The sequence below is a fragment of the Acetobacter indonesiensis genome (genome assembly GCF_000963945.1).
GTDB lineage: Bacteria > Pseudomonadota > Alphaproteobacteria > Acetobacterales > Acetobacteraceae > Acetobacter > Acetobacter indonesiensis.
Genome location: NZ_BAMW01000057.1, coordinates 114399 through 204155, shown reverse-complemented (window position 1 = coordinate 204155; position 89757 = coordinate 114399). Strand labels below are relative to the sequence as shown.

At 53.4% G+C, this 89757-nt stretch carries 75 protein-coding genes, 3 tRNA genes and 1 other RNA gene (1 of these 79 cut by a window edge); 37 read left to right on the top strand and 42 right to left on the bottom strand.

Annotation, left to right across the window (positions count from 1 at the left end):
* Both Abin_RS13295 and ffs read right to left on the bottom strand, forming a co-directional pair.
* The coding region (locus Abin_RS13295) for a DNA polymerase III subunit gamma/tau (RefSeq protein ID WP_048847738.1) at positions 1-1363 on the bottom strand (1363 nt) is incomplete at its 3' end.
* A gap of 59 nt (positions 1364-1422) precedes the next feature.
* An RNA gene (gene ffs, locus Abin_RS13290) (signal recognition particle sRNA small type) lies at positions 1423-1520 on the bottom strand.
* Positions 1521-1680: 160 nt separating this feature from the next.
* Between ffs and Abin_RS13285 the strand changes: the two genes are divergently transcribed.
* The 5 genes from Abin_RS13285 to Abin_RS13265 all read left to right on the top strand — a co-directional run bounded on the left by Abin_RS13285 (position 1681) and on the right by Abin_RS13265 (position 6957).
* Complete coding sequence (locus Abin_RS13285) at positions 1681-2112, top strand: hypothetical protein (RefSeq protein WP_052948231.1); 432 nt, start codon at positions 1681-1683, stop codon at positions 2110-2112.
* Positions 2113-2233: 121 nt separating this feature from the next.
* Positions 2234-3319 (top strand): BadF/BadG/BcrA/BcrD ATPase family protein, encoded by a 1086-nt coding sequence (locus Abin_RS13280; RefSeq protein WP_255319299.1) that lies wholly within the window; start codon positions 2234-2236, stop codon positions 3317-3319.
* Complete coding sequence (gene gluP / locus Abin_RS13275; protein WP_048847734.1) at positions 3309-4607, top strand: glucose/galactose MFS transporter; 1299 nt, start codon at positions 3309-3311, stop codon at positions 4605-4607. The genes Abin_RS13280 and gluP overlap by 11 nt, the downstream gene beginning before the upstream one ends.
* Before the next feature lie 40 nt (positions 4608-4647).
* Positions 4648-5751, top strand: coding sequence for an N-acetylglucosamine-6-phosphate deacetylase (gene nagA, locus Abin_RS13270; RefSeq protein WP_048847655.1), 1104 nt, complete (start codon positions 4648-4650; stop codon positions 5749-5751).
* A 249-nt stretch (positions 5752-6000) separates the two neighbouring features.
* Positions 6001-6957: an aldo/keto reductase gene (locus Abin_RS13265; protein ID WP_048847653.1), complete on the top strand. Its 957-nt coding sequence runs from the start codon at positions 6001-6003 to the stop codon at positions 6955-6957.
* A 123-nt stretch (positions 6958-7080) separates the two neighbouring features.
* Here the strand turns inward: Abin_RS13265 and ypfJ are convergent, their stop codons facing one another.
* The 4 genes from ypfJ to Abin_RS13245 form a co-directional block, all read right to left on the bottom strand.
* Complete coding sequence (ypfJ, locus tag Abin_RS13260; protein ID WP_048847651.1) at positions 7081-7962, bottom strand: KPN_02809 family neutral zinc metallopeptidase; 882 nt, start codon at positions 7960-7962, stop codon at positions 7081-7083.
* 260 nt (positions 7963-8222) lie between these two features.
* Positions 8223-10361, bottom strand: coding sequence for a glucans biosynthesis glucosyltransferase MdoH (gene mdoH / locus Abin_RS13255; RefSeq protein ID WP_255319298.1), 2139 nt, complete (start codon positions 10359-10361; stop codon positions 8223-8225).
* A gap of 2 nt (positions 10362-10363) precedes the next feature.
* Entirely contained in the window at positions 10364-11908 is a 1545-nt protein-coding gene (locus Abin_RS13250; RefSeq protein ID WP_086612308.1) for a glucan biosynthesis protein, read from the bottom strand.
* A gap of 78 nt (positions 11909-11986) precedes the next feature.
* Positions 11987-12346 (bottom strand): winged helix-turn-helix domain-containing protein, encoded by a 360-nt coding sequence (locus Abin_RS13245; protein ID WP_048847647.1) that lies wholly within the window; start codon positions 12344-12346, stop codon positions 11987-11989.
* Between the two features lie 94 nt (positions 12347-12440).
* On the opposite strand from Abin_RS13245, the gene Abin_RS13240 reads away from it, so the two are divergent.
* Positions 12441-12962, top strand: coding sequence for a GNAT family N-acetyltransferase (locus Abin_RS13240; RefSeq protein WP_048847645.1), 522 nt, complete (start codon positions 12441-12443; stop codon positions 12960-12962).
* 12 nt (positions 12963-12974) lie between these two features.
* On the opposite strand, the gene recA is transcribed toward Abin_RS13240, so the two are convergent.
* Both recA and Abin_RS13230 read right to left on the bottom strand, forming a co-directional pair.
* A complete protein-coding gene (gene recA, locus Abin_RS13235) occupies positions 12975-14003 on the bottom strand; it encodes a recombinase RecA (RefSeq protein ID WP_048847643.1) in 1029 nt (342 codons plus the stop codon).
* 270 nt (positions 14004-14273) lie between these two features.
* Complete coding sequence (locus Abin_RS13230) at positions 14274-15650, bottom strand: gamma-glutamyltransferase (RefSeq protein WP_174766841.1); 1377 nt, start codon at positions 15648-15650, stop codon at positions 14274-14276.
* Positions 15651-15896: 246 nt separating this feature from the next.
* Between Abin_RS13230 and Abin_RS13225 the strand changes: the two genes are divergently transcribed.
* Positions 15897-16673 carry a DsbA family protein gene (locus Abin_RS13225; RefSeq protein WP_048847641.1) on the top strand — a complete coding sequence of 259 codons (777 nt, stop codon included), beginning with the start codon at positions 15897-15899 and terminating at the stop codon, positions 16671-16673.
* Positions 16674-16770: 97 nt separating this feature from the next.
* Here Abin_RS13225 and hemA read toward each other — a convergent pair whose 3' ends face one another.
* Complete coding sequence (gene hemA / locus Abin_RS13220) at positions 16771-18045, bottom strand: 5-aminolevulinate synthase (protein WP_048847639.1); 1275 nt, start codon at positions 18043-18045, stop codon at positions 16771-16773.
* Between the two features lie 106 nt (positions 18046-18151).
* Entirely contained in the window at positions 18152-18628 is a 477-nt protein-coding gene (locus tag Abin_RS13215) for a hypothetical protein (protein WP_048847637.1), read from the bottom strand.
* 277 nt (positions 18629-18905) lie between these two features.
* Here Abin_RS13215 and Abin_RS13210 point away from each other — a divergent pair, with 277 nt between their 5' ends.
* The 3 genes from Abin_RS13210 to Abin_RS13200 are packed head-to-tail and all read left to right on the top strand — an operon-like array spanning position 18906 to position 23148.
* The gene (locus Abin_RS13210; RefSeq protein ID WP_048847635.1) at positions 18906-20876 is read left to right on the top strand and encodes a transketolase-like TK C-terminal-containing protein; all 1971 of its coding nucleotides are present in this window, start codon (positions 18906-18908) and stop codon (positions 20874-20876) included.
* A 26-nt stretch (positions 20877-20902) separates the two neighbouring features.
* Positions 20903-21925 (top strand): type I glyceraldehyde-3-phosphate dehydrogenase, encoded by a 1023-nt coding sequence (gap, locus tag Abin_RS13205; RefSeq protein WP_048847632.1) that lies wholly within the window; start codon positions 20903-20905, stop codon positions 21923-21925.
* Positions 21925-23148 (top strand): phosphoglycerate kinase, encoded by a 1224-nt coding sequence (locus tag Abin_RS13200; protein WP_048847630.1) that lies wholly within the window; start codon positions 21925-21927, stop codon positions 23146-23148. The genes gap and Abin_RS13200 overlap by 1 nt, the downstream gene beginning before the upstream one ends.
* A gap of 102 nt (positions 23149-23250) precedes the next feature.
* On the opposite strand, the gene Abin_RS13195 is transcribed toward Abin_RS13200, so the two are convergent.
* The 9 genes from Abin_RS13195 to Abin_RS13155 form a co-directional block, all read right to left on the bottom strand.
* A complete protein-coding gene (locus tag Abin_RS13195; RefSeq protein WP_048847626.1) occupies positions 23251-24165 on the bottom strand; it encodes a DMT family transporter in 915 nt (304 codons plus the stop codon).
* Positions 24166-24198: 33 nt separating this feature from the next.
* The gene (locus Abin_RS13190; RefSeq protein ID WP_048847728.1) at positions 24199-24861 is read right to left on the bottom strand and encodes a fused DSP-PTPase phosphatase/NAD kinase-like protein; all 663 of its coding nucleotides are present in this window, start codon (positions 24859-24861) and stop codon (positions 24199-24201) included.
* 94 nt (positions 24862-24955) lie between these two features.
* Positions 24956-25465, bottom strand: coding sequence for a GNAT family N-acetyltransferase (locus Abin_RS13185; protein WP_048847624.1), 510 nt, complete (start codon positions 25463-25465; stop codon positions 24956-24958).
* A gap of 115 nt (positions 25466-25580) precedes the next feature.
* On the bottom strand, positions 25581-27005 hold the full coding sequence (locus Abin_RS13180) for a hypothetical protein (protein WP_146867635.1): 1425 nt from the start codon (positions 27003-27005) through the stop codon (positions 25581-25583).
* Between the two features lie 260 nt (positions 27006-27265).
* The gene (locus Abin_RS13175; protein WP_048847618.1) at positions 27266-28048 is read right to left on the bottom strand and encodes a succinate dehydrogenase iron-sulfur subunit; all 783 of its coding nucleotides are present in this window, start codon (positions 28046-28048) and stop codon (positions 27266-27268) included.
* 36 nt (positions 28049-28084) lie between these two features.
* Complete coding sequence (gene sdhA, locus Abin_RS13170) at positions 28085-29896, bottom strand: succinate dehydrogenase flavoprotein subunit (protein ID WP_048847617.1); 1812 nt, start codon at positions 29894-29896, stop codon at positions 28085-28087.
* A 98-nt stretch (positions 29897-29994) separates the two neighbouring features.
* Positions 29995-30411, bottom strand: coding sequence for a succinate dehydrogenase, hydrophobic membrane anchor protein (gene sdhD / locus Abin_RS13165; RefSeq protein WP_048847615.1), 417 nt, complete (start codon positions 30409-30411; stop codon positions 29995-29997).
* Between the two features lies 1 nt (position 30412).
* The gene (gene sdhC, locus Abin_RS13160; RefSeq protein ID WP_048847613.1) at positions 30413-30886 is read right to left on the bottom strand and encodes a succinate dehydrogenase, cytochrome b556 subunit; all 474 of its coding nucleotides are present in this window, start codon (positions 30884-30886) and stop codon (positions 30413-30415) included.
* 138 nt (positions 30887-31024) lie between these two features.
* Positions 31025-32047 carry an aspartate-semialdehyde dehydrogenase gene (locus tag Abin_RS13155; RefSeq protein WP_048847611.1) on the bottom strand — a complete coding sequence of 341 codons (1023 nt, stop codon included), beginning with the start codon at positions 32045-32047 and terminating at the stop codon, positions 31025-31027.
* Between the two features lie 180 nt (positions 32048-32227).
* Here Abin_RS13155 and zwf point away from each other — a divergent pair, with 180 nt between their 5' ends.
* From zwf to adhP, 5 genes are all read left to right on the top strand, one after another.
* Positions 32228-33769, top strand: a complete 1542-nt coding sequence (gene zwf, locus Abin_RS13150; RefSeq protein WP_048847725.1) for a glucose-6-phosphate dehydrogenase — start codon at positions 32228-32230, stop codon at positions 33767-33769.
* Between the two features lie 299 nt (positions 33770-34068).
* Positions 34069-35211, top strand: coding sequence for an NAD(P) transhydrogenase subunit alpha (locus Abin_RS13145; protein WP_048847723.1), 1143 nt, complete (start codon positions 34069-34071; stop codon positions 35209-35211).
* Positions 35211-35534, top strand: a complete 324-nt coding sequence (locus Abin_RS13140) for an NAD(P) transhydrogenase subunit alpha (RefSeq protein ID WP_048847608.1) — start codon at positions 35211-35213, stop codon at positions 35532-35534. The genes Abin_RS13145 and Abin_RS13140 overlap by 1 nt, the downstream gene beginning before the upstream one ends.
* Positions 35534-36952, top strand: a complete 1419-nt coding sequence (locus Abin_RS13135; RefSeq protein WP_048847606.1) for an NAD(P)(+) transhydrogenase (Re/Si-specific) subunit beta — start codon at positions 35534-35536, stop codon at positions 36950-36952. The genes Abin_RS13140 and Abin_RS13135 overlap by 1 nt, the downstream gene beginning before the upstream one ends.
* Positions 36953-37024: 72 nt before the next feature.
* Positions 37025-38053 carry an alcohol dehydrogenase AdhP gene (adhP, locus tag Abin_RS13130; protein WP_048847605.1) on the top strand — a complete coding sequence of 343 codons (1029 nt, stop codon included), beginning with the start codon at positions 37025-37027 and terminating at the stop codon, positions 38051-38053.
* Positions 38054-38230: 177 nt separating this feature from the next.
* On the opposite strand, the gene Abin_RS13125 is transcribed toward adhP, so the two are convergent.
* The 6 genes from Abin_RS13125 to xseA all read right to left on the bottom strand — a co-directional run bounded on the left by Abin_RS13125 (position 38231) and on the right by xseA (position 44668).
* The gene (locus tag Abin_RS13125) at positions 38231-39037 is read right to left on the bottom strand and encodes a creatininase family protein (protein WP_048847604.1); all 807 of its coding nucleotides are present in this window, start codon (positions 39035-39037) and stop codon (positions 38231-38233) included.
* A gap of 123 nt (positions 39038-39160) precedes the next feature.
* Positions 39161-41161 (bottom strand): CocE/NonD family hydrolase, encoded by a 2001-nt coding sequence (locus Abin_RS13120; RefSeq protein WP_255319296.1) that lies wholly within the window; start codon positions 41159-41161, stop codon positions 39161-39163.
* 212 nt (positions 41162-41373) lie between these two features.
* Positions 41374-42549: a phosphoserine transaminase gene (locus Abin_RS13115; protein WP_048847603.1), complete on the bottom strand. Its 1176-nt coding sequence runs from the start codon at positions 42547-42549 to the stop codon at positions 41374-41376.
* A 36-nt stretch (positions 42550-42585) separates the two neighbouring features.
* Positions 42586-42669: transfer RNA gene (locus Abin_RS13110), tRNA-Leu, on the bottom strand.
* A gap of 96 nt (positions 42670-42765) precedes the next feature.
* Positions 42766-43110 carry a BA14K family protein gene (locus tag Abin_RS13105; RefSeq protein WP_048847601.1) on the bottom strand — a complete coding sequence of 115 codons (345 nt, stop codon included), beginning with the start codon at positions 43108-43110 and terminating at the stop codon, positions 42766-42768.
* A 97-nt stretch (positions 43111-43207) separates the two neighbouring features.
* On the bottom strand, positions 43208-44668 hold the full coding sequence (gene xseA / locus Abin_RS13100; RefSeq protein ID WP_048847600.1) for an exodeoxyribonuclease VII large subunit: 1461 nt from the start codon (positions 44666-44668) through the stop codon (positions 43208-43210).
* Positions 44669-44719: 51 nt separating this feature from the next.
* Here xseA and purD point away from each other — a divergent pair, with 51 nt between their 5' ends.
* On the top strand, positions 44720-46003 hold the full coding sequence (gene purD, locus Abin_RS13095) for a phosphoribosylamine--glycine ligase (protein WP_174766839.1): 1284 nt from the start codon (positions 44720-44722) through the stop codon (positions 46001-46003).
* A 135-nt stretch (positions 46004-46138) separates the two neighbouring features.
* Here purD and Abin_RS13090 read toward each other — a convergent pair whose 3' ends face one another.
* The 5 genes from Abin_RS13090 to Abin_RS13070 all read right to left on the bottom strand — a co-directional run bounded on the left by Abin_RS13090 (position 46139) and on the right by Abin_RS13070 (position 49468).
* Entirely contained in the window at positions 46139-46966 is an 828-nt protein-coding gene (locus tag Abin_RS13090) for a DNA/RNA non-specific endonuclease (RefSeq protein ID WP_255319295.1), read from the bottom strand.
* Positions 46967-47039: 73 nt separating this feature from the next.
* The gene (rimI, locus tag Abin_RS13085; RefSeq protein ID WP_048847597.1) at positions 47040-47483 is read right to left on the bottom strand and encodes a ribosomal protein S18-alanine N-acetyltransferase; all 444 of its coding nucleotides are present in this window, start codon (positions 47481-47483) and stop codon (positions 47040-47042) included.
* A 48-nt stretch (positions 47484-47531) separates the two neighbouring features.
* A complete protein-coding gene (tsaB, locus tag Abin_RS13080) occupies positions 47532-48224 on the bottom strand; it encodes a tRNA (adenosine(37)-N6)-threonylcarbamoyltransferase complex dimerization subunit type 1 TsaB (RefSeq protein WP_048847595.1) in 693 nt (230 codons plus the stop codon).
* 5 nt (positions 48225-48229) lie between these two features.
* Positions 48230-48811, bottom strand: coding sequence for a malonic semialdehyde reductase (locus Abin_RS13075; protein ID WP_048847594.1), 582 nt, complete (start codon positions 48809-48811; stop codon positions 48230-48232).
* A 93-nt stretch (positions 48812-48904) separates the two neighbouring features.
* A complete protein-coding gene (locus Abin_RS13070) occupies positions 48905-49468 on the bottom strand; it encodes a NifU family protein (protein ID WP_048847593.1) in 564 nt (187 codons plus the stop codon).
* A 495-nt stretch (positions 49469-49963) separates the two neighbouring features.
* Here Abin_RS13070 and Abin_RS13065 point away from each other — a divergent pair, with 495 nt between their 5' ends.
* The 6 genes from Abin_RS13065 to Abin_RS13040 are packed head-to-tail and all read left to right on the top strand — an operon-like array spanning position 49964 to position 61429.
* Positions 49964-51181 carry an MFS transporter gene (locus tag Abin_RS13065; RefSeq protein ID WP_048847717.1) on the top strand — a complete coding sequence of 406 codons (1218 nt, stop codon included), beginning with the start codon at positions 49964-49966 and terminating at the stop codon, positions 51179-51181.
* Positions 51182-51240: 59 nt separating this feature from the next.
* On the top strand, positions 51241-52941 hold the full coding sequence (locus tag Abin_RS13060; RefSeq protein WP_084593645.1) for an alginate export family protein: 1701 nt from the start codon (positions 51241-51243) through the stop codon (positions 52939-52941).
* Positions 52942-52981: 40 nt separating this feature from the next.
* Positions 52982-55897 (top strand): nitrite reductase large subunit NirB, encoded by a 2916-nt coding sequence (gene nirB / locus Abin_RS13055; protein WP_048847591.1) that lies wholly within the window; start codon positions 52982-52984, stop codon positions 55895-55897.
* Positions 55898-55900: 3 nt separating this feature from the next.
* Positions 55901-59875: a bifunctional nitrate reductase/sulfite reductase flavoprotein subunit alpha gene (locus Abin_RS13050; protein WP_048847589.1), complete on the top strand. Its 3975-nt coding sequence runs from the start codon at positions 55901-55903 to the stop codon at positions 59873-59875.
* A gap of 10 nt (positions 59876-59885) precedes the next feature.
* Complete coding sequence (locus Abin_RS13045) at positions 59886-60476, top strand: ANTAR domain-containing response regulator (protein WP_048847587.1); 591 nt, start codon at positions 59886-59888, stop codon at positions 60474-60476.
* Positions 60477-60478: 2 nt separating this feature from the next.
* The gene (locus tag Abin_RS13040; RefSeq protein ID WP_048847585.1) at positions 60479-61429 is read left to right on the top strand and encodes an ABC transporter substrate-binding protein; all 951 of its coding nucleotides are present in this window, start codon (positions 60479-60481) and stop codon (positions 61427-61429) included.
* Between the two features lie 10 nt (positions 61430-61439).
* Here the strand turns inward: Abin_RS13040 and Abin_RS13035 are convergent, their stop codons facing one another.
* Both Abin_RS13035 and Abin_RS13030 read right to left on the bottom strand, forming a co-directional pair.
* A complete protein-coding gene (locus Abin_RS13035; protein ID WP_048847583.1) occupies positions 61440-62666 on the bottom strand; it encodes a DUF2075 domain-containing protein in 1227 nt (408 codons plus the stop codon).
* Positions 62667-62725: 59 nt separating this feature from the next.
* A complete protein-coding gene (locus tag Abin_RS13030) occupies positions 62726-64732 on the bottom strand; it encodes a M61 family metallopeptidase (RefSeq protein ID WP_084593644.1) in 2007 nt (668 codons plus the stop codon).
* Positions 64733-64980: 248 nt separating this feature from the next.
* Here Abin_RS13030 and Abin_RS13025 point away from each other — a divergent pair, with 248 nt between their 5' ends.
* The gene (locus tag Abin_RS13025; protein WP_048847581.1) at positions 64981-65676 is read left to right on the top strand and encodes a fumarylacetoacetate hydrolase family protein; all 696 of its coding nucleotides are present in this window, start codon (positions 64981-64983) and stop codon (positions 65674-65676) included.
* A 61-nt stretch (positions 65677-65737) separates the two neighbouring features.
* On the opposite strand, the gene Abin_RS13020 is transcribed toward Abin_RS13025, so the two are convergent.
* Positions 65738-66622 (bottom strand): LysR family transcriptional regulator, encoded by an 885-nt coding sequence (locus tag Abin_RS13020; protein WP_084593643.1) that lies wholly within the window; start codon positions 66620-66622, stop codon positions 65738-65740.
* 152 nt (positions 66623-66774) lie between these two features.
* Between Abin_RS13020 and aldA the strand changes: the two genes are divergently transcribed.
* The gene (aldA, locus tag Abin_RS13015) at positions 66775-68232 is read left to right on the top strand and encodes an aldehyde dehydrogenase (RefSeq protein ID WP_048847580.1); all 1458 of its coding nucleotides are present in this window, start codon (positions 66775-66777) and stop codon (positions 68230-68232) included.
* Between the two features lie 116 nt (positions 68233-68348).
* Here aldA and Abin_RS13010 read toward each other — a convergent pair whose 3' ends face one another.
* The 3 genes from Abin_RS13010 to uvrA form a co-directional block, all read right to left on the bottom strand.
* Positions 68349-69659 (bottom strand): YVTN family beta-propeller repeat protein, encoded by a 1311-nt coding sequence (locus Abin_RS13010; RefSeq protein WP_048847578.1) that lies wholly within the window; start codon positions 69657-69659, stop codon positions 68349-68351.
* 120 nt (positions 69660-69779) lie between these two features.
* Positions 69780-70565, bottom strand: coding sequence for a creatininase family protein (locus Abin_RS13005; RefSeq protein ID WP_146867641.1), 786 nt, complete (start codon positions 70563-70565; stop codon positions 69780-69782).
* 47 nt (positions 70566-70612) lie between these two features.
* Positions 70613-73507, bottom strand: coding sequence for an excinuclease ABC subunit UvrA (gene uvrA, locus Abin_RS13000; protein ID WP_048847574.1), 2895 nt, complete (start codon positions 73505-73507; stop codon positions 70613-70615).
* A 232-nt stretch (positions 73508-73739) separates the two neighbouring features.
* Here uvrA and Abin_RS12995 point away from each other — a divergent pair, with 232 nt between their 5' ends.
* The 4 genes from Abin_RS12995 to Abin_RS12980 are packed head-to-tail and all read left to right on the top strand — an operon-like array spanning position 73740 to position 76079.
* Complete coding sequence (locus tag Abin_RS12995) at positions 73740-74699, top strand: tetratricopeptide repeat protein (RefSeq protein ID WP_048847572.1); 960 nt, start codon at positions 73740-73742, stop codon at positions 74697-74699.
* An 11-nt stretch (positions 74700-74710) separates the two neighbouring features.
* On the top strand, positions 74711-75412 hold the full coding sequence (locus tag Abin_RS12990; RefSeq protein ID WP_048847570.1) for an LON peptidase substrate-binding domain-containing protein: 702 nt from the start codon (positions 74711-74713) through the stop codon (positions 75410-75412).
* Between the two features lie 23 nt (positions 75413-75435).
* Positions 75436-75630, top strand: coding sequence for a Trm112 family protein (locus tag Abin_RS12985; RefSeq protein WP_048847568.1), 195 nt, complete (start codon positions 75436-75438; stop codon positions 75628-75630).
* A gap of 26 nt (positions 75631-75656) precedes the next feature.
* Complete coding sequence (locus tag Abin_RS12980) at positions 75657-76079, top strand: hypothetical protein (protein WP_255319294.1); 423 nt, start codon at positions 75657-75659, stop codon at positions 76077-76079.
* A 61-nt stretch (positions 76080-76140) separates the two neighbouring features.
* Here the strand turns inward: Abin_RS12980 and Abin_RS12975 are convergent, their stop codons facing one another.
* The 4 genes from Abin_RS12975 to Abin_RS12960 form a co-directional block, all read right to left on the bottom strand.
* The gene (locus tag Abin_RS12975) at positions 76141-77589 is read right to left on the bottom strand and encodes an amidohydrolase family protein (protein ID WP_052948230.1); all 1449 of its coding nucleotides are present in this window, start codon (positions 77587-77589) and stop codon (positions 76141-76143) included.
* Between the two features lie 31 nt (positions 77590-77620).
* Positions 77621-78862, bottom strand: coding sequence for a multidrug effflux MFS transporter (locus Abin_RS12970; protein ID WP_048847566.1), 1242 nt, complete (start codon positions 78860-78862; stop codon positions 77621-77623).
* A gap of 238 nt (positions 78863-79100) precedes the next feature.
* Positions 79101-79176, bottom strand: a tRNA-Ala gene (locus Abin_RS12965).
* Between the two features lie 82 nt (positions 79177-79258).
* On the bottom strand, positions 79259-79891 hold the full coding sequence (locus Abin_RS12960) for a Maf family protein (protein WP_048847564.1): 633 nt from the start codon (positions 79889-79891) through the stop codon (positions 79259-79261).
* Positions 79892-80269: 378 nt separating this feature from the next.
* Between Abin_RS12960 and hemE the strand changes: the two genes are divergently transcribed.
* Genes hemE through hemJ form a run of 3 tightly spaced genes read left to right on the top strand, consistent with a single transcriptional unit; the run spans position 80270 to position 82484 of the window.
* On the top strand, positions 80270-81340 hold the full coding sequence (gene hemE / locus Abin_RS12955; RefSeq protein WP_048847706.1) for a uroporphyrinogen decarboxylase: 1071 nt from the start codon (positions 80270-80272) through the stop codon (positions 81338-81340).
* Positions 81340-82035, top strand: coding sequence for an HAD family hydrolase (locus Abin_RS12950; protein WP_048847563.1), 696 nt, complete (start codon positions 81340-81342; stop codon positions 82033-82035). Before hemE ends, Abin_RS12950 begins: the two co-directional genes overlap by 1 nt.
* Positions 82032-82484 carry a protoporphyrinogen oxidase HemJ gene (gene hemJ, locus Abin_RS12945; RefSeq protein ID WP_048847561.1) on the top strand — a complete coding sequence of 151 codons (453 nt, stop codon included), beginning with the start codon at positions 82032-82034 and terminating at the stop codon, positions 82482-82484. Before Abin_RS12950 ends, hemJ begins: the two co-directional genes overlap by 4 nt.
* 83 nt (positions 82485-82567) lie before the next feature.
* Here hemJ and Abin_RS12940 read toward each other — a convergent pair whose 3' ends face one another.
* Complete coding sequence (locus tag Abin_RS12940) at positions 82568-83143, bottom strand: NUDIX domain-containing protein (RefSeq protein ID WP_048847704.1); 576 nt, start codon at positions 83141-83143, stop codon at positions 82568-82570.
* 141 nt (positions 83144-83284) lie between these two features.
* On the opposite strand from Abin_RS12940, the gene Abin_RS12935 reads away from it, so the two are divergent.
* The 5 genes from Abin_RS12935 (at position 83285) to Abin_RS12915 (ending at position 88855) form a co-directional block, all read left to right on the top strand.
* Entirely contained in the window at positions 83285-84502 is a 1218-nt protein-coding gene (locus Abin_RS12935; protein ID WP_048847702.1) for an MFS transporter, read from the top strand.
* Between the two features lie 50 nt (positions 84503-84552).
* Positions 84553-85137, top strand: a complete 585-nt coding sequence (locus Abin_RS12930; protein WP_052948229.1) for an LOG family protein — start codon at positions 84553-84555, stop codon at positions 85135-85137.
* A 92-nt stretch (positions 85138-85229) separates the two neighbouring features.
* Positions 85230-85306: transfer RNA gene (locus Abin_RS12925), tRNA-Pro, on the top strand.
* Positions 85307-85814: 508 nt separating this feature from the next.
* Positions 85815-86624 carry a hypothetical protein gene (locus tag Abin_RS12920; RefSeq protein ID WP_084593640.1) on the top strand — a complete coding sequence of 270 codons (810 nt, stop codon included), beginning with the start codon at positions 85815-85817 and terminating at the stop codon, positions 86622-86624.
* A gap of 221 nt (positions 86625-86845) precedes the next feature.
* Positions 86846-88855 (top strand): M1 family metallopeptidase, encoded by a 2010-nt coding sequence (locus Abin_RS12915; protein ID WP_048847698.1) that lies wholly within the window; start codon positions 86846-86848, stop codon positions 88853-88855.
* A gap of 54 nt (positions 88856-88909) precedes the next feature.
* On the opposite strand, the gene Abin_RS12910 is transcribed toward Abin_RS12915, so the two are convergent.
* A complete protein-coding gene (locus Abin_RS12910) occupies positions 88910-89368 on the bottom strand; it encodes a methylated-DNA--[protein]-cysteine S-methyltransferase (RefSeq protein WP_048847557.1) in 459 nt (152 codons plus the stop codon).
* A gap of 241 nt (positions 89369-89609) precedes the next feature.
* Here Abin_RS12910 and mnmE point away from each other — a divergent pair, with 241 nt between their 5' ends.
* Positions 89610-89757, top strand: partial view of a tRNA uridine-5-carboxymethylaminomethyl(34) synthesis GTPase MnmE gene (gene mnmE, locus Abin_RS12905; protein ID WP_048847554.1) — the 5' end (the start) only. 1175 nt of this gene lie beyond the right edge of the window; 148 of the gene's 1323 nt are visible here — the first part of the coding sequence; the start codon lies at positions 89610-89612; its stop codon lies off the right edge, out of view.

Here is an 89757-nt window from a genome sequence, read left to right as displayed (position 1 = left end):
CACCAGCACCAGCACCAGCACCAGCACCAGCACCAGCACCAGCACCAGAAGGAGCAGGCAAGGTGGCGGTTTGTCCAGAAAGCCGTTTAACCAGATCTTCCGGGGACGGCAGGTCGGCCACGTAGCAAAGGCGGATCAACACCATATCTGCCGCTGCGCGCCGGTCTGGGGCAGACTCGACTTCCTGCACACCTTTGACCAACATCTGCCACGCCCGCATCAGAACCGGGACGGGCAGTTTTTCAGCCATATCCATGCCGCGCACGCGTTCCGCCTCCGGCAGATCAGCCGAGTCCCTCAAGCTAGGGACTGCCCGAAGACGAGAGATCGTGTGCACCAGTTCCAGCATATCACCCAGCATCAGGCCGGGGTCAGCCCCACGTGCATGGGCAGCATCAGCCAAGGCAAGGGCCTGATCGGGTCTACCAGTAAACGTGGCATCAAGCAGGTCAAACACCACCTGCCGGTCAGCCAGCCCCAGCATATCACTGACCAGAGCCGCGCCGATTTCCTCATCCGTGCCATCAGGGCCGGTGCCCTGGGCTATGGCCTGATCAAGCAAGGACAGACCATCACGCACGGACCCATCGGCCGCGCGGGCAATCAACGCCAGAGCCTCAGCCGACAAGCGAACGTGTTCTTTTTCCGCAATCCGCGCGAACAAAGCTGACAGATCAGCCTGCGGCACGCGGCGCAAGTCAAACCGCTGACAGCGGGAAAGCACCGTTACGGGCACTTTGCGCAATTCAGTCGTGGCGAAAATGAACGTGACCTGTGCCGGGGGTTCTTCAAGTGTTTTCAACAACGCATTGAATGCGTTGCGAGAGAGCATATGCACTTCGTCAATAATGAAGACCTTCATCCGCCCCTGCATGGGGCGGAAGCGCGTGGCCTCAATAATTTCACGCACATCATCCACACCCGTGCGGGACGCTGCGTCCATTTCCAGCACGTCGGGGTGGCGGTCATTCAGAATGGCAACGCAGTTGGCGCACACGCCGCACGGGTCAGGCGTGGGGCCGCCGTTCCCATCTGGGCCAATACAGTTCAGGGCACGGGCAATAATACGGGCCGTGGTCGTTTTCCCCACCCCGCGCACACCCGTCAGCATAAAGGCATGGGCCACGCGCCCCAACGCAAAGGCGTTGCGCAACGTCCGCACCATGGCTTCCTGACCAATCAGGTCATCAAACGTAGTGGGGCGATATTTACGGGCAAGCACCCGATAAGGCGAACCTGATGTTGGGGGAGCCGAGGGGGCTGGTGCTGGGGGAGCGGCGTCTCCGAACAGACCGGGGCCTTCCATTACAGGATCGGGGAGCCCCTCATCCTGAGAAAGCTGCGCATCGGTCTCATCGGTCATGACTGTTCCGAAAAGTAAGAGTCACGCCCGCAGGATACGGTAATAACCGGGCGGAAAACGGTGGAAAGCCGGACAATGACCCGGACGAAACTTACTGTGGCTGCTTCCTTCCGGACCTGACCTGGTCAACAAGGTGCCCGTCCACCGCCGACTTTCCGCTGACAGGGATAGCACCAAACCCCTGCCCCTGCCAACCCTGCTACTGATATGAGCTTTGACCGCCCTTTCTCTCTTTGCCACAACGCCCTCTGCACGCTAGGACAGAACAACCGGTGCATCCGGCCCGGTAGGTTCCCTGTTGCACAGAGAGTTTGAGCGTGCCCCGATTCAGCCATCCCCTCCTTGTTGCGGCCCTGCTGCTGGCAGCGCTTTCGGCCCCTCTAGTCGCGCAGGCCGATGAGTCGGGCGGGGACTCTGGTGGTGAAGTTCGGAGCAAGGTGCCAAACGCGCAGCTTCAGAAAGAACTGGCCGTGCTGCAATTCAAACCCGAAGCCGCCAGTGAAGCCTGCATCAATTCCCTGAAAGATCTGCACAAAACGCAGGATCAACTGGAAGAAGAGCAGAAACACACCAATGATCAGGATCTGGCCATCGCGCAGGATGTGCTTGAATCCGATTTTGAAAATTCGATTGAAATGTGCGCGCCTGACGTCCGGGCTTTGTGTGAAACACCAAACCCCGACATCAAACTGGCGCAGGCCTGCGAACGTCTGGGCAGCCTGCCTGATGGGCCGTCACCAGAAAACTGATAACCGGTTCTCCTTATCCTCCGGTTAAGTGCTGACAGTCATACGACAACTGGCCGCCTTATTGAAAAAGTTATAGGCTTTCCGAAACGATACCTGCTTTTTTCGTGGTGGTGTTTTTTCTGTGACTGACAGCCCAGCCTCTCTTTCGCCTGCTTTCGTACCGGCCGCATGGTCGGTGCCTGCCGTTCTGGCCGTTGATGGCGGGGGCACCAAAACCGCCGCAGTCCGCGTAGCGCAGGACGGGCAGATTCAGGGCTATTATACAACCAGCGGTAGTAATCCGTTTGATCAGCCAGACTGGCAGCAGATACTGTCTGACCTTGTCCTTCCCCTCAGCACAGGTGTGCAGGCCGCGGCTTTCGGTTTGGCTGGCTATGGTGAAAACCGCGCGCTAGGCCAGACAATCCGCACCCATCTGCACACACTCTGCCCTGATGGCACCCTGAGCCTGAGCCTGAGCAACGATGTTGATATGGCCTGCACCGGCGCTTTTGCCGGTAACGCAGGGGTGCTGCTGCTGTCCGGCACAGGGTCAATGGCATGGGCACATGACGGAAACGGAAACACGGCCCGCGTTGGGGGATGGGGCGGCACCTTCGGGGATGAAGGAAGTGCTTACTGGATAGGTCGCACGGCGCTGCAATTTATCTGTCAGGCACTGGATGGGCGCAAACCGGAGGCTGTCGGGTTTGCACAGGCCGTTTGCACCCATATGGGGTGGCCCACGACAGCCCCCGCCGCCATGGATGCCTTACTGGGCTGGCACGCAGAACAGCCACGGCCACGCTCGGCTGTGGCGCAATGCGCCCGACTTGTTGATGAACTAGCCGAAGCAGGCTGCGTGCAGGCAACAGCCTTGCTGAAAGATGCCGCCGCCCAACTGGCAGCCCATATTCATACAGCCCGCGCCCGTCTGGGCGGAGACACCCTGCCGTGGAGCTACGCTGGCAGCGTGTTCAATAGCCCCCGTATCCGGGCCGAACTTACTGCGTTATGTGGCGCACCCCAGCTTCCCATCCTTGCACCGCTAGGAGGCGGCGTGCTGCGCGCTGCCAGACAGGCGGGCTGGAGCATAGACAGCCAATGGATTGCCACTTTGGCACAAAGCCTGAAAAATCTCCCTTCCAGCCATCCGGTTCACCCGCCGCCGGTCGGGCGGAACAACGCTGCCCTTTCATCAAATGGGGCTGCCTCTGATGTCGGTTGAGAACCAGCCCGCCGCCCTGCAAGACACACACCGTTGCCCTGCTGGCGCTTACGGGTGGACACCCCTGATGCTGACAGCCGGTCTTTTTTTTCTGATCGGGTTTGTCACATGGCTGAACGGACCGTTGATCTCATTCGTCCGGGTGTCCTTTTCTCTTGATGATATAAGCGCTTTTTTTATTCCTCTGGTTTTCTATTTTTCCTATTTCTTCTTTGCTATTCCAGCTTCATGGGTCATTACCCGCACGGGTCTGAAACGCGGCCTTTCCCTTTCTCTTATGGTAATGGCTCTGGGTATGGCTGGCACAGGGCAATTTATTGCCGCCGGGGTGTATGGTGCAGCGTTGGCAGGCTTACTTGTTCTTGGTTGTGGGCTTGCCCTGCTTCAGGTTGCTGTAAACCCTTACGTCAGCTTTCTGGGGCCGGCACAGAAAGCCGCGCAGCGCATTGCCATTATGGGCATCTGCAACAAATTTGCGGGCATACTGGCCCCTATCGTGCTTGCAACCCTTGTCATGGGCGATATTGAGGGCGTTGCACATCAGGCCGCTACCATGACTGACCCGGCCGCCCGCGCCGCATTGTTAGGGCAATTTGTGCAGGCCATTTACTGGCCTTACCTTGGTATGGCTGTGCTGATGCTCCTGACCGCGGGGGCGGTTGCGCTTTCCAGTCTGCCGGATATTCAGCCACCTGACACAGCGTCTCCTCTTTCAACAGACCCTTCATCGCCCCCAACACGGCAGATGCTGCTTTCCCCGCATGTGCTCTGCGGTATTGGGGCAATGTTTCTGTATGTCGGGGTTGAGGTTATGGCAGGCGATGCCATTGGCACATATGCACAGGGTTTTGGTCTTCCCCTGAACCAGACACGCTTTTTTACGGCCCTAACCCTGACAGGTATGCTCGCTGGATATTGTTTGGGTATGGTCTGCACGCCCCGCTTCTGCTCGCAGGAACGCTACACCTTCTATTCCTGCATGGCAGGAGCGGTGCTGAGCCTGCTGGCCTTTATGGCGCATGGCTATAGTGCTGTGTTATGCGTAGCCCTGCTGGGTGTTGCAAATGCCATGATTTTTCCGGGTCTTTTTCCAACAGTTTTGAAAAATACGGGCAAAGCCGCTCCTTTGGTCGCGGCCTGTCTGGTCATGGCATATTGTGGCGGCGGTATTGTTCCCCAGCTTTTTGTCTGGCTGAAAACCCTGTTCGGGTTTCAGGGTGTGTTTACAAGCCTGACCGTAACTGGCTACGCCCTGATTGCCCTGTATATGCGCCGGTCAGCGGTCTAACCCTTAAAGCCCTTACGTCTTAAAATCATAGAGCGTCCTTATGCCCAACCTTAGCGGACACCTTGTTCTCCCGGACCGGATTATTGCCGGCACATTAGAGTTTTCTGAAACCATCACAGCAGTTTCAGAAACAGCGTCGGTGCCTGACCGCTATATTCTGCCGGGATTTATTGACGGGCATGTCCATGGCGGCAATGGGGCAGATACAATGGATGGTGTCAGCGCTATTCATACCCTGTCACGCTTTCATGCCACTCATGGCACGACCACCATTCTGCCAACAACCATTACACGCCCATGGGCCGACGTGATGGATGCGCTTCATGCCGTAGCTGAAGTTGTACGCACGCAAATTCCAAACGGCCCCGTGGTTCATGGCGCGCATCTTGAAGGGCCGTTTGTCAGCCCGCACAAATTGGGCGCGCAGCCACCCTATGCCATTCCCCCCTCAGCAGAACGCGTCAACGAGGCTTTAGCGACAGGATGCGTCAAGGTTGTAACGCTGGCCCCGGAACTTGACCACGCCGAGCAGGCAATGGAGCGCTTCGTGGCTGCGAGTGTGCGTGTCAGCATGGGTCATACCGTTGCAAGCTATGAGCAGACCGAGCACGCAATCTGTCGTGTCTGCGCTGCCGGAGGCATTGCCGGGGCCACACATTTGTTCAACGCCATGGCCCCAATTACAAGCCGCAAACCCGGCCCAGTAACTGCCCTGATGTGTAGCGATGCTTACGCAGAACTGATTTTTGATACGCACCATGTTCACACGGCTACATTCAAACTGGCCCATAAAGTCATGGGAGACAGGCTTCTATTTGTCACCGATGCCATGCGCGCCACAGGGTTGCCAGAAGGCCCAAGTCAGCTTGGTGGGCAGGATGTCATTGTGAAAGATGGTGCTGTCCGCCTGCCAGATGGCAGTCTGGCCGGAAGCGTACTGACGCTGGATGTTGCCCTACGCAATGCCCTGCAAACCGGCACCCCTTTGGTCAAGGCGGCGGCACTCCTCAGCACAAATCCTGCTGCCTATCTGGGGTTGACTGATCGCGGCACGCTGGAGGCCGGAAAACGCGCCGATTATGTCGTGATGGACAGCACGTTCATGGTGCAGGAAGTCTGGGTTGGTGGCCAGCGCATTCACTGATGTCCCACCACACTAATCATAAGACGGGCCGCCTAAACTGAGTTATCGCAGTCTTGTGAAACAGTTTATCAAAATTTGCGTTATTTTAACCTTACAGGGTCTGGATTTTTCCCATCCAGGCCTCTTCATCCGTATCGCTCTTGCCCATTACAACAAACAGCGTGTGCGGGGTATACTCCCACTTAACCGCACAGGATCCCCTACAAAATCGCAAAGAGTGGTCGCGCATTTTAGAGAAGGAGAAAAGCCATGGACTTTCGTCGTCTGGGTAAAACCGACCTGAAGATTGCCCCTATCGTTTTCGGTGGGAATGTTTTTGGCTGGACCATTGATGAAAAAACCAGCTTTTCCATTCTGGACGCCTTTGTGGATTACGGTTTTAACGCCATTGATACGGCCGATGTGTATTCGCTCTGGAGTCCGGGCAATACAGGCGGTGAATCAGAAACCATTATTGGCAACTGGCTGAAAGAGAACCCCAACAAGCGCGATCAGGTGCTTATTTTTACCAAGGTCGGGGCAGACCTCGGCAAGCCGGGAGAAAAAGGTCTTTCCGCACGCTGGATCTTGGAAGCCGTTGAACGCTCACTCAAACGGTTGGGTATTGAGCGCATTGATTTATATTTCTCCCATTGGCCAGATGCCGAAACGCCTTACGAAGAAACATTGGGTGCTTATGAAAAACTCCTAAAGGCCGGGAAAATCCGCGCTATCGGAGCCTCCAATCTGGACGCCCAGCAACTTGGCACAGCGCTGGATGTCGCTAAAACCCATTCTCTGCCACGTTATGATGTCTTGCAGCCCGAATATAACCTCTACGATCGCGCCAGCTATGATGGCCCACTGCGTGATCTCTGCCTGCAAAATGATATTGGTGTTGTCACCTACTACAGCCTTGCTTCGGGCTTTCTGAGTGGAAAATACCGATCAGAAGCTGATCTGACGCAAAGCACACGCGGAAAAGGGATTGTAAAATATCTTGATGCCCGTGGCGTAAGCATTTTGTCAGCCCTTGACCACGTTGCCCAGCGTCATGACGCGACACAGGCTGAAATTGCCCTTGCGTGGTTAATTGCCCGCAAAGGGGTTACGGCCCCCATTGCCAGCGCCACACGCCGTGAGCATGTGGCCAGCTTTGCAAAAGCCGCAACACTTGTGTTGAATCCTGAAGATATCACAGAACTTGATACAGCCAGCGCGGTGTAACGCACATGGGGGGAGAGGGGGAGGCGTATAACACCCCCGATTCCCTCCGCTGGATTTCAAGCTTTTACACCCGTAAAATATTCTAAAAAGGGGGCGCTATAACCCCCTTTCGCGTTCTCTTTCTTAAAGTGAGGAACTGCTGAACGTATTGCACTGGTTAACGTCACCGGTTTGAAGACCGCGGCGGAACCATTGCACACGTTGCGCGGATGACCCGTGGGTAAAGCTGTCAGGCACCACATAGCCCTGCGCCTGTTTCTGTAACCGGTCATCTCCAACGGCGGCAGCGGCGTTCATTCCTTCCTCAATATCACCATTCTGAAGAATACTTTTGGCGTCATTGGCGCGTTTTGCCCAGACACCGGCAAAGCAGTCTGCCTGCAATTCTATTCTTACAGACGTGCCGCCTTCCCCAGTTTGGGACAGGCCGGATTTCTGATTTTCAACTTGCTGCATGATGCCCAGTTCGTTTTGAACATGATGCCCAATTTCATGTGCGACGACGTATGCCTTGGCAAAGTCACCTCCGGCCCCAAGACGGCCCTGCAATTCCTGAAAAAAGGCCAGATCGAGATAAACTTTATGGTCCGCAGGGCAATAGAACGGACCAACGGCTGTCTGGGCGTACCCACACCCTGAATGCACACTGCCCGTAAACAGCACCAGACGCGGGTCATGATAAGTGCGGCCCATCTGCTGAAAATACGTTGTCCACACATCTTCTGTGGAGGCCAGAACACGGGAAATAAATTGTTTCTGGGCATCATTTCCCGCAGGTGCCCCCTGTTGCTGTGCAACCGTTGGGCCTGAACTGGTGGTCATTGACCCACCACCCTCCAGCAGGTTCATGACCAGACGCGGGTCCACCCCAAAATACAACGCACCGAGAACAAGAACCAAGCCACCAATACTGCCAATACGAATAGGCGAACGCCCGCCACCCCCACCACTGGAACCCCGACGGTCTTCAATATTGGAGCTTTCCCGTTCATCATCCAGACGCATGGTTCTTATCCTGTTCTGTGCGCAGTAAAACGCTGCATATCATGTCTTTAAGGGCGTCTGTTACTGCTTTTGTGCGGCAGGAATAAGTAGAAAACAGCTCAGATGGTTCCTGCACCCAGCACTCCTGCTTTTTATTTCAGAAAAACGTCAGGGCAGAGCTTTCCTCCATCACAGTCCATTCAAGCCCCCAAACCCGATACAATAAAAAAAGCGCAGGGTCGTAAACCCTGCGCTTTGTCATTCTTTATAGAAACCGTCTTTTAGTCTGGCAGACGCAAAATGGCCTCAAGCCCTTCATGGCACCCCAGAACGGCAGCTTTCTCTTTAGGGGTTAACTGCCGTTCCGCCGCGCCAAGTGTTGGCGCTTCCTGCACTTTGACCAGCCCAACCAGTCTGTCTGCGTTGATAGGATCACCCGCTTTCCGCGCTGGCGGCAGCATAGCGGCATGGGCCGCCAGTAAACCACCATCAGCCCGCAAAGCCCGCAAGGCATCGTCAGGCAGTTTGGGGGACTCGTCACTTTCCAGTGCCTGTTCGGTCTTTTGCAGCACATCGGGGGGGAAGGTTTCTTCCGGCACCAGCAGCAATCCCGCCTTACGCAGGTTTTGCCCGGCTGCCCGGCTGCTTGTCAGCGCCACCAGCGGAATAGAAAACACCAAACCCAGCAGCACAGGCGTCATCCAGAAAAACAGGGATGGTGAAACAACCCATGCCCCAATACCCAGAACCAACCCGAACAGGGTAAATTTGGCATATTGCTGCACCACAACCTTCAGTGGGAATCCACCATCATCGCGACGCTGCGTGTTCCAGCCAGAGTCATGCCCCGACAGAATGGACACCACACCAGAGGTCTGGATCAGCATAGCGATAGGGGCAATCAATCCACCAATCAGGGTTTCAGCCAGCACGGAACCAGCCGCCCTGATAGCCCCCCCACACCCTTTGCAGGTAGCCCGGTCAAACAGTAACGCGATATAAGCCAACAGTTTGGGGGCCAACAGAATGACCATGGTGCCAATGAACACATATTTTGCCTGTACAGGGTCAACATGCGGCCAATGCGGATAGAGGGTTTTGGTATCACCAAAATATTCAGGCCGCTCAAAATGAGCCTGAAGCGAGATCAGAATACCGGTCAGCAGAAACACCAGCCAAAGCGGGGAGGTCACATACGCCCCAATGCCCACAATCATGTGCATGCGGCTGACCCAGTGAAGGCCTTTGGTCGGCAGCACCTTTACGTGCTGAAGATTCCCCTGACACCAGCGCCGGTCACGAATGGCAACATCCGTTAAGGACGGAGGGCTTTCCTCATATGATCCGTCAAGCGCGGGCACCATGTGAATGGCCCAGCCGCCGCGCCGCATCAGTGCGGCTTCAACAAAGTCATGACTAAGGATATGGCCACCAAAAGGGGGCCGACCCGGCACATGCGGCAGCCCAGCCTGTCCGGCAAAGGCACGGGTGCGAATAATCGCGTTATGGCCCCAATAATTGCCTTCTGACCCGTGCCACCAGGCGATACCATGCGCAATAATCGGCCCATATACGCGCCCGGCAAATTGCTGCATGCGGGCAAACAGCGTGGTGCCACCCACAATAACGGGCAATGTCTGAATCAGACCCACAGTCGGATGCCGCTCCATGGCACCGGCCATACGCACCAGCGTGTCACCAGACATAACGGAGTCCGCATCCAGCGTGACCATCTGATCATAGGCCCCACCAAAGCGGCGTACCCACTCACCCACGTTGCCAGCTTTACGCTCGACGTTGTTATGCCGGCGACGGTAGAAAATATTGTTGTGGCCACCAGTCTGCTCACGCAGTGCCAGAAAGGCGGCTTCTTCCTCAATCCAGACATCCGGGTTGGTTGTGTCTGACAGAATGAAGATATCAAAGGCGCCCATCTGCCCGGTTTCACGCAGGCTCAGGTAAATAGCCTTCAAGCCCGCCATAACCCGATGTGGCGATTCGTTATACGTTGGCAACAGGAGTGCTGTGCGGCTGCGCAGTTGGGGCAGGGGGCCGGAGCGCGTAATCCCCAACCCCAAGCCACCCCGCGTCACCAGAGACACAAACCCGGCCACAGCCGACGTAAAAGCCAGTGCAATCCACATAAACAGCAGAACAAACAGCACCAGCATGACCAAACCGAGCGTTGATACGCCGTTGGCGTCCAACACTTTATGGGTACGCCACGCCCCGTACACGGTCAGGGCAAAAGCCGACCCAAGAACTGCCAGCCGACGTAGGGCAACGGTCTGTGGCGACGTGACAGGAATACGCGGCCGCCCTTCAAAATCAGGGGCTGCGTGTAAATCCTGCACGGGCATGACCAGCGGCGCTTCTGGCGGCAAGGCCTGAAACGAAGCTGTTTCCTGAGCGGGCGTCATGCTCAGGGTGTCCAACGATACAACCATTCTTCTGAAACAGGTCCGTTATCTGAAGCCAGAACACAGCGGAGTTCTGCCAGTTTTTCATCCCCAGGCACAAATTCAAACGTAGTGCGCCACCCATTGATGTTGGGGTTGGGTTCAACAACAACATTCCGGATGGTGCCGACGGATGCCTGAGGCACCAGATGAAAGTGCGTATCCTTGGGCAGGTGATCGAACGGTGACCCCATGAAATCAATGGCAAAGAAGCGAGCGTTTTTGTCATCAACCACGGAACCCACGCGCGTCGCACCTATGCGCGCCAGAGAGGTAGGGAACGGGTTATCCCAGCCCCAGTACATGCGGTACGTGAAGCTATATTCCTTGCCCGCAGCCAACGGAGTCTTGGGCCGCCAGAAGGAAACAATATTGTCATTCACTTCATTGGGTGTCGGAATTTCGACCAGATCAACCCAGCCCTCGCCCCAGTCACCAATGGGTTCAATCCATAGGGACGGGCGTTTTTCGTAATTCAGCGCCAGATCTTCAAAATCGCGGAAGTTTCTGCGGCGCTGCATCAGCCCGAAACCGCGGGGCGAGACATCGTTGAAGGCCGAAAACTGAAGGTCAAGCGGGTTCCGCAGGGGGCGGAAAAGCTGCTGACCACTGCCGGTCCACATTTGCAGGGCTTCGCTGTCATGCGCAGCCGGACGCCAGTCATCCACATGGTTATGGTCATTGGCATCAAAATAGAACATGCCGGTCAGCGGTGCGATACCGGACTGGCTGATCTTGGTGCGCGGGAACAAGGTGGACTGAACGTCAAACACCGTTGTGTCACCCGGGCGGATGGTAAAACGGAATGCCCCCGCCACGGACGGGCTATCCAGCAGCGCGTGGATAACAATTGACTGCACATTCGGCTGCGGCTTTTCCAGCCAGAACGCACGGAAAAGCGCGAATTCCTCACCCTTCGGGTCACCCGTGCCATCAGCAAAGCCACGGGCCGACAGACCATAATTCTGGCCTTTCCCTACGGCTCGGAAGTAAGACGCGCCTAAAAAGACGCAGAATTCTTCCATAACATTCGGAGTGTTTATGGCTGTCCGCAGACGCAGGCCCGCAAACCCCAAATCATCCGTTACCTGTAGGGATGGGTCACCGTAAGAAAAGAGGTCTGGCGTGTAGGGCACAGCCGCTGCCTGACCGTCTTTAACTTCGTAAATTTCGATGCGCGGGCGATACAGAAAGCCGCGAGGAAAGAATTCCGCATCAAAGGCCAGATTTTCACCATGCCACAGGGCTTTTTCTTCCCGATAGGCAATGCTGCGGAACTGATCAAAATTCAGATTATCAATTGCTTTGGGCAGAGATTGGTCCGGGGCCTTGTAAGGCGCGCTTGCCAACTGTTTGGCAATCTGACGCACCGTACCATCATCAAACGCTCCGGTTGCACCATTCAGCCCTTCAGCCCGCGCTTTGCTGACCACACCGCTGGCCAGAGACGCAAGGGTTGCCCCTGCGCCAACCTTCATTAAATCACGTCGCTGAATAGATGATGACACACCAATCTCCCGCATTCCGTTATTGGACGGCATAATGTATTTTCTTTTTTGACATGTTTGCTTCTGTCATGCGGCTTTTTAAGGGCATTCGGCCCCCGCTGGCGCAAGAAGCGCCTCTAGCCGGTCAAGATCTGCCGCAGTCGCCTGTGCTGCTTCCTGCTCTATGTCGCGATAAAGCTTAACAAGCGCTTCACCCGTTTCGGTCAGAAATGCACCGCCCCCGCCACCCGGCCGCGTCGCAACAACCGGCGTTTTGAACAGATGGTTCAGACTATCCACCAGCAACCATGTGCGCCGGTAAGACATGCCCATGGCGCGCCCCGCCGCCGAAATAGAGCCTGTTTCCGCCAGTTTTTCGAGCAGACGAATTTTTCCGTGGCCCAAGGCAGCCTTGCCATCCGCATCCACACGCAGGGTTAAACGCATTCGGTCGGACATCAGTCAACCCGCTTCCGTTGTCGGCCGTTTTGCGTGATACGTTGAGGCTTCATACTTTACTCTTAACCCGGGTTCTGACTATGGCAATTCTGTCATGATACCAGCTTTTGCAGATACCATCTGGCGTCCCATGATGCCAGCCGATCTTGCGGCCACCATTGCGCTGGCAGCCACGGTTCACGCCGACTACCCTGAAGATGACGAAATTTTCATGGAAAGGCTGACCCTTGCCCCAGAAGGATGCTGGGTTCTTGATGGGTTATCGGGGCTAGCTGGCTATCTGATCAGCCACCCATGGAAGGGGTGCCTTACCCCCCGCCTGAACTGCCTGCTCGGCACACTGCCCAGCCCGGCAGATCGCTGGTATATTCATGATCTGGCTTTGGCTGAAAGCACGCGAGGGCAGGGGTTGGCGCAAAAAGCTATTGCGGTGGTTGACCGCGTTGCGCGAAACCACGCTGTACCCATCATCAGCCTGACATCAACCCGCTACGCCTTATCCTTCTGGCAGAAGCAGGGATTTGTGACCGAAGCCGTATCGGCTGAAGAGCAGGCCGTTCTGGCCTCTTACGATGAAGAAGCCAGTTTTCTCAGTCGCCCCGTGCGGGGCGACTGAGCTGGAAGGAGATTAGTCTTCCTCACCATCATGTTCCGGGGCCGTCATCATGGCTTCTGCCACAATCCCGGACTGTTCGCGCACTTTCCGTTCAATGTCGGCAGCCATTTCCGGGTGGTCGCGCAGAAACTGCTTGGAGTTTTCACGCCCCTGACCAATGCGCTGGCTGTCGTAAGAGAACCATGCCCCTGACTTTTCAACCACACCGGCCTTGACGCCAAGGTCAATCAGTTCACCAACCTTGCTGATCCCTTCGCCATACATGATGTCGAACTCAACCTGCCTGAACGGCGGGGCCATCTTGTTCTTTACCACTTTGACGCGGGTCTGGTTACCAACCACTTCGTCCTTGTCCTTGATGGACCCAATACGGCGAATATCCAGCCGCACGGAAGCGTAGAACTTCAGGGCATTCCCGCCGGTGGTTGTTTCCGGATTCCCGAACATCACGCCAATTTTCAGACGAATCTGGTTCAGGAAGATCATCATGGTGTTAGAGCGCGCAACAGAACCGGTCAGCTTGCGCAGGGCCTGACTCATCAGACGGGCATGCAGACCGACATGGCTGTCGCCCATATCGCCTTCAAGCTCGGCGCGGGGCACAAGAGCCGCCACACTATCCACCACCAGCACATCGATGGCGCCAGAGCGCACCAGTGTATCAGCGATTTCCAGAGCCTGTTCCCCGGCATCTGGCTGGCTGATCAGCAGGTTATCAACATCAACGCCCAGCTTTTTGGCGTAACCGGGGTCAAGGGCATGTTCAGCATCAATAAAGGCACAGGTGCCGCCGCGCTTCTGGGCTTCTGCAATGGCATGCAGGGCCAGCGTGGTTTTACCCGAACTTTCAGGGCCGTAGATTTCAATCACACGGCCACGCGGCAGACCGCCAATCCCTAACGCGATATCCAGCCCCAGAGACCCTGTCGGAATCACATCAGCCTGTTCACGCGGGCGCTGCCCCAACCGCATGACAGAGCCCTTGCCAAAGGCGCGTTCAATCTGACCGAGTGCACCTTCAAGAGCTTTTGCCTTATCCATGCTTCACCTTTCCTGTTGCCTCCGGTTCCGGCCAAAGGCGCATCTGACGCAGGGAAAGCCCCGAACTGAAGCCCTTCTCCCCACGCGCTTTTTCAAGACCTGCCATAAAAACCGTTCCCCCGGCAATGACTGGCATCACACAGGCCGAAAAGCTTTTATTCTCCCCACAACGCGGGGTTTCGTTCCTTTTTATATAGAACAAAATAAGAACATTTCAAACCAAAAACAGGCGGCCTTACGCCGCCCATTTTCCGTCTTCTCCGTAGCCGCTTATTTTGTGCCGCCGGATGAGATTGCAAGGCCAGAGCCTCGTGGGTCTGTCCAGCCAAAGCATTTACCTGCCCCACCAGGCAGACCTGCCGGGCAAGAAACGAAATTCGCCCGGCCCGGACCACTGGTAACATCAGGCCGACCGCCAGCAATGGCTGCTTGCAATGCAACTGCTGCCGTATCTGCCGCCACGTTCTGGCCAGATGCCGTAGCCGCCGCCCGGAATTGCGCTGTGCCCTGATGCGCAATAGCTGCTGTCAACAACGGCAAAGGACGACGCGCCGGTGATGCCCCCAGCACCACGCCTGTTGACCCCGCTATGCGCCCGGTGCCGAACAAATTGTTCATGCTGACCGCACAGCTTACGGTTTCACCCTGCCGGTCTGTCACCACAAACGATGTTGAGGCTGGCAGCGCAGGCAATGCAGACCCTGACGGGAAACTCCCTGTGTTAAGCAGCGCCTGAGCATCGGCCACGTTCACGCTGCCACCCTTGCCAGACTGACGGGACCGCCAGCCAGACACAACCGCTTCTCCGCGCACGGTGGCATGACCATCGCTGCCAATAAACGCTGCGGCGGTGCCCAGACCACCATCGGCTGGTGGCGGCAGGAAGCTGATATCCACCCCGCCAGACCGCAGAGTCAGGGGTGTTTCGACCGTTGCGAGACTGTTCCGCAGATCAGCCGTGCTCAGGCCACCCCCGGCAGCCTGTGCCCCCTGAACAAAAGCCTGCGCCAAAGATCCGTTATACAGATCCCCCACACCGGCAATACGAATCCGTTCAAGCGCACCCGCCAGACGCGGCTGGACCATCAGGTCACTGACCTTCAGCACGCTGCCATTTCCGTTGCTGAAAATGGTGCGGGTTTTTTCATCCGCCAAAAGTGGAGACTGCACGGCAGCCAGATCGGACGCCAGAAGACCACTAACCGGCACACCATCTGTCGCAAGATTACGGGCCGTTACGACAATGTCTGCAAAGTCCACGCTGCCGTAGCGCAACTGCATCATGTAAAGGCCACGCGCCAGCATAGGCACGGATGCCGGCCTGTCAGACTGGGCATCAGCCTCGCCAGCCTTGGGCAGAAAAACAAAGGCCTGCCCCTGCGCATCGCCCGGTTTCCATGCAAGGCAGGCACCACCAGCCCCCAGAGACGCACGAGACGGCAAGGTCACAGACAATGCCATGCCAAGTGCCGCCGCAGCATCCGCCGCGTTCCCGCCCTTGGCCAGAACATCACGCGCGACCAGCGCCGCCTGCGGTTCATCTGCCACAACTTCCCCAACAAAGCCGGTCAGGTAGGGGGTGCGCGGCGCCTTAGCTTTGTCGTCGCCTCCCAGCAGGCCGCAGGCCGAAAGAGAACAGGTCATCATCAGCGCCGCCATGCGGGCCTGACCTGAAAATAACGGCGCAAGCCGGGCTGAACGGGTCTTTTTGAAACGCTCGGGCACGCCTTGATGTCTCCACTTCTTCTGGTCTGCCCGCAAACGGGCACAGGGTTCTCTTCCGATAACCTTGATCTGCACAGGCAGCAACACGCCCACGCAATTTCCTGCACTCTGTTAGCATGCCCACGCTGCATTCCCATCGCAACAGTTCTGCTTTACAGGTGAAAAACCATGAAAAAGCTGATTTCCTCCTCTTTCAGGCAGATTGCCCTCGCTGGGGCCGCCTGCTTTCTTCTGCTGGGTAGCGGTGCCGCCCCTGCACGGGCGGCTGATACCGCTTTCACGCCCGTGCAGCGCGCTGAAATTGTTGATATTCTGCGCAATGCGCTGAAATCAGACCCCACCATCCTGTCTGATGCCATCAGCGCCTTGCAGGCCAAGGCCTCGGCCCAGAAAGCAACCTCTGCGCTTGACGCTGTGCGCCGCAACAAGGCTGATTTTGGCGAAAGCAACACAGATGTTGTGCTGGGCAACCCGCACGGCAAACTGAAAGTGGTGGAATTTTACGACCCCCGCTGCCCTTACTGCCGCAAGGTTCTGAACGATCTGGACAAACTGGTTGCGTCCGAACCGGACCTGCGTCTGGTTGAAAAGGTTATTCCCGTACTCGGCCCCAACAGCGTGATGGATACGCAGGCCATTCTGGCAGCCGGGTTACAGAATGCGTATCTGCCGTTCCAGAAAGCCCTGATGGCTGATCCTGCCAGCGCTTCTACCGACCGGATTCGCCGTATTGCACAGCATGTGGGGCTGGATGCTGACCGCCTGCTGGCAGACATGAAAAGCCCCAAGGTTGTGGCTGCTGCCAGCCATAATCTGGAACTGGCACGCTCGATTGATCTTGAAGGCACACCGACCTTCATTATTGGCGACAAGGAAATTATTCCCGGTGCCGTCTCCTATGATGAACTGAAAGCGGCCCTTGCCCGCCTGCGCAAAGCAGGTTGATAGAAAAGCCGTTACAAAAAGGGCTTCTTTTCACCCCGTGAAAGGCGGAAAGAAGCCCTGATTTCTAAACCCGATTATCTGATGACAATCTGACTAATCAAGCAGCCTTTTCTGTCTGCCGTTCTGCCGGGTGCGCGGGAATGACCCCTTCATCACGCAGCAAAACAGACAGGGCATGCACCATTTCATCCATCATCTCATCCGTGTGGAATGGCCCTGGGGTCAGGCGCAGACGCTCCGTGCCCTTCGGCACCGTCGGATAGTTGATAGGAGTCGCATACTGACCATATTCGGTCAGCAAGCGGCGGCTGATGCGTTTGCAGACTTCAGCATCCCCAACAGGCACCGGCACAATATGGCTTGGCGTCATGGTGAACGGGATACCCGCAGCCCGCAACCGGTGGCGGAAGGTATTCACGCGCTCAAACATTTTTTCACGCCGCCAGCCCTCCGCCCGTACTTTTTTCACACTGGTCAAAGCCGCACCCACAACAGCGGGGGGAAGAGCCGTGGTGAAAATGAAGCCGGATGCGGTAGAGCGCAGAAAATCAACAATTTCGGCTGATGCCGTAATGTAACCGCCGTGCACGCCAAAGCCTTTGGCCAACGTGCCTTCAATAATATCGACCTGATCGGCTACGCCATCACGCTGGGACACCCCGCCGCCTTCTTCGCCATACAGGCCAACGGCATGCACTTCGTCCAGATAAGTAATGGCATTGTATTTACGGGCCAGCGCACAGATTGCGCCAATATCCGACATGTCACCATCCATTGAATACACGCTTTCAAACGCAATCAACTTTGGTGCTTCTGCCGGTGCGGCCGCCAGTTTGGCTTCGAGATCAGTCAGATCATTATGTTCGAAAATAACCGTCTGGGAACCACGTGCCCCTTTGATACCTGCAATCATGGACGCATGGTTCATGCGGTCTGAAAAGCAGATCCAACCGGGCATGGAGGTCAGAATTGTTTGCAGGCTGGCCTGATTGGAAACATAGCCAGAAACAAAAAGCAGGCCAGCTTCCTTGCCATGCAAGGCTGCCAGTTCAGCTTCAAGCTGCGTATGCAGGGGGCTGGTGCCCGCAATATTGCGCGTCCCGCCTGAACCCGCACCATGCTCGCGAATAGCGGCAATGGCGGCTTCCTGCACTTCTGGCACAACGCCCATACCCAGATAATCGTTGGTGGACCACACCACGACTTCACGGCCTTCAGGCAGGGCTGCAATTTCTTCTTCATACAAAGGGAAACGGTCAGCCAGCCGCGCCAGTGGCGTGAACGTACGGTACCGCCCCTGCTGCCTGATGTCGTTCAACGCCGTATGGCAATGTTCATAAAACGGATGCCGGGCGTTTGTGATCGATCCCACGCTACTACTCTCCTCGCGTCGTCAGAAACGGTCGGGGCACGGCGCATGGCCCGTCGGCCGTCTGGCCGGTGTCTTTTACAGAACAACTTCACATATAGTGTGAGCGTTACTGCACATACACCCTGATGACCGGCTTCGTCACGGTCGAATCTGGCATAGCCGTTATTTCCACCTGATCAGGGGCAGCGCCAGCCTTGATAATGGCCTGCGTTACGGCCTGTCCGTCACCCTGCACCAACTGCACCAACGTCAACTGGTCAAGGTCGGAATTACCAGACGGTGGTACCAGACATTTCACCACAAACAGAATGTTGGGCTTCCGCACCAAAGCCTTGCGGACCATCTGCTCAACCGGGGCAGACCATTCGGCTGGTGGCGTACCCGAAACCAGTTCAACCAATGGCGGTACGGGCGGTGGTCCGGGCGGAGGCGGCGGAATATAGGGCTTGGGCGGCTTTCCTGCCTGCGGGTTAAACGTCTTCTGATCAACCAGCTTGCACCCGCTCAGGCACAGCACAACACCAGCCAGCAGCATAACCTGCAACGCGGGCCGCCTTTCTGCAAAACGGGTAACAGAGGGCATGGCTGGCAAAGCTCCGATAAGGACAATACGACATGGACAACATGAAAGCGCTCATTCTCTTTCGCGCTCCTTGGCTACGGACGCAAGGCGTAGGCCACACACGCCCCGAATAAAAGCACCACAGGCGCCGTTTTCTGGCCGTTTTTTATCTGTTTTATGATAACTGAAAAGGCCGCACGGATGAGCCCTTGCCCAAACGTGCCAGCGCCTTTATTGACCAAGACGCAGTGATGAGAAGACTTGTCGTCATGACAGGCCCGTCACCTGAGGCAGGCGAATGGCAACAGTCCTTTCGACAGACCAGTACTTCCCCGAGGAAGACGGAGGCCTCTCCGCCCAACAGATCAGCGTTGCGCGGATGGGCCATGCCGCGCGCCTGTTGCTGCGCGCTGAAACGCTGCTGCCTGATACCCGCACTGTTCTTGACCTGATGTGCCTGCCCGTCACCGCCTTATGGTGCCGCGTCCTCCGGTTTGACCCTGCTGCCCCCGACTGGCCTGACCGTGACCGTTTTGTCGTCCCGTCCACAACCATGCTGCCGCTGTTACGCGCCATGCTACGACTGACAGGCGGCAAGGAGCAGATGGCTCTGCCGCTGGAATATGGGCGTCACCCTGCTCTTGAAGTCGCCCCCGGCCCTGCGGGGCAGGGTGTTGCCGCAGCCGCTGGGATGGCGCTGGCAGAACAAACGCTTTCGCGACGGTTCGGGCGGTCTCTGGTTAATCACCGCACATGGGTGCTGGCGCAGGATTCCGATCTGGTAACGGGCGTGGCCATGGAAGCAGCCCAGCTTGCCGGGCGCTTCGGACTCGACCGTCTGGCAGTTCTGGTCGCTCCATCCGCCACGGCTGATCTGGCTGATTTTACCGATTCGCTTACCCGATTCAGTGGGTCAGGCTGGACCGTGCGTAAAGTGGATGCAACAAACCTGCCCGCCATCACAACCGCACTGGCCGCAACATTGCGTGCCAGAAAGCCAACCCTGATTGCCTGCCTGCCTTCGGCCACAGCCACCATTCCGGCTGACCAGAAAACAACGCCTGAAGAAGAACTGACGGGGCAGTGGAGCCCCACGGCACGCCGGGGTGCTTCGACCCGTCGCTCCTGGTTGCGGCGCTTTGCACGACACCGCCAGCGGGCCGAGTTTGAGCGTGAACATACCGCACGGCAGCCAACCCTGTTCCATGAAGACTGGCAGCGAGCATGGCAATGGCGCATGCGCACGGCGCTGGATACATCCACGCAGGAATCCGGGCTGGCCGCACTTCATGCTCTGTCTGATACCCGGCCTGAGCTTGTGTGCCTGACAGCCTCCTCCGCCTACAGCGTGCCGCCCACCGTCAGGGAGCAGGCGGGCTGGCGTGCGCCCCCCACCGTGCCGGGCGGGCAGGAGTGCAGCATTCAGGAACATGGCATGGCTGGTATGCTCAACGGTCTTGCCCTGCATGGCGGCCTGCTTCCCTGTTGCGCCGCCAGCATGATGACGGTTGACCGTATGCGGTCTGCCATGCGGATGGCAGCCTTCATGCGTCAGAAAGTGCTCTACCTTCTTACGGATGATGGGCTGGCACTGGGCGACAGCGGCGGAGCCTGGCAACCCGTTGAACAACTGGCCAGTCTGCGTGCCACACCCAATCTGGCTGTTTTCCGCCCCGGCAGCGCGGAAGAAACCTTCAAATGCTGGGAAGCCGCCCTTCAGTGGCAGAACGGCCCCGCAGTGCTGGTGCTTTGCCCACGTCAAAACACGCCCCAACGCCTGCCTGCGCCTGCCTATGGCAGCGCCGTACGGGGCGGTTACGTGTTGAAGCAGCCAGAAAAACGTCAGGTCACGCTGATTGCGTCCGGGCCGGAGGTTGCTATTGCGCTGGAAGCATCGCACCATCTGGCGCAACGCAATATTAATGCCGCTGTTGTGTCCATTCCGTGTTGGGAACTGTTTGCAGGGCAGCCTGCCAGTTACCGTCGCACCGTGCTGGGCAACGCGGGCCTACGGGTTGGTATAGAAGCCGCCTCGGGCTTTGGGTGGGAACGCTGGCTTGGCCCAGATGGATTATTTGTTGGCATGGATGATTTTGGCACTTCTGCCCCGGCCAACGCCCTGTATGAACGTTTCGGCATTACTGCTGAAGCGATCTGTGAAAAGGTGGAGCATCACCTTTTTGCCTCAGGCGCTGCACGGGGGCCTTCCCTGTACGCGCCGGACCAGCCCCGGACACGCGTTCGGGGACCGTTACTGACAAGACCATAAAGATAAAAAATACGGAGAAGAGAAAAATGGCAGTCAAAATCGCTATCAACGGCTTCGGTCGCATTGGCCGACTTGTCCTGCGCGGGCTGATTGAAAGCGGACGGACCGACGTTGTTCCTGTGGCAATCAACGATCTTGGCAGCGTTGAAGACAACGCCCACCTGCTTAGCTATGACAGTGTGCATGGTCGCCTACCGGCTGACGTGCGCGTTGACGGCAACAAGCTGATCATCACGGCACATGGCCGCACCTGGGACCCGATTACGGTTTCTGCTGAACGTGACCCGTCAAAAGTGCCGTTTGAAGGCGTTGACGTAGCCATGGAATGCACGGGCCTGTTCACATCCAAGGAAAAAGCAGGCCAGCTTCTGAAGGCTGGTGCCCGCAAAGTGCTGATTTCCGCCCCCGGAACGGATGTCGATGCCACCATTGTTTACGGTGTGAACCAAGACGTTCTGACACCGGACATGACGGTTATTTCAAACGCATCCTGCACCACCAACTGTCTGGCCCCGGTTGCCAAGGTGCTGGAAGATACGTTCGGCATTGAACGCGGCTACATGGTGACCATCCATTCCTACACCGGTGACCAGCGCACGGTTGACACCCTGCACAAAGACCTGCGCCGCGCCCGTGCCGCTGGCCTGAACATGATCCCGACATCAACCGGTGCGGCCCGCGCTGTTGGTCTGGTTTTGCCCCACCTGAAAGGCAAGCTGGATGGCACCGCCATTCGTGTGCCGACTGCCAACGTGTCTCTGGTTTCTCTCGACTTCGTGCCGAAAAAGATTCCGGGCTCTGTTGAAGAAGTAAACAACGCCATTAAGGCTGCCTCTGAATCCGGCCCGCTGAAAGGCATTCTGGCTTATTCCACCGCGCCGCTGGTCAGTTCCGATTTCAACCATGCGCTGGCGTCTTCCAGCTTTGATGCAACCCAGACCTCGCTGGTTGATGGTGGCAAGCTGGTGCGTATCTGCTCTTGGTACGATAACGAATGGGGCTTCTCCAACCGTATGGCTGATACAGCCGCTCTGTTCGGATCACTCTAATGGCCGCACTTCCTTTCAACACGCTTGATAAGCTTGACCCACGCGGCAAGCGTATCCTGCTGCGCGTTGACCTGAATGTTCCGACAAAAGATGGGGCCATTTCAGATCTGACCCGTATTGAACGGGTGGTTCCCACCATTCGGGAACTGGCAGACAAAGGTGGCCGGGTTATTGTTCTCAGCCATTTTGACCGCCCCAAAGGCAAAGTGGTGCCGGGCATGTCGCTTCAGCCGATTGCAACGGCTCTGGCCACTGCACTGGGCAAGCCTGTCAGCTTTGCCCATGACTGCATTGGCCCCGATGCAGAAGCCGCTGCTGCATCCTTGCAGGATGGTGAAGTGCTGCTGCTTGAAAACACGCGCTTCCAGCCCGGTGAAGAAACCAACGCGCCTGATCTTTCAGCCGCACTGGCAAAGCTGGGTGATGTGTATGTGAATGATGCGTTTTCAGCCGCGCATCGTGCCCATGCTTCAACCGCTGGCGTGGCGGACCATCTGCCCGCTTATGCTGGCCGCCTGATGGAAGCCGAACTGGCAGCACTGGATGCAGCCCTTGAAAACCCTGAACGCCCGGTAGGTGCCATTGTTGGAGGGGCCAAGGTCTCCACCAAACTGGAACTGCTGGAAAACATGCTGGAAAAAGTGGATGTTCTGGCTGTTGGCGGTGCCATGGCCAATACGTTCCTGGCAGCCAAGGGATATAAAGTCGGCAAGTCTTTGAAAGAAGAAGACATGCTTGATACGGCCCGCCAGATCATGGCGCAGGCTAAGGCCAAGAACTGTGAACTGATTCTGCCGGTTGATGTTGTGCTGGCAGAAGACTTCATGGCGGGGGCACCCACTGCGGTTGCTCCGGTTACCGATATTCCAGACGGATGGATGGCGCTGGATGTTGGGCCGGAAACAGTCAAGCTGCTGAACCAGAAACTGGCTGACCTGAAAACCCTTGTCTGGAATGGCCCGCTGGGCGTGTTTGAACTTCCGCCATTTGATAACGGTACAAACACCGTTGCACAGGAAGCCGCACGTCTGACCAAAGAAGGCAAGCTGAAAACCATTGCAGGTGGGGGGGACACAGTATCCGCCCTGCGTCACGCGGGTGTGCTGGAAGATATGACATATGTCTCCACCGCTGGCGGGGCTTTTCTGGAATGGCTGGAAGGGAAGGTTCTACCCGGCCTGACAGCAATCAGCACAACGCTTGAACGGACTATTCCCATCTGATCCGTTCAGGGCTTACGTTTTCCTTAATGGAACAACAAAAAAATGCCGGGAGCAGAAATGCCCCGGCGTTTTTTAATAGATCGTTCCTTTTAAAGCTACTTTCTAAACCTGCTGTGCTTTACTGCGGCCACGGGCAGCCATCACCGCAACACCAGCAAGAATTACGGCACCCCCAAGCAGAATACGCGGTGTCGGCACTTCCCCTGTCAAAAGAAACGCAAGCACCAGCGTGGTCGGCGAAAGCAGATACAATAGGCCAGAAGACCGAGCGACACCCAGTTGGCCGACAATATAAGCCCATGCGCCATACCCCAGAATAGCGGGACATACCCCTAGTTCCAGAACAAGCAGCCATGTTTTGGGGCCGGAGACACGCAAGCTGCGCGTAGCGTCAGCCAGCCACGGTGTCAGCAACACTGCACCGACAATCAGAATATAGGCTGTTGTCGCCAAAGCCCCATAATAAGCCACAAGCTTTTTTTGAAGCGTATTATAAAATGCTGTCGCAAGGGCCGCGCCCAATACATCTACTGCGCCAGACCCAAATGTCAGCCCGCCGGGCTGACTACGGGCAATCAGCACCACACCGCAGAAGCTGACCAAAGAGCCAACCCACCCCCATGGTGACAGTTTTTCACCCAGAAACACTACCGCAACCAGAGCCGAAAGCAGCGGGGAAAAGCTGATCAGAAAACTTGCAGCACCAGCCGAAACTGTTTGCTCACCCACATTAAACAGAATGTTGTAGAGCGTGATGCCAATGCCCCCACAGGCCACAAAACGTGGAATATCCTGCTTGCGCGGAAGCTTGGGCCGCGCCCACCCTATCCAGACTAACGCAATGGTTGCGGCAACGGCATAACGTGCCGCAGCCAACGGGATGGGGGCAATCATTGGCAGTGCCATCCGCACGACCGGATACGCACTGGCCCAGGACACTAGCGCCAAAACAGCCGCAAAAATAAGCGCATTGCGAGAATGAGGGTGCGGTGCCGCTGGTGCCGTAGCCTGTGTCATGCTGTTACGCTTACCCTTTTTACCCAGCAAACATTATTCGCGACGCAACACCTGATCCGTCATGAACGATGCAATTTTTCCGGCGACGAAGTCCCGTTTCAGGGCTGCTTCATCGTATTCGTCACGCACCCAGTCCAGAAACGGCAAGCGTCCTTCTGCGTCTGCCCGATAGCGCAGAAAGAAAGCATCCAAGATACCCGTGCGCGACCCACGGAAATGCCCAAAACGCCAGGACAGTTCCTTTAGCGCCCGCGTTGAATCGCCGCCTTCAAACAGAATAACCAAAGCAGAGGCCAACCCGGCACGGTCAGCACCTGATTTACAATGCATCAACATGGGAAAGTCGATCTGCTGATACAAACTGGCAAAACGCAGAATACGGTCCCGGTGCGGGGCGCCTCGGCTTTCAAACGCCATATCAACATGCGCCAGCCCCAACTTTTGCGCCGTAGAGCGAGAAAGTGCGTCAGACCCGCATTTCCGGTGCCCCCGCAGATTAACCAGCGTGCGCAGACCATAGCGCTGCATGGCCCGCTTTAACCGGGCTGGGGTTGGGTGATTACAGCGATACACCTTACCGGGCACGACAGTATGGAAGTTGGTCCAGACCAGCCGAAACACGGCATGATCGACAAACAGGCTATCGGTCCAGGCCCGCGTACGGCCTGCCAGAGAAGTCAATTGGCCGTCAAACACGACTGTACGCTGCTCCCGTTTTTTCTGAATAGGGATGATGTGTCCCACCCCAAACGTATGGCGTCAACAATCCTTTCCCTACCGCCCCGGTTTCCTACGGGTTGGGACGTGCATCCAGCCGCAATGTCATGAAAGTCAGGTCAAGCCAGCGTCCAAACTTACAGCCTACCTGCTGCATGGTGCCATTATCTTCAAACCCAAGCCTGCGATGCAGCACGATTGACCCCGCATTGCCTGCCTCTATGCCCGCGACCATGATATGCAGCCCTTGGCGTTTGGCTTGCTCAATCAGCGCGCGCATCAATTCCTGCCCAATGCCTTTCCGATGATGGTCTGGATGCACATAAACGGAGTGCTCGACTGTGTGACGATACCCGTCAAACGCCCGCCATGGCCCGTAGCTGGCGTATCCTGTCACTTGTCCATCTGCATTCTGCATAACCAGCACGGGGAAACCTGCGGCCTGACGGTCATGCAACCATACCACACGGTTGGGAACATCCACGACCTGATCATTCCAGATAGCGGTCGTGTGTTGCACGGCATGATTGTAGATACCGGCAATACTGGCGGCATCTGCCTCGGTTGCATTTCTTATGGGCATCTTTCCCCCTGACATCCAGTATTGTCCGCTTTTACACGTCTGCTTGTACCCAGCCGCGCGGAGCAGCATAGAAGACTATTCTTCTATCCCTTCAGGCATGCCCTAAGCAAAGAGGCTAACCTGCCGAAGGAAGAGGCTCTGGTGAGTTCAGCTTATAGAGGTCCAAAGAAAAACGTTGGTATTTCTGTTGATGAATGTGCCGCGTATTAACGGAATAAATACGGGTGTAGTGCGTCTGTAGCCACTGACAGACCGGCGCTTCCACACTCTGCCGCGCACAGCCATCATAAGGCATGACAACATAAACAGGTCGATGGAATAAATCCTGCATGTAACGCTTCCAGGCATTTTCTTTCCCGAAGCGAATATCAACATGATCCTGAAACAGGTAAATATCGAACGGGCGGAGGTCTGAGCTATAAAAAACTGTATGATCCGCACGGATATTCAATACTTTGTTTTTCCCGATTTCATCAGAAATACCCGTATAATTTACTCTGCTTAAATACAGGCTTTCCCGGATGTTTCTATGAATATGAGAGCCCATTTCAACGACCGAGAAAATACCAAGCGGTAACAGCGCATATCGCGGGAAAATATGGGGTTTTTGTAACAGGCAGGCCAGCATGACGCAGGCTGGGGCGAAGCATAGAAAATAATAATGGTCGAAAGGGTGCCCTGATAGGACTGTCGCGGGTAGGGATGACACAAACCAGAGTGGTAAAATCAACGCTTTGCGGTGCGTCATCTGCAAACCGGGGCGAAAAGCCTTCATCCAAGCGAGCAGAACAGGGCTCAACACAAGCGTGTAAAAAATACTCCACAGGACGGTTTCAAGCCGCGCTTTCCACGAACCACTATAATGGTGGAGAAACTCCCGCTGCATGGAAAAATATGTCTGTAAGGCTCCGTGCCCTTCCAGAATGTACGGCGAAAACAGAACGCACAGCCCGGCACAAAGCCCAACAAAAGCCAACGCTACATTTTTGACCCGAAACCAGCCGGGTGACAGCAAAATCAGACCGCAGGGCAGAAACAGGCAAACAACCGAAAGGTAATTGATATTGCTGACATAAGACAGAATAACCCCGGCCAGAAAAAACAGAATGGGCTTTTGCTGAGTTACCCCCCTGTAAAGCAAACTGAGAATCAGGGCTTCACCCGTGACAAGGACTGTTTCCGTATTGGAGTCCAACACGCTGAAACCAGCCCCGCAAGCCAGCAACAGAAGCCATGCCACCCAACGATTAAAGGAGCAGAAGTGCTGACAAACCGCAACAAAAGCAGCCATCAGCAGACAAGCAAGACACAGGAACGTACCGTGGGTTAAGGGAACCAGCTTGTCCCAAAGACCATAAAACAGATAAACGCCCAGCGGTTTATGATCAAAAGCATAACTATAGGGCAGCGCATGTTCGCGCAGAATGCCCCGGCCAATTACCACGTAATAAGCCGTATCCCCATTTGAAAATGGCAGAATAGCGTAAGAAAGAAGATAACCTACAAAGAGAATAGCTATGGGGAAAACAAGAAAAGACATACAACGAAAGGAAGAAAAGATCGTATTCGTCTGACTTAAAAATTCAGATTTTTTGAATTTTCCAAACATTAAAAGTCAATACCTTTTGAAATAACTGCTTTGACGTCTTTGTTTCTATCCCCCGTAGAAACACAAAACCCCCGACCTGTCACCTGACAGATCGGGGGTTTGTTGAACCACAAGCATCTACAGCATCTTTAGTTCTGACCAGAAAGCTGTTAGCTTAATGTCATGCTGTCGCTACTTTAAGGGCATATCCCTTAAAGTTTACGCTCAATCTGCAATTCCTTGATGCGCCCAATCGCTTTGGCCGGGTTAAGGCCTTTGGGGCAGGTCTGGGTGCAGTTCATAATGGTACGGCAGGCATAGAGTTTGAATGTGTCTTCCAACGCATCCAGACGGTCGCCTGTATGTTCGTCACGACTATCCGCAATCCAGCGATACGCTGCCAGAAGCACGGCTGGGCCTAGATAGCGGTCCCCGTTCCACCAGTAAGACGGGCAGGATGTTGTGCAGCAGAAGCACAGAATGCACTCCCACATCCCATCCAGCTTTTCACGTTCTTCGATGCTCTGCTTGCGTTCGCCATCGGGTGGCGGCGCGCTGTCAGACTTCATCCATGGCTCAATGGAGCGCAACTGCGCATAGGCACCATCAAGGTTTGAAACAAGGTCTTTAACAATCGGCATATGTGGCAGAGGATAAATCCGCACATCGCCCTTAATGTCCTTGATCGGCTTCAGACACGCCAGCGTGTTTTCACCGTCAATGTTCATCGCACAGGACCCGCAGATCCCTTCACGGCAGGACCGCCGGAAGGTCAGGGTCGGGTCGACCTCGTTCTTGATATGGATAATGGCGTCAAGCACCATCGGACCAATTGTATCAAGATCAAGTTCGTAGGAATCAACAACCGGATTTTTGTCATCATCCGGTGTCCAACGATACACCTTGAATGTTCTGACGTTTTTAGCCCCGGCTGGCGCGGGAAAGGTTTTGCCTTTCCCGATCTCGCTGTTGCGCGGCAGTCTGAGTTCAACCATCTTTGCCTCCCTTATTCGCCCGTTCGTGCCGGCAGATCAGTAAACGCGCTTTTTGGGTGGGAAGACCTCAACATCGTCTGTCAGGGTCTTCATATGAACCGGACGATAAGTCAGCTCGACACCGCCTTTGTCATCCAACCAGGAAACAGAGTGCTTCATCCACTCCTTGTCGTCACGGTCAGGGAAGTCATCCCGTGCGTGGGCTCCGCGGCTTTCATGCCGGGCCAGACCGCTTTCCAGTGTCACCGTGGCGTTGGCCAGAAGGTTTTCAAACTCCAGCGCTTCCATCAGGTCACTGTTCCAGATCAAGGAGGTGTCAGCGACAGAAATATCACCCAGGCCGCTCCAGATATCGCGGATCTTGTCCACGCCTTCCTGAAGGCTTTCCTGCGTACGGAACACGGCGGCATGCGCCTGCATGTCACGCTGTAGGCGGTCACGCATAGCCGAAACCTTCGTACCACCTTTGGCGTAGCGCAGTTTGTCCAGACGATCGAGCGCAGCTTCACCAGCCCCAGCAGGCAGCGGCTTCACAAAATCGGTCGGTTTGACAATTTCAGCCGCACGACGGGCAGCAGCACGGCCAAACACAATAAGATCAAGCAGTGAGTTCGTGCCCAGACGGTTAGCCCCATGCACAGATACGCAGGCGGCTTCACCAACGGCCATCAGACCGGGCACAACGGCATCCGGATTATCGGCTGTCGGGCGCACCACTTCGCCATGAATATTGGTGGGGATACCACCCATATTATAGTGCACTGTCGGCAGAACCGGCACTGGTTCCTTGGTTACATCCACACCCGCGAAAATACGGGCTGTTTCAATAATCCCGGGCAGACGCTGGTGCAGAAGGTCAGACCCCAGATGCTCAAGATGCATCATGATATGGTCTTTCTTCGACCCGACACCGCGACCTTCCTTAATCTCGATCGTCATGGCACGAGACACCACGTCACGGGAGGCAAGGTCTTTCGCTGTCGGCGCATAACGCTCCATAAAGCGTTCACCTTCAGAGTTGGTCAGATAACCACCTTCCCCACGGCAACCTTCCGTCAGCAGACAGCCTGCCGGGTAAATGCCGGTGGGGTGGAACTGAACAAACTCCATATCCTGCGTGGGCAGGCCAGCACGCATGGCCATGCCGCCGCCATCACCCGTGCAGGTATGAGCCGATGTGCAGGACTGATAAGCACGACCATACCCACCAGTCGCGAGCACCACCATTTTCGCATTGAAGCGATGGATCGTGCCGTCATCCTGACACCAGGCGATTACACCGCGGCAAGCGCCTTCTTCATCCATGATCAGATCAATGGCGAAATATTCGACAAAAAATTCGACGTTATGCTTCAGGCACTGCTGGTACAGCGTGTGCAAAATGGCATGGCCGGTACGGTCAGCCGCGGCGCAGGCACGCGGCACGGGGGCCTTACCAAAGTCGCTCATGTGCCCACCAAACGGGCGCTGATAGATTTTACCATCTTCCGTGCGGGAGAACGGAACACCAAAATGTTCCAGTTCCTGCACAGCAGGCACGGCTTCACGGCACATGAACTCAATGGCGTCCTGATCACCCAGCCAGTCTGACCCCTTTACGGTGTCATACATGTGCCAGCGCCAGTTATCTTCGGCCATGTTACCCAGTGAAGCACCGATACCGCCCTGTGCGGCAACCGTGTGGCTTCGTGTCGGGAAAACTTTGGTCACGCAGGCGGTTTTCAGGCCAGCGGCCCCCATGCCCAGCGTTGCACGCAGGCCGGACCCGCCTGCACCCACAACCACAACATCATAAGCGTGGTCGATAATCCGGTAGGCTCCCCGAGAAGGAGAGGTATTGGCATTCATCGTGACGGCGCTCCCATGTGCGTTCGGCCTGTCATATCTTCAGGAACTGCACCGCCCACGCCAAAACATAGCAGGGCAGCACAAAGGTTCAGATTTCTTCAGGATTTCTGGCTATTGCCCGCAGCCACCAGCTTGATGATGGCAAACACGCCCAGAAGCCCGATCAAGGACGTTCCGATTTTCACCAGAATACGTGCTGGCAGATGCGCCTTGCCATGCACATAGTCATCGACAATCACCTGCAGGCCCATCTGGGCGTGGTAGAATGTCGTGATAATCAGCGCCGCCAGCATGGTCGCATTAACGGGCTTGCCACCCCATTTGACCACTTCGGCATGATCAGCCCCGCCAAGGCGGAACATCTGAACGATAAACCACGTTGAAAGTGGCAGAAGCGTTGCGGCAGATACGCGTTCAGCCCACCAATGGCCAACACCTGATCCACCAGCGCCAAGCCCGCGCGCCCGACCAAGCTGGGAGCGCATGACTTCAATATGTGAGGGTGAAGCGTTCATCTCAGCCTGCCTTTCTTGCCTTGGCGCGGGCACGGGCCCGCCCACCTGCGACACACAGCAGGCCGGCAGCCAGAACAGTGCTGACACCTGCGGTTACCCCAACAGCAACAGGGCCATCCTTGTTGATTTCAGTTTTGTCGTAGCGGTGGCCGCTATCCCAGATCAGATGCCGGATGCCACCCACCGTATGGTACACGACAGATGCCAGCCAGCCGATCAGAACAAGCTGCCCCAGCGGGTTGCCTGTCACCTTACGTGCCGTTTCGAAAGATTTCGGCCCTTTGGCAGCGGCAGAAAGCCACAAAACGCCAAGCGCAGCCCCACCCGTTGCCACAACACCGGTAATTCGGTTCGAAATGGAAAGAACCATAGAGAGCCGATAGCGGTAAATTTGCAGATGCGGCGACATAGGCCGCTGAATCAGTCTGCCGTCACTTCGGCTCCCTACGTAGAGCGCCTTCCGGATATCCTGCATTGTCAGCCTCGTATCCCGTCCGTCTATCCCTACACTGGCTTAGTGCCAGCGTTTCTGCATTGATTTCGTCCTACGCCCCGCCTGCTAAGCGGTCAATTCGGTCACGCAACACGAGACCGAGAGGCGGAGCAGCCTCACTCAGCCGTGTTTAGGCAGGAGGTCGAGCGCAACCATGGTTTCGGCAATCTGAACTGCGTTCAGAGCCGCACCTTTCCGCAGATTATCGGACACACACCAGAAGGCGAGACCATTTGGCACCGTAGGGTCGACACGAAGGCGTGACACGTAGGTTGCGTCTTCCCCCACGCATTCAATCGGAGTCACATAGCCGCCGTCTTCACGTTCATCGCGTAGAATCACGCCATCGGCCTCACGCAGCGCTTCACGCGCCCGCTTGATGTCAACGGGTTCTTCAAACTCCGCCACCACGGCTTCTGAATGACCAATAAACACCGGCACACGCACACAGGTTGCAATGACGGCAATATCGGGGTCGAGAATCTTTTTGGTCTCGACCGTCATTTTCCACTCTTCCTTGGTGGCACCATCATCCATGAAGCGATCAATCTGCGGAATGCAGTTGAACGCAATCTGTTTCTGGAACTGCTCAATTTTCGGCGGGTCATTCACGAAACTGCCCCGAGTCTGGGCAAACAGTTCGTCCATGCCGTCCTTACCCGCACCGGCAACTGCCTGATAGGTAGACACCACAACGCGTTTGAGCGTGAACAGGTCATGTAGGGGCTTCAGCGCCACCAGCATCTGAATGGTCGAACAGTTGGGGTTGGCAATAATATTGCGCTTCATGCGCTTCAAGGCATCGGGGTTCACTTCCGGCACCACCAGCGGCACGTCTGGCTCCATCCGGAAGTGGGAGGTGTTATCAATCACCACGCACCCAGCCTTGGCGGCAATAGGGGCATATTTGGCAGAAACGGCCCCACCGGGAGAAAACAGCCCTACATCCCAGCCCGTAAAGTCAAAGGTTTCAAGATTCTGAACTTTCAGAGTCTTGTCACCAAAAGACACTTCACGCCCTGTAGACCGCGGGGAAGCAAGAGCCACAATCTCATCAACCGGGAACTCCCGTTCCGCCAGAGTCTTTAAGATTTCACGCCCAACAGCGCCTGTGGCCCCTACAACTGCAACCCGATACCCCATAACTCCACCTATCTCTTTGTTATCTTCTGTTCTTGTCGAAAGCCTGACCGGGCCGAGAATCTAGACCAAGCCGGGCATAAATGGAATTGCCACCACCCCAGCAAGCAGGCACCGCGCCCGTTTTTCTTCCGGTGTGTGACATTCTTTAGCGTAACGCCCTTAAGGAGAATCGTTTTGGTTGTGTCACCGTCTCTCCCGCCTACTCGTGGCCCGTTGGTGGCCCCTGTCGCGACGCAGCCTGCCCCGGCAGGCACTCTTGTTATCCTCGGGGCTGGGGGAGATCTGACCCATCGCCTGCTTGTGCCCGCCCTGTATGACCTGACGTGCAACGGATTTCTGCCTGATGACTTTCAGATTATTGGCGTCAGCCTGGAAGATCACACAACCGAGGAATGGGTCGGTTCACTTCGGGCAAAGATTGAAACCTTCACCAAAGACAGCCACGCCGAATTCTATACGCCCAGCATAGATGAAAAGGCATGGTCATGGCTGACCGAGCGCATGACATATCGCGCGCTTGATTTTACCTCAGCCGAGGCTCTGGCTCCTCTCTGCGCCGACATCGCAGACCGGAGTGCGGTTTTTTATCTGGCCACCCCACCTCGTTTTTTTGAACCCGCCGCCGAGACACTGGCAAAAGCCGGTCTTCTGACAGAAACCGATGACCACTTCCGTCGGCTGGTCATTGAAAAACCGTTTGGCACAGACCTGCAATCCGCACAGGCCCTGAATGCCCATCTGCTTTCGTTTCTGAAAGAATCCCAGATCTATCGCGTGGATCATTTTCTGGGGAAGGAGACCGTGCAGAACCTTCTGGCTCTGCGGTTCAGCAATCTGCTGTTCGACCCACTCTGGCGGCGTGATTACATAGACCACATTCAGATTACCGCTGCCGAGCTTCTCTCGGTTGAAGGGCGTGGCGCGTTTTACGATGCGACGGGCGCTTTAAGAGACATGGTGCCCAACCATTTATTCCAGATACTGGCACTTGTGGCTATGGAACCGCCATCGTCCCTAAAGGCGGAAGCCATACGAAACGCCAAACAGGCCGTATTTGACGCCATTCGGCCCATCTCACCTGAAAACGCGGTGCGGGGCCAATATCGGGCTGGCACCATAGAAGGACGTGCTATTTCTGCCTACCGTGACAGCAAAGGCGTTGCCGCTGACAGTATGACCGAAACCTACACCGCCCTGAAAATAGAAATCGATACCTGGCGCTGGGCCGGTGTGCCTTTTTACCTGCGCACAGGCAAAGCACTGAATTCCAGCGTGACGGAAGTTGTGGTGCAGTTCAAGCAGACACCCCACCCCTTATTTCACACAGCAGAAGGCACACCACAGGTGCCTAACCGCTTTGTCTATAATATCCGCCCCGAAAAAGGGGCTGATTTGCACTTCAATGCCAAACAGCCCGGCCCGGAAACCATTGTCGAGGAAGTTGTCTCGCAATTTCGCTATGAAGATAGCTTCGGCAGTATTCCGAATGTTGGCTACGAAACCCTTCTGTATGATTGCCTTCAGGGTAATGCGACCCTGTTTCAACGTGCCGATAATATTGAAGCCGCATGGCGTGCGGTAGACCCTGTGCTGAAAGCGTGGGACGCATCGACCACTCCGCCAGACCCATATGACGCAGGAAGCAGTGGCCCCCCATCTGCCGATGCTTTATTGGCCCGCGATGGCCGCAGCTGGGCACCGTTCGACCTTCTTAAAAAATAAGCTGCATTTTGCGCCTTCACATACGCGGTCTGTGTTTTTGTTTCATTATAGGAAAACACAGGCCGCCAGCATCAATCTGGCGCTTGCGAATGTAATAAAATAACACTCTGATAACCAAAAAATACCTTACCTAAAAATAATATTTCTAAACGGGCTAATTCATTCAATTTCTGTTTTTTTTGACACAGGTCAATGCAGTTTTTCTGATAAAACTGCTTAGTCTCGTTTTAAAGGTTTCTCCGCTTTGAGGGGCCAATGGCCTTCGGCAGGCCCCGAAAACGTAAAAAATGGAAAAAGCCGTGCCTGTTAAAATAGCAATTATAAAAGAAACAACCGCGGGCGAAAAACGGGTTGCCATGATACCCGTCGTCGCCCAGAAACTGGAAAAACTGGGCGCGTCCATCGTGCTGGAGGCCGGCGCTGGTGCGGCCGCCACCTTTCCAGACACCGCGTACAGCAAAGAAACAATAGAAGCGGATCAGACAAAGCTTCTGGCAGATGCCGATATTGTTCTGGCCGTGCAGCCCCCGTCTGTCGATATCGTAAAAAGAATGAAGCCGGGCGCAGTGTTGGTGTCGTTCATTTACGCCCGCATGAATACAGATCTGGTAAGAACGCTCCGCGATTCAAAAATCACCACCTTTGCCATGGAAATGATTCCACGTATCAGCCGTGCGCAGGCCATGGATGCCCTGTCCAGTCAGGCCGCTTTGGCAGGTTATTATGCCCCCCTGCTGGCCTCAGTTCATATGCAGAAAATCCTGCCCATGATGACCACCGCCGTCGGGTCGCTCCGGGCAGCACGGGTTCTGGTTATGGGGTTAGGGGTGGCCGGGTTACAGGCTCTGGCAACAGCCCATCGCCTTGGCGCAGTCTGCGAAGGGTATGACGTCCGCCCCGAAACGAAAGAGGAAGCGGAATCTGTCGGTGCGAAATTTGTCGATACGGGCGTCGATGCCCGTGGCACCGGCGGATACGCCCGTGAACTGACAGATGATGAAAAAGCCAAGGTGCGTAGTGTTCTTACGCAACATATTGCACAGGCTGACATGATTATCACCACCGCCTCTGTCCCCGGTAAGCGCGCGCCCCGACTGATTGACGCAGAACAGCTTGCAGGCATGAAAGAAGGATCTGTTGTCGTTGATATGGGGGCCGAAAACGGCGGCAACTGTGAAGGCACACAACCCGGGGACATTGTAAAAATAGGCCCGGTTACTCTGGTTGGCCCCATAAACCTGCCATCCTGTCTGGCACAGCAGGCTAGCGAACTTTATGCCAAGAACATTTTCAATCTTCTTGAACAGGTGCTGAAAGAGGGCGAACTGAAGCCTGATTTCACGGATGATGTGATTAAGGGCACCACACTGACGCATGACGGCGTCATTACCAACGATGCCATCAGACAAGTTGTCGAAACGGCCCAAACGGAGCACGCATAATGGCTGCTGAAACCTCCATGACCTTCATTATCGCCCTGTACGTGTTCATGCTGGCGGCCTTCACGGGGTATGTTGTTATCAGCCGCGTGCCATCCATTTTGCATACACCGCTTATGTCAGGCTCAAACTTCATTCATGGGATTGTGGTTGTTGGCGCACTTGATGCGCTGTTTACCGCCACCAGCCTGCCAGCCCAGATTATCGGGTTTATTGGCGTATTTCTGGGCGCAGGAAACGTCATGGGCGGCTACGTGGTGACAGACCGCATGCTGGCCATGTTCCGCCCAAGCCAGAAAGATAATGCCAAAAAAGGGCAACCCTGATGTTTGTCGAATATATTGTCGGCTTTAGTGGCCTGATAGCCTCCGCCCTGTTTATCTATGGGCTGAAAGCCATGTCATCCCCCGTCACGGCTGTTTCTGGCATTGTGACAGCAGGGTACGGGATGATCTTTGTTGTCGCGGCAACTTTTCTTAATCTGTTAAACGTCAGCGATGCTGTCCGCCCGCATCTTCTGGTTAATATTGGGTTGGGCGTTCTCGCTTTAATCCTCGGGGGAGCCTGGGCTGGCTTGCGCGGACGCAGCGTGCAGATGACCGCCATGCCCCAGATGGTCGCGCTGTTTAATGGCATGGGTGGTGGCTCGGCCGCCTGTCTTGCCGCTGTTGAACTATTAAGTGACCAGCCGACGTCCCCCCTGCATCTTACTATTACGGTTATTGGTGCCTTGATCGGGTGTATTTCCTTAACAGGTTCCATCATCGCCTGGGCCAAACTGGACGGGCGTATGAAAAAGCCGGTGCGGTTCAAAGGCCAACGTCTGTTCAATGGGCTTCTCTTTCTGGCCTCCGTCATTCTGGGTGCAGCAGCTATTCTGTATTATGGCACCCCAACCGGTGCGCCTCTGCGTGACCTTTTCTTCCTTGCTGCATTGCTTTTTGGGGTGTGTATGACACTTCCAATCGGTGGTGCAGACATGCCGGTGGTTATCTCGCTCTATAACGCCTTCACCGGCTTGGCTGTGGGGCTTGAAGGGTATGTTATGGGCAACCCGGCCCTGATGATTGCGGGTATGGTTGTCGGCTCAGCAGGCACATTGCTGACTGTTCTGATGGCAAAAGCCATGAACAGGTCTTTAACCAACGTCTTGTTCAGTAATTTTGGTGAAACCTCTTCTGCCAGCGCAGAAGGTCCGCAAGGCGAGATGAAATCTGCGGAACCGTCTGACGCAGCGACAACCATGCGCTATGCGTCCAGCGTAATTATTGTGCCCGGTTATGGGTTAGCCGTCGCACAGGCCCAGCAGAAACTTTATGAGTTTGTAAAAATACTGGTTGCGAATGGTGTTGACGTCAAATTTGCCATCCACCCTGTTGCAGGCCGTATGCCCGGACATATGAACGTGCTTCTGGCAGAAGCCGGTGTCCCTTACGACATGATTTACGATATGGATGATATTAACGACAGTTTTGCATCAACAGACGTGGCTCTGATTATTGGCGCAAACGATGTGGTCAACCCGTCAGCCCGAACTGACAAATCCTCTCCTATCTACGGCATGCCCATTTTGAATGCTGATAAGGCACGAGAAGTATTTGTGATTAAACGCGGGCAGGGGGTCGGGTATTCTGGTGTAGAAAACCCCCTCTTTTTCCAGAAAAATACCACCATGGTCTATGGGGATGCACAGGCCGTCCTATCCAAAATGGTTGAAGCCGTAAAGGCACTTGGCACCAACTGAAAAAACGGGCAGGGAAACATCTTCCCTGCCCGGCAGGTGTCGATAAAACCAAGAAGAATGAAAGAGAGACATATGTCAGGAAAAATGAAAGCAGCCGTTGTTCATGAATTTGGCAAGGCGCTGACCATTGAAGAACTGGATATTCCCGACATCCGCCCAGACCAGATTCTTGTTAAAATGACTGCCTGTGGCGTCTGTCATACAGATTTGCACGCTGCGGCGGGTGACTGGCCCAAAAAACCAAGCCTCCCTTTTATTCCGGGGCATGAAGGTGTGGGGATTGTCGCCAAAGTTGGCAGCAATGTCACATGGGTGAAGGAAGGGGATGAAGTCGGCGTGCCGTGGCTGTACTCCGCCTGCGGCCATTGCGAACATTGTCTTGGTGGATGGGAAACCCTGTGCGCAAAGCAGGAAGAAACGGGATATTCTGTCAACGGCTGTTTTGCTGAATATGTTGTGGCAGACCCAAATTACGTGGCGCGCCTTCCCAAGGGCATTGACCCGATCAAGGTTGCGCCTGTTCTCTGTGCGGGTCTGACCGTTTATAAAGGTCTGAAAATGACCGACACCAAAGCCGGGAACTGGGTTGCAATTTCCGGCGTGGGTGGTCTGGGGCAGATGGCGGTGCAATATGGCGTAGCTATGGGGCTGAATGTTATTGCGATTGATATTGACGACAGCAAACTGGAAACCGCCCGCAAACTTGGTGCGGCCTTAACAGTAAACGCAAGAGAAACTGACCCAGCAGCTTTCATTCAGAAAGAGGTTGGAGGCGTGCATGGCGGCCTGATTACGGCTGTTTCAACAAAGGCCTTTTCACAAGCTATGGGGTATGTTCGGGCTGGCGGCACCCTTGTGTTAAACGGTTTGCCACCCGGTGAATTCCCTATCTCCATTTTTGATATGGTCATGAAGGGAACCACTATCCGTGGTTCAATTGTTGGCACACGTCTTGATATGATCGAAGCTCTGTCTTTCTTTGCTGATGGAAAAGTAACGTCTGTTACCCAGACTGACAAACTTGAAAATATCAATGATATTTTTGCCAAACTGGAAGAAGGCAAAGTTGAAGGCCGGATTGTGATTGATTTCCGCTCCTGATTTCGCGCCTTCCGTTCAAAAGGCAGCAGATTACTCTGCTGCCTTTTGGTGAATTTTTCATCAAAATCTATTTGTTGTTTTTATAAAACTATATTTTTCGCTTTTTACTTAAGAAAAATTATCTACAAAAATACTCTTTCATTTTCTTATAGTTTGGCTGTTAGAACGGCTTCATCTTTATGCACTTTGTTGCATGACATGCGCGACAAGTTGAACCCCATAATCAACCAGTTTCTGCGTTAAAATTTTCCCGTCTTCTGCATTACACAACGCAGGGTTTCCGCGTCCAACACCCTGCGTTGCCGTGCTATCCCCTTCAAGGGGAATGGAGACAGGAACACCATTCAGGTCAACTGTACCAAAATCAAGAACCTTTAATCCCCAAGCCGTTTTTTCATGGCTCTGTGTCGGTATTTTTGTATTTTCTACAAGCTCTGGTTTCAAAAACATGCCTATGCTGGTCAGCGGGTTCGCGCCGTGCCCACCAGAGCGTCCTGCCACTTCTGCACCCATAATCTGCGGCATCAAGCTTGCAGCAACACGCCACAAATAGAAACTGGGAATAACAACGTTGTTTTGACGCCATAGCGCATGTGTCACATCATGGATCATGGTGCAGTTTCCACCATGGCCATTCAGAATAATCAGGCGCGTCAGCCCATGTCGTAGCAAACCAGTCAACATATCAGTGAGAACAGCCTGAAATGTTGTTTGAGACAGTGCTATTCCACCCGGCATGTACCCAAAATAATCTGCCCCACCAAACGGCAGAACAGGAGCTACATAAGTTTCCAGACCATTTTGTGTAGCCTGCTGTGCAATGCGCTCTGCCATGGCATCCGCCAGCAGATAGTCACCCATTGGCATATGGGGGCCTTGATCTTCAAAACTCCCCAAAGGCAAAAGAATGACAGGGTTTCTGGCTGCAACCTCACGCATGGTCGAAGCCGTTAAGTGTGACATCTGAACCTTTGTGTGCGCCATAATCCTCACCTGACATTGCATAAATTGGAAAATAGAAAACAAGGCACACTCCGGTCAGAGTGTGCCTTGCTGAATGCGCTCCTAAAACAGCAAATCCTCTTTAATAAGAACGCTTGCTTACCCTTACTGCTGGCCGGGCTTCACAACAGGCAGCAGAATGGATGTTGCAGCGTTTCCGCCCCGGTGAATACTTTGTGTTGCCACACTATAATCGTCAGGTTTCGCATCAAAAATATTCGGCACAAATTTCTGGGGATTCCGGTCATACAAAGGGAACCAGGAAGACTGAATTTGCACCATAATGCGGTGTCCCTTGGCAAAAACATGATTCACAGCAGGTAAGGTGAAGTGATAACGCTGCGTTGTGTTTGCCGGAATTGCTTCCGGTTTTTCAAAACTGGTGCGGTATCGCCCCCGGAAAATATCCATGGAAACGGGTAATTCGTAACCACCCATTTTCGGGTTATCCGGCGTTGCGGCAGGCTGCACGTCAATCAGTTTTACCACCCAGTCTGAATCGGTGCCCGTTGTTGCGGCAAACAGGTCTGCCACCGGCACGCCACTCACCCTAACAGGCGCATCAAGCACGTCTGTTTCATAGGTCAACACGTCCGGTCGGGCTTCAGCTTCACGCTGATCCTGCACCAGCCAGCTTTTCCAGCGAGCCCCCATAGAAAACGCAAAAGGCCGGGCCAGAAATGGTACCGGGTGTGCAGGGTCAGACACGTAACTATCTGCGTCATCTTTATCCGGGTGGGTGAAGATCAGGCTATGCCCCCCGCCAAGGAACAGAGGCGTCAGCTTGCCCGTGCAGTCATTTTCGCAAACAGATGGCCATGAGCGATAATAATCCCATTTCTGATCACCTGTGTTGTAAATAATGGCTTCTGGCAGATGTACGCTGGCACTGCCTGGTTTAAGATATTCGTCAAAAAATGGTCGGAATACATCGCGTCTATACTGGTGCGCAGTATCACCTTCAAAAGACAGCGGTCCAAGCTCAGAGCCATTGTAATTGACACCGCTGTGCCGCCATGGCCCCATAACCAATGTGTTGGGCGTTTTGACATCCGCGTCCCTTAGCGCCTGCCACGCGTGAATGGCACCCCACATATCCTCCTGATCCCAAAGCCCCTGTTCCCAAAGCATGGGCACAACAGGCTTTTTCTGGACCAGAAGTTTATCCAACGCCTGCCCCTGCCAGAAGGCATCATAGGCAGGGTGCGCATGCATTCTCTGCCAGAATGGATACTGGTCCAGCCCTGCCTGTGTCGCAAAACTACCGGCTGACCCCGCTTTCAGAAAATTGGTATAATCATCTGCATCTTTGCGCGGAATGGTATCACCTTCCCCCCGCACACTCATCTGTTCGGTAAAGTAGTCGAATGTTCCCTGACGAAAGGCTCCGTAATGGAACCAGTCGTCACCCATCCAGCCATCAACCATCGGGCTTTCCGGCGCGGCGACCTTGAGCGCTGGGTGAGGGTCAAGCAACGCCATAACCACGGTAAACCCTTCATAAGATGACCCGGTCATGCCAACACGGCCGTTACTTTCAGGCACGTTATGCACCAGCCAGTCGATGGTATCCCACGCATCGGTCGTTTCATCCGTTTTGGTCGGGTTCAGCGGTCCCTGAGGGGGGCGCGTCATGACATAATCGCCCTCCGACCCATATTTTCCCCGGATATCCTGAAACACACGGATGTAGCCGCCATCCACAAACACATCGTCACCCTGCGGAAGCAGTTCCCGCATGGTTAGAGCATTAGGCACACGGTTAGCCCGTCCCTTTGCGTTGTAGGGGGTGCGTGTCAGCAGAATAGGGGCGTTACGGGTGTTTTTGGGAATGACAATAACGGTATATAATTTCACCCCATCACGCATCGGCACCATGACAACGCGCTTGACGTAATCGCGCTGCTGCTCTGCGGTTGGGAAGGTCACTTTGGCTGGAATATCAGACCCGGTTTGCACGGTTAGCGCATCAGGCTGCGGTGGGGCTGAAAATGCCGTGCCGGAGCATAATACAACCGCAAGGGCTGACAGAGCCCCATATGTGGCCAGACCAGACCATGACGCGCGGCTTTGACAGAGTTTGGAGAGAGAAAAACTGGTTCGCATGTGTGAGCACTTTGTTTAGGTGTCTATGCTTTTTCAAGCTGGTGCCATAACGATGCGTCGAATTATGGCCCACGTCCACCCTGTTTCAAAAACGAAACGCAAAAATACAGGCGCAGCAAAAGGCCTGCACACCAGACACTTTGCCATACAATAAAAAAACCGGCCTGTTAGGGCCGGTTCACTTTAAGCTGCTGAGCAATCACCCTGTCAGGTTACGCTGGTGATACCTGTTCAAACGCCCAGTCCAACCACGGCAGGAGTGCGCGCACGTCACTGGCTTCAACCGTTGCACCACCCCAGATGCGTAGCCCGGCAGGTGCATCCCGGTAGCTGGCTATATCAAATGCAACACCTTCCTGCTCCAGCAGAGCCGTCATTTTCTTGACCACTTTCATCTGCTCGGCTCGTTCCAGCGCGAGGAACCATGGGGCCACAATGCACAGGCAGATGGACGTTGAAGAACGCTCCGCCTCGTTTTCTGCCAGAAAAGAAACCCAGTTGGTTTTGGCTTCCCATGCGCTGACTTCTGCCAGATTAGCCTGACTGCGGGCTTTCAGGCCTGCCAGACCACCAACGGATGCGGCCCATTTCAGGCTATCCAGCGCATCTTCCACACACAGCATGGACGGGGTGTTGATGGTGTCTCCCTTAAAGATGCCTTCAATCAACGCACCTTTTGCCATAAGGCGGAAAATCTTGGGCAAGGGGCGGTCTGTCTGGAACTGCTCCAGCCGTTCAACGGCTCGGGGCGAAAGCGCCAGCATACCGTGGGCGGCTTCGCCACCCAGCGCCTTCTGCCAGGACCATGTGACAACATCCAGACGGTCCCACGGTAAATCCATAGCGAAAGCCGCGGACGTGGCATCACAGATGACCAGCCCATCATGGTCTTTCGGAATAACGTCAGCCGATGGCAGGCAGACACCCGACGTTGTGCCATTCCATGCCAGAACCACATCATGCGCCCAGTTGACGTCAGCCAGATCAGGCAGTCGCCCATAATCTGCCTTCAGCACACGGGCGTTATCCAATTTCAGTTGGGACACGATATCCTGCGCCCACAGGGACGAAAAACTTTCAAACGCCAGAACATCAACCGGACGCGGCCCAAGCAGGGACCACAATGCCATTTCAACCGCACCTGTATCAGACGCAGGCACAATCCCGACACGCCAGCCGTCCGGAATACCCAGCACCGTGCAGGAACGCTCAATTACATCCGCCAGCCGTGCGCGGCCTTCAGCAGAACGATGAGAGCGGCCAGTCAGGGCGTCAGACAGGGCAGAGACACTCCAGCCGGGGCGCTTGGCGCACGGACCGGAAGAAAAACACGGATTGGCAGGGCGGAGAGCCGGACGAGAGGAAACTGTGGATTGTGAAACGGTCATCACCCTGTCCGGTATCAAGGGAAGTGAGACAAGCTCTGGTGCGAGAGAGGGGACTCGAACCCCTATGCCTTGCGGCGGTCGATTTTGAGCCGACTACGTCTACCGTTCCGTCACTCTCGCGGCTGGGGTCTTCCCTATCAGCAAAACGCTGAACAGAAAAGTCTGCTTACGACAATAATAGCATCGGGACAGTCCCCCGATGCTTGACCTCTCGCCTTAACGGCAAACGCGGGCTGTACCGTCAGCGGCAATATAGGTGCCGGTCTGGGGGTTGAAGCACGCATTTTGCACGCAGCTGTTTCCGGATGTCAGCGGCTGCGGGTAGTTCTGGCTTGCGGCTGCAATAGCTTCGCGCGCGGCCACACCACATAATGGTGTGTTAGCCGGGGCGGATGGATCGTTGGTCAGCTTGCTGTCGTCATGCGGTGTGTCAGACACCATGCCGGGAGCAAAGCTCTGCGGGGGAATACGTGACGCCGTCTGCTGCGGTTGTGCCGCGCACCCGGCCAGCAGGCCCAACACAAGACAGCCCGTGGCACGGGTCAGAAAACGGATGGACATGCGTTTTTCCCTTACGCTCAGCTTGGGCGTTGCAGCCCTGTTTTTCTCTTTGCAGTCATACTCTGAACAGAGCGTGACTCCAAGCATCCCGGTATCCTCAAAAATCAAGTAAGCCTTGAGCCTTGTCCTTGGCTTTCTTGCGGCCAATCACGGCATCGCGGCTGCCATCGCCAAATGTCAGCGTTACGTCTTCCCCCAGCTTCAGGGCTTTGGCAGATGTCACCGGCTGCCCACCCGCCGTAACCAGGGCATACCCACGGGCCAACACCGCTTGTGGAGAAACGGCTTCAAGCTGTCCCCCTATGCCTGCCAACGCCACACGCCTTTCACGGACAAGCGCCGCCAGCGGTGCGGGCGAAATGCGGAGGCGGCCCAACCGCGCTTCACGCATCTGAACACTATGCCGCAACCCGCTTTGCAGGCTGCTCCCCAACAATGCCAGACGTGTGCGCCGTGTTGACAGTAAGGTTTCAACCGACGGCATATGCCGTTCAACCGCAACCAGAGCAGAACGCTGTTTGTGAACAAAATTCGGCAGGGCGTTATCAAGCCTGCGCCCTCGGTCATCAAGCTGCATCCGGGCTGTTTGCAGCAGACTTGGCAGATCAGGCAGGGCCGCGGCAGCGCGGTCCAGCCGCAGGCGGGCTGTCTGCATCAGGCGGGACAAAGCGCCCAGCGCCCGCGCGCCCCGGTGCTCCAGATCAGCCAGAAGTTCTGACCGAACAGGCACAGCCATTTCGGCGGCCGCTGTAGGGGTGGGGGCCCGGCGGTCAGACGCAAAATCAATCAGCGTTGTATCGGTTTCATGCCCCACGGCTGAAATCAGCGGAATGGTGCAGGCCGCCGCCGCACGCACAACAGATTCATCGTTGAATGCCATCAGGTCTTCAAGCGAGCCACCACCGCGGGCCACAATCAGCACATCGGGCCGGGGCACTGGCCCTGTGCCATCAAGACGGGAAAACCCGTCAATCGCAGCCTTGACCTGTGCCGCAGCCCCTTCGCCTTGCACCGCGACCGGCCAGACCAGTAGCTGACGGGGGAAGCGGCGCGCCAGCGTTGTGCGGATATCATGCAGCACCGCTCCCTGTGCCGAGGTGACAACCCCAATCACATTTGGCAGAAGTGGCAAAGGCCGTTTACGATCCGCATCAAACAGGCCTTCTTCAGCCAGTTTCAGGCGTAGTCGTTCAATACGGGCCAGCAGCGCGCCTTCACCCGCATACTCCATCCGCTCGACAACAAGCTGATAGCTGGAACGCTCGCCATAGGCCGAAATCTTGCCTGTGGCGATAATTTCCAGCCCGTTCTCCGGCACCAATCCAAGGCGAGAGACAGACCCGCGCCAGACCACACCTGCTATCTTGCCGCGCTCATCCTTCAGGGAGAAATAGATGTGCCCGGAGGGATAACGCTTGAATTCGGTAATCTCGCCGCGCACCCGCACGCAACTGAACGAGCCTTCAAGCGTGCGCCTGATGGCCCCTGAAATTTCCGAGACTGTATATTCCGGCACATTCCCTGCGGAAGGTGCGCCTGCTGCAAACCCTTCGTCCATGGCCCTAACCTATGCTACAGACGCTCGCCCTGAAAGAGCAGACCTTACATGATGCGGGAGAAAACGATGCGGGTATTACTGGTTGGATCAGGCGGGCGGGAACATGCGCTGGCCGCAACACTTGCCCGCTCGCCGCACCTGACGGCGCTGTTCATTGCCCCCGGCAACCCCGGCACGGCAGACCTTGGCATCAATGTGCCTATTGGCGTGGAAAACGTGCCCGCCCTGATCACCTTTGCCAAAGAACAACAGATTGATCTGGTGGTACCCGGCCCCGAAGCCCCGTTAGTGGCCGGTCTGGCGGATGCCTGCGCCAAGGCTGATCTGGCCTGCGCTGGCCCCACACAGGCCGCAGCACGCCTTGAAGGCAGCAAAAGCTTTACCAAGGAAATCTGCTACGCGGCAGGGATTCCCACCGCGCAAGGTGAACGCTTTACCACCGTGGCAGACGCCCTGACCTATGTGCGCGAACGCGGTGCCCCGATTGTTGTAAAGGCGGACGGTCTGGCTGCTGGCAAGGGGGTTGTGGTTGCACAGACCATAGCCGAAGCAGAAGACGCCGTGCAGGAGATGATGACACAAGGCAGCATGGGCGATGCAGGCCGTAGCGTTGTGATTGAAGACTGCCTGGTGGGGGAAGAAGTCTCCCTGTTCGCTTTCTGCTCGGGCGAGACCGCTACGCTGATCGGCGCGGCACAGGACCATAAGCGCATTGGTGATAATGACACCGGCCCCAACACCGGCGGAATGGGGGCGGTCTCCCCCCCACGCGGCTTTGACCGCGTCGCGCAGGAGCAGGCGCTGGATATCATGGTGCGCCCCATGCTGACGGAAATGGCACGGCGCGGCACGCCATTCCGTGGTGTGATTTTCGCGGGCCTGATGCTGACAGAAACCGGCCCGCAGTTGATCGAATATAATGTGCGCTTTGGCGACCCTGAAGCACAGGCGCTACTTCTGCGCCTGACATCTGACCTTTTGCCCGCCCTGAAAGCATTGGCTGACGGGCAACTGGATGCCACCCCAATCACATTTTCTGATCAGGCCTCAATCAGCATTGTGATGGCGGCAAAGGGGTATCCGGCCAAACCGGAAACAGGTGCTGTCATTTCCGGCATTGCAGATGCCAATGCGTTAGACGGCGTGACCGTTTTTCAGGCTGGCACTACGGAAAACGCTGCGCGTGATCTTGTTGTCTCCGGTGGGCGCGTGCTGTCAGTCTGCGCGGTGGGAAAAACCGTGAAAGAAGCGCGTGACCGTGCCTATGCTGGCGTAAAAGCCATTTCGTGGGACGGTGCCCAGTGGCGCACGGATATTGGAGCCCGTGCGCTCTAAACCATCCCAGCTTCGAGTGTGGCTTGCAAACCCCTCCACCGCCGCACTCACAGGGCATAGTTTCCTTAGAAAAACCTCTTTTACACAGCCGTTAAAATCCCAACGGAGGAAAGCATGTTTTTGCTCCCTCCGTATTTACGGCACCAGAGATTTTACCAGCGCCCTCAGCGCCTTACGCGCGGTCTTGGTGCCCCATTCTTTCAGCAATTTTCGCGTGCGGTCCTGACGGGACAACGCGTACGGACTTTCACGGATAGGCGGCATGCCTGCAACATGGTCTTTTATTGCCGCAGGAAGGGCCGGGAAGGGATCAATATTCACCAGCTTTGTCAGCATAGCCACTGACGTAATCCGGCAGGTGGGGGTCGCTGTGTTCATGCATACATAAACACCCGTGCCATTCTGGGCGGGGTCATACACTGCTTTCCATATGACTGTGGGCACCGGAATACGGTTTGGGCCAATGGTGCGGGTATTATCAGGGTCATATCCCGGACCTGTCACAACAAACAGTTCGCCCTCTTCACGTGCCCAGCCCCGTACCGCACTTTCAACGCCTTCCCACGGACCACGATTCAGTTCAGGCGTTTGCGGAACAATATTGGAAAAGAGAAAGCTTTCTTTCTGCGCTGCAAAACCGGGAGCATCCCCGCTGGGTGTCATGTGCCCGCGGTCATAATGCGACCGTGTATAATCAGCAGACTGCGCCTGCATGGTTGCGGGCAGGCGCTGGTCTGGCATGAAGCTGCCGTGTCTTTGTGTCTTATCCGCTATTTCCAGATCTTCTTCAGTCAGATCTTCAGCAGACCATAGGGGGCCGCGCGTTTGTTCAGAGACTAGAACAGCATAGTGCCCATTACACACCATGACTGTGCCGCTACGGTACGTTTCCTCCAAAACCGCTGGGGAAACATCCTTTGCAAACAGTTCCGGGCATGAGGCCGCAAAAACAGATGTGGGCACACAAAAAAAGGCCCACGCCACAACCATAACCGCTTTCAGATTATTTCTCCTGCACTCAGATCCGTTTCTTTAATCAGCAGGAACGAGACAGAACCAAAGCATCTGACCCATCCGGGTAATAGCGCTTACGGTGCCCCACCTGCGCAAAGCCTGCCTGCTTATAAAGTGTCTGCGCAGCCACGTTGGCGCTGGAGACTTCCAGAAAAAGCTGTGTTGCCGCATGGTCTTTAGCGTATTGCACAGCCCACGCCAGAAGCGCCTGCCCCAATCCCGTGCGCCGACACTGTGGCACGACACAGACTGTCAGTATTTCGGCTTCATCCGCTACAGTCCGCAGCATAATAAACCCGGCAGGCTGCTGTTCGTGCAGGATCAATCCTGTCTGCACACCCGGCAACACCAGCAGGTCCTGCATGGCTGGTGTCTGCCATTGCTCTGAGGGCGGAAAACTCTGCCCATGCAACTCAGCCAGCACAGCCGCATGCGCCAAGCCAGCAGACTGTATGGCAATGCTCATGGAGTATCCTTTAGCCACATGCTCTGTTTTGCGACCGGACGCTCGTGCTCAAACAGGAGCAGACCGCAAGCCAGCCGCAGGCAGTTTGGCTTCCGGCGGGTCTACATAGAGTGGCAGAGCATCCCGAGGCGACAGCACACCGGCATGCCGAGCACAGACAGCATGCGCTATCTGTTCGGCAGTCGGCGTTGTAATATCTGACCGTAACAAAGCGCCGTCCGGCATAGGCAGCGTTTCAGCCGCATCGCCCGCAACCAGCCATCTCCCGGCAGGGGGCTGCCAGTCTGCCAATGCGACCGCCTGCACACCCTGACCCGTTTCAACAAAAACGCGGCCTCTCCGTGCGGCTGTTACCAGCATCCAGCCGTCGCATGCGCCCGCTTCTGTCACCAGAGCCTCAAGCTGCGGGCGGAGGGCTTCTCCACGGGTTACACCAACCAGAGGGGCCCCTACACCCAAAGCATACCCGGCAGCCGTCGCACAGGACGCCCGCAACCCTGTAAAAGATCCGGGGCCGACCACCACACCAACAAGCTGGGGTTGGCTTTCCGCTCCAGCTTGCCATCCGGCCTGCGCAAGCACCTGTGCAGCCAGCAGGCCAATCCCTTCAGCAGCCTGTTTTCCAGCACTCTGTGTCTGCGCCACAACGGAGTAAGCGTCTCCGGTCTGCACAACACACGCAGCCATACCATGCGCAGCATCCCCTGCCGCGCTGCCATCCAGCACCAGAATACGGGTCATTTTACTCACAGTTTGCGGCAGGCTTCTTCAAATGCCAGACGAGGCGCGCGCGGCGGCAAGTGCTCTGTATCGCCATAGCCCAGGCACAGCAGAAAATTAGCCCGCCAGCCGGTATCTGCCAGAAACGCATCTTCCACCAGAGACTGATCAAAGCCTGACACTGGCAACACATCCAGCCCCAAAGCACGGGCGGCCGTAATCATGTAGCCCCCCTGCAGCGTGCCATTCCGGAAAGCCGTTTCCTCGGCCAGCCCGACATCTGCCGCAAACCACGACCGCAATTCTTCATTGGGGGATAAACGGGGAAGCTGATCAAAAAACAGGGGGTCATGCGCCACAATGGTAATGACCGGTGCCCCCATGACCCTGTTCACATTCCCAGCCGACAGGGCAGGGCGCAGACGCTCCCGCCCCTCTGACTCTGTGATGAACACAAAACGGGCAGGGCTACAGTTACCCGAGGTCGGACCAAGGCTGACCAGATCATACAACCGGCGCAGAACATCCGTTTCAATGGGCCGGGCCATCCAGCGCCGGGGTGTGCGTGCTTTCTGAAAAAGAAGATCTAGCCCACTTTCATCAAGCATTTCTGTTCCGTCTCCGCTTTCTGGCCCAAGGCAGGGTTTTGGTTCTACCGTTCTTTTAGGTCAGCAAAGCGCAGACGGAAAGGTGTCGGGCTTTCAGCCTTCAACCTGTTCCACACCTACCACTTCCGGCACGTAGTGACGCAGCATGTTTTCTACACCATGCTTCAACGTCGCGCGTGATGACGGACAGCCGGAGCACGCACCCTGCATGGTCAGACGCACCACACCATCACGGTAGCCACGGAACACAATGTCCCCGCCATCACCTGCAACAGCAGGGCGGACGCGGGTATCAAGCAGTTCCTTGATCTGGGCCACAATTTCCTGGTCTTCCGGCGCGATGGGTTCTTCCGTTACCCCTACACCTTCAGCCACCACGGGAAAGCCTGCCACGAAATGATCAACCAGAGCCGCCAGCACCTTTGCCCGCACATCTGACCAGTCTTCGCTGTCTGCCTTGGTGATTGAGACAAAATCATTGCCCAGAAACACGCGGGACACACCGGGGATGGCAAACAGCGCATCCGCCAATAGCGAACGCCCTGCCACCGCGTCAGCATCAATAAAATCTATGGTGCCAGCATCCCCCATGACGGGCCGGCCCGGAAGAAACTTCAGGGTAGCTGGATTAGGGGTATCTTCTGTTTCAATAAACATGAGGAGAAGTCCTGATTTCTCGACTGAGTTCCGTTTCTCATCAGTTGGCACCAGAATACGGACAGGACAAGTCCTGTATAAAAAGAAAACCCGCACCCTGACAGACCAAGAGCAAGCGTGCGCTGGTCACATGCCTGAAAAATGACGCTACCCCCTTACTCAAAAGGCAGGACTCTGCCATGCAGTGCCCCTGACACTACGAGAATATCCCTTATTGATTAAAAAATAACCATACGCCTATTTTATAACCTATATTTTGCATAATTTTTAATCTTTATTTCTGATTTGTCTGTTTTTTAATCATTATTTGCGCTTTTTATTTGAAGCCCACACCGTGAGCGTGGTAAAAATACCTTACAGTGTTCCAGTCAATGGCGACGGAACATGCGCAATGGGCCTTCTCCGGCCTGTTTATAAGGCAGAACGGGCCAAAGGCGGTCCGTTATGGCCCACTGGGCCGTGGTTGGCATTGCCGCCACATCGGGATCAGACTCGATGGATAAAAACTTCCTGAAAGCTGGGCACACACCCAGCCTGCTGGCCGCCTTCCTTTATTTTGATGCCTCCTTCATGGTCTGGGTTCTGCTCGGCCCTCTGGGTATTTCCATTGCGCATGACCTGCACCTGAACGCCGCCCAGAAAGGATGGATGGTCGCAACGCCTGTGCTGGCCGGTGCACTGTTCAGGGTTATTGCCGGAGGGCTGGTTGACACATTTGGCCCCCGCCGTGTTGCCATCTGGGCGCAAAGCACTGTCATTCTGGGTCTGATTGCAACATGGTTGGCTGCGCCACACACTTATTCCGCCATGTTCGGGGTGGCGCTGGTTCTGGGGGTAGCGGGAGCATCTTTCGCCATTGCGCTGCCTCTGGTTTCAGCGTGGTATCCCCCCCAGTATCAGGGCACAGCGCTGGGGCTGGCTGGGGCTGGTAATTCCGGGACGGCTCTGGCTGCACTGTTTGCCCCGTGGCTGGCTGCCCATTACGGCTGGGTGAACACGTTGGGGCTGACCGCGCTCCCCATGGCTGTCGTGCTACTGGCCTTTATCCTGCTCTCTCGTGAGCCTTTACGCACGCGTCCGGCAGGGTCTCCGGCATCATGGTTACCCCTATTGAAGCAGCCCGACTGCTGGCTGCTGATGGCATTTTATGGCGTCACGTTCGGTGGCTTTGTGGGCTTGGCCTCTTTCCTGACCATTTATTTCAATGACCAATATGGCATTTCCCCTGCTTCTGCCGGGCGCTTTACGGCCATAGTTGTTTTTGTCGGCTCTTTCGTGCGGCCAGTCGGCGGATCTTTGGCAGACAAGTTTGGGGGGCTGCGCGCTTTGGCTGTTTTTTATACCGCAGCAGGCATTCTGTTTTGCACGATTGCGGCGGGCCTCCCGTCTTTTCCCTTGGCTTTTGCTGCATTTTTCCTCGGCATGCTGGCATTGGGTATGGGCAACGGTGCCGTCTTCCAGTTGGTGCCGCTACGCTTCCCACAACAGGTTGGCACCATTACCGGCCTTGTCGGCATGAGCGGCGGCATCGGCGGCTTTTATCTGGCGTCTTCTCTGGGGGAAGCCCGCCAGATAACCGGCTCCTACGGCCCCGGATTTCTTGCTTTCGGGTTGATTGCGTTTGCTGCTTTGGGGGGCGTGTTTTTATGCCACCGCCGTTGGCATAGTTCGCAAAAAGTATCAGAAGCTTTTTCTGTGTCTTCCGTATCCTGAAACGTCTTGCTTCATCTTCCGGACGACAAACGTTTTAACTGATACAGGACCCTCGCTTCATGATTGTCGCCTACCATTCTTTCCGCCAGCGTTTGATTACTTTCTGTGCGTCAAAAAGCCTTCTGCCACCGCTAGGTAGCGCGTTATGCCTGCTCCCCAGTCTTGCGCTGCCAGCTTTTGCCGATACAGCCACAGAAGAAGACCGAAAGCTGGCCAAAAAAGCGGCAAGCGTGCAGCCTGTTCTGCCCACATCTGTTGTCGCCCCACTAACAAGCCAGCCAACACCGCCCGCAGCATCAAACCTGCATCTTGACTGGGGCATGTTCAACGCCGCAGGTGGATCTGCCGCCGGTTTTGGCGCGATTGGCAAAACCGGCCAGGTACGTTGGAGCGAAGACTGGAGCGCCCTGCGTACCATGTCTGTGGCAGAAAAGAAAAAAGACTGGTTCAACCGCCTGAAATATATTCCCCTGACGGACAAAGGGGACATCTGGCTCACCCTGAGCGGTGAAGAACGCCTGCGCTACATTTTTGAAAATCAGCCTGTCATGGGTACGGCTGGCGTGACAAATGCCAGCCGTGTTCTGCTAAGAAACCAGTATGGTGCTGACCTGCATCTTGGCGAACATGTCCGCGCATACGCTGAATTTCTGTATGCTGTTGCAGGTGGGTCTAACACCTATGGGTACCAGACTGGCGTTCAGCGTGAACGTCTCGACCTGCAACAGGGTATCCTTGAAGTCAAAGGCCACGCACTTGGCGCACAGATGGGCGTTATTGGTGGGCGACAACTGTTTCTGGATGCCCCCATTCAAATGCAGTCTGCCCGTGACCTGACCAACGTCCAGCTTTCTTGGGACGGGGCGCGTGGTTACGCCATCTGGAAACACTTCCGTATGGATGGTTTCTATTTCATGCAGACCAATAAACAACCTATTGATGTTTTTGCGGATGGCACAAACTACAGTGCTCGGCTCTACGGTCTGTACACCTCAACGGCACTGCCCTCTTTTTCTTTCATGAAGAAAAACAGCCAGCTTTTTGCTGATGTCTATTTCCTTGGCTATTTGTATAATGGGGCAGGTGCGGCTATTCCCACAGCTGCCGTTGGAAAAACACAGGCAGGCTCAAGCCGGCGCGATAATATCGGTATGCGGGTGTGGGGGAATGTTGGCCCGTTCAGCGTTTCTCTGAATGGTGTTTTTCAAGGCGGGCAGTTCCGACAGGCAAAAAGTGACAACACGCGCCCTGTAAGAGCTTTCGCCGTAAACGGTACCATCATGTATTCCATGCCAAATCTTCCTGCAAAACCATCGGTCGGTTTGCAGGCAGACGTTTTCTCTGGCGGAAACTATAATAAAACATCTGGTGCAATCGGCACATTTTCAACGCCTTATGTACCACTCCCATATTATAACGATGTCAGCTTGACTCTGACATCTGAAAATCTTGTGGGTGTGGGTCCGGTTGCAAACTTCATGATCCTGAAAAATCTTGGAATAAAAGCGCATATTCCCGTTTTCTGGCGTGAAAGCACGGATGATGCTGTGTATAATCCCAACAACAAGATTTTTGCTGCGCGTGGGGGGCTGCATGGTGGCTTTATCGGCACCATCCCACAGACACAGCTTACATGGAACTTTGCCCCACACTGGACATGGACACATGATATTGCGGGCATCGTCCTGTCTAACGGCATGCGCCAGAATGGTGCCAAAAATGGTGCGTTCTACATGCAAAGTCTTGAATTCAAGTTTTAAACAGACTCTTTGCCCAACGGCATAAAAAGGATCCTGTCTGATGGCTCTTAAACAAAACATCCTGATTGTCGGCAACGGCATGGTTGGCCATTATTGCGCCGAACAGCTTGTTGCTCATGGTCTGAATGAACAGTACGCCATCCATGTCTTTGGCTCTGAACACCATCTGGCATATGACCGCGTTCACCTGTCCGAATATATGACAGGGCAGGATCCTGTTCCCCTTACCTTACATAAAGACGGATTTCACGATGCCCACGGCTTGCTACTGCATTTAGGCAAGCATGTGCATGCTGTTAACCGTGCAGAAAAAACCATTGAAACAGACGATGGTGTTTTCCCTTATCACACCCTCATTCTGGCTACGGGTTCTTATCCGTTTGTGCCGCCTATTCCCGGCAATACAGGCACAGCAGGTCTGGTTTACCGCACCTTTGATGATCTGGACGCCATCCATGCCGCCGCAACGTCTGCCAAGCACGGGGTTGTCATTGGTGGCGGCCTATTGGGCCTGGAAGCCGCCAATGCGTTACGCCAGCTATCCCTGCAAACTGCCGTCATTGAATTTGCACCCCACCTTATGCCGGCACAGCTTGATGCTGAAGGGGGCGAAGCGCTCAAGCATCGTATTGAAGATTTAGGCATTACGGTTCTAACAAACCACGCCACTAAAGAAATTATCCCGGGTGAAACAGCACGTCATAGACTTGTTTTTTCGGATGGATCATTTCTGGAAACTGATCTGGTTGTTTTTTCTGCCGGTATTCGCCCCGTGGACGCGCTTGGGCGCGCCTGTGGGCTGGATATTGCTCCACGCGGCGGTATTGTCATTGATAATTGCTGTCAAACAACTGATCCGTCCATTTTTGCCATTGGTGAATGTGCAAGTTGGGAAGGGCAAGTGTTTGGGCTGGTTGCCCCCGGCTACACAATGGCCCGCACCGTAGCCGCTACTCTTGCCGGGGAAGAAACTGCCTTTACCGGCGCTGATATGTCCACCAAACTGAAGCTTCTTGGTGTTGACGTCGGCTCGATCGGGGATGCACGAGGAGCCGAACCGGGCAGCAAGAATTTCCGCTTCATTGATGAACAGACCGGCAGTTATCGTCGCCTTGTCGTCTCAGAAGATGGTTCCCGCGTGACAGGGGCAGTCCTTGTTGGGGACAACAGCTACTACGATACCATTTCACAATATGTGCAAAACAGCATAAAGCTACCTGCTGACCCGGCAGCGCTCATTCTCCCGCGGGGTGAAAGTGCGCCCTTATTGGGGGCCGACGCACTCCCTGATACCGCAACGCTCTGTTCTTGCCATAACGTGACCAAGGGCGCGGTCTGTGCGGCCATTGATGGTGGTTGCACGGACATGAGCAGCCTGAAACAAAGCACCAAAGCCTGCACAGGCTGTGGCGGGTGTGCCGGTCTGTTAAAAAGTGTGTTTGAGGCAGAATTACAAAATCGCGGGATTTCCGTTGACCGTAGTCTCTGCGAGCATTTTTCCTATACGCGGCAGGAGTTGTACTCACTTGTTCGGGTACACAATATCCACACTTTTCAGGATCTGATGGATCAACACGGAAACGGCGGCTTGGGCTGTGACATCTGCAAACCAGCCGTTGGTTCCATTCTCGCCTCGGCCTGGAACAAGCCCATTACAGACCCGCTTTACATCCCGCTGCAAGACACGAACGATACGTTCATGGCCAACATGCAGAAAAACGGGACTTATTCTGTCGTCCCCCGTATTGCGGGTGGTGAAATTACACCTGATAAGCTGATTGTTTTGGGGCAAGTCGCTAAAAAATATGCTCTTTATACAAAAATTACGGGTGGCCAGCGCATTGATCTGTTCGGGGCGCAGTTGCATCAACTGCCAGACATCTGGTCAGAATTGCTGGAAGCAGGCTTTGAAACTGGACATGCTTACGGAAAATCGACCCGTACCGTAAAATCATGCGTGGGTAGCACATGGTGTCGTTACGGTGTGCAAGATAGCGTTGGCAAAGCGCTTGATTTGGAAAACCGTTACAAAGGTTTGCGTGCCCCCCATAAACTGAAATTTGCTGTCTCCGGGTGTACTCGGGAATGTGCTGAAGCACAGAGCAAGGACGTGGGCGTTATCGCGACCGAAAATGGGTGGAACCTGTATGTCTGCGGCAATGGCGGAATGCGGCCACGTCATGCAGAACTCTTTGCAACGGACATCGATTCAGAAACGCTTCTAAAATACATTGACCGTTTCCTGATGTTCTACATTCGTACGGCTGATAAATTACAGCGCACTTCGGTCTGGCGTGAAAATCTTGAAGGGGGTCTGTCATACCTTCAAGACGTCATTATTCATGATTCTCTTGGTATCTGTGATGAACTTGAAAAACAGATGCAGGCTGTCGTTGATAGTTATGAATGTGAATGGAAAGGCGTTCTAACAGATGAAGACAAACTCAAACGCTTCCGTACATTTGTAAACGACACAAGACCAGATCCGGCTATTCATACTCTGCCAGAAAGAGAGCAAACGCGCCCCGCCGATATGCCAAAAGAACGCGCCTTACCCACTGGCCCGACCGAATGGACAGAACTCTGCACCGAGCGTGATCTGGTGCCAAACTCGGGTGTCGTTGCATGGTACGACGGCGCACAGATTGCCCTTTTCTGGCTACCCGATGGGATTCCGGGCAATCCGGGTGTCGGGCGCGTTTTTGCGGTAGACAATCATGACCCGTTTTCTCAGGCTAATGTTATCGGACGTGGCTTGGTCGGTGATCTGAAAGGTCAACCTGTTGTAGCATCTCCGTTATACAAACAGCATTTCCGCCTGGAAGATGGCGTCTGCCTTGAAGATCAATCGAAAAAATTGACTGTTTGGAAGGCACGTTTAAATAATGGCAAAGTTGAAATAAAATCAGACCTACACAGCAACACGGGCCACAATACACTCATGGCGGATGCCTGACATATGTCAGCAGACGCCGTACGGTCAGTCTGCCCTTATTGTGGCGTAGGCTGCGGTATAATACTGGATGTCAAGGATGGTCAGATTACCCGCGTGCGCGGAGATAAAGACCACCCTGCAAACGCAGGCAGACTTTGTACCAAAGGAAGCGCCTGCGATAAACCGCTGACATCCCCAGCGCGTCTGACAAATGCGCTGGTTCGGCCAGAGCGTTCAGCAGAACCTGTTCCCCTCTCTTTGCAACAGGCTATCAGCAAGACGGCCGAACGTCTCCGCACCATACTGGAAAAACATGGCCCAGATGCTATTTCTTTCTATGTCTCTGGCCAGATGTCCCTTGAAGCACAATATTTATCAAACAAATTGGCAAAAGGTTTTATTAAAACACAGCATATTGAATCCAATTCTCGTCTATGTATGGCGGGCGCAAGTGCCGGTTATAAACTCTCTTTGGGTGCAGATGCTCCCCCCGGTAGTTATGAAGACTTTGATTGTACCAATCTCTTTTTTGTCATTGGTGCCAATATGGCTGACTGCCATCCAATCCTGTTTTTACGACTGCTCGACCGTAAACGGACTGGCGCTAAATTAATCGTTGTCGACCCTCGTCGTACAGCGACTGCGGACAAAGCAGACCTGTTCCTCCAGATCCATCCGGGAACAGACCTTGCCCTATTGAATGGCCTTCTTCATCTTCTTGTTAACATGAACGCCATAGACGAAGAGTTTATCTCTCATCATACGAAAGGCTGGGAAACCTTAAGACCCTTTCTGGCAGATTATACTCCCGCTTACGTTGCGCAAGTAACCGGACTGCCTGAAGCTGATATTCATACCGCGGCCCAGTGGATTGCTGAAGCAAAAGAGTGGATGACGCTCTGGACCATGGGTCTTAACCAAAGCGTAGTGGGCACATGGAACAGCAATGCAGTCTGCAATCTCCACCTTGCAACTGGTGCAATTTGTCGTCCGGGTAGTGGCCCGTTTTCTCTGACAGGTCAGCCTAATGCCATGGGCGGTCGTGAGATGGGCTATATGGGGCCGGGCCTGCCTGGGCAAAGATCTGCTCTCTCAGAACATGACAGAACATTTTCAGAAAAAATCTGGAATATCCCATCTGGGTCATTAAGAGCACAGGGAGGACTTGGGGCCGTTGGCATGTTTCAGGCCATGACCCGAGGAGACATCAAAGCCTGCTGGATTATCTGCTCTAACCCCGTCACCACCGTTGCCAGACGTGATACTGTTATTTCTGCCTTACAGGCGGCAGAGTGCGTCATTGTGCAAGATGTTTTTGCTGACTGTGAAACAGGTTCCTATGCAGATATCATGCTCCCGGCAGCCCTCTGGGCTGAAGGGGAGGGCGTGCAGGTCAATTCAGACAGAACCCTTACCCTTGCCCGTAAAGCCGTTACCGCCCCCGGTGACGCCATGCCAGACTGGTGGTTAATTGCTGCGGTCGCCCGCGCCATGGGGTTTGAAGAGGCTTTTTCTTATACAAGTGCATCACAAATATTCGATGAATTAAGCCTTTTTGCAAATCCTGCTACTGGCTACGATATCCGTGGTATTACCCATACCCGCTTGGCAGAAGAAGGGCCTGTGCAGTGGCCTTCCCCCCCCGACGATACCAGCCGCCGCCATCCTATCCGTTACGTTGGCCCACAGCAGCAAATTCGTTTCCCTACACCTGATGGCCGTGCTTGTTTTTTTGCACGTCCTTTCATGCAGCCAGATGAACGGCCCAGTAAGCAGTATCCCTTTTTACTCAATACTGGTCGTTTGCAACATCAATGGCATACACTGACAAAAACAGCGCGTGTTTCCAACCTTAATAAACTGAATCCTGCTCCCTTTATTGAAATCCATCCCGAGGATGCTGCGCACCTGAACATAAAGTACGGGGCGTCCGTCCTGATACGCTCTGTGCAAGGAGAAGCCTGCTTTCCTGCAATTTTAACAGACCGTGTCAGCCCAGGCTGTTGCTTCGCCCCTTTCCACTGGAATGATCGGTTTGGTGAAAATCTAGCAATTAACGCAGTAACATCTGATGCCGTCGATCCTATTTCCTTGCAACCCGGTTACAAACTTTGCGCCGTTAGCCTTGAATTGGCTCCCGTTAAGGAGAACACTTCTATGCAAACAGTTCCTGCAAGCAATTCCACCTTAACTGATAACAAAGCTATCACTCTTGCTACCTTATTAAACATTGATATTAAGAAGCCTATTTTTACCAATGACTCTAACCTTTGGGTTTCAGCTTTTCTTCACGGTCTTCAGGCGCATCCCCCCACAGATAGCCTTCCCTTTATTCCAGAGTCAGCGCCTCTAACACCTGAACAGAAATTATATCTGAATGGTTTGCTTGCTGGTCTTTATTCTCGCCAGCCCATTGGTGCACACCCTACACCTTTAAAATCTTCAGAAAAAAATCCAACTAAAGAGTTAATCGTTTGCTTTGCCTCTCAAACAGGACAAGCAGAACAGCTTGCTCATGATTTGACAGAGTGGTTTCTGGAAAGCGGTGTGACGTCCAAATACCTCAATATGGATTCTTTAGACGTTGATAGACTAAAATCTCAGAAAATACTTTTTGTTGTTTCAACATTTGGCGATGGAGATGCACCTGATAGCGGACAACCCTTCTGGAATGCACTGCAAGATAGAACAGCATCATTTGTTGACTTACAGTATGCCGTTATTGCGCTCGGTGATTCGGCCTATGTGAATTTCTGCGGTTTCGGGAGAGCTCTTGACGCCAGACTTTCTGCATTGGGAGGCATAGCATTCAAAACAAGAATAGACTGTGAACCTGATTTCCATACAGATATAGAAAAATGGAAAGAGGAAAGCTTATCTTTTTTTAAGTCTTCTAAGTCGTCGGCTATCCCATCCGCATTAGTTCAAGCGAGCACTCCCAAAAAGCCTTTACTTGCACCTTTAGGCACACGTCAGAATCCTGTTCGTATTAAAACTCTTCTGAACAAACGTCTGACTTCTGATGATTACCAAAAAGAAACCAGACAGATCGCATTTTCACTGGAAGATACTCCACTACGCTACTCGGCCGGAGATGCATTGGGTATTTATCCATGTAATAAAGCGGATTTGGTTGATCAGGTTATCGGCGCACTTAATCTCCCCCGTGAAACTCTTGTTCCGCTTTCGGCTGACAAAAGCGTTGCCCTGCAAGAAGCTCTGACAAAAAAATTCGATCTCTCCCGTCCTTCACCAGCCATGCTCAAGCAGCTTGACCATCCGGAAGGAGGTTACTTACCAGAACTTCTTCTGGCACGGCGGCCTGACCTGAGCGCATTAGAATTTGTTGGTCTGCTGCGTCCCCTTCAACCACGTCTGTATTCCATTGCGTCTTCCCCACGGCATGATGCATGTCAGGTGCATTTAACCGTTGGTGTCGCCAACACACCATGGCCAGGAACCAGTTCATCGTTTCTTGCGCATCTGACTGAGGGAGATGAAGTAGAAGCATATATCCAACCTGCCCCCCATTTTCATTTGCCTGAAAACCCTGATGTGTCTGTTATTATGGTTGGTCCGGGCACAGGTATCGCTCCGTTCCGTGGTTTTCTGGAAGACCGACAGGCACAGAAGGCTACGGGCCGGAATTGGCTATTTTTTGGTGAACAGCATGAAAAGCACGGTTTTTACTACCGTGAAGAACTTGAAGCCTTCATGATGACTGGTACACTTGACCGACTTGATACCGCATTTTCCCGCGATCAGCCTGAACGGATTTACGTACAAGATCGGATGGAAGCCGCGGGCGCTGATATATGGGACTGGTTACAAACGGGGGCATATCTGTATATTTGCGGGGATGCTGCACGCATGGCCAGAGACGTTGATGCTGCCCTGAAACGAATTATTGCCCACCACGGAAATATGAGCGAAACTGCAACAGCAGACTATGTGCTGACCATGTTACGGGAAGGGCGCTATAGAAGGGATGTCTACTAAGGACGCCATAATGCAGAAAGCCAGAATAAAAGTTCTGCTTGCTGACGAAAATAAACGGCGTGTGAACGATCTTTATGATATTTTATCACAGGATTTGTCGCTTGAAGCTGTGCGCCTTGAGCCCGGACATTCTCTGATTGATGCCGTCAGCCACCATAAACCGGATGTCGTTCTGGTCGATATCTCCAGACCTGATCGCGATGCACTAGATAGCGTTCGGGCGCTGTCATCCTCCGGCCAGAGACGGCCTGTTGCCCTTTTTGTAGATGAAGATGACCCACCTTTGATGGAAGCGGCCTTTGAAGCGGGCGTCTGTTCCTATAATGTGGTTGACACACCCCCAACTGATGTCAAACCACTATTACGTGCTGCAATCGGCCTATATGCACATTTTCAGAAAACAAAGTCTGAACTGGAAGAAGCACAGACGGAGATTTCCAATCGTAAGATGGTTGATCAGGCAAAAAGACTTCTCATGCGGTCTGAACGCATAAATGAGGCGGAAGCTCACAGGCGTTTACAACGTCAGGCCATGCGCCAATCACGCCGATTGGTTGATGTCGCCAGAGAACTTGTTCAAACCCTTGCAGGGAAGGCCTGACTATGCCCCATCCTTTGCGCATTGGCCTTTTAAGACTTGCTGACAGCGCCCCCATACTGGCCGCAAATACACACGGTTTTTTCCGCGAGAATACTATACTGCCAAGTGTATCAGTCGAACCATCATGGGCAAATCTTGCCGATAAAATGACATGGGGTGTTCTGGATGCTGCGGTCATGTTTCCACCACTCGCATTTATGACCATGGCAGGAACAAGAGGCCGCCCCGTGCAGGGAAGGTTGACACATGCGCTTAGCCGGGGTGGCAACATGGTTGTTCTGCGGAAACTGGATGATGCGCCCAATCCTACCGTTACGACTCTAAATGATAAAAAAATCGTTTTTTCAAAATGGGCTTCAAAAATCACACATAAGCCAAAATTTGCTGTTGTGCATGAAAATTCTACCCATTATCTCATTCTTCGCCGACTTCTAAACGCTCTTTCTGTATCGTTTGACCATGCGGTGGATCTTGTTATCATGCCGCCCGATCAGATTGTCACGGCACTCACTAAGGGAGCAATTGATGGGTTTTGTGCAGGCCCCCCTTGGGGAACAGAAGCCTGCCTTTCTAGTGCCGGATTTTGCCTTGCACGTTCAACTGACATTTTACCCAATCATCTGGAAAAGTGTCTGTTTGTGACGGATAAATGGCTGAATGCAGACAAACAGCATCTTGCTCGATTAACCTCTGCATTAAGCAAAGCGGCTCTATACTGCTCAACCCCCGAAAATAGTATCGCATTAACAGACCTCTTGGCCCGTCCACTGAAAGAAGGTGGTTTGAATTTGCCGTATGCTGCCACCCGTAGCCTTATGCCTGACAACGCACTACCGGATGGACTGCATTTTCCACTAGATCAAACGATAAAACATACTGATTTACAGTGGATGATAGATGACATGAAAACACTGGGGTGGTTAACAGCCTTCCCAGACCACTGTACAGCTTGATGCTTTCTGCCTAATGGCGTTCTGCCTGTATCTGCATAAGCTTTTTACGCAAAGCAGCATCACTCGCGTAAATATACAGGCCATGAACAGCCCGCGTCATCAGGACGTTAATCGCATTAAGCATAATCTTCTGCTTTACGTCTTCAGGGTCAGATATACCATCACGCCCAGTAAAAGCAGCACTATCTTCATAGCGACTTGAATCTATTTTTATACGATCCGTTTCTTCATCATATAAAACGGATGGACCTAAAATAAGCCCGACATAATTGAGGTCAAACCCCTGAACAGTATAAACGGAACCAACCTCCTCTATCGTATCTGGCCTTTCAGCCCAAGGAAGTTTTTCATCTGGCTTTGACCTGTCCCACCTTAAGTGAAAACGGCCTTCCGTTATAAAATGGTCTTGACCATCTAATTTGTAAGCATAATCATACGTGGCCAACATGCGGCACAGACCGTATTCACTATTTTTTTGACGAATAAGATCATACAAATCCTGTGCATCGTCAAAAAATCTGAAATCAAAATTCTGCTTTCGTGGCATTGGATTTATTTTGTAATTATAAAAAGCCTTTATCCACTCCTGCACATCTGTATTAGCCTGTACACGAAACTGTTGCGATAAATGGTAGGTTTCTATAGGGTATGTATGAACCAGTGTGTTTAATAGGCCTTGGTCCCAGCAACTTTTAAATTTTAGAACTTGTTTTTCGTCAAAAACCAGAATGGTTATCCGTGATAGTTTTATAAGTTCTTCCAGATGGTTATTCTGTTTGAAGTGATTATAGTTATCACTTTTTGTTAAGAGAAGATGAGCTTCGTCTACAAATACAATATCGGCTTTGGTGTTGTCTTTTATCATTCTGTTTATAAAAGTCGTAGGACGTTCAAAATCTTTCTTTTTTAAATAAGAAAATTTTTCGGAAATATTTTTATAAAGCTTAATCATTTCTGGATGATTAACAACAAGGTAGTTTTTCATTCCATAAAATGGACTATTCTCATTTTTATTACGAGACAGATTTTGTATCTCATTAAATATTGAATTAAGAACGATACTTTTCCCTGTTCCGGCATCACCTTCTATTAAAAAAATAGCATGGTCATCATTCTGATGTGCCAGACAAAATGTTTTTATGGCTTGCTTTAAGTCATTCTGTTGCGGAGAAAGCTTTTTTTCAGGCGAGAGCTTGTCTATGGCTTTATTGAGACACTCACTCACACCCTGTTCCATTGGCTTTCTTTTCTCCCTTGTTATGGGGCACAACGGCTACGCTGTGCCCCGCCCTAAACTTACTGTATCTGTGCAGATCCTTTATCAGACAAGGGAGAAAGAATGGCTTTTAAGCCTTCCTGGCTCCCCTCTAGGTTAGGATAGCGCAACCCATCATGATAAGGGATTGAAACGCTATGGAAGCGGCTTCCATCCCGTAAGAGAAGTGTTATCGGTCCAGAGTTTTTAACTTTATCTGCCGTAATAGTCTCTTTCAGATCATCAGCATCATACGCCTCACCATTGACGGCAACAAGTTCCTGATCACGCGTGATACCTGCCTGCCATGCAGGGCTACCCCACAGAACTTCTGCCAGTGCTCCTTTCTTGCTAACTGCAAAACCAAGGGAGAACAGAAAATCATTCACATGACGCAACGTGGAATAGGACGTAATGTAATCTGACGGTTTTTCGTTAAAAACCAGTTTTGCACCGCCACGCGTCAGACCATCCAGTGGCGCATGGTCGCGTATTTCATAGACACGTTGATGCAGGAAGGTCGCCCAGTCATATGGCTGGACTGTATTCAACGCTTTTACAACATCATCAAACTGATAAGTGCTTGTAATAAAACTACCGTTGTTTGTACCAAAGAATAGCTTGGCAAAATCATTAAGGGATTTTTTATTCTCTGACAATTTACGAATAAGTGTATCAGCGTCCAGCCAGATCAGTTGACCTTCTGAATAATAATCCTCGCTCCGCAACCAGCTGCGCCAGGACTGCGCCGCACGTTGTGCAATTACCGGGTCATTTGTCGTGTCAATCAGCGGACGCCATAGGCGGCCCTGCCGTCCGTCATACACAGCCGCAACTTCAGCCAACGCCTGCTGCACCTGCAGGGCTGTCATTAACCCAGAACGCGCAGCCAGTACATAGCCCCAATACTGGGTCTGCCCTTCGTAAACCCACAGCCCACTCCCACGCTGCGGCGTATTGAAATTGGCCGCCCACAGATCTGCCGGGCGACGATATTTACCATTCCAGGAATGCGTGAACTCATGCGCCAATAGGTCACGCGCAGCAAATGTCTTGTCCCACTGCGTAAAGTAGCCTCTGGGTCCACTATTTTCGCTGGACTGATGATGTTCCAGACCAATACCGCCCAATTTATCGGTCAACGCCAGAAGAAAATCGTAATGGTCGTAGTGGTGTGATCCGAACAGCAGATTAGCCTGATGCACCAGTTCTTTATGAGCTTTAATCTGGGCATCCGTTGCCGCCAGATCTTCTGGTTTATCCGCCATGACATTCAACGTCACAGGAACCTTATCAGCCTGTGTCAGATCAATTTTCCGGAAATATTTGCCGGAGAAAATAGGGGAATCGACAAGCACATTAAACGACACCGGTTTGAAGGAAACCGTATCGCCTGCTTTGCCCCCGTCGGGGCGCAGAGCCGTGCCGTAGTCCCAGCCTGCAGGGAATGTCACCTGCGGCTTGACCATAATCTGCCGCGTGAAATATCCAGCCGGATAGAGAGACACAGCAGACCACTGCACGTTAACCATGGCATCCGTCATAACCACGCGTCCTTCTTTTGAAGAAACGGGGGTCAGAAGCTGGTATGCTACCTTTAGTTCTTTTGTACCTTTTGGCACCTGAATATGAAACGCGCTGACCGTCACAGTATCACGCACCCACGGGATCACTTTACCATCTGCCCGAACATTTAGGCCGCCCAACTGGTCAATCGTACCTGTTGGGGAGTGATCACCCGGCAGCCACATTGGGTATAGTAAAACAAAATCGCCACCATTTGCGGCAATGTCCTGTGGCACAGGGACGGTTTCGTTCATGCTTAGAATATGGCGGTTCAGGTCGGTTGCATCCACATGCAAGGCAATCGTCCCACCGTAAGGTACATCCTTTGGTGTGGGCAGGGCAGGCGGTAACGCCAGCGGTTGGGGTTGAGGCTGCGCGTCTGCTGCGTATGCAGTACCAGGCACAGTAGACGCGGCAACGCTAAGTCCCGTCAGACCGACGAAAAATGACGCCGAATACAGAAAAAAATTACGTAAAGACATGTTACGTCGAATTCCTTCTCATGCCCCCTGTTTGGATGCCAGAACACGCTACAGAGAGCCGATTATCGTAAGGAACTTGAAGCATGCTCCTTACGTTCTGTCGAGATATCTCGAAGCCAGAACGACCTGCCTTTTCAAGGAAATGTGCGTTGGCTCTTGTAAAAAATGGCCTACGCTAGCGGCGACTACCAAATAAAATCTTAAACGCTACCACTGTGGATTTCTCACGCTTTAACAGGGTGAATACTATGTCAGTACAGGATAAAAGACTTGCTTTTCCTCTCTCGGTTCCCACGCTCCCTATTGAAGGCCATACGGAGTTATTTCCTGTTCGTCGTATCTGGTGTGTGGGCCAGAATTATGCTGCCCATAGCCGGGAAATGGGGTCTAACCCTGATCGTGATCCACCCTTCTTCTTCTCCAAACCAGCCGATGCCGTAACACAGGCTGAAACACTAGCCTTCCCATCGCAAACCGATAACCTCCACCCGGAAGTAGAATTGGTGGTGGCTATTGGAGCAAAAGGAACCAATCTGACCCCAGCTGACGCAGAGCACATCATTTATGGCTATGCCGTTGGTCTTGATATGACCCGACGTGACATTCAAGCGATTGCAAAAAAGACTGGAAGACCTTGGAGCCTTGCCAAGGGTTTTGATGAATCCTGCCCAATCTCTTCCATCCGCCAGAAAAGCGATGTTCCAAATATTGCGAACAGCGAGATAACCCTTAAAGTTAACGGAGAAACCAGACAGAGCGGAAAAATATCTGATATGATCTGGTCTATTCCAGAAATTATCTCTTATCTTTCAAAAAGCGTGACACTTTCTGCGGGTGATCTGATCATGACAGGAACGCCGGCGGGAGTAAGCCGGATTGTTTCTGGAGACAAACTGGAAGCCTGTTGCGAAAATATCGGGACTTTGACCTTATTCTATCAATGAAATGTCTAAAATTCTACCTTTAGTGAGATATGATCTATTCTATATTTACGGATAGATCATATCATTTCTTCATTTTCATGTAGTCTACAAACTTTGAAATAATGTCGCTTTTTGCATGTTTTCGCCATACAAAATAGACGTCTGTTCGTCCGATACCATCAAGCTTCACCGCGTTTATTTTCCTTCCTTGCACGCGATATTTGGCAACCACACTTTCAGGCATACAGGATAACCCTGTTCCCGTATCAAGGCATGCCATGATCAAATCGTACGATTCTATGGTCAGGATGGAACGTGGAGTATAGTTTTTTCTCTCAAGCCAGCGTTCAGCACAACGTCTGTAAAAACAATCGCGATTAAACAGATACATATCTGACCGTGATATACTGTCAGGCGAGAGTGTTTTAATATGTTCAGGCATAACCAGATATAAAGACTGAGAAAATGCGAACTCACCCTCAAGAACCGTGTTTTCAACTGGCCCATCGGTTATTGCCAGATCAATTTCTTCGTTCGAAAGCATTTTTTCCAGGATAAAGCTGGGCTTCTGAAGAACGTTCAATTCTATGTCTGGATGCGCCATGATGAAGTCAGGCACATTTTTTGCAAGACAGGTCAGAAAAGCGACATCAAGTGCGCCAACTTTTAAAATTCCACGTGATTGAGGTTGCGACCATAATAACGGAAGTCGTTCAGCCCTGCTGACTATTTCTTTTGCCTCGCGGTAAAACAAACGGCCTGCAGGGGTTATCAGCAGTTTTTTACGTTCCCTTACAAATAGGTCCTGCCCAATATCTGTTTCAAGTTCCTGCAATCGCATGGTGATATTAGATGGAACACAATTCATACGGTGAGCCGCCGACGCAATTGATCCTTCTTCAACTATGGCACAGAAAAAACGAAGATGAGTCAGTTTTGGAATGTACATTTTTTCACGATACCTCATAAAAAATGATTTTTTTATTCTTTTTAAATCACTTTCAATTACCCATAGCTCTATGGAACTATGAACCCAGACAAAAGAGTTGCGTTTGAACGTTTGTCATAAAAACGTTTCAATGCGTTTTCAGTTTCTAACAGATTAAGAAAGGTAATTTTATGGCTGATATAAAACATAAAACAGAATATGATCTTTTCATTGACGGAAAATGGACAAAACCTGCTGGCCATACAACCACCGAAATAAAAAGCCCATCGACCGGAAAAGTGCTTGCAAAAGTAGCCAATGGCAGCGTGAAAGATGTTGATGCTGCTGTTAATGCTGCAAAAAAGGCTTTTCCTGCATGGAGCCGTAAAACAGCAGAAGAACGTGCAGATATTCTGTATGCTTTCAAAGCGTTGATTGAACGCGATGCTGAAAGACTGGCATCGCTTATTTCCAGTGAAATGGGAAAACCTGTTAAAGAAGCAAGAGTTGAAGTTGGGTTTGCCGCTGGGTTGCTTCGGTTTGCAGCGGAGAACACACGGCGACTTGAAGGCGACATTGTGCCCGGAAGCCGGCCGGGTGAGAAAATTCTGCTGGAGAAAATTCCGCATGGTGTGATTGGCGCTATTTCTGCATGGAATTTTCCCCTTGCGTTGTTCACACGCAAGGTAGCGCCCGCGCTAGCAGCCGGAAATACGATTGTTATCAAACCCCATGAACTCGCCCCTCTAGCCGCGCTTGAAGCAACACGTCTTGCTGAAGAGGCAGGTATCCCGCCTGGCGTTTTAAATGTTGTAACCGGGGATGGAAAAGATGTCGGCACCCCGTTGGTAGAGCATCCAGACGTGAAGCTGATTACCATGACAGGCAGTACCGCTACTGGCAAAAAGATTATGGCTGCTGCGGCAAACACTTTGAAGGAAGTGCGTCTGGAGTTAGGTGGCAAAGCGCCTTTCATTGTTATGGAAGATGCTGATTTGGAAAAAGCTGCTGAAGCCGCTGTTCTGGCGCGCTTTACCAACGCGGGACAAGTCTGCACCAGTAATGAACGGACCTATGTTCATGCCGCTATTTACGATCAGTTTGCCGCCTTGGTACGAAAAAAAATAGGTGCCTTGAATGTAGGTGATCCCTTGGATGCATCAACCGACATGGGCCCCAAAGCCAGCTTGCAGGAGTTGGATAAGGTGCATGCCATGGTTGAAAACGCCATTTCACAAGGCGCAAAGCTTGAAGTCGGTGGAAAACGCCTGACAGGCAAAGAGTACGACCAAGGCTTCTTTTACGCTCCAACCTTACTAACCGCGGTAAAGGAAGGAATGGATATTGTAAAAGAAGAAGTCTTTGGCCCAGTTATGCTTCTGACAAAAGTTTCTGATTATGACGATGCCTTACGTCAGGCCAATGATTGTCGTTATGGTCTGTCTGCTTACGTGTTCACCAATGATCTGAAACGTATCATGCGCATCAGCACGGATCTCGATTTTGGTGAAGTCTATGTAAACCGTGAAGGCGGGGAGGCTCCACAAGGTTTCCATCATGGCTACAAGGACAGCGGCTTGGGAGGCGAAGATGGAAAATATGGTCTGGAAGCTTATGTGCAGACGAAAACCATCTATCTGAATGCGTAATTTTGTGAATTAGAAAGACTTTATATTTTCTCAATAAAAAACCCCCTTCCATATTTGGGAGGGGGTTTCCTTATTTCCTTATTTCCTTATTTCCTTAATGAAGGAACAATTAACTTTTAGCGCAAAATACCAGTATGGCCGATGGAATAACGACCCGGCTGTGGCCAGACAGTCAAACCATGCGGTTCAGCACCCACCGGAATTTTCTGCATGGAACCGTTATCGGTGTTAATCTGGTAAACAACATCATCAAATCGGCCTGAGAGCCAGAGTGTTTTGCCATCTGCACTGACATTGCCCATATCCGGGCTACCACCGTCAGGAATGGGCCAGTTTGCAACAACTTTATTGGTTGCAAAATCAATTACGCTAACGCCGCCCGCTTTGCTATGGGGCTTACCGTGGATTTTATGTGATCCACGATTAGCAACATACATTTTGGTACCATCACGGCTGGGGTATAGCCCGTGTGTGCCAATCCCTGTTGGGATGAACCCTATTTCACGGAAAGAGTCACCATCGACCATGAAAACACCATCGGCCATCATATCGGCAACATAGAAAATCTTACCGTTAGGGGACACCAGAATGTCCTGTGGCATACCGCCACTTGAAAGTTTCAGGTAGCCCAGAACGGTTTTGTTAACCGTATCAACTTTTACAAGATGACCACCAAATTCACATGTGAAAATTGCGTAGCGACCGTCAATAGAAAAATCAGCATGGTTTACGCCTTTGCAATCTGGCGTTTCAACAGATTGCTGAAGTTCCATAGTGTGCGGGTCACGGAAATCGAGCCGTTTACGGGCTTCCGCCACCACAATCGCGGATTTACCATCTGGGGTGAAATACATGTTGTAGGGGTCATCCACCGCAACAGCAGTGCCGGGCTTGCCTGTATGAGCATCAATCGGGGTCAGGCTGCCGTTGGTGGTGCCTTCCGCATTATTTGTCACCCATAGCGTGCGCAGGTCCCACGACGGGACAACATGCTGGGGGCTTTTACCAACAGGAAAACGATCAACCACTTTCGACGTAGCCGGATCAATCACATATACGTCGTTAGAACGCAGGTTTGGCACATAAACACGGGCGGGGTCCTGTGCAATCTGCGGCGCGATGTGACCTGCGGTTGTTTCGCTATACAGATTGTTGGAATTTATGACCGGCGGCATACCGGGAATGGTCTGCACGGCCGGCCCGGTAGCACCTGAAATTTCCGGCACTGCGGCAGTTTGCTGTGCGACGGGCGCAACTGTCGGGGCAGGGGCAACATCAGAAGATACTGAAGGCTGCTGCGGGGTAGACGCAGACGGCGCTGCCTGCACTGGAGAAGGAGTAGCGTCCTGTGCAGCGGCAATGCCGTATCCAGTGCCCATCGCGACAAGAATAGCCGTTGCGGCCACCAGATGTCTTTTTACTACCATAGTATTACAGCCCGTACCTTTTTTGTACTGTTTTAATAAACAAGATACAGTTTAGCATAGGCCTTCTTCTGCGTCTATTTCCCCATCCTAAACTGAAAACTGACTGATTTTATTTTGAAACTACTTGCTACGTGCCTGCTCAATCGCCTGCACGGCGGCCGTTACCTGCATACTTACTCCTACCTGCCCTAAAGCAGCAGTTGCACGCCGTGGGTCACCACCATACATACCATCTGTTGCAGATGGTGTGCCGGATGCCCTTAGGGCCTGTTCACGCACCATGGACGGATCAACCGCCAACATCAAAGAAGTATCGCTGATATCTGCGTGCATGCCCACATCTTTGCCATAGCCCTTCTGCTTCAGCCAATCTGCATACTGATGGGCAATAACGGTATAATAACCGGGAACATATAACGCTTTTGCGCCAGTGCCCTGCCATTTGTGGTTAAGCGTTTCCGCTGCTTTCTCCATATATTTCTGGTATCCACCGTGATCCCCCAGAAAGACGATCAGTTTGAATCCCTGAACCTGAAAACTCTCACCGGCTGAAACGAGGAGCTTTTCAAAAACATCCGGAGGAAGAGTGATCGTTCCCGGAAACCGCATATGTGATGAGCGCGGAGACGTTCCTCCTTCCGGGACATAAGCGATCACGGGCGCAACCAGCGTATTACCTGCCTTTTTTGCAATCTGCTGCGCTAGGGAAAACACGCGGGTATTGTGTTTTCCCACCGCAATATAAGGGCCACTTTGTTCCGTACCGCCAACCGGAACAATAATTGTTGTAACACCGGCTTCCGTTTCCGTCTGAATCTCTTTCCATGTCTGTTGTTCAAACAAGACTGAAGACAGATCACCTGCGTGTGCAGGGTATGAGGCAACAACTCCTCCGACCATGCTCATGATACAGAAGGTTTTTGTTAGACTGGATATTTTTGAAAACATCATGATTATTTTTTCTTTTTGTGTGTTTTTTTCTGCGTCTTTTGAACAAGCAGAGGGGCCAGGAACCGTCCTGTATGGCTTTGCGAGCACGCCGCTATGTCTTCAGGTGTACCTTCGGCCACAATCTGGCCCCCTCCATCTCCCCCTTCTGGCCCGACATCCACAATCCAGTCAGCCGTTTTGATGACTTCCAGATTATGTTCAATCACGACAACAGTATTGCCTTGGTCAACCAGCGCATGCAGCACCTCCAGCAATTTACGCACATCTTCCGTGTGCAACCCTGTTGTTGGTTCATCAAGAATATACAATGTCCGCCCGGTAGCACGACGGGCGAGTTCTTTAGACAGTTTGACGCGCTGGGCTTCACCACCTGAAAGTGTGGTCGCCTGTTGCCCGAGGGCCACGTACCCAAGCCCCACTTTCTGCAATATGCTCAACCTGTCGCGAATACGGGTCTGTGCAGAAAAATAGGGAACGGCCTCATCCACACTCATGGCCAGAACATCCGCAATGGATTTACCACGGAACTTGATATCAAGCGTTTCGCGATTATAGCGTGTACCTTTACAGGTATCACACGTTACGAACACATCTGGCAAAAAGTGCATCTCGATTTTCAGCACGCCATCACCCTGACATGCTTCACAGCGTCCACCCTTTACGTTGAAAGAAAAACGACCCGGTTTATAACCACGCGCCTTGCTTTCAGGCAGTTCGGCAAACCAGTCCCGAATGGGTGTGAACAGGTCAGTATATGTTGCCGGGTTTGACCGTGGCGTACGACCAATGGGGGACTGGTCAATATCAATAATTTTATCGAGGAGTTCTATCCCTTTTATCGCTTTGCAGTGTTCTGGCGTCGTTGAGGACCCCATGAGTTCACGCGACAGAGTTTTATACAGTGTATCAATAACCAGTGTTGATTTTCCGCTGCCAGATACACCCGTCACGCACGTAAATGTCCCCAGCGGGAACCGTGCTGTCACGTTTTTCAGATTATGACCACTGGCCCCTTCGACCGTCAGAATACGCTTTTTATCAATAGCGCGTCTGTTCTCTGGTACAGGAATGGATTTCCGGCCTGAAAGATAAGCACCGGTCAGGCTTTCCGGCACTTTTGCAACTTCCTCGGGTGTGCCAGCCGCTATGACTGTTCCGCCATTGATACCGGCACCTGGCCCCATATCAATCAGCCAGTCTGCACTCCGGATTGCATCTTCATCATGTTCGACAACAATCAGGGTATTTCCAAGCTTTTTCAAACGATCAAGCGTGCCAAGAAGCCGTTCGTTATCGCGCTGGTGCAAACCGATAGATGGTTCATCCAGCACATATAAAACCCCCGTAAGACCTGACCCAATCTGACTGGCCAGACGAATACGCTGGCTTTCACCGCCAGACAACGTGGCTGAACTGCGGGAAAGTGTCAGATAATCAAGGCCAACATCATCCAAAAACTTCAGACGTTCACTAATTTCGCGTAAAATACGCCGTGCAATCTCGGCTTTTTGCGGTGTGAGTGTCGGCATTACCGTATCAAACCAATCAAGCGCTTTCCCGATTGGCATATCACTGGCTTCAGAAATTGTTTTCTGTGCAACCTTGACGCACAGGGCTTCTGGCCGCAGGCGTGCACCATCGCAAACATGGCATGGTTTTTCTGACTGATAGCGGGACAGTTCTTCACGTACCCACATACTATCTGTATTCGCCAGACGTCTGGAAAGGCTTCGTAAAACCCCTTCGAACGGCTTGCTTACACTGTAGCTTTTTTTACCATCCTTGTACGTGAACGTGACATCTTCAATCACGCCATCAAGAATACCATTCTGAACAGATTCGGGCAGGTCTTTCCAGGGTGTTTCCATACTGACACCAAAATGGTCGGCCAGGCTGCTCAGCGTCTGGTCGAGCAAAGGCGATTTAGCATCTTTCCATGGCGCAATAGCCCCTTTTGCCAAAGAAAGCGAAGAATTGGGAACAACAAGCACCGGGTTGAAAAATGTCTCTGTGCCAATCCCGTCGCAGGACGGACAGGCTCCCTGTGGTGCGTTGAAGGAAAACAGGCGCGGTTCTATTTCCTCAAGTGTAAAGCCGCTTTCAGGGCATGAAAAACGCGATGAAAACACCAGCCGTTCAGGCGTTGCATCACTGTCTTTCAGCACTTCTTCCGTGTAGGCAATGCCATCTGACAGTTCTAATGCTGCTTCAAAGCTGTCAGCCAGACGGGTTTCGAGGCCAGGCTTTACAACAATACGGTCAATGACCACTTCAACCGTATGCCGCAGTTTACGGTTAAGGGCAGGAACATCGGCAATTTCATATAACGTGCCGTCCACCTTCACACGCGTGAACCCTTTGCGCTGAAGCTCGGCCAGTTCCTTCCGGTATTCGCCCTTGCGGTCTCGGATAACAGGGGAAAGCAGCAGCAGGCGTGTGCCCTCCGGCAGTGCCATAACGCGGTCAACCATCTGGCTGACAGTCTGTGCCTCAATCGGCAATCCCGTTGCGGGCGAGTAGGGGACCCCCGCACGCGCCCAGAGCAGACGCATGTAGTCGTAGATTTCCGTAACCGTGCCGACTGTGGACCGTGGATTTTTAGACGTCGTTTTTTGCTCGATCGAAATAGCGGGGGACAACCCTTCAATCGAATCCACATCTGGTTTGCCCATCAGTTCCAGAAACTGGCGGGCATACGCGGACAGACTTTCCACGTAACGGCGTTGCCCTTCGGCATAGATGGTATCAAACGCCAGAGACGACTTACCCGACCCTGAAAGCCCGGTCATGACAGTCAGTTGGTCACGCGGAATATCAATATCGACGTTCTTGAGGTTATGCACCCGCGCACCACGAACGCGAATGGTCTGATTACCGGGGAGGGAGGTCTTGTCCATCTGGTGTTCGCTGCCGTTCCTGTTTTGTCCTGCTGCTGTTGTAGCCCTTACCCATGCCGTATGGGAATGCTGCCCAGCACACTTAATATGCCCATATGGGCACGGATTGCCTGAATTCCCATTGCACCAACGCGATTGATTGACCATCTAGAACAACAAGCGTGGCGCATGCCGCAGAAGCCGGGACGGGTTTACCCGGCTTCACCCCAGTTTTGAGCAAGGATAACACCAGATGGACCATATTATCGGCCAGCCGCGCCCCGGCGCACAGGATGAGTTGGTAGGCACACAGGCATCAGCGCCACTTGTCTCTGATGGTTCCCAGGCGACCTTCATGCAGGATGTGATTGAAGCCAGCCGGTCTGTTCCCGTTCTGGTCGATTTCTGGGCCGACTGGTGTGGCCCGTGCAAACAGCTTGCCCCCGCTTTGGAAAAAGTGGTGACGGCTGCCAAAGGCCGTCTGCGTCTGGTTAAAATTGATATTGAAGCCAACCGCGCCCTGACAGCACAGCTGGCACAGGTTGGCCTGCCTTTGCAGTCCATTCCGCTGGTGGCTGCCTTCTGGAAAGGACAGATTCTGGATCTGTTCCAAGGGGCATTGCCTGAAAGCGAGATCAAGAAATTTGTTGAAGGCGTGCTGAAAGCCGCCGGAGGGGGCACGCTACCCGCAACGGAACTGCTGGAACAGGCAAACGTAGCGCTTGAAACCAGCCAGCCCGAACATGCTGCTGAACTGTATTCCGCCGTTATTGGAGAAGAACCGGAAAACCCCAAAGCATGGGCTGGGCTGATCCGTGCCATGCTGGCACTGGATGATGAAGAAGCGGCAAGTGCTGCGTTGGCTGATGTGCCAGAAAAAATTGCCGACGCCCCAGAAGTCGCCGGTGCCCGCGCTGCGCTGGAACTAAAAAAAGAAGGCCGCAAGGCCGCGCAGGAGATGGAGGAGGTTCACGCCCGTCTGGCCGCCAACCCCAACGATTTTGATGCGCGCTGTGAACTGGCAACAGGTCTGAATGCTGCTGGCAAGCGTGAAGAGGCTGCTGATGAACTGCTGGCCGTTATCAAAGCCGACCGCAACTGGAAGGAAGGAGCAGCCCGCCTGCAACTGCTGCGCTTTTTTGAAGCGTGGGGCCATGATGACCCTGCCACTCTTGCGGCCCGCCGCAAGCTGTCTTCCCTTCTGTTTTCCTGATACGCGGACCGTTGGCTTCTTACCTTCCTGATGATGAGGACATTCCGCGGGTTATCCCGCGGCTGTCTGACCTGACGCTGGCGGATGTTCCGGCCGAGATCGGCCTTTTTCCGCTCAGCGGTGTGCTGCTGCTCCCACGTGGAAAACTGCCGCTTAACGTGTTCGAACCCCGCTATATTGCTCTGGTGGAAGATGCTCTGGCCTCCCACCGATTGATCGGGTTGATCCAACCTGTCTGGAAGGAAGAAGACGAGGAAGAGGGTGAAGCGCCGCCGCTTTACACAATAGGCACCATTGGCCGCATTACGTCTTTTACCGAGCGGTCTGACGGCACGTATGCCATCACCCTCAGCGGTATTGCGCGCTTTCGGCTTTTGCGAGAAACCGCCCTGCATCGTGGCTATCGGCAGGCAAGAGTTGATGTCTCCTCCTTTGCGGGAGACCTGAGCGAAGTTCCCTCCGCTCCCTTTGACCGGCAAAAGCTGCTCGGCTCCATGCGGCGTTATTTCAAGCAAAGGGGGTTGGGGGCACGGTGGTCTGCCATTGAACAGATGGGGGATGACGTCTTGCTGGTCACTCTTCCCATGATCTGTCCTTTCCCTCCGGCTGAAAAACAGGCATTGCTTGATGCTGGCACACTGACCGAGCGCGTGCGTGTGCTACAGATGCTTCTTGATCTGGCTGGCCCTGACGATGACGGGCCGCCTTCGTGATGATTTTGTATGGATGAGACCTGATGTCTGGTGCCCACACCCACGCCCCGATTGACCAACGCCTGCTTTCCCTGCTGGTCTGCCCCGTTACAAAAGGGCCGCTGACCTATAATGCAGACACGAACGAACTGATCAGCCAGAAAGCCCAGCTTGCCTTCCCCATTCGTGATGGCATTCCGGTCATGCTGCCAGAAGAAGCACGTCACCTGGAAGACTAAACCCTGCGGCAGGATTATTGTCTTCCGTGACAAACCGTCCTTTTCTGCTGTTTTCTGGCGTTTCCGTCAGCCAGAAAAAACGCCCCCCCGGCATGCTGCTGGGGCTGGGCCTTGCGGTGCTTTCAACCCCGTTTCTGACGGGGTGCCACCGCGAGATTGAAGGCGATAACATCGACCTTCCCTATGAACGCCCCGGCCGATTTATGCCTGAAGCCGCCCCGGCTGAAGCCCGCAGGGCCAAAGAACAGGAAGAGCGCGAAGACCGCGCCCGGACCGCAGGCCAACTGCCCGAAGAAAAGCCGCAAAAACCCGAAGACCGTTACGAGATGCTCACTCCATCCAACGCGACCAACGGGCCGCTTCAATCGGATGATGGCCATTCTATCATTCCAGAAACCGAAGCCATTTATGGCAAGCCGGGGCAGCAGCAACCGCAAAAGCCCCAATAAAAAAGCCCCTGCGCTGACGCAGAGGCTTTGTTTCATAAACCGTGGCGATGGTTAAGTGCCGTTAGCGGGGCACCAATGGCCCCGTTGCCCGCACACCCCCGCGCCATACGGCTGCAATCTGGTCAACCGCGGCAATGTTCTGTGCCGGGTCGGCATCCAGAATAACAAAATCAGCACGCTTGCCCGGTGCAATTACGCCTCTGTCTGACAGCTTGAGCAAAGATGCGGCCTGACTGGTAGCCAGCCGGAGGGCCTGCAAAGGTGTCAGCCCTGCATCAACAAGCAGCCTAAGCTCCCTATGTTCGGCAAAACCGGGAATACGCACGGGGGCTGCGCCGGAATCTGTGCCAAACCCGATATTCACACCGGCCTTGTAAAGAGCCAGCAGGTTTTGCTGATTCATGGCCACCGCTTTGTGCGACGCTGCATCCATAGGCGATTTGACCGTTTTTTCCCGCCATGCAGCATCCGAAAACTGGCGTGTCAGATCTTCGCTTAATCCGGCTTTCAGCACAGGGTCATTCAGAAGGTCTGGCTGTTCAGCAAAAAGATATGTGGCTTCGTCCAGACTGATGGTGGGCACATACCAGACATTATGGCTTTTCAGCAGACCGATCAGTTCATCATCCACGGGCTCGTCTCTTACGCCGTGGGCAATAATATCCGCGCCAGCGGCAACAAGCTTCTTGGCGTACGCCAGATCATGAATATGCACAGCAACGCGCACATTTTTGGCATGTGCTTCTGCCATGACAGCCTGCCACACTTCCGGTTTCATAACCGGCAGAGGTTTGGCTGACTGAACACCGTTCTTGAAATCATCAACCCACAGTTTAACCAGATCCGTGCCTTCGCTTACCATCGTATCAACAGCCTGCCGGGCTTCGGCTGGGGTGGAGGGGCGGAATATCTGGTCCTTGCCAACTTTGACCATTCCCTCCGGCGGCATACCGCCGGGCACACCAATTCCCTGGTCTACCCCAAACAGGTCTGCTCCCTCCGTGTTGGCATGTTGCGCTTTGCGAAGATCATCAAACAAAGGCGACTTTGTCAGACCCAAAGCCGTAACAGTGGTGACGCCATAGCGCTGATACTGATCTAACGCGGCCTTGATAACCGGAGCCGTAAAGTTTTCAGACCCCACGCTTGTCCCGGCAACAACACCCACATGGCTATGGTTGGAAATCAGACCGGGGATAAGGGTTTTGCCGGAAAGATTAACCCGCTTGGTCCCCTTGGGTGCTTTCAAGGTACGACTATGCCCAATGGCCGCAATGGTCTGCCCCTCAACCAGAACGGACATATTCTCCTGTTCCGGTGCGTCAGTGCCATCAAACACACGCACATGCTCCAGCAAGACAGGAACGGAAGTTGGTGCCGCTTTCCCCTGTGGGGCCATGACAATCGCAGCGCAGGCTCCGGCCAGTAAGGAGAGGGAAAGAGAGCCCGCCCGCCTGCGTCGGCTTCTGGCTGCAACAAGACTGTTCGGGGCAGGGGGATGGTCAATCATGCCAGTTCCTTCTCTTTCAAATCAGGCGGGTTCAGTCATCCTCTGAACCGATAGCTGGGGCACGACGCCGCATCAGGTCGGCAATAGCCATGCCGAGAATTCCTGTCATCATGCCAATGGCTGTTGGAATAGCGCTACCGCCGGGAAGCAATCCCACCAAAACACTACTGAGTGAACCGATACTAAACTGCATGGTTCCCAACATGGCAGACGCGCTGCCGGCATGTTGCCCATGATGATAAAACGACATGACTGTCGCGTTGGGGCCAATGAACCCCAGTGCGCCGGTAATGCAGGTAATCAAACCGCAGGTCAGGATAGGATGATGTTCGCCAGCAACACCTGTCAGCGCCAATACGACGAAGAGCATACCTATAACCAAAGCCCACAGAAGGGCTACCTCCAGCAGAACCGGCATGGCAAAACGATGCACCAGCCGCCCGTTTATCTGGGTACCCAGAATGAAAGCCGCGGCGTTAACACCAAAAAACACCCCAAACTGCCCGGCAGAGAAATGGAGAACCTGTTCAAACAACACCGGCGCACTGCCCAGATAGGCAAACATGACGAACGTAGAAAACGTGGCCAACAGGGCGTTTGAAAGGAAAACAGGCTCTTTCAGAATAAGGATATAACGGCTGGCTATCCTGACAGGTGAAAACGCAATCCGTCGTTCAGCAGATAGCGTATCAGGCAATGTCAGTAATACACCGACAATGGCCGCCAGTGCATAGACTGTGCCAACCCAGAAGATCCACCGCCAATTCCCGAATTTCAGCACAATGCTGCCAAGGCTGGGTGCCAGAACAGGCATGACGCCAAAAACCAGCGTCAGCTGGGACATAATGCGGGCACCTTTTTTGCCCGTCGCTACGTCACGCACAATGGCACGGGGAATAACCGCACTGGCAGACCCACCAACTGCAGAAACAAACCGGCACAAACAGAACAGATGATAATCCTGCACAATGGCACACCCGGCGGAAGCCAACGCAAAGACTGCCAGACCGATTATCAACGGTGCGCGCCTGCCAAAACGGTCGGAAAGTGGGCCCTGAGAAAACTGACCAATTGCTAATCCAAAAAACCAGGCGGCCAGCGTAAACTGGGCAGACCCCGGCCCCCCGGCCAGATCATGCTCCACTTCAGGGAATGCGGGCAGATACATATCTGTTGCCACCGGCCCAATAGCCGACACCAGACCCAGCAGCACAATAAGCCAGGGGCCAAAGCTACCGCCGGGCAGCAGTTGGGGGGGGGAAGAGCGTGCCATGAAGTCGGACCCAAAAAAGAAGGAAATCGTTCTTGCGTCGTTCTGCCTTGGTTTGTCCAGACAGATTGGGCCTACACAACGCAGACCAGCAAGGAGAGAGGAGAATACACAAAAAAGCTCGGCCTGTTGTCCTGCTTCCCGTGCCTAAGGCCTGGAACGCAGCAGACAGAACAAGAAAGCTAAACCACTCATCGGGTTAAACTTTATAACAATGACATTTTGAAGATGAAAAAAGAACTGGTGGAGCCAATCGGGATCGAACCGACGACCTCTTGAATGCCATTCAAGCGCTCTCCCAACTGAGCTATGGCCCCACTGTTCCTCCCACACCATTTGGGGGTGGTGTGCGTGTGCATGCCTAATACAAGGCGTTTTTGCGGGTGGCAAGCCCCTTTTTCAGGAAATAAGTACGCCCATTTCGCGCAGACTTGTCAGCAATGGTAAGAGCGGAAGACCCAGAATAGCCGTATGGTCTCCCTCTATTGCGGCAAACAGATGCAGGCCTAGCCCTTCAACACGATAACTCCCCACCGACGCCAGACAGCGTGCTCCTTCCTCCTGAAGATAGGCATCAAGAAAGGCATCTGAAAAGCGGCGCATGGTCAGCTTGGGTTCAGACACATGCTGCCAGAGCACCGCCCCGTTCCGGCAGACAACCACAGCAGTATGCAGGCTATGCGTCTGGCCACGCAGGGTTTGAAGCTGATGCCGGGCAGCCGTCATGTCTGCAGGCTTGTCATATAACACACCCTGACAGGACAACATCTGGTCAGCGCCTATAACAAAGGCGTCGGGCTGCTCAACAGACAATGCCTTTGCTTCTGCCAGACGGAGGGCGGTGGCCGATGGGCTCCATCCTTCTTTCTTTCCGGCAGTTTTCAAAACATCTTCATCCACCATGGATGCAACGGCAGAAAACGTCAGGCCTGCGTTGGTCAGTACTATTCGTCTGGTAGCAGAAGTACTCGCTAGTACTAGTTCGTGACCACTGTTCTGTAATGGAGTCGGCTTAAGTACTAAATCTGACACGTGAGCGAGTCCTTTTCAGGTACTGAGCAAAAAAGGGGGTGTGAGTACTATCCTGAGTACCGGGGTACATGTGGATTGTACGGCGATCATGACAAGCCCGTACCGAGTACCGTGCACAACCTTCAAGAGTCATGAACCGGTGAGTTGTACACAGGCTTATTGGGGTATTTTCTGGATAACTCTAAAAACACCTGATTTTCCAACACTTTGTAATCTGTACACACTGTGGGAAAGATGGGGTACATTTTTGGAATGGTGGGTACCCCGTCATCCACAGTACCTCTTAACCCCTACAATCAATTCTATCTTCTTTTTTTATAGTTAAGAGGGCGTGGACAGGTCGGGAAAAGACGTGCAGGACTTCTGAGCATGAGCAGCATGACAGAAATCCCCTCCTCCAAGCGTCTTCTCAGAACCCTGAACGGTGAAGCAATGTGGCCACCGCCAATGTGGATGATGAGACAGGCAGGACGTTTCCTTCCTGAATTCCGGGCTATGCGCGCACAGGCCGATTTTCTGACCCGCTGCATGACGCCAGAGATCGCAACGGAACTGACCCTGCAGCCTATCCGTCGGTTTGGGATGGATGGGGCTATTCTTTTTTCGGATATTCTTATTCTGCCTTGGGCTTTAGGGCAGTCCCTTGAATTTGTAGAAGGGAAAGGCCCTGTTCTGGGTGCCATTCGCAGTGAACAGGATTTTGCCAAGCTCGACCGCAACCGGATAGCCGGCGTTGTTGCCCCTGTTCTTGAAACATTAAGTCGCCTGCGCAAGGTTCTTGATGGCGTAGACGATATTGGTGTTGCCAAAGGCGGTGCTACAACATTGATGGGCTTTACAGGGTCTCCGTTCACTGTGGCCTGCTACATGGTTGAGGGGGGTGGATCGCGTGAATTTGCCATAACCCGGCAGATGGCATTTGCTGAACCTGCGCTGTTTGATCGCATCATGGCACTGTTGACTGAAACGACAGCTGATTATCTGTGCGCCCAGATTGAAGCCGGCGCAGAAGCGGTCATGCTGTTTGATTCATGGGCAGGGTTATTACCGCCCTCCGAATTTAGGCGGCATGTTATTGCACCGACAAAGCAGATTGTGCAGGCTGTTAAAGCCAAACATCCTTCTGTCAGGATAATCGGTTTCCCCCGTTTGGGCGGCATGATGGTGCCTGAATATGCACGTGAAACCGGGGTGGATGTGGTCGCACTTGATACCAGTGCTGATCTGGCCACCATGCGTAAGCAGATACCGCCGCATATTGCGCTTCAGGGAAATCTTGACCCGATTGCTGTTCTGGCTGGGGGAGAAGCCATGCGTCGGGAAGCATTGACTGTCAGAAATGCAGGGAAAGGCAGCGCACACGTCTTTAATCTTGGCCACGGCGTCCTGCCGCAGACCCCGGTAGAACACGTGGCAGATCTGGTTAAAACAGTGAGGGAGACAGCCTGATGGCACTGGCACTTTCTGCTGATGGTCAGCTGAAGCTTGTCATTTTTGACTGTGATGGCGTGCTTGTTGATAGCGAAGACACATGCTGCCGCATTAGCGCGGAAGAAGCCCGCGCTGCCGGAATGAACGTGCCGGATGAAAAGGCTGTTGAAACATTCTCGGGCATGGCGCTTCCGGGTGTTCAGGAAGTCATTGAGCAGAAAACCGGAAAATCATTAGGCTCTGATTGGGCAGCTAAAACACAGGCCCGCTTTGTTGCCGCAATGAAAGACGGTGTTGAGCCGATAGATGGCGTTTATGCCATGCTTGAAGATGTCAAGAAACTTGGTTTGCCAGTCAGGGTTGGTTCCAATTCATCTGGTGAAGAAATGGAAGCAAAATTCATTGCAACCAACCTGACCAAGCATTTTGAAGGACGGATTCATTCAGCACGAGATATGGGTATTCCCAAACCTCGTCCCGATGTTTATCTGCATGCTGCCCGTGAAGAAGGGGTGAAACCCGAAAACTGCGTGGTGCTGGAAGATAGTAATACAGGCGCACGCGCCGCTGTTGATGCCGGCATGATGTGTGTTCTGCTTCGCAAAGCAGGGGAAGATGTACCGGACTGGCCTAACCTTGTGGTCATTCATCATCTTTCTGATTTCGCACCCCTTCTCCAAAAAGCCCTTCAGGCACAAAGGCAATCAGCATGACCATTGATGCGTTCCTGCCATGGACACGGTGGTTTCTGGCGTTTCATGTCATCTCTGTCATGGCGTGGATGGCGGGTATGTTCTACCTGCCGCGCCTGTTTGTGTACCATTGTCAGGTGCGTGTTGGGTCAGAAGAAAGTGAGCGTTTCAAAATAATGGAACGCAGACTTTTGCGGGCTATTATTAATCCCGCCATGATAGCCAGTCTGTTTTTTGGTATTCTTCTGGTTCTTACCCCCGGTGCTGTCGACTGGCATGCTGGGTGGTGGCACTCCAAAATGACTGCTCTTGTCGGTATGTTTGCATTTCATGGTTTCTGTTCACGGTGGCGTAAGGATTTTGCAAAAGACCAGAACAGACACACTGAACGCTATTATCGGATAGCAAATGAAATACCGACAGTTCTAATGATGATTATTGTTATTATGGTCATTGTCAGACCTTTTTAAAAAATACCTGTCAGCAGTTAGAAAAAAGGCCTTCCAGATGCATTATTCTGGAAGGCCTTTTTTCATCAAACCTGCTTTCAAAATCAGATCAGTTTTTGTGCCCGAAGCATGCCGAATGCAGCCAGGCTGACCATACAGGTTATGTCATTTTCTCGGATCATACGTTCAACATCCTCCAACAGGAGAGTATGACAGGTCATGTCCTGTTCCGTCTGTTCCCGCTCAGTCGGGCCTTGTGTCAGGTCAGTTGCCAGATAGACGTGGCCCATCTGTGTTGAATAGCCTGCCCCCTGATACACTATGCCTGCGTGGTGCATTTTCCCTGCAATAAGGCCTGTTTCTTCCTTCAGTTCACCCGCCGCGACAGCATCTGGTGCGGCATCTGGCCGGGATTCCCACATGCCCATGGGTAATTCCCATAAACGTTTGCCAATAGGGTAACGGTATTGGTTGACCAGCGTGATAGTTGGTTTGCCGTCTTCCGTCTGGCCGAGTGGAAGGATCACAACAAATTGACCGCGTTCAACAACGCCATACAGACCATCCTTTCCATCCGGGCGTCTGATAATGTCTTCTCTTAGACGGGTCCATGGGTTTTCATAAGCAATCCGTGATGAAAGGACGACGTACCCGCCAGCATCAGGGGAAGACTTGGTCATAAAAGAGGCTTTCATCTGTTCTGTATCTGGAAGACTATCATTTTACAGATTTTCTATACAAAAAGCACTTCTGGCATTTTTTGCCAACAATCAAGCTGCATTCAAAATACGCTGCCAAAGTGCATGATAAAAGGTGGTCTTATGTCTGTCGCGCCGGTGCGCTCGCCCTCGGTTCTGGTAACGATCTTGGCAGTCGTCCTGTTTACGCTGCTTTGTTACACGGTCATTGGGCTTCAAATGGCAGTGGTGCCCTTGTTTGTCAGGGAAAAATTGGGCTTCAGTTCTGCAATGGCAGGTTTTGCCGTGTCTGTTCAGTATCTGGCAACCTTTGCAACACGGGCCGGGGCAGGGCGGCGCATTGACACAATTGGGCCCAAGAGGGTCGTGCAGGTCGGGCTGGCAGCCGGGGTTCTATCCGGTCTGTTTCTGGCGCTGGCGGCTGAGGTGACGGCCATGCCGTTCCTTGCGCTTTGTTTGGTTGTTATCGGCCGTATTATTCTTGGTTTTGCAGAAAGTTGGGTCGCAACGGCCGCCATTGTCTGGAACATCCGGCGGGTGGGCGTGGCACGTACGGCACAGGTTATTTCATGGAATGGCGTGTGTTCTTATGGTGGCATTGCGTTGGGTGCACCAGTTGCAACCATTCTTTACCATTCAAAGTCTTTTCCTGTTTTATCTGGATTTTTCGGGGTAGGGATAGTCTCGCTACTGCTTATGGCCGTAGGGCTTCCGCTTGCAGCACGGCAACCCGCTGTTGATCCACTTCCTGCCGTCAAACAACATTCATTTCTGGCTATTCTGTCACGGGTGATGCCCTATGGTCTGGCGCTGGCAGCAGGCTCCATCGGTTTTGGCGCGATCTCGGCCCTTCTTGCGCTGTATTTTGCAGATCAGGATTGGAATGGCGCTGCTGTTGGCCTGGCGCTGTTTGGCTCTGTCTTTGTGTTGACGCGCTTTGTTTTCACCAAGCAGATTGCAAAGCGTGGTGGTATGGTTGTGGCGCTGGTTTCTTTGGTGATAGAGGCGCTGGGGCTTTCGGTCTTGGCATGGGGGCCGTCAGCCTTCTGGGCCAATGCTGGCGCAGCGCTTTCGGGTGCTGGTTTTTCTCTGCTGTTCCCGGCATTGGGTGTTGGCGCGGTTGAACAAGTCGGCCCAGAAAATCGGGGCGCTGCTATAGGCGCATTTTCCGTATTTCTTGATATTGCCATTGGGGTTTCTGGCCCCCTGCTGGGTTTGGTCATACCATTGTGGGGTTATGGGGTTCTGTTTCAGATAACGGCGGTGTGCTGTGTTTTGGGGGCCGGTTTATGTCTGGTTCTTCAACATAGGCAACGGGGTGTTACGGCTGGTATTTCCTGAACAGGCATGAGACAGTATCCGGACACTCTGTAAAAAAGGAGAGAACCCTGATGTCCGTGACCCTGAGTGCGATTGCTGTGTTTTGTGGATCCCGTTTTGGTCATAATCCGCTCTATCGGCAGGCTGCACAGGAAACCGGGCAGACGCTGGCTGAACACGGGTTACGCCTTATTTATGGTGGCGGTGCACATGGGTTGATGGGGGTAGTGGCAGACGCCACATTGCGTGCTGGCGGCAAGGTCACCGGCGTCATTCCGGATTTTCTGGAATCGCGTGAAAAAATGCATGAAGGCGTTGCGGAACTGATTGTTGTCGACTCCATGCATGTCAGAAAACAGATCATGTTTGCACGGGCCGATGCCTTCTGGATTCTTCCCGGTGGCTTTGGGACGTTTGATGAAATGATGGAAATTCTAACCTGGAAACAACTGGGGCAACACGGTAAGCCGATTATTCTGGTCAATATCGACCGGTGGGCTGATAATGTTATTGCCATGCTGGATGCCGCTGTTGAACAGGGCTTTGCCGAACCTGTGGCGCGCGCCATGATTCAGACTGTGCCTGATATTCAGACTGCTCTGGCTTTTTCTCAGCCGCAGGATGTACTGCGGAAGGTGCCAGCCGGACAGCTTTGATTTCCGTGGCAAAGGGGGCAGAAATGGGAACGGATTCTGTTTCTGCTCTTGCTAAATTGACGTGAGAGCGGTATAGCCGCCGTCAAGGCTGTCGGAGTGTAGCTCAGCCTGGTAGAGCACTGTGTTCGGGACGCAGGGGCCGGAGGTTCGAATCCTCTCACTCCGACCATTTTTTCAAAAATAAATTCTAATAAAAACAGATAGCTATGTGACTAATTGCGGCTTGCCTTATGTCAGGCGCATCTTTGTTTTAGCGTTAATATGTCTAGAGAAAATAGACTTCCCGACTTTATACCTTATAGACCTAGGAAGTGCCACGAGCCTGAATAAAATCACCAGGTGGTTTCATAACGTCAAAGAAAAAACGAAAAACGTTATTTTCGGAATGTGTCTGGAATATTTCAAACGGTATTAAGTAAAACGCTATTCTGGCAAGTCATAAGACAGAAGCGTTCGTTTTCCTATATCCTATGCGCCATGAGTTTGCCGCATGAACATGCGAAATTACGGAAGGAGAGGGAACAAGTCTATTTTCTGGAGCAATAGACAGGCCTGACGTCTATTGTGGGCTAGAAAATCAGCCGTAAATTCCCATTTTTAGAAAAGGAAACCACTCCACGTTCTACCTGTTCTCCAGTCATGGATGAAATACAGGATGTGGCTTGCGGGAGGAACTCATGAAAAAGCACGCATCACTTCACTCTGGTCTGGCGGCATGTCTGCTTATGGCATCTGCATGTGTGCCTCTTTCGCAGGCCCTTGCCCATCCGGGCGGTGGTGGTCCGGGTGGAGGCGGCGGTGGCTTTCACGGTGGTGGAGGCATGGGCGGCCCTGGTGGCGGTTTCCGTGGTGGTGGTATGGGTGGCCCAGGCGGCGGCTTTAGAGGAGGCCCCGGAATGGGGCCGGGCGGTGGAGGCTTCCGAGGAGGTGGCTGGGGTGGCGGTTTTCGGCCTGGCGGAAGTTTTGGTGGTGGTTTCCGTGGTGGTCCGGGTATGGGCCCCCGTGGCGGCTTTCGCGGCGCCGGTTGGCGGGGTGGTCCCGGTGGCTGGGGCGGCGGTTGGGGACCCGGACGCGGCTTTGGCTGGGGTGGTGGCCCTCGTTGGGGTTGGGGTGGCTGGGGATATCCCTACTATAACTGGGGCTGGGGTTATCCCGGTTGGGGATGGGGTGCAGGCCCTTATGCTGGCGGTGGTTGGGGTTGGGGCTGGGGAGCTCCCTTCGTTTTCGGGTCTGCCCTTGGCCTTGCTGTAGGCAGTGCTGTTGCCGCATCCAGTGCGGATGACGGGTATGAAGACCCCACCATCTATGCACCGCCAAGTTATTATTATTCCCCTTCGGCGCAGCCTGCATCTCAGCCGGTTTATTCATCTTACCAGCAGCCACCAGCATATAATGCCGCTCCACAAACAGGGAAGCAGTCAGATGTTGTGCATTGCAGTGCTGGGCGCTTCTTCAATTCCTTGACTGAAAGTTGCGATAAACGCTGACATTATAAAGATATTCTTTAAGGAGTGTACGAGGGAGAAAAGGCTGAAACCTTTTCTCCCTTCTTTGTTTTGAAATGCCAGAAATTGAGTTACGATACCGGATTGAAAAAGAACTGGTGTTATGGGGAACAAGCGTGTCGCATTTTTCAAATCCTCTCTCTGGATGTTTCTATAAGAAAGAAAAAAAGAAGTTTTTATCTCTCTGTTTTTCCGTAGTTCTTATGTCAGGAAGCGCCATAACATCTGCCTATGCAGCTAAGCCAGACCCCAGAGAAATATTTGCACCGCTTTCTTACCCGCAGCCGGTAAATGTTTATCACTCGTCCAATGGTGCCCCTGGTCCAGCCGCATGGAAAAATAAAGCTGATTATACAATTCAGGTGAAGATTGATCCTGCTACGCATGTTCTGTCTGGCCAGGAAACGCTGACATATACGAATAACAGCCCGGATGCGCTTCCATCTTTATGGATACAGCTTGACCAGAACCTGTATGCGCTGGGGGCGCGTGCGTCCTTTGCGACGCCCAGATGGTTGCGTAATCATACGGGTGGGATGGTGATTGATTCTGTCTCTGTGCTGACAAATGGCAAAGATACGACCCTTACACCCACACTGTCAGATACCCGTATGTTGGTGGCCTTACCCAGAGACCTTTCGGCAAAAGGGGGGAAAACAGCCCTTAAAATTACATGGCATTACGCTATTCCGCCTGAATGGGGTGGTCGTACGGCTTATAGTCAGGACAAAGATGGGGAGGTCTATGAAATTGCTCAGTTTTATCCCCGTATGGCCGTTTATGATGACGTAAGGGGGTGGGATACATCCCCCTATCTGGGGCAGGAATTCTATCTGGATTACGGAGACATTGATTACAGCGTAACGGTGCCAAAGGGCTTTCTGGTTGTAGGAAGTGGTGCGCTGACAAACCCGCAGGAAGTGCTGACCACGCAGGAGCGAAATCGTCTTGCAGATGCTGCAAAAAGCGAAACACGTGTCCAAATTCGCAGTGCAGCGGATGTGAAAGCAATTGTGGGCCAGATACAGAACGGCACCCAAACCTGGCGCTTTCATATGAACAACACGCGCGATGTTGCTTTTGTGGCATCGCCTGCATTGCTGTGGGATGCCGCAAAGCTTGATCTTCCCCCGTTGGAAGACGGTAATGCCAAAAACCCAAGCCCAAGGCTGGCTATGTCAGTTTATCCTGCTGAAGCAACAGGGGCTAATAAGTGGGACCGTTCGACAGAGTATGTGAAGCACGCAATCGAGTATTTTTCAGGAAAATGGTACCCATACCCATGGCCGAATGCCATCAATGTCGGTGGTCATGGTGCTGCGATGGAATATCCCGGCATTGTTTTTGACGGCAAAGAGGATGCCAATTCTGAATTATTCTGGGTCACTACGCACGAGTTGGGGCATGGCTGGTTTCCCATGATTGTTGGCTCTAATGAACGCCGCCATGCGTTTATGGATGAAGGGTTCAATACGTTTATTGATGCCTATGCCTCTGATCACTTTAATCATGGCGAGTTCGCCCCTAAAAAAGACGTGGAGTTTGCCCCGCAGACCGGACGACCGGCAGATGATATTGTCCCGGTTCTGAAAGATGCGGCAGCGCCCTCGCTCATGACGGAAGCGGATTTGGTGCCTGAAAAATACCGCCACCCTGTGACGTATTTTAAGGGGGCTTACGGGCTGCAAATCCTGCGGGAGCAGATATTGGGCCCGGATCGATTTGATCGTGCTTTTAAGCGTTATATCGCGTTATGGGCCTTTAAGCATCCAACGCCGTCTGACTTCTTTCGTGTAATGGAGAGTGAAGGCGGAGAAAATCTGTCGTGGTTCTGGCGTGGATGGTATTTCAAAAACTGGGGGCCAGATTATGCTGTCCAGTCTATTTCCTACGTCAAAAATAACCCTGCGAAGGGGGCTCTGGTGCATGTGACAAACAAAGGATGGCTGCCTTTGCCGGTAGTTCTTGCAGTGACGTGGATAGATGGAAGCTCGGCTCGGGTCATAATCCCCACCGAGACATGGTATCAGAAAAATGACGTTACGCTTCATATACCGGGCAAACAGCCGGTAAAATCTGTTGTGCTAGACCCTGACCATAAAATTCCCGATATTAATCGGGCGGATAATAGTCTGGATGTTAAGGCAGATAATGCGGCCACACAGGATGATGGAAAAAATGCAGTGAGTGTTCCGGCCGTACCTTCACACTGATCTATAATTGTTCACCAGCAGGAAAATACTTTCCTGCTGGGTTGGCCCTTTAGCTCAAAGGGCGAGTGGGGCTTCCTCTAGATTCAGAAGCCAGCGTTTGTCATCAATGCCGCCATCTCCCGAATATCCGCCAAGTCCTCTTTGCGCCACAACACGGTGGCAAGGGATAAGAATAGGGATGGGATTACGCCCAACAGCTTGCCCGATGGAGCGTGGGCTGCCACCGACTTTCTGTGCCAGTGCCTGATAGGTGGTAATGCTTCCAACCGGAATGGCGCAAAGTGCATCCCACACTTTTTTCTGATACGCCGTGCCAAACGGTTCTAGCGGAAAGGGAAAGGCCCCGACGGCTTTGGGGTCATCAAACCATTTGTCCAGCCAATCCCGTGCTTCACACAAAAGAGGCGTTTCTGTCTGGTCACGTCCCCATCCCCAATCAAGAGAAATTATTTTTCCGTCTTCTTCTGAAAGGGTAAGCGGCCCGAGGGGAGAGTGAAGGGAAAGCTGTGGCATGGAAGGCTTTCATGGTGTCAGGTTTTCAAAACGTGCTGCCAGTATGCGCGTGGGCACATGGCTTGTCATGCTCAAACCGAGACTCTTCCCTCTGCTACGGTGTAATTTAAGGCTACGTCTTAGGGATATTCTGTTTTAGAAAGCGGTCTATCTCCGTTGAATGGTGGCTTACCAAAACCATATCATCGCAAATCCCAGAGATTAGGGACCCGGACAGAGTTTGAGGAAAGAGAAAAAACACATGGACCACCATAATGGAGAGACCATTTTTGCTCTTTCAACGGGTCTGGGCCGCGCTGCAATTGCTATCATGCGTGTGAGTGGTTCTGGCAGTGCCGATATTTTGCAGCGTCTGTGTGGCAAATTACCACCAGCCCGTAAGGCCGCGT

Coding starts and splice junctions, on each gene's coding strand:
- gluP (WP_048847734.1), top strand. CDS start 3,309: ATGTCGGTTGAGAACCAGCCCGCCGCCCTGCAAGACACACACCGTTGC.
- nagA (WP_048847655.1), top strand. CDS start 4,648: ATGCCCAACCTTAGCGGACACCTTGTTCTCCCGGACCGGATTATTGCC.
- Abin_RS13265 (WP_048847653.1), top strand. CDS start 6,001: ATGGACTTTCGTCGTCTGGGTAAAACCGACCTGAAGATTGCCCCTATC.
- ypfJ (WP_048847651.1), bottom strand. CDS start 7,962: ATGCGTCTGGATGATGAACGGGAAAGCTCCAATATTGAAGACCGTCGG.
- mdoH (WP_255319298.1), bottom strand. CDS start 10,361: ATGACGCCCGCTCAGGAAACAGCTTCGTTTCAGGCCTTGCCGCCAGAA.
- Abin_RS13245 (WP_048847647.1), bottom strand. CDS start 12,346: ATGTCCGACCGAATGCGTTTAACCCTGCGTGTGGATGCGGATGGCAAG.
- Abin_RS13240 (WP_048847645.1), top strand. CDS start 12,441: ATGATACCAGCTTTTGCAGATACCATCTGGCGTCCCATGATGCCAGCC.
- recA (WP_048847643.1), bottom strand. CDS start 14,003: ATGGATAAGGCAAAAGCTCTTGAAGGTGCACTCGGTCAGATTGAACGC.
- Abin_RS13230 (WP_174766841.1), bottom strand. CDS start 15,650: ATGATGACCTGTTCTCTTTCGGCCTGCGGCCTGCTGGGAGGCGACGAC.
- Abin_RS13225 (WP_048847641.1), top strand. CDS start 15,897: ATGAAAAAGCTGATTTCCTCCTCTTTCAGGCAGATTGCCCTCGCTGGG.
- Abin_RS13215 (WP_048847637.1), bottom strand. CDS start 18,628: ATGCCCTCTGTTACCCGTTTTGCAGAAAGGCGGCCCGCGTTGCAGGTT.
- Abin_RS13210 (WP_048847635.1), top strand. CDS start 18,906: ATGGCAACAGTCCTTTCGACAGACCAGTACTTCCCCGAGGAAGACGGA.
- gap (WP_048847632.1), top strand. CDS start 20,903: ATGGCAGTCAAAATCGCTATCAACGGCTTCGGTCGCATTGGCCGACTT.
- Abin_RS13200 (WP_048847630.1), top strand. CDS start 21,925: ATGGCCGCACTTCCTTTCAACACGCTTGATAAGCTTGACCCACGCGGC.
- Abin_RS13195 (WP_048847626.1), bottom strand. CDS start 24,165: ATGACACAGGCTACGGCACCAGCGGCACCGCACCCTCATTCTCGCAAT.
- Abin_RS13185 (WP_048847624.1), bottom strand. CDS start 25,465: ATGCCCATAAGAAATGCAACCGAGGCAGATGCCGCCAGTATTGCCGGT.
- Abin_RS13180 (WP_146867635.1), bottom strand. CDS start 27,005: ATGTCTTTTCTTGTTTTCCCCATAGCTATTCTCTTTGTAGGTTATCTT.
- Abin_RS13175 (WP_048847618.1), bottom strand. CDS start 28,048: ATGGTTGAACTCAGACTGCCGCGCAACAGCGAGATCGGGAAAGGCAAA.
- sdhA (WP_048847617.1), bottom strand. CDS start 29,896: ATGAATGCCAATACCTCTCCTTCTCGGGGAGCCTACCGGATTATCGAC.
- sdhD (WP_048847615.1), bottom strand. CDS start 30,411: ATGAACGCTTCACCCTCACATATTGAAGTCATGCGCTCCCAGCTTGGT.
- sdhC (WP_048847613.1), bottom strand. CDS start 30,886: ATGCAGGATATCCGGAAGGCGCTCTACGTAGGGAGCCGAAGTGACGGC.
- Abin_RS13155 (WP_048847611.1), bottom strand. CDS start 32,047: ATGGGGTATCGGGTTGCAGTTGTAGGGGCCACAGGCGCTGTTGGGCGT.
- Abin_RS13140 (WP_048847608.1), top strand. CDS start 35,211: ATGGCTGCTGAAACCTCCATGACCTTCATTATCGCCCTGTACGTGTTC.
- Abin_RS13135 (WP_048847606.1), top strand. CDS start 35,534: ATGTTTGTCGAATATATTGTCGGCTTTAGTGGCCTGATAGCCTCCGCC.
- adhP (WP_048847605.1), top strand. CDS start 37,025: ATGTCAGGAAAAATGAAAGCAGCCGTTGTTCATGAATTTGGCAAGGCG.
- Abin_RS13125 (WP_048847604.1), bottom strand. CDS start 39,037: ATGGCGCACACAAAGGTTCAGATGTCACACTTAACGGCTTCGACCATG.
- Abin_RS13120 (WP_255319296.1), bottom strand. CDS start 41,161: ATGCGAACCAGTTTTTCTCTCTCCAAACTCTGTCAAAGCCGCGCGTCA.
- Abin_RS13115 (WP_048847603.1), bottom strand. CDS start 42,549: ATGACCGTTTCACAATCCACAGTTTCCTCTCGTCCGGCTCTCCGCCCT.
- Abin_RS13105 (WP_048847601.1), bottom strand. CDS start 43,110: ATGTCCATCCGTTTTCTGACCCGTGCCACGGGCTGTCTTGTGTTGGGC.
- xseA (WP_048847600.1), bottom strand. CDS start 44,668: ATGGACGAAGGGTTTGCAGCAGGCGCACCTTCCGCAGGGAATGTGCCG.
- purD (WP_174766839.1), top strand. CDS start 44,720: ATGCGGGAGAAAACGATGCGGGTATTACTGGTTGGATCAGGCGGGCGG.
- rimI (WP_048847597.1), bottom strand. CDS start 47,483: ATGAGCATTGCCATACAGTCTGCTGGCTTGGCGCATGCGGCTGTGCTG.
- tsaB (WP_048847595.1), bottom strand. CDS start 48,224: ATGACCCGTATTCTGGTGCTGGATGGCAGCGCGGCAGGGGATGCTGCG.
- Abin_RS13075 (WP_048847594.1), bottom strand. CDS start 48,811: ATGCTTGATGAAAGTGGGCTAGATCTTCTTTTTCAGAAAGCACGCACA.
- Abin_RS13070 (WP_048847593.1), bottom strand. CDS start 49,468: ATGTTTATTGAAACAGAAGATACCCCTAATCCAGCTACCCTGAAGTTT.
- Abin_RS13065 (WP_048847717.1), top strand. CDS start 49,964: ATGGATAAAAACTTCCTGAAAGCTGGGCACACACCCAGCCTGCTGGCC.
- Abin_RS13060 (WP_084593645.1), top strand. CDS start 51,241: ATGATTGTCGCCTACCATTCTTTCCGCCAGCGTTTGATTACTTTCTGT.
- nirB (WP_048847591.1), top strand. CDS start 52,982: ATGGCTCTTAAACAAAACATCCTGATTGTCGGCAACGGCATGGTTGGC.
- Abin_RS13050 (WP_048847589.1), top strand. CDS start 55,901: ATGTCAGCAGACGCCGTACGGTCAGTCTGCCCTTATTGTGGCGTAGGC.
- Abin_RS13045 (WP_048847587.1), top strand. CDS start 59,886: ATGCAGAAAGCCAGAATAAAAGTTCTGCTTGCTGACGAAAATAAACGG.
- Abin_RS13040 (WP_048847585.1), top strand. CDS start 60,479: ATGCCCCATCCTTTGCGCATTGGCCTTTTAAGACTTGCTGACAGCGCC.
- Abin_RS13035 (WP_048847583.1), bottom strand. CDS start 62,666: ATGGAACAGGGTGTGAGTGAGTGTCTCAATAAAGCCATAGACAAGCTC.
- Abin_RS13030 (WP_084593644.1), bottom strand. CDS start 64,732: ATGTCTTTACGTAATTTTTTTCTGTATTCGGCGTCATTTTTCGTCGGT.
- Abin_RS13025 (WP_048847581.1), top strand. CDS start 64,981: ATGTCAGTACAGGATAAAAGACTTGCTTTTCCTCTCTCGGTTCCCACG.
- Abin_RS13020 (WP_084593643.1), bottom strand. CDS start 66,622: ATGAGGTATCGTGAAAAAATGTACATTCCAAAACTGACTCATCTTCGT.
- aldA (WP_048847580.1), top strand. CDS start 66,775: ATGGCTGATATAAAACATAAAACAGAATATGATCTTTTCATTGACGGA.
- Abin_RS13010 (WP_048847578.1), bottom strand. CDS start 69,659: ATGGTAGTAAAAAGACATCTGGTGGCCGCAACGGCTATTCTTGTCGCG.
- Abin_RS13005 (WP_146867641.1), bottom strand. CDS start 70,565: ATGAGCATGGTCGGAGGAGTTGTTGCCTCATACCCTGCACACGCAGGT.
- uvrA (WP_048847574.1), bottom strand. CDS start 73,507: ATGGACAAGACCTCCCTCCCCGGTAATCAGACCATTCGCGTTCGTGGT.
- Abin_RS12995 (WP_048847572.1), top strand. CDS start 73,740: ATGGACCATATTATCGGCCAGCCGCGCCCCGGCGCACAGGATGAGTTG.
- Abin_RS12985 (WP_048847568.1), top strand. CDS start 75,436: ATGTCTGGTGCCCACACCCACGCCCCGATTGACCAACGCCTGCTTTCC.
- Abin_RS12975 (WP_052948230.1), bottom strand. CDS start 77,589: ATGATTGACCATCCCCCTGCCCCGAACAGTCTTGTTGCAGCCAGAAGC.
- Abin_RS12970 (WP_048847566.1), bottom strand. CDS start 78,862: ATGGCACGCTCTTCCCCCCCCCAACTGCTGCCCGGCGGTAGCTTTGGC.
- hemE (WP_048847706.1), top strand. CDS start 80,270: ATGACAGAAATCCCCTCCTCCAAGCGTCTTCTCAGAACCCTGAACGGT.
- Abin_RS12950 (WP_048847563.1), top strand. CDS start 81,340: ATGGCACTGGCACTTTCTGCTGATGGTCAGCTGAAGCTTGTCATTTTT.
- hemJ (WP_048847561.1), top strand. CDS start 82,032: ATGACCATTGATGCGTTCCTGCCATGGACACGGTGGTTTCTGGCGTTT.
- Abin_RS12940 (WP_048847704.1), bottom strand. CDS start 83,143: ATGACCAAGTCTTCCCCTGATGCTGGCGGGTACGTCGTCCTTTCATCA.
- Abin_RS12935 (WP_048847702.1), top strand. CDS start 83,285: ATGTCTGTCGCGCCGGTGCGCTCGCCCTCGGTTCTGGTAACGATCTTG.
- Abin_RS12930 (WP_052948229.1), top strand. CDS start 84,553: ATGTCCGTGACCCTGAGTGCGATTGCTGTGTTTTGTGGATCCCGTTTT.
- Abin_RS12920 (WP_084593640.1), top strand. CDS start 85,815: ATGAAAAAGCACGCATCACTTCACTCTGGTCTGGCGGCATGTCTGCTT.
- Abin_RS12915 (WP_048847698.1), top strand. CDS start 86,846: ATGTCAGGAAGCGCCATAACATCTGCCTATGCAGCTAAGCCAGACCCC.
- Abin_RS12910 (WP_048847557.1), bottom strand. CDS start 89,368: ATGCCACAGCTTTCCCTTCACTCTCCCCTCGGGCCGCTTACCCTTTCA.